General features: G+C 68.7%; 103 protein-coding genes and 1 pseudogene (2 of these 104 cut by a window edge). 42 read left to right on the forward strand and 62 right to left on the reverse strand.

The features are described from left to right. From NO998_RS08580 to NO998_RS08600, 5 genes are all read right to left on the reverse strand, one after another. Positions 1-890, reverse strand: partial view of an ABC transporter ATP-binding protein gene (locus NO998_RS08580; RefSeq protein WP_267646693.1) — the 5' portion only. The gene continues 616 nt to the left of window position 1, outside the view; the window shows 890 of its 1506 coding nt (coding positions 1-890); the start codon lies at positions 888-890; the stop codon falls past the left edge of the window. After that, positions 887-1909, reverse strand: a complete 1023-nt coding sequence (locus tag NO998_RS08585; protein ID WP_267646694.1) for an ABC transporter ATP-binding protein — start codon at positions 1907-1909, stop codon at positions 887-889. The genes NO998_RS08580 and NO998_RS08585 overlap by 4 nt, the downstream gene beginning before the upstream one ends. Continuing rightward, positions 1906-3327, reverse strand: coding sequence for an ABC transporter permease (locus NO998_RS08590; protein ID WP_267646695.1), 1422 nt, complete (start codon positions 3325-3327; stop codon positions 1906-1908). Before NO998_RS08590 ends, NO998_RS08585 begins: the two co-directional genes overlap by 4 nt. Before the next feature lies 1 nt (position 3328). Next, positions 3329-4387, reverse strand: a complete 1059-nt coding sequence (locus NO998_RS08595) for an ABC transporter permease (protein WP_267646696.1) — start codon at positions 4385-4387, stop codon at positions 3329-3331. A 125-nt stretch (positions 4388-4512) separates the two neighbouring features. Continuing rightward, a complete protein-coding gene (locus NO998_RS08600) occupies positions 4513-6423 on the reverse strand; it encodes an ABC transporter substrate-binding protein (protein ID WP_267646697.1) in 1911 nt (636 codons plus the stop codon). A gap of 169 nt (positions 6424-6592) precedes the next feature. Here NO998_RS08600 and NO998_RS08605 point away from each other — a divergent pair, with 169 nt between their 5' ends. Both NO998_RS08605 and NO998_RS08610 read left to right on the forward strand, forming a co-directional pair. Next, positions 6593-7561, forward strand: a complete 969-nt coding sequence (locus NO998_RS08605) for a metallophosphoesterase family protein (protein WP_267646698.1) — start codon at positions 6593-6595, stop codon at positions 7559-7561. Positions 7562-7596: 35 nt separating this feature from the next. Continuing rightward, a complete protein-coding gene (locus NO998_RS08610; RefSeq protein WP_267646699.1) occupies positions 7597-7887 on the forward strand; it encodes a hypothetical protein in 291 nt (96 codons plus the stop codon). Here NO998_RS08610 and NO998_RS08615 read toward each other — a convergent pair. Genes NO998_RS08615 through NO998_RS08625 form a run of 3 tightly spaced genes read right to left on the reverse strand, consistent with a single transcriptional unit; the run spans position 7884 to position 11696 of the window. After that, complete coding sequence (locus NO998_RS08615) at positions 7884-9170, reverse strand: DUF6498-containing protein (protein WP_267646700.1); 1287 nt, start codon at positions 9168-9170, stop codon at positions 7884-7886. The two genes, NO998_RS08610 and NO998_RS08615, sit on opposite strands and share 4 nt — an antisense overlap. After that, positions 9170-10918, reverse strand: coding sequence for a hypothetical protein (locus tag NO998_RS08620; RefSeq protein WP_267646701.1), 1749 nt, complete (start codon positions 10916-10918; stop codon positions 9170-9172). Before NO998_RS08620 ends, NO998_RS08615 begins: the two co-directional genes overlap by 1 nt. After that, the gene (locus NO998_RS08625; protein WP_267646702.1) at positions 10911-11696 is read right to left on the reverse strand and encodes an ABC transporter ATP-binding protein; all 786 of its coding nucleotides are present in this window, start codon (positions 11694-11696) and stop codon (positions 10911-10913) included. Before NO998_RS08625 ends, NO998_RS08620 begins: the two co-directional genes overlap by 8 nt. A 111-nt stretch (positions 11697-11807) precedes the next feature. Between NO998_RS08625 and NO998_RS08630 the strand changes: the two genes are divergently transcribed. Next, positions 11808-12032, forward strand: a complete 225-nt coding sequence (locus NO998_RS08630; protein WP_267646703.1) for a hypothetical protein — start codon at positions 11808-11810, stop codon at positions 12030-12032. Positions 12033-12040: 8 nt separating this feature from the next. On the opposite strand, the gene NO998_RS08635 is transcribed toward NO998_RS08630, so the two are convergent. Continuing rightward, complete coding sequence (locus tag NO998_RS08635; protein WP_267646704.1) at positions 12041-12397, reverse strand: hypothetical protein; 357 nt, start codon at positions 12395-12397, stop codon at positions 12041-12043. 121 nt (positions 12398-12518) lie between these two features. On the opposite strand from NO998_RS08635, the gene NO998_RS08640 reads away from it, so the two are divergent. After that, entirely contained in the window at positions 12519-12920 is a 402-nt protein-coding gene (locus NO998_RS08640) for a CBS domain-containing protein (protein ID WP_345781129.1), read from the forward strand. A 2-nt stretch (positions 12921-12922) separates the two neighbouring features. Here NO998_RS08640 and NO998_RS08645 read toward each other — a convergent pair whose 3' ends face one another. The 7 genes and pseudogenes from NO998_RS08645 to NO998_RS08675 form a co-directional block, all read right to left on the reverse strand. Further along, positions 12923-14968: a prolyl oligopeptidase family serine peptidase gene (locus NO998_RS08645; protein ID WP_267646706.1), complete on the reverse strand. Its 2046-nt coding sequence runs from the start codon at positions 14966-14968 to the stop codon at positions 12923-12925. A 54-nt stretch (positions 14969-15022) separates the two neighbouring features. Next, entirely contained in the window at positions 15023-15541 is a 519-nt protein-coding gene (locus NO998_RS08650; RefSeq protein WP_267646707.1) for a DUF7974 family protein, read from the reverse strand. A gap of 133 nt (positions 15542-15674) precedes the next feature. Then, a pseudogene (locus NO998_RS08655) lies at positions 15675-16694 on the reverse strand (ABC transporter ATP-binding protein); the annotation flags it as partial. Next, complete coding sequence (locus NO998_RS08660; RefSeq protein ID WP_267646709.1) at positions 16691-17968, reverse strand: ABC transporter ATP-binding protein; 1278 nt, start codon at positions 17966-17968, stop codon at positions 16691-16693. The pseudogene NO998_RS08655 and the gene NO998_RS08660, both read right to left, overlap by 4 nt. Then, positions 17968-18996: an ABC transporter permease gene (locus NO998_RS08665; protein ID WP_267646710.1), complete on the reverse strand. Its 1029-nt coding sequence runs from the start codon at positions 18994-18996 to the stop codon at positions 17968-17970. The genes NO998_RS08660 and NO998_RS08665 overlap by 1 nt, the downstream gene beginning before the upstream one ends. Positions 18997-18999: 3 nt before the next feature. Beyond that, positions 19000-19950 (reverse strand): ABC transporter permease, encoded by a 951-nt coding sequence (locus NO998_RS08670; RefSeq protein ID WP_267646711.1) that lies wholly within the window; start codon positions 19948-19950, stop codon positions 19000-19002. Positions 19951-19974: 24 nt separating this feature from the next. Beyond that, positions 19975-21702 carry an ABC transporter substrate-binding protein gene (locus NO998_RS08675; protein ID WP_267646712.1) on the reverse strand — a complete coding sequence of 576 codons (1728 nt, stop codon included), beginning with the start codon at positions 21700-21702 and terminating at the stop codon, positions 19975-19977. A gap of 163 nt (positions 21703-21865) precedes the next feature. Here NO998_RS08675 and NO998_RS08680 point away from each other — a divergent pair, with 163 nt between their 5' ends. Next, on the forward strand, positions 21866-23722 hold the full coding sequence (locus tag NO998_RS08680) for a DUF1508 domain-containing protein (RefSeq protein ID WP_267646713.1): 1857 nt from the start codon (positions 21866-21868) through the stop codon (positions 23720-23722). 25 nt (positions 23723-23747) lie between these two features. On the opposite strand, the gene NO998_RS08685 is transcribed toward NO998_RS08680, so the two are convergent. Genes NO998_RS08685 through NO998_RS08695 form a run of 3 tightly spaced genes read right to left on the reverse strand, consistent with a single transcriptional unit; the run spans position 23748 to position 27350 of the window. Beyond that, on the reverse strand, positions 23748-25352 hold the full coding sequence (locus NO998_RS08685) for a TrkH family potassium uptake protein (protein WP_267646714.1): 1605 nt from the start codon (positions 25350-25352) through the stop codon (positions 23748-23750). Between the two features lie 54 nt (positions 25353-25406). Next, positions 25407-26741, reverse strand: a complete 1335-nt coding sequence (trkA, locus tag NO998_RS08690; RefSeq protein WP_267646715.1) for a Trk system potassium transporter TrkA — start codon at positions 26739-26741, stop codon at positions 25407-25409. A gap of 39 nt (positions 26742-26780) precedes the next feature. After that, positions 26781-27350, reverse strand: a complete 570-nt coding sequence (locus tag NO998_RS08695) for an SRPBCC family protein (protein WP_267646716.1) — start codon at positions 27348-27350, stop codon at positions 26781-26783. 143 nt (positions 27351-27493) lie between these two features. On the opposite strand from NO998_RS08695, the gene NO998_RS08700 reads away from it, so the two are divergent. From NO998_RS08700 to NO998_RS08735, 8 genes are all read left to right on the forward strand, one after another. Further along, positions 27494-29449, forward strand: coding sequence for an ABC transporter ATP-binding protein (locus NO998_RS08700; RefSeq protein ID WP_267646717.1), 1956 nt, complete (start codon positions 27494-27496; stop codon positions 29447-29449). Positions 29450-29671: 222 nt separating this feature from the next. Next, positions 29672-31351, forward strand: a complete 1680-nt coding sequence (locus tag NO998_RS08705) for an ABC transporter substrate-binding protein (RefSeq protein ID WP_267646718.1) — start codon at positions 29672-29674, stop codon at positions 31349-31351. 21 nt (positions 31352-31372) lie between these two features. Beyond that, entirely contained in the window at positions 31373-32314 is a 942-nt protein-coding gene (locus tag NO998_RS08710) for an ABC transporter permease (RefSeq protein ID WP_267646719.1), read from the forward strand. A gap of 3 nt (positions 32315-32317) precedes the next feature. Then, positions 32318-33283 carry an ABC transporter permease gene (locus NO998_RS08715; protein WP_267646720.1) on the forward strand — a complete coding sequence of 322 codons (966 nt, stop codon included), beginning with the start codon at positions 32318-32320 and terminating at the stop codon, positions 33281-33283. A 3-nt stretch (positions 33284-33286) separates the two neighbouring features. Then, the gene (locus NO998_RS08720; RefSeq protein WP_267646721.1) at positions 33287-34390 is read left to right on the forward strand and encodes an ABC transporter ATP-binding protein; all 1104 of its coding nucleotides are present in this window, start codon (positions 33287-33289) and stop codon (positions 34388-34390) included. Next, a complete protein-coding gene (locus NO998_RS08725) occupies positions 34387-35400 on the forward strand; it encodes an ABC transporter ATP-binding protein (RefSeq protein ID WP_267646722.1) in 1014 nt (337 codons plus the stop codon). Before NO998_RS08720 ends, NO998_RS08725 begins: the two co-directional genes overlap by 4 nt. Before the next feature lie 55 nt (positions 35401-35455). Then, on the forward strand, positions 35456-36667 hold the full coding sequence (locus tag NO998_RS08730; RefSeq protein ID WP_267646723.1) for a M24 family metallopeptidase: 1212 nt from the start codon (positions 35456-35458) through the stop codon (positions 36665-36667). A 16-nt stretch (positions 36668-36683) separates the two neighbouring features. Further along, positions 36684-37157: a GNAT family N-acetyltransferase gene (locus NO998_RS08735; protein WP_267646724.1), complete on the forward strand. Its 474-nt coding sequence runs from the start codon at positions 36684-36686 to the stop codon at positions 37155-37157. A gap of 12 nt (positions 37158-37169) precedes the next feature. Here NO998_RS08735 and NO998_RS08740 read toward each other — a convergent pair whose 3' ends face one another. Beyond that, entirely contained in the window at positions 37170-37862 is a 693-nt protein-coding gene (locus NO998_RS08740; protein ID WP_267646725.1) for a DUF1028 domain-containing protein, read from the reverse strand. A gap of 375 nt (positions 37863-38237) precedes the next feature. On the opposite strand from NO998_RS08740, the gene NO998_RS08745 reads away from it, so the two are divergent. From NO998_RS08745 to NO998_RS08760, 4 genes are all read left to right on the forward strand, one after another. After that, on the forward strand, positions 38238-38528 hold the full coding sequence (locus NO998_RS08745; RefSeq protein ID WP_267646726.1) for a hypothetical protein: 291 nt from the start codon (positions 38238-38240) through the stop codon (positions 38526-38528). Between the two features lie 25 nt (positions 38529-38553). Beyond that, entirely contained in the window at positions 38554-39360 is an 807-nt protein-coding gene (locus NO998_RS08750) for an NAD(P)/FAD-dependent oxidoreductase (protein ID WP_267646727.1), read from the forward strand. Between the two features lie 73 nt (positions 39361-39433). Next, the gene (gene hpt / locus NO998_RS08755) at positions 39434-39997 is read left to right on the forward strand and encodes a hypoxanthine/guanine phosphoribosyltransferase (protein WP_267646728.1); all 564 of its coding nucleotides are present in this window, start codon (positions 39434-39436) and stop codon (positions 39995-39997) included. 42 nt (positions 39998-40039) lie between these two features. Then, positions 40040-40492, forward strand: a complete 453-nt coding sequence (locus NO998_RS08760; RefSeq protein ID WP_267646729.1) for a hypothetical protein — start codon at positions 40040-40042, stop codon at positions 40490-40492. Here NO998_RS08760 and NO998_RS08765 read toward each other — a convergent pair. The 3 genes from NO998_RS08765 to NO998_RS08775 form a co-directional block, all read right to left on the reverse strand. After that, positions 40489-40695, reverse strand: a complete 207-nt coding sequence (locus NO998_RS08765) for a DUF8145 family protein (protein ID WP_267646730.1) — start codon at positions 40693-40695, stop codon at positions 40489-40491. The two genes, NO998_RS08760 and NO998_RS08765, sit on opposite strands and share 4 nt — an antisense overlap. Positions 40696-40725: 30 nt before the next feature. After that, the gene (locus NO998_RS08770) at positions 40726-42861 is read right to left on the reverse strand and encodes an alpha/beta hydrolase family protein (RefSeq protein ID WP_267646731.1); all 2136 of its coding nucleotides are present in this window, start codon (positions 42859-42861) and stop codon (positions 40726-40728) included. 72 nt (positions 42862-42933) lie between these two features. After that, a complete protein-coding gene (locus NO998_RS08775) occupies positions 42934-43899 on the reverse strand; it encodes a DUF4349 domain-containing protein (protein ID WP_267646732.1) in 966 nt (321 codons plus the stop codon). A 209-nt stretch (positions 43900-44108) separates the two neighbouring features. On the opposite strand from NO998_RS08775, the gene NO998_RS08780 reads away from it, so the two are divergent. Together NO998_RS08780 and NO998_RS08785 are read left to right on the forward strand one after the other, a co-directional pair. Continuing rightward, on the forward strand, positions 44109-44873 hold the full coding sequence (locus NO998_RS08780; RefSeq protein WP_267646733.1) for a YqjF family protein: 765 nt from the start codon (positions 44109-44111) through the stop codon (positions 44871-44873). Between the two features lie 42 nt (positions 44874-44915). Continuing rightward, on the forward strand, positions 44916-46016 hold the full coding sequence (locus NO998_RS08785) for an aminotransferase class V-fold PLP-dependent enzyme (protein ID WP_267646734.1): 1101 nt from the start codon (positions 44916-44918) through the stop codon (positions 46014-46016). On the opposite strand, the gene NO998_RS08790 is transcribed toward NO998_RS08785, so the two are convergent. From NO998_RS08790 to NO998_RS08810, 5 genes are all read right to left on the reverse strand, one after another. Next, on the reverse strand, positions 46013-46372 hold the full coding sequence (locus tag NO998_RS08790) for a VOC family protein (protein WP_267646735.1): 360 nt from the start codon (positions 46370-46372) through the stop codon (positions 46013-46015). The genes NO998_RS08785 and NO998_RS08790 overlap by 4 nt on opposite strands. 63 nt (positions 46373-46435) lie before the next feature. Further along, positions 46436-47326: a beta propeller repeat protein gene (locus NO998_RS08795; RefSeq protein WP_267646736.1), complete on the reverse strand. Its 891-nt coding sequence runs from the start codon at positions 47324-47326 to the stop codon at positions 46436-46438. Between the two features lie 89 nt (positions 47327-47415). Continuing rightward, positions 47416-48195: an ABC transporter permease gene (locus tag NO998_RS08800; RefSeq protein ID WP_267646737.1), complete on the reverse strand. Its 780-nt coding sequence runs from the start codon at positions 48193-48195 to the stop codon at positions 47416-47418. After that, positions 48192-49145: an ABC transporter ATP-binding protein gene (locus NO998_RS08805; protein WP_267646738.1), complete on the reverse strand. Its 954-nt coding sequence runs from the start codon at positions 49143-49145 to the stop codon at positions 48192-48194. Before NO998_RS08805 ends, NO998_RS08800 begins: the two co-directional genes overlap by 4 nt. Before the next feature lie 45 nt (positions 49146-49190). Next, on the reverse strand, positions 49191-49532 hold the full coding sequence (locus NO998_RS08810; RefSeq protein WP_267646739.1) for a hypothetical protein: 342 nt from the start codon (positions 49530-49532) through the stop codon (positions 49191-49193). A 153-nt stretch (positions 49533-49685) separates the two neighbouring features. On the opposite strand from NO998_RS08810, the gene NO998_RS08815 reads away from it, so the two are divergent. Further along, complete coding sequence (locus tag NO998_RS08815) at positions 49686-50270, forward strand: NAD(P)/FAD-dependent oxidoreductase (RefSeq protein WP_267646740.1); 585 nt, start codon at positions 49686-49688, stop codon at positions 50268-50270. A 27-nt stretch (positions 50271-50297) separates the two neighbouring features. Here the strand turns inward: NO998_RS08815 and NO998_RS08820 are convergent, their stop codons facing one another. Both NO998_RS08820 and NO998_RS08825 read right to left on the reverse strand, forming a co-directional pair. Beyond that, the gene (locus NO998_RS08820) at positions 50298-50897 is read right to left on the reverse strand and encodes a hypothetical protein (protein WP_267646741.1); all 600 of its coding nucleotides are present in this window, start codon (positions 50895-50897) and stop codon (positions 50298-50300) included. Positions 50898-51549: 652 nt separating this feature from the next. After that, positions 51550-52341, reverse strand: coding sequence for an SDR family oxidoreductase (locus NO998_RS08825; RefSeq protein WP_267646742.1), 792 nt, complete (start codon positions 52339-52341; stop codon positions 51550-51552). A 119-nt stretch (positions 52342-52460) separates the two neighbouring features. Here NO998_RS08825 and NO998_RS08830 point away from each other — a divergent pair, with 119 nt between their 5' ends. Beyond that, positions 52461-53162: a dolichyl-phosphate hexose transferase gene (locus tag NO998_RS08830; RefSeq protein ID WP_267646743.1), complete on the forward strand. Its 702-nt coding sequence runs from the start codon at positions 52461-52463 to the stop codon at positions 53160-53162. 33 nt (positions 53163-53195) lie between these two features. Here the strand turns inward: NO998_RS08830 and NO998_RS08835 are convergent, their stop codons facing one another. The 7 genes from NO998_RS08835 to NO998_RS08865 form a co-directional block, all read right to left on the reverse strand. Beyond that, complete coding sequence (locus tag NO998_RS08835) at positions 53196-53399, reverse strand: HVO_0649 family zinc finger protein (protein WP_267646744.1); 204 nt, start codon at positions 53397-53399, stop codon at positions 53196-53198. 50 nt (positions 53400-53449) lie between these two features. Beyond that, positions 53450-55690 carry a DUF7846 domain-containing protein gene (locus NO998_RS08840; protein WP_267646745.1) on the reverse strand — a complete coding sequence of 747 codons (2241 nt, stop codon included), beginning with the start codon at positions 55688-55690 and terminating at the stop codon, positions 53450-53452. Continuing rightward, positions 55691-56905: an ABC transporter ATP-binding protein gene (locus tag NO998_RS08845; RefSeq protein ID WP_267646746.1), complete on the reverse strand. Its 1215-nt coding sequence runs from the start codon at positions 56903-56905 to the stop codon at positions 55691-55693. After that, positions 56902-58563 carry an ABC transporter permease gene (locus NO998_RS08850; protein WP_267646747.1) on the reverse strand — a complete coding sequence of 554 codons (1662 nt, stop codon included), beginning with the start codon at positions 58561-58563 and terminating at the stop codon, positions 56902-56904. Before NO998_RS08850 ends, NO998_RS08845 begins: the two co-directional genes overlap by 4 nt. Continuing rightward, the gene (locus NO998_RS08855; protein WP_267646748.1) at positions 58563-59768 is read right to left on the reverse strand and encodes an extracellular solute-binding protein; all 1206 of its coding nucleotides are present in this window, start codon (positions 59766-59768) and stop codon (positions 58563-58565) included. The genes NO998_RS08850 and NO998_RS08855 overlap by 1 nt, the downstream gene beginning before the upstream one ends. After that, on the reverse strand, positions 59761-60921 hold the full coding sequence (locus tag NO998_RS08860) for an alpha-1 4-glucan-protein synthase (protein WP_267646749.1): 1161 nt from the start codon (positions 60919-60921) through the stop codon (positions 59761-59763). Before NO998_RS08860 ends, NO998_RS08855 begins: the two co-directional genes overlap by 8 nt. A gap of 73 nt (positions 60922-60994) precedes the next feature. Beyond that, complete coding sequence (locus tag NO998_RS08865; RefSeq protein WP_267646750.1) at positions 60995-62152, reverse strand: cobalamin-independent methionine synthase II family protein; 1158 nt, start codon at positions 62150-62152, stop codon at positions 60995-60997. Positions 62153-62255: 103 nt separating this feature from the next. On the opposite strand from NO998_RS08865, the gene NO998_RS08870 reads away from it, so the two are divergent. After that, positions 62256-63509 (forward strand): MFS transporter, encoded by a 1254-nt coding sequence (locus tag NO998_RS08870; RefSeq protein ID WP_267646751.1) that lies wholly within the window; start codon positions 62256-62258, stop codon positions 63507-63509. Positions 63510-63542: 33 nt separating this feature from the next. Here NO998_RS08870 and NO998_RS08875 read toward each other — a convergent pair whose 3' ends face one another. The 3 genes from NO998_RS08875 to NO998_RS08885 form a co-directional block, all read right to left on the reverse strand. After that, the gene (locus NO998_RS08875; RefSeq protein WP_267646752.1) at positions 63543-64133 is read right to left on the reverse strand and encodes a hypothetical protein; all 591 of its coding nucleotides are present in this window, start codon (positions 64131-64133) and stop codon (positions 63543-63545) included. Continuing rightward, positions 64133-64783 (reverse strand): DsbA family protein, encoded by a 651-nt coding sequence (locus NO998_RS08880; RefSeq protein ID WP_267646753.1) that lies wholly within the window; start codon positions 64781-64783, stop codon positions 64133-64135. Before NO998_RS08880 ends, NO998_RS08875 begins: the two co-directional genes overlap by 1 nt. A 120-nt stretch (positions 64784-64903) precedes the next feature. Next, the gene (locus tag NO998_RS08885) at positions 64904-65872 is read right to left on the reverse strand and encodes a Gfo/Idh/MocA family protein (RefSeq protein ID WP_267646754.1); all 969 of its coding nucleotides are present in this window, start codon (positions 65870-65872) and stop codon (positions 64904-64906) included. Positions 65873-65997: 125 nt separating this feature from the next. Between NO998_RS08885 and NO998_RS08890 the strand changes: the two genes are divergently transcribed. Continuing rightward, complete coding sequence (locus tag NO998_RS08890; protein ID WP_267646755.1) at positions 65998-66210, forward strand: hypothetical protein; 213 nt, start codon at positions 65998-66000, stop codon at positions 66208-66210. On the opposite strand, the gene NO998_RS08895 is transcribed toward NO998_RS08890, so the two are convergent. Beyond that, on the reverse strand, positions 66207-66602 hold the full coding sequence (locus tag NO998_RS08895; protein ID WP_267646756.1) for a DUF5683 domain-containing protein: 396 nt from the start codon (positions 66600-66602) through the stop codon (positions 66207-66209). The two genes, NO998_RS08890 and NO998_RS08895, sit on opposite strands and share 4 nt — an antisense overlap. Before the next feature lie 85 nt (positions 66603-66687). Between NO998_RS08895 and NO998_RS08900 the strand changes: the two genes are divergently transcribed. Next, positions 66688-67896 (forward strand): MFS transporter, encoded by a 1209-nt coding sequence (locus tag NO998_RS08900; protein WP_267646757.1) that lies wholly within the window; start codon positions 66688-66690, stop codon positions 67894-67896. Positions 67897-67925: 29 nt separating this feature from the next. Here the strand turns inward: NO998_RS08900 and NO998_RS08905 are convergent, their stop codons facing one another. Further along, positions 67926-68108, reverse strand: coding sequence for a hypothetical protein (locus NO998_RS08905; RefSeq protein ID WP_267646758.1), 183 nt, complete (start codon positions 68106-68108; stop codon positions 67926-67928). Positions 68109-68211: 103 nt separating this feature from the next. Continuing rightward, positions 68212-68355, reverse strand: a complete 144-nt coding sequence (locus tag NO998_RS08910; RefSeq protein ID WP_267646759.1) for a hypothetical protein — start codon at positions 68353-68355, stop codon at positions 68212-68214. 93 nt (positions 68356-68448) lie between these two features. Between NO998_RS08910 and NO998_RS08915 the strand changes: the two genes are divergently transcribed. The 5 genes from NO998_RS08915 to NO998_RS08935 all read left to right on the forward strand — a co-directional run bounded on the left by NO998_RS08915 (position 68449) and on the right by NO998_RS08935 (position 75530). After that, complete coding sequence (locus NO998_RS08915) at positions 68449-70782, forward strand: hypothetical protein (protein WP_267646760.1); 2334 nt, start codon at positions 68449-68451, stop codon at positions 70780-70782. Positions 70783-70866: 84 nt separating this feature from the next. Then, complete coding sequence (locus NO998_RS08920; RefSeq protein WP_345781118.1) at positions 70867-72321, forward strand: MATE family efflux transporter; 1455 nt, start codon at positions 70867-70869, stop codon at positions 72319-72321. 72 nt (positions 72322-72393) lie between these two features. Then, positions 72394-73947, forward strand: coding sequence for an amidohydrolase (locus tag NO998_RS08925; RefSeq protein ID WP_267646762.1), 1554 nt, complete (start codon positions 72394-72396; stop codon positions 73945-73947). A 2-nt stretch (positions 73948-73949) separates the two neighbouring features. Beyond that, complete coding sequence (locus NO998_RS08930; RefSeq protein WP_267646763.1) at positions 73950-74615, forward strand: cyclase family protein; 666 nt, start codon at positions 73950-73952, stop codon at positions 74613-74615. A 54-nt stretch (positions 74616-74669) separates the two neighbouring features. Continuing rightward, complete coding sequence (locus NO998_RS08935; RefSeq protein ID WP_267646764.1) at positions 74670-75530, forward strand: rhodanese-like domain-containing protein; 861 nt, start codon at positions 74670-74672, stop codon at positions 75528-75530. A gap of 18 nt (positions 75531-75548) precedes the next feature. On the opposite strand, the gene NO998_RS08940 is transcribed toward NO998_RS08935, so the two are convergent. The 3 genes from NO998_RS08940 to NO998_RS08950 form a co-directional block, all read right to left on the reverse strand. Next, the gene (locus NO998_RS08940) at positions 75549-76778 is read right to left on the reverse strand and encodes an outer membrane protein assembly factor BamB family protein (RefSeq protein ID WP_267646765.1); all 1230 of its coding nucleotides are present in this window, start codon (positions 76776-76778) and stop codon (positions 75549-75551) included. A 65-nt stretch (positions 76779-76843) separates the two neighbouring features. Continuing rightward, entirely contained in the window at positions 76844-77356 is a 513-nt protein-coding gene (locus tag NO998_RS08945; protein WP_267646766.1) for a winged helix-turn-helix transcriptional regulator, read from the reverse strand. A gap of 53 nt (positions 77357-77409) precedes the next feature. Then, the gene (locus tag NO998_RS08950; protein WP_267646767.1) at positions 77410-78663 is read right to left on the reverse strand and encodes an outer membrane protein assembly factor BamB family protein; all 1254 of its coding nucleotides are present in this window, start codon (positions 78661-78663) and stop codon (positions 77410-77412) included. Between the two features lie 92 nt (positions 78664-78755). On the opposite strand from NO998_RS08950, the gene NO998_RS08955 reads away from it, so the two are divergent. Together NO998_RS08955 and NO998_RS08960 are read left to right on the forward strand one after the other, a co-directional pair. Then, positions 78756-80144 carry a hypothetical protein gene (locus NO998_RS08955; protein WP_267646768.1) on the forward strand — a complete coding sequence of 463 codons (1389 nt, stop codon included), beginning with the start codon at positions 78756-78758 and terminating at the stop codon, positions 80142-80144. Between the two features lie 168 nt (positions 80145-80312). After that, complete coding sequence (locus NO998_RS08960; RefSeq protein WP_267646769.1) at positions 80313-80603, forward strand: helix-turn-helix transcriptional regulator; 291 nt, start codon at positions 80313-80315, stop codon at positions 80601-80603. Between the two features lies 1 nt (position 80604). On the opposite strand, the gene NO998_RS08965 is transcribed toward NO998_RS08960, so the two are convergent. From NO998_RS08965 to NO998_RS08990, 6 genes are read right to left on the reverse strand one after another with little or no spacing between them, the layout of a single operon-like run. Beyond that, positions 80605-81105 (reverse strand): DUF7529 family protein, encoded by a 501-nt coding sequence (locus NO998_RS08965; protein WP_267646770.1) that lies wholly within the window; start codon positions 81103-81105, stop codon positions 80605-80607. Positions 81106-81140: 35 nt separating this feature from the next. Continuing rightward, positions 81141-81605, reverse strand: a complete 465-nt coding sequence (locus tag NO998_RS08970; RefSeq protein WP_267646771.1) for a DUF7555 family protein — start codon at positions 81603-81605, stop codon at positions 81141-81143. Continuing rightward, positions 81605-82957: an ABC transporter ATP-binding protein gene (locus NO998_RS08975; protein ID WP_267646772.1), complete on the reverse strand. Its 1353-nt coding sequence runs from the start codon at positions 82955-82957 to the stop codon at positions 81605-81607. Before NO998_RS08975 ends, NO998_RS08970 begins: the two co-directional genes overlap by 1 nt. Further along, on the reverse strand, positions 82954-84090 hold the full coding sequence (locus NO998_RS08980; protein ID WP_267646773.1) for an ABC transporter ATP-binding protein: 1137 nt from the start codon (positions 84088-84090) through the stop codon (positions 82954-82956). Before NO998_RS08980 ends, NO998_RS08975 begins: the two co-directional genes overlap by 4 nt. Beyond that, positions 84090-85583 (reverse strand): ABC transporter permease, encoded by a 1494-nt coding sequence (locus NO998_RS08985; protein ID WP_267646774.1) that lies wholly within the window; start codon positions 85581-85583, stop codon positions 84090-84092. The genes NO998_RS08980 and NO998_RS08985 overlap by 1 nt, the downstream gene beginning before the upstream one ends. Further along, a complete protein-coding gene (locus NO998_RS08990) occupies positions 85580-86596 on the reverse strand; it encodes an ABC transporter permease (RefSeq protein ID WP_267646775.1) in 1017 nt (338 codons plus the stop codon). Before NO998_RS08990 ends, NO998_RS08985 begins: the two co-directional genes overlap by 4 nt. A gap of 136 nt (positions 86597-86732) precedes the next feature. Between NO998_RS08990 and NO998_RS08995 the strand changes: the two genes are divergently transcribed. Next, positions 86733-88598: an ABC transporter substrate-binding protein gene (locus NO998_RS08995; protein ID WP_267646776.1), complete on the forward strand. Its 1866-nt coding sequence runs from the start codon at positions 86733-86735 to the stop codon at positions 88596-88598. 91 nt (positions 88599-88689) lie between these two features. Here the strand turns inward: NO998_RS08995 and NO998_RS09000 are convergent, their stop codons facing one another. After that, positions 88690-89046: a DUF7970 domain-containing protein gene (locus NO998_RS09000; RefSeq protein WP_267646777.1), complete on the reverse strand. Its 357-nt coding sequence runs from the start codon at positions 89044-89046 to the stop codon at positions 88690-88692. After that, positions 89039-89854 (reverse strand): ParA family protein, encoded by an 816-nt coding sequence (locus NO998_RS09005; protein ID WP_267646778.1) that lies wholly within the window; start codon positions 89852-89854, stop codon positions 89039-89041. The genes NO998_RS09000 and NO998_RS09005 overlap by 8 nt, the downstream gene beginning before the upstream one ends. A gap of 393 nt (positions 89855-90247) precedes the next feature. Here NO998_RS09005 and NO998_RS09010 point away from each other — a divergent pair, with 393 nt between their 5' ends. Next, positions 90248-91561, forward strand: a complete 1314-nt coding sequence (locus tag NO998_RS09010; RefSeq protein WP_267646779.1) for a sodium:calcium antiporter — start codon at positions 90248-90250, stop codon at positions 91559-91561. 60 nt (positions 91562-91621) lie between these two features. Continuing rightward, a complete protein-coding gene (locus tag NO998_RS09015; protein ID WP_267646780.1) occupies positions 91622-93682 on the forward strand; it encodes a S9 family peptidase in 2061 nt (686 codons plus the stop codon). A gap of 59 nt (positions 93683-93741) precedes the next feature. Here NO998_RS09015 and NO998_RS09020 read toward each other — a convergent pair whose 3' ends face one another. Then, positions 93742-94614, reverse strand: coding sequence for a mechanosensitive ion channel family protein (locus NO998_RS09020; RefSeq protein ID WP_267646781.1), 873 nt, complete (start codon positions 94612-94614; stop codon positions 93742-93744). Positions 94615-95348: 734 nt separating this feature from the next. On the opposite strand from NO998_RS09020, the gene NO998_RS09025 reads away from it, so the two are divergent. Further along, a complete protein-coding gene (locus NO998_RS09025; RefSeq protein WP_267646782.1) occupies positions 95349-95594 on the forward strand; it encodes a DUF7120 family protein in 246 nt (81 codons plus the stop codon). A 482-nt stretch (positions 95595-96076) separates the two neighbouring features. On the opposite strand, the gene NO998_RS09030 is transcribed toward NO998_RS09025, so the two are convergent. Together NO998_RS09030 and NO998_RS09035 are read right to left on the reverse strand one after the other, a co-directional pair. Continuing rightward, positions 96077-98242, reverse strand: a complete 2166-nt coding sequence (locus tag NO998_RS09030) for a bacterio-opsin activator domain-containing protein (protein ID WP_267646783.1) — start codon at positions 98240-98242, stop codon at positions 96077-96079. A 165-nt stretch (positions 98243-98407) separates the two neighbouring features. Continuing rightward, the gene (locus NO998_RS09035; RefSeq protein WP_267646784.1) at positions 98408-100813 is read right to left on the reverse strand and encodes a GAF domain-containing protein; all 2406 of its coding nucleotides are present in this window, start codon (positions 100811-100813) and stop codon (positions 98408-98410) included. A 320-nt stretch (positions 100814-101133) separates the two neighbouring features. Here NO998_RS09035 and katG point away from each other — a divergent pair, with 320 nt between their 5' ends. Continuing rightward, entirely contained in the window at positions 101134-103269 is a 2136-nt protein-coding gene (gene katG, locus NO998_RS09040; protein ID WP_267646785.1) for a catalase/peroxidase HPI, read from the forward strand. Between the two features lie 37 nt (positions 103270-103306). On the opposite strand, the gene NO998_RS09045 is transcribed toward katG, so the two are convergent. Continuing rightward, positions 103307-103990: an SOS response-associated peptidase gene (locus NO998_RS09045; protein WP_267646786.1), complete on the reverse strand. Its 684-nt coding sequence runs from the start codon at positions 103988-103990 to the stop codon at positions 103307-103309. Between the two features lie 82 nt (positions 103991-104072). On the opposite strand from NO998_RS09045, the gene NO998_RS09050 reads away from it, so the two are divergent. From NO998_RS09050 to NO998_RS09060, 3 genes are all read left to right on the forward strand, one after another. Further along, complete coding sequence (locus tag NO998_RS09050) at positions 104073-104315, forward strand: hypothetical protein (protein ID WP_267646787.1); 243 nt, start codon at positions 104073-104075, stop codon at positions 104313-104315. After that, positions 104312-104623: a hypothetical protein gene (locus tag NO998_RS09055; protein ID WP_267646788.1), complete on the forward strand. Its 312-nt coding sequence runs from the start codon at positions 104312-104314 to the stop codon at positions 104621-104623. Before NO998_RS09050 ends, NO998_RS09055 begins: the two co-directional genes overlap by 4 nt. Positions 104624-104797: 174 nt before the next feature. Further along, entirely contained in the window at positions 104798-105340 is a 543-nt protein-coding gene (locus NO998_RS09060; protein WP_267646789.1) for a hypothetical protein, read from the forward strand. A gap of 6 nt (positions 105341-105346) precedes the next feature. Here NO998_RS09060 and NO998_RS09065 read toward each other — a convergent pair whose 3' ends face one another. Together NO998_RS09065 and NO998_RS09070 are read right to left on the reverse strand one after the other, a co-directional pair. Further along, on the reverse strand, positions 105347-107200 hold the full coding sequence (locus NO998_RS09065) for a S9 family peptidase (protein WP_267646790.1): 1854 nt from the start codon (positions 107198-107200) through the stop codon (positions 105347-105349). Between the two features lie 70 nt (positions 107201-107270). Further along, complete coding sequence (locus NO998_RS09070) at positions 107271-109643, reverse strand: ATP-dependent DNA helicase (protein ID WP_267646791.1); 2373 nt, start codon at positions 109641-109643, stop codon at positions 107271-107273. 156 nt (positions 109644-109799) lie between these two features. Between NO998_RS09070 and NO998_RS09075 the strand changes: the two genes are divergently transcribed. The 3 genes from NO998_RS09075 to NO998_RS09085 all read left to right on the forward strand — a co-directional run bounded on the left by NO998_RS09075 (position 109800) and on the right by NO998_RS09085 (position 111349). Beyond that, positions 109800-110384, forward strand: a complete 585-nt coding sequence (locus NO998_RS09075; protein ID WP_267646792.1) for a DUF2391 domain-containing protein — start codon at positions 109800-109802, stop codon at positions 110382-110384. 113 nt (positions 110385-110497) lie between these two features. After that, on the forward strand, positions 110498-111112 hold the full coding sequence (locus NO998_RS09080) for a DUF6517 family protein (RefSeq protein WP_267646793.1): 615 nt from the start codon (positions 110498-110500) through the stop codon (positions 111110-111112). Between the two features lie 57 nt (positions 111113-111169). Next, on the forward strand, positions 111170-111349 hold the full coding sequence (locus NO998_RS09085) for a DUF7836 family putative zinc-binding protein (protein ID WP_267646794.1): 180 nt from the start codon (positions 111170-111172) through the stop codon (positions 111347-111349). Between the two features lie 27 nt (positions 111350-111376). On the opposite strand, the gene purD is transcribed toward NO998_RS09085, so the two are convergent. Next, the gene (purD, locus tag NO998_RS09090; protein WP_267646795.1) at positions 111377-112681 is read right to left on the reverse strand and encodes a phosphoribosylamine--glycine ligase; all 1305 of its coding nucleotides are present in this window, start codon (positions 112679-112681) and stop codon (positions 111377-111379) included. Positions 112682-112765: 84 nt separating this feature from the next. Continuing rightward, positions 112766-113363, reverse strand: the 3' portion of a protein-coding gene (gene rocF / locus NO998_RS09095; protein ID WP_267646796.1) for an arginase. 338 nt of this gene lie beyond the right edge of the window; the window shows 598 of its 936 coding nt (coding positions 339-936); its start codon lies off the right edge, out of view; the stop codon is at positions 112766-112768.

The raw sequence follows: 113363 nt of genomic DNA on the forward strand, positions 1-113363 counted from the left end.
ATCACGTTGCCGAGGTACATCACCGCCACGCGGTCGGCGATGTGCCGGACGACGCTGAGGTCGTGGGCGATGAACAGGTAGGTCAGACCCAACTCCTCTTGGAGGTCCTCGAGGAGGTTGATGATCCGGGCCTGGACGGACACGTCGAGCGCCGAGACCGGTTCGTCGAGGACGAGGAACCGCGGTTCGAGCGCGAGCGCGCGGGCGATTCCCACACGCTGGCTCTGTCCCCCGGAGAACTGGTGGGGGTAGCGGTAGTAGTGTTCCTCGCGCAGGCCGACCTGTTCGAGCAGTGCCCGAACGCGGTCCTCGCGCATCTCGCTTGCGTGTTTGGTGACCGTGACGGCGGCGCTCGACTCGTCGAGCTTCACGTCCACGTCGTCGGCCGAGAGCGGTGCACGCTCCCGAACGCTGAGGCTCCCGTCGACGCCGACGGTGAGGTCGGGGCGTTCGTCGGCCTCGGCGGCGTGGACCCGTGATCCCGAGACTTCCCGGCCGCCGTCGACGGCGACCGCGAGGTCGGGCCAGTCGTGGGCCTCCAGCGGTTCCCGGATGATCTCGCCGACGGTCATCCGCTCGTTGAGGCTGGCCTCGGGGTCCTGAAACACCATCTGGGCCTCGCTCTGCCACGCCCGAAGCTCCGACCCGGAGATGCTGGTCACGTCGGTCCCGTCCGAGAGCACCTCGCCCTCGGTGGCGCTCTCGAGGTTCAGGATCGTCCGACCCAGCGTGGTCTTCCCACAGCCGGACTCGCCGACGAGGCCGACCGTCTCGCCCTCGTCGATCTCGAAGCTCACGCCGTCGACGGCTTTCACGGGGTCGTCGCCGAAGACGCCGCCGTCGTCGTAGTACTTCTTGAGGTCCTCGACCTTGAGGAACGGCTCGCTCATGCCGTCTCACCCCCGTCGGCCTCGACACCGGCCTCGGGCGGCGACTCCTCGAAGCGCTCCTCGTAGAGCAGACAGGCGACCTCGTGGTCGGCGCCGGTTTCTCCCACCTCGACGCGGCCGGGGTGGACCTCGTCACAGGCGCCGAAGGCGTACTCACACCGCGGCGCGAACCGACAGCTCGTCGGCTCACCCGTCGACGTCGGTACCTCCCCCTCGATGGTTGGGAGGCGGTCACCCTCGGCGTTCCGGCCGGGGATCGACGCCAGCAGCCCGCGGGTGTAGGGATGCTTGGGGGCGTCGAACAGCCGATCGACCGCCGAGCTCTCGACGAACTCGCCGGCGTACATCACGTTGACGCGGTCGGCGGTCTCCTCGATCACGCCCATGTCGTGGGTGATGAACAGGACACCGAGGTCCTCCTCGCGCTGCAGGTCGGAAAGCAGGTCGAGGATCTGGGCCTGAATGGTCACGTCGAGGGCCGTCGTCGGCTCGTCACAGACCAACAGGTCGGGGTCACAGGCCAGCGCGATGGCGATGACCGCACGCTGGCGCATCCCGCCGGAGAACTGGTGGGGGTACTCGGAGACCCGACGGGCCGCGTCGGGGATGCCCACGTCCTCCAACAGTTCGATCGCCTTCTGGGTCGCGTCACTCCCGCGAAGTCCCTGGTGGATGCGGAGGGCTTCCTTGATCTGGTTGCCCACCGTGTAGACGGGGTTGAGCGAGTTCATCGGGTCCTGGAACACGATGGCGATGTCGCCGCGGTGTTGCTCCCAGTTTCCCCCGACGAGTTCGTCGCCGCGGAAGCGGATCGAGCCCTCCTCGATCACGCCCGGGTCGTCGACGAGGCCGAGCACCGATCGGGCGGTGACGGACTTGCCCGACCCCGACTCGCCGACGAGACCGACGGTCTCGCCGGCGTTGACTTCGAAACTCACGCCGTCGACGGCGTGGATCGTCTCCTTGTCGGTGTGGAACACCGTTTGGAGGTTCTCGACTTCCAGGAGGGCGTCGCTCATGCGCCACCCCCGGCCCCGGCGGTCTCGCCGCCGGCGCTGTCGGACTGCGGGTCGATGGCGTCACGGATGCCGTCACCCAGCGCGTTGAACCCCGTCACGACGAGCGTGATGAGGATGCCCGGGATCAGGGAGATGTGCCACGAGCCGGTACGGACGTAGTCCTGTCCGAGGTTGACCGCGCGCCCCCACTCGGGGGTCGGCGGCGCCACGCCCAGCCCGAGATAGGAGAGCCCCGCGATGGAGATGATCGCACCGCCGAGGGTCATCGAGCCGTAGATGAGCAGGTAGCCGGTGACGTAGGGAAGCATGTGTTTGCGCATGATCGTCGTCGGTCGCTGGCCGAAACTGCGGGCGGCGTCGATCCACTCGCGTTCGGCGATCTGAAGGGCGGGCCCACGCACGGACCGCCACATGTACGTCCAGCCGGTGAAGGCGAAGATGAGCGCGAGCAGGAACCCGCCGCTGTACACTTCGTTGATCCACGTGTCCGCGAGCACCGTGGTGAGCATGATCAGTAGCAGGAGTTGGGGCATCGCCATGACGCCGTCGGAGACCAGCACCATGCTGAGGTCGACGCGACCCTTGTAGTAGGCCGCCGTCAGCGCGAGCGACGCGGCGATGCTCGCGCTCAGGGCCACCGAGAGCACCCCGATGACCAACGAGATGCGCGAGCCCACCATCAAGAACGTAAAGAGGTCACTGCCGTCCTGCATCGTCCCGAACGGGTGGAAGCGTCCGTAGTCGTCGTAGCTCCACGGGCCGATGTTGCGGTCGTTGCCCTGCGAGACGGAGCCGAGGTTGGCGTCCCCGACGGTGACGGTCTCGACGGAGCCGCTCTCGGTGCTCCAGTAGTCGATCTCGTAGCCGTAGGAGTTCCGCATGTTCTGTTCGACGGTCGTCGGCCCGAGCGCGGGCGCGAACACCGCCATCGTCACGAACATGAAGACGATCACCAGCCCGAACAGCCCCCACTTGTGGCCCCGGAGTCGGTCGATCACGTCGTCGCGAGGAGTCCAGTCGGCCGGTCGGTACTGGCTGCGGTAGATCTGGAAGCCGTAGACGGCCCAGCCCGCGGCGGCGAAGGCGTAGACGTAGACGAGCGTCGCCCGCAGCGCCCACGCCATGGCGGGTGCCAGCCCGAGGAACGTCTCCTCGTAGCCGCTCCCGTTGTAGTAGCCCTGGTTGGGGATCGTCTCACGCGAGAGCAGCGTCGGGATGGCGTCGACGGCACCCTGCAGCCCCGAGAGGGCCGCGGCGGCGTCGACGCCCGGCACCACCGAGACGACGGTGATCAGCACCTCGACGGCGAAGCTCGCGAGCGAGCCGAACTGCAGGGCGAGCATGAATAGGCCGACGCCGAGCCAGGCCATCGTCCGGCCGTCGGACAGCACCTCGTCGGTGGAGACGTTGGCCAGCATCTCACTCGCCCTCCAGTGCGACGCGCGGGTCGATCAGCGTGTAGAGCACGTCCTGAATCAGGTTGATGCCAACGGTCATGAGGATGAAGATGTACATGAGCGTCCCGACGAGCGGGAGGTCGCCCTGAATGGCCGCCTGGAAGAACAGGTAGCCGATCCCGTTGATCCCGAACACGGACTCGACGAGCACGCTGCCGCCGATCAGCAGGAACGCCTCGCTGGTGATGATCGGTACAAGCGGGACGAGCGCGTTCCGAAGGATGTGTTTGTAGACGAGCGCGCGGTCGGAGACGCCCTTCACTTTCGCGAGTTCGACGTAGTCCTGGTTTTTCACTTCCAGGACGGCGGTCCGGCCGATACGCATCTCGTTACCCATCGACGCCGAGCCGAGGACGATGGCCGCGGGGGCGACCTTCTTGATCGCCTGCAGCGTCGCCCCGGGATTGGTGAAGAAGGCGAGCGGCCCGTTCTCCAAGGAGGTCAGGTCGCCCGCGAGGTAGCTCAGGTCCGGGTTGCCGGATATCCCGGTCGTCAGGTCCGGTCCGAGCGTCTGCCAGCCGAGGAGTTCCCAGCCGCCGAGCACCGCGAGCAGCATGATGCCGAGCCAGAAGTTCGGCATGGCGCGCCAGACGATGCCGCCCATCGAGGCGACGTAGTCGGCGACGGTGTTCGAACGCATCCCGGCGTAGAACCCCAACGGGACGCCGACGAAGACGGCGATGAGCACGGACCAGAACCCGAGCCACAGGGTACGCGGGAGGAAATCGAGGATGAGTGCGTTGACGTTCGAACCCTGGTAGAGGAGCCACGTCTGGCCGAGGTCGAAGGTGACGAGGTTCCCCATCCAGTCGAAGTAGTGCTGCAGCGGCGGTTGGTCCAGCCCGAGTTGGGTCTGGGCGGCCTGATACGCGTCGGGGTTGCGGACTTGCCCCTCGCTCAGTAGGCGTGCTGCGGGGTCGATCGGCCCCATGAAGATGATGAACCACGTCATCGTCGTACCCAACCACACGACGGGGAGCGCCATGAGGAAGCGCTTGCCGAGGTAGCGGGCTCTGCTCACGTCTGCCCCCCGTTGGACAGCCGGTCAGTACGTCCGTTTCGGAGGTCGACGCCGCGTGTTCGGTGCATTCGTGTGCGTTCGCCCAAGGGTACGAAGGGGGTATTGAAAAGCCGCCGGTTACCGTTCTACCGACTGAGCGTCAGGTCGGTGAACGTCTGGTTCTCCATCACGCCGTACATCTCCACGTCGACGCCGGTGTGCCAGAAGCGCTGGCTCGCCGTGTGAACCGTCGGGAGCTCCTGGACCGACGCCCAGTTGACCTCCTCGATGGTCTGGAAGGCCTCGGCTTCCGACGCGTCGTCGGAGCCCTCGGCGGCGTAGTTCTCGTTCCACGCGTCGAGGGCGGTCTGTCGGAGATCCTCGTCGTGGTAGCTCCCTTCCGCGCCCCAGCGGGTGAACTGCCCCTGCGGCTCGCTGCCCCAGAGGAAGCGCAGGAAGTTCTCCGGGCCGGGGTACTCCATCCCGTCACCGAGGGCGAACACTTCCATGCTGCCGCTGATGGCCTGACTGATGATGGTCCCGAACTGCGCCTCGGTGATGTCCATCTCGATGTGGGCCTGTCGGAGCTTGGACTGCAGGCGGGTGAACACCTGCTGGTAGCCGCTGTCGCCGGCGATGGTCGTCGCCGTGATCTCGAAGGTGTTGTCGGGGCCGTAGCCGGCCTCCTCCATCACCTGTGCGGCGGACTCGAGGTCCGTCTCGCCGTAACCGTACATGTAGCCGTCGGCGGCCACGTCGAGGTTGCTCTCGAAGCCGGATTCGGCGTGCTGGCTGTAGGTCGTGTTGGCGTCGGCGTCGCCGAAGGAGGGGTAGGCCGCAGGCGGCGTGATGTGGTAGGCCGGCTGGGCGGTCCCCTTGTAGACGTTCTCGGCGACGGAGTGCTGGTCGAGCGCGTAGGCGAACGCCTTGCGCACCGCGATCGGCACCTTCATCGTGTTGAACACGAGGTACTCCGTCGACAGCGAGGGGATCTCCCCGTAGTTGACGGTGGTGCCACCGAGGTCGTAGGTCCCGATCGACTTGTTGCCGTCCTCCGTCTCGATGGAGACGTTGCTCGGGGTGAACGACGCCGCGGGCATCCCCTCGAGGATGTCGGCGTTGCCGTTCTCGAAGCGGCTCAGGCGGGCGTTCCCGTCAGGAACGACGGTGTAGACGATCTCGTCGATCTGGGGCTGAGTGCCGTAGTAGTCGTCGTAGGCCGACAGCGTGATCGCGTCACCCTTGCTCCAGGAGTCGACCATGAAGGCGCCGGCGCCGGCGAAGGTGGGGCCGTCGCCCTGGGTGCTGAAGAACTCGTTGTAGTCGTACTCGCCGTCGTAGCCCTCGATGTCACCCACCGAGCCCTCGGGGATGATGGCGAACGTCCCGCCGGCGATCTGGAACGTCGTCCACGAGAACGGGCTCTCGAGGGTCATCTCGAAGGTGTAGTCGTCGACGGCCTCGACGGCCAGCGACTCGGGCACGTAGTCGCCGAGGGTGACCTCGTCCTCGGGGGCGGTGATACTCGCGTCCTTCTCGTGTGCGACGGTCATCGTGTCGCCGATGATGTCGTCGCGGTTGCGGGAGTTCTCCGATCCCGCGAGGCGTCGGTAGGAGTAGACTACGTCGTGGGCGGTGACGTCGTCGCCGTTGTGGAACGTCACGTCCTCACGGAGCGTGAACGTGTAGGTCAGCTGGTCGTCGGACAGCTCGTAGTCCTTCGCGATAGCGGGCTCCGGCGGGTACTCGCCGTCGGGGAACCGGAGGAGCTGTTGGTTGTACTGATTGTACCCGGCGCCGGACCCCTTCGCGTTGATCGGGTCGAGCGTCTGGATCGAACCCTGGGCCATCAGCTGGAGGGTGCCGCCGGCCATCGGCGTGCTGTCCTCGTTCTCCTCCGTGTCGGCCTCCGTATCGGAGCCGCCCGTTTCGGGCTCCTCCGTTGGGGGTTCGGTGTCTGTCTGATCCGGGGCGTTGCCACCGCAGCCGGCGAGTGCCGCTGCCACGCCGGTACCTGCCGCCGCCAAGAACGACCGCCGAGTTGTCTCCTCGGGCATCGTCTCAACACGAATAGCGACAACTGAAATACTTTACTCTCTTGGATGGTTCGTCGCTGCATATTCTGTACGAAACGGGGACCACACTATCGCTATATATGCATACATAACGGTCGTTCGGACGGACCAAGCTCCACAGGTTTATGTCTCGCCTTCGTCCAATCAGGGTATGGCTACCGGACCCATCGACCACCGCGAGGCCGCCCCCGGAAACGTCATGGCGCGGCTCGACCGCCCGCGAAGCGACGAACGTACTCGGATCGCCGTCATCGCGGACCCGCACGTCTCCACGCGCGAGGAGGGTACCTCCAAACTGTTCGAACACACCGAAGCCCACCTCGAGAGCGCCGTCGACGACATCAACGACCGCGACATCGACTACACGATCTGTGTCGGCGACATCACGAAGGACGGCGAGCGATGGAACTACGACGCCGCCGACGAGATCCTCGAAGCCCTCGAAACCCCGTTCCGTGCGGTCCCCGGCAACCACGACGTCGTCAAGGAGGGCTACGACCACGAGAACCTCCCCCTCGCGGAGTTTGAGGAGCGCTACACCCCCGACGGCGAGCTCCCCTTCCACGAGCGCGTCGGCGGCGTCGACGTGGTCGGGCTCAACAGCTCCGGCGGCGACGACTGGCTCACCGACTCCCACGACGGGCTGATCCCGGAGGACCAACTCGAGTGGCTGGCGGAGACCCTCCCCGAACTCGACACCCCCCTGATCGCGGTCCACCACAACCTCCCGACGATGTCGGATCAGCTGCTCCAGCACCGCGACAACAACGAGCCGGAGATGGCTATCCCGCCAACGATGCGCGAGCCAGACGCGTTCCTCGACGTGCTCGAGGAACACGACGCGCCGCTGATGGTCACGGGCCACCTCCACCTCCCCTCGGCGACGAAGGAACGCGGCGTCCGCGAGATCATGTCGCCGACGACCTGTTCGTTCCCGCAGTCCTACCTCGTCTTCGACGTGGGGCCCGACGGCACCGAGGTCCGACTGATCCCCGTCGCCGACCACGAGGGGATGATGCTCGGCCACTACGAGCGCCACACCGACTCCTACACCGGGAAGGGCCTGACCGACATGGCCGCCGTCCGACTGGCGCAGTTCCCGCTCGTCGACGAGTCCTAGGAAAGGGTTTCCCCACTACGGGCCGAGACGAAATCGTGGTCCACCCCCGACTGCTCGTGCTCGCCGCGGGCCTCGTCCTCCTCATCCCGCTCGCCGAACTCTGGTCGCGCTACTGGAACGCCGACCCCGGGAACTGGCCCCGGCGCGCGCTGGTCCGCGGGGCCGCCGCGTGCGCCATACTCGCGCTCCTCGGCTTCGACAACACCTTCGGGCTGGTCCCGGATCCCGGCGTCGGCACCGGAGTCGCCTTCGCGGCCGAGCTGACGCTGATCTCGCTCTCGCTCGCGGGCTACGCTGCGTTCTTCTGGCTTCTCCGTCGCGACTAACGGTCCCGCTCCGCGATCCACCGCACCCCGAGCGCGTCGACGATCGCGTCGGCGTCTCGGACGTGTGCAGCCGTCACGGGCCGGTCCTCGTTTGCGTCGTCAACGTCGGCCTCGTCAGGGTCGGGGAGGCCGAACTCCGGGGTCGTGTCCGGCCCCTCGGCGTCGAGGTCGAGCGTCTCGGTTCCGAACAGCCGGTCGACGGGGTCGCGGTCGGTCTCGACGCCGTCGACGGCGCCCCGGCGCAGCCGCCGTTGCCCCTCGCCGAGGAGCGTGCTGTGGACGACGACGAGCCCGTCGTAGCAGCGGTATTCGACGGCGCCGTAGGTGAGGTAGCGGGCGAGGCCACGAACAAACACGGACGGGACGAGCACGAGCACCGCGACGGCGACGCCACCCCAGAGCCCCGCCGCGAGGCCGACGACGAGCGCCACAGAGAGCACGAACACCGTCGCCCCACTAGCGAGCGCGTAGGCGAGGCCGCGAGCGATCGCGTCGGCGAGCGCCGCTGCCCGAGGGGGTCGCTGAACTACTGGTGGCTCGCAGTCGGGTTCCTCAACGGGCTCCGGGTCGACAGCGGTGTCTGTACTGCCGAACATCCGGGCGAGCAGCCCGTGTCGGTCCTCGTCGGCCTCGATCCGGAGTCCCTGCAGGTCGAGGAGGAGTTTGCCGCCGACGAGCAACATGAGGACGGCCTCGGACGGTCCGGTGCCGACCTCGGCGGCGTCGATGGCGAGTGCGGTCGCGAGCAGCCCCATCACCCCGATCATGCTCATGAACGGCGGCGCGAACGCCGACCGGGGTGAGTGGTCGCGGTAGCCGCCATGGATGAAGTACTCCAGAACCGTCTCGCCGCCGCGCAGGAGGAACACGATCAGCGCGCCGAGCACGATCGTGGCGCCCTCGTTATCGGCGACGCCATCGGCGGCGACGCCCCCGAACAGCGCGAGCGCGAGGACGATTCCGATGGGGGCGATGAACAGCCCGCCGAACAGCGGCGGGAGGTTCCGGGGGTAGATCGCCGGCACCGGCCCGGGAAGCGGGATCGAGCCGCGGAGCCGGTGGAGAAGGCCGTTGACCCGCGACTGCTCGACGCGGCCACGGGGGCGCTTCGCGGCGAAAGGGATCTTCACCAGCGACCAGCCGACGACGGCGACCAGTTCGGCGACGTAGACGCCAACCAGCACCGCGATGGACCAGTCGAGGAAGACGACGCCCGCCGGCGCGACGAGGTTCGTCGCGATCACGGCGGCGACGGCGTCGAGGTCGGGGCGGGTGTCGGCCATCAGTAGGGCTCGTGTTCGTCGACGCGCCGGACAGCCAGCCGGTAGGCGACCAGCGCGGTCAGCACGCCGCTGACCACGAGGAGCGCGCCCATCCCGACGCCGACGATGGCGACCGGTAGCGACCCCACGGCGGCCGCGGTTTCCACGAATCCGGCCTCGATGGCGGCGATCGCGCCCCCGTCAGCGTAGAGGCCAGCCAGTAGCCCGGGGACCGAGATCAGGCCCGCGAGCACGGCGCGGACCACCCCCGGCGCCGTGAGGGCGCCGACCAGCGCCGTGCCGGGCACGGCCACCAGCCCGAAGTGGAGCGCGCCGGCGAACAGCCGCGGCGGGCGAACGTCGTCGCTGCTGCCGATCCGGATCGCGCTGTAGCGCGGGAACCACATCCCCAGCAGCGGCGCCAGGGCCGCGCCGACGCCGGCGACGACGGCTCCGGCGACCCCGAGGGCAAGCGCCGTCACGGGAGCGGTTCCCGTCCCGAGGCTCACGGCGAGCGTGAGAAGGGTGACGGCGGGCGCCGACAGCAACACCGGCGCGATCAGTCCCCGGACGTACGCCCGACTGGGGACCGAGGTGAGCGTCATCGGGAGTACCGGCCCCTCGTCGCCGAGGGGGTTGAGTGCGAACGCCGCGCCGGCGACCCAGCCGCCGACCAGCGCCGTCGCCGGGCCGAGCACCGAGAGCGAGGCCGACCCCTGCAACAGGAGGTTCAGCACCGCCGAGCCGCCGCCGAACACCGGCACCATGAGGAAGTTCAGCCGCTGGGGCTCCCGACGTGCCCGGAGCAGCGTCCAGCGGGCGACCGTTCGGCTCGGCCCGTCCAGCAGCGGTACCGAGAGCGGCGAGAGCGACCGGGCGAGCGCTCCCGTGCCCGTGCGGTCCTCGACGGCGACGGGTTCGTCGTGCCCGTCGTCGGGTGCGACCTCGTCGCCGTACCAGAGCGACGAGGCGACCAGCGTGGCGGCCCAGCTACCGCCGAGGATGGTACCACCGGCGACGACGACGCCCCCGAGGAGACGGCTCCCCGAGTACCGGATCGGCGTCCCGACGACCGCGAGGTCGACGAGCCAGCCGACCGGGAGTAGCCCAAGCAGCGCCGGATCCAGCGAGTACGGGAGCATCGGCAGTTGGAACAGCATGTAGCCGCCGAAGAAGCCGATTGCGACGACTGCGCTCAGCGCGGTGCGGTGGCGGGCGACGAACGGCACGCGGGCGACGAGCCACGCGGCCGTGTAGCCGGTCACGCGGCCGGCCACCACGGCGCTGCCGACGAAGAGGGCGGCGACGACCGGAACGACAACGAGCGTCGCCGGCGACCCGAGCACGTACGCCGCGGTGGGGAGAAGTACGGCCATCGGCAGCGCGCCGTACGCAGCCACGCGGAGCGTCTCGGCGACGACGCCGCCGACAACGGCGGTTCGCGCCGAGACCGTCGTGAGGACGAACGGTTCGGCGACCAGTTCGTCGTAGGCCGTCGCCGCCCGCTGGGCCAGCAGGAAGACGCCGAACAGCCAGAACAGCGCGGTACCCCCGCGGACGGCGTCGGGGACGGCGAGGTCGGTTGGGACGTCCCCCCGTATCGCCGAGCCGAACAGGGCGGCCATCCCCGCGAGCAGCAGGGTGGGGAACACGACGCTGATCCCCAGCAGCACCAGTCGGGCGGTGTCCTCCCGAATCGCCCGGGCCGAGCGCCGGAACTCGAAGGCGCCGGCCCGAACCGCGTGCCGGAGCCAGTTCGACTCAGCCATCGGTCGGTGCCTCGGCGCTGTGACGCGTCGACGCCTCCGCATGGGCGTCGTCGGTCGTGAGTTCGAGGAACGCGTCCTCGAGCGACCGGGCCTCGCCGGTCTCGGCGCGCTGTTGGAGGTCGGCCGGCGAGCCCTCCGCGACGAGGTCACCGTCGTAGAGGATACCCACGTCGTCGGCGACGGCCTCGACGACCGGGAGGATGTGCGTCGAGAGGAAGACGGTGGTCCCGGAGTCGGCCCGCTCCGCAATGAGTTCCCGGAGCGTCCGGGCGGCTCGCGGGTCGAGTCCGGAGGTCGGTTCGTCGAGGAACAGCACGTCCGGGTCGTGGAGCGTCGCCTGCACGTAGGCGACCTTCTGGCGCATCCCCTTCGAGTAGTCGGCGATGCGGGAGCCGGCGTCCTCGGGCGGGAGGTCGAGCCGGGAGAGCAGGTCGTCGGCGCGCTCGCGGGCGGCCTCGGGGTCGAGGTCCCGGAGCCCGGCGGCGTAGTCGAGCTGTTCGTACGCCGTCGCGTGGTCGTACAGCGGCGGCTCCTCGGGGAGATAGCCGATCCGCGGCCTGAGTCGGTCGCGGTCGGTGGTCTCGACGCCGGCGACCTCGGCACGGCCGCGCGTAGGCCGAACGAGACCGGTGAGCATCCGCATTGTCGTCGTCTTCCCGGCGCCGTTGGGGCCGAGGAAGCCGAAGACCGTCCCGGCGTCGACGGCGAGGTCGAGGCCGGCGACGGCGACGGTCGAACCGTACTGCTTGGTCAGATCGGTCGTCTGGATGGCGGGCATGGTGACGAGCGGGGACTCGCTCGTGGGTTGCTGGCGGTGCCGGCCTCAAAGGCGTACCGACGCCGTGTGGAGCCCGGAAGGGCTTTGTCGCCGGGCCATAGCCAGTCGTACGTGTCCGCACCCTCAGACGGGAGCCCGCTGGTCAGCGGCGCCCGGCTCGTGACCGCCTTCGGGCTCGCCTTCCTCGCCAACCTGCTCGACTGGCAGCTACTCGGGCTGATCGGCGTCGGGGGCGTGGGAGAACTACTTCTGAACACCCTCGTCCACGGGGTCGGAATCTACGTCGGGGTCACCATCGCCGCGTGGGTCAACCGCCCCAACGAGCCGGCGGACTGATACCCGATTCAGGCGTACTTCGCGGCCGCCCGCAGCGCGGTGTCGGTCCACACAGCGACGATGATTCCCAGTTCGGCGGCAGTCGGCAGCCCGTTCGGGAAGAGGAAGTAGACGACCAGCGCCAGCGCGATGAACACCGCGAGCGGCGGCACGTCGTCGACGGGCGTCTCGTGGGTACCAGTGTAGTAGAACGTCGCCCCGGCGACGACGCCGACGACGACGGCCCCGGCGAGGACCGGTGCCGCAGGCAGCGCCGGCACCGCTCCACCCCAGAGTTCGAGGTAGATCAACGCCGTCGCGACGACGGCGATCAGTGCCGAGATCAGCACCGACTCCGAGATATCCGACTCCGCGTTCTCGTCCATGCCGGCACCTGACACGCGAGGGGAAAAAGCGTGCCCTTCGAGCGCCGGACGGCGCCGGGTCGGCGTATCCCGTGGGGGAAGGGTTATCCCCATAGTCGTGTTACAGATACGCATGGACGATATCGACGACCTGTTCGTTGCCCGCCTGATGACCAGCGACCTCAAGACCGTCACTGCCGACACCCTCGTCGAGGATGCTGCCGACCTGATGCTGGATGAGAGCATCGGCTCCGTCGTCGTGGTCGACGACGACGGCGGACTCGAAGGGATCCTCACCCGGACGGACTTCGTCGCCATCGTCGCCGGGCAGAAACCCAAGGACCAGACGCCCGTCTCCGAGTACATGACGAGGGACGTGCTCACCGCGAAGGCGGGTGACCTCGTACAGGACGTCGCCGACCAGATGGTCGAAGCCGGGATTCACCACATGCCCGTGGTCAACGGCGACGACAAACCGATCGGGATGCTCTCCAGTTCCGACCTCACGGCGTACCTCTCGACGATCGAAGCGGCGGCGGCGTAGGCTTACTCGCCCACGTCGGCGCCGAGCCGATCACAGAGCCACGTCCACTGATCGACCTGTTCTTCGACGACCATCTCCGTCGACTTCCCGACGCCGTGGCCCGTGTCCGTCTCGGTCCGCAGCGCGATTGGGTCGTCGCCGGTCTGATGGTGCTGAACCAGCGCAGTCATCTTCCTGGCGTGGCTCGGGTGGACTCGCGTATCGCCCGCGGCGGTCTTGAACAGCGTCGCCGGGTACTCCCGGTCCTCGACGTTGTGGTACGGCGAGTACTCGCGGATGTACTCGAAGGCCTCCCGGTCCGCCGGCGAGCCGTACTCGACGGTCCACGATTCGCCGAGGAGGAAGCGGTGGAATCGCAGCATGTCGAGCAGCGGCACCGTACAGAGGATTCCGGCCCAAAGGTCCGGTCGCTGCGTGAGGGCGGCGCCGGTGAGCAGACCGCCGTTCGAGCCACCGTAGGCGCCGAGGTGGTCGGTGTCGGTGTAGCCCGCCTCGATCAGCCCCTCGCCGACGGCGTAGAAGTCGTCGAAGACGTTCTGCTTGTGCTCGCGCATGCCGGCCTCGTGCCACGGCTCGCCGTACTCCGTGCCGCCCCGGAGGTTGGCGACGGCGAAGACGCCGCCGGCCTCGAGGAAGGGGCCGGCGAACCGCCAGAAGCTCGGCGTCTGGGGGATGCGGAAGCCGCCGTAGCCGTAGAGGACGGTCGGCGCCGAACCGTCGGGGGAGAGCCCCTCGCGGTGGACGACGAATGCGGGCACCTCCGTGCCGTCGGCGGACTCGAAGAACTCCTGTGAGACGGTCACGTCGACGCCGAGTTCGATGTCGGCCTGCCCGACCGTCTCGGCGTCGTCACCGGACCCGCCGAGCCGATAGCGGTTCACCCGGTCGGGCGCTTCGAAGTCGTGGACGACGTAGAACAGCTCCTCACCGTCGTCGTCGCTGTCGACGCCGTCGATGGTGCAGAACTCCGGGCTCGGGAGCGTCTCGACGCGCTCGCCGTGCTCCCACACGGAGAGCTCCGAGGAGGCGTCGCGCAGGTGGTTCGCGACGAGTTGCTCACCGGCGACGGTTACGTCCTGCAACACGGCGTCGGTCTCGGGAACCGTCTCGGTGAACTCGTCGGGGGCGAGGTCCTCGCCCGTCGCCAGCGTCTCGATGTCGGCGGTCAGCACCCGGGAGAAGTCGGCCTCGTAGTTGGTGAGGAAGTGGACCTCGCCGTCGTCGAGGTGTGGGCCGAACGTGGCGTCGTAGCCCGTGAGCAGCGGCGTCAGCGGCTCCTCGGCGTTGGGGTCGGTGTCGACGCGGTAGAGCTCTGTGTGGGTCGTCCCCTCGTGGACAGCCGCCAGCAGCGTATCGGTGTCGGCGTCGTACTCGATCTGGGGCCAGGCGTGTTCGCTGAACTCGTCGGTGATGACCTCGTCTTCCTCGGGCTTGTCGCCGTGGGTGTGGCTGTAGAGTGCCTTGTAGAGCTGTTCGCCGCCGCCGGGGCCGCCGGTCCGAACGGAGAAGAAGCCGTCGTCGGTCCAGGCGAAGCCGCCGGGCGTGACCCGGCCGGCGTCGGGAACCACGTCGAGCCAGCGGCCCGTGTCGGCGTCGACGATCCGCACGTCGTACTGCTCCTGTCCACCCTCGTCGTAGCCGTAGGCGACGCGGTCGCCGTCATCCGAGACGGTGAACCAGTTCATCGACGCCGCCTCCCCCTCGAACCCGTTGGGGTCGACCAGCGCCATCGGCTCCTCGTCGAACGAGCGCCGGACGTAGAGCACGCCGTGGTCGTCGGCGGGCTCTTCGATGGTCTGGAAGTAGCGGCCGCCGGCCGCGGTCACGGCACCGTAGTCGGTCACTCGGGCGACGTCCTCGAAGCGGGGTCGGAGGGCGTCGCGGGTGGGCGTGTCGAGCACGCCGTCCGCGTACTCGTTCTGGGCCTCGACCCACTGCTCGACTTCCTCGGTGTCGTCCTCCAGCCAGCGGTACGGATCGACGATCTCCTCGCCGTGAAGCTCCTCGGTGACAGGACGGCGCTCCGTCTCTGGGGGGCTGCCTCGCATACTCGACTCGCCGCCGGGAACCGGTTAAAAGGCCGCGAAATCGGCACAGTCGCCTCACTCGATCCGAAACGTCGTCTCCGCACGAAGGTTCTCGGCGCCGGTGACGGCGTCGATCTCGACGCTGAGCGTGTGTTTGCCGCGCTCGGCGGCGCGCCACTCGTTCTCGGCGACGCGGACGCGGCCGGACCAACTCCGGCGGAACCGCTTGCGCTCGCTGCGGGCGAACCGGAACGTGTTTCGGTCCTGCGGGTGGTTCGGCGGCAGTTTCGACCCCTCGGGGTTGCCGTCGACGTACCACTCCCAGGGTTTGGGCGTCCGCGTGACCAGCGTGACCGGGATCGGGAGCCGGTTCGCGAAGGTGACGCCGAAGTGGATCTCCTCGTCGGGTTCGTAGCTGTCCTTAGTGGTCTGGATGTCGACGGCGATGGCCCGCGAGCGCAGGAACTGCGGGACGATCGCGTGGCTGACGTTGGTCCAGTTGATGTGGTTGCGGCTCTTCTGTTCCTCCTCGACCGGCGAGAACGGGTCGTCGTCGTCCCGGTGGAGCGCCTCCGATTCGTACACCCGACGCATACCCGTTGCTAGCGGTCGACGGGGAAAAGCGTCGCGGGCGCGCTCGCTCGGCGCGTCGAAAAACGGGAACGGGTGAGAAACGGAAACGGCGAAACCGGTCGCGCCGTCAGTCCGCCGCCGCGTCGATCTCGTCCTCGATCTCCTCGTGGAACGGGCAGGCGATGCTGTGGTCGCCGCCCACGTCCTCCAACTCGGGGTGGTCGTCCCACTCGGCACACTCGTCGTGTGCGATCGGACAGCGCGTGTGGAACTTACAGCCCGACGGGGGATTGATCGGCGAGGGCACGGTGCCCTCGAGGATGATCCGGTTGCCCTCCCACAGCGGGTCGGGTTCGGGGATCGCCGACAGCAGCGCGCGGGTGTAGGGGTGGTACGGCGGCGAGAAGATCTCGTCGGTCGTCCCCACCTCCACGATCTCGCCGAGGTACATCACGGCGATTCGGTCGGCGATGTGCTCGACCACGCTCAGGTCGTGGGCGATGAACAGGTACGAGAGCCCGAACTCCTCCTGCAGGTCCTCGAGCAGGTTCAGGATCTGGGCCTGCACGGACACGTCGAGCGCCGAGACCGGTTCGTCACAGACGATGAACTCGGGGTCGACCGCGAGCGCGCGGGCGATCCCGATCCGCTGGCGCTGGCCGCCCGAGAACTCGTGGGGGTAGCGCGAGGCGTGGCTGGCCTGCAGCCCGACGGTTTCGAGGAGTTCCTCGACGCGCTCCTCACGCTCTTTCCCATCGGCGAGCCCGTGCACGTCGAGGGCCTCGCCGACGATGTCGCTGACCGTCAGCCGCGGGTTCAGCGACGCGAAGGGGTTCTGGAAGACGAACTGGAGGTCCTTGCGGTAGTCCCGGAACTCACCGGAAGACAGTTCCGTGAGGTCCTGTCCGTCGTAGTAGACCGAGCCGGCGGTCGGCTCCTCGAGACCGAGCATCGTCCGACCCAGCGAGGACTTCCCACAGCCGGACTCGCCGACGAGCCCGACCGTCTCGCCCTCTGCGATCTCGAGGTCGACGCCGTCGACGGCCTTCACCGACGAGGGGTCGCCGATGATGCGGTCGAGCAGGCCGTCGTCGGTGCTGTAGTGCTTCTTCAGCCCCTCGATCTTCACGAGCGGCTCCTCGTCGGCGTCGGCGCCGTCGTTCTCGATGCTCATACCGACTCACCTCCGTCGGCCGCCGCGTCCTCACGGATCTGCACGTCGAAGTCGACGCCCTCCGTGAGTTCGCCGGTGTACTCGAGACACGCTGCGGAGTGGATCTCGGGATCGGGGTCTTCGACCGGCTCCCCGCTCTCGACGTCCACCAGCGGCGGTTCGTGCTGGATGCACGCTTCCTCCGCGTACGGGCAGCGCGGGTGGAAGCTACAGCCCGACGGCAACTGCACCAGGTCGGGCATCGTCCCCGGCACGGTGTCGAGCCGATCACGCTTGTCGCCGATCCGCGGGATCGAGCTCATCAGCCCCACCGTGTAGGGGTGTTTGGGCTCGTAGTAGAGGTCCTCGACGGAACTCCGTTCCACGGGCTTGCCGGCGTACATGACCATCACGCTGTCACACAGCTCCGCGACGACGCCGAGGTCGTGGGTGATCAGCTGGACCGCCACGTCCTCCTCGTCGGAGAGCTCCTCGAGCAGTTCGAGGATCTGAGCCTCGATCGTCACGTCGAGGGCCGTCGTCGGCTCGTCGGCCACGATCAACGACGGGTCACAGGAGAGCGCGATGGCGATCACCGCACGCTGTTGCATCCCGCCGGAGAACTCGTGGGGGTAGTCCGAGTAGCGCTCCTCGGCGTCGGGGATGCCGACGCGTTCGAGCATCTCGATCGAGCGCTCGCGAGCCGCCTTGTCACCCAAGTCGAGGTGCTTGCGGATCGCCTCGGAGATCTGTTCCCCGACCGTGTAGACGGGGTTGAGCGCCGTGTGGGGGTCCTGGAAGATCATCGCGATCTCGTTGCCCCGCAGTTCGCGCATCGCGTCCTCGGAGGCGTCGAGCACGTCGACGTACCCCGCCTCGACGTGGAGGTCCCCGTCGTGGAGGTCCGTCGCGACCTGCTTGGGTCGGTCCCGGACCGTCGCGCCGGGGTCGTCGCCGACCGAGCCGGAGTCGGACCGGAGTTCGGTGACGTGGACGAACCCGTCGTTGTTCTCGGTCGCGACCGCCTTCGGGAACTTCCGGGCGAGCGTCGCGACCGCACTAGCCGAGCGGAACGTCACCTCGCCGCCCTTGATCCGGCCGGGGTCGTCGATCAGCCGCATGATCGAGAGGCTGGTGACGGACTTCCCGGCACCGGACTCGCCGACGACCGCAAAGCGCTCCCCGCGGTCGATCTGGTAGGAGACGCCGTTGACCGCCTTGACCTCCCCTTCTTCCGTGTAAAAGCTGGTCTGGAGGTTGTCCACCGAGACCAGCGGTTCGTCGTTCGTGCTCATTATCGCACCCCCGCGTTGCCGCCGGAGTCACCCTGCGGGTCCACGGCGTCACGGACGCCGTCGCCCACGAGGTTGATCGAGAGCACGAACAGGAAGATGGCGAGCCCCGGGAACACCGTGACCCACCAGTAGCCCTGAATCAGCGTGTCGCGGCCGCGGGCGAGCATGCTGCCCCACTCGGGGGAGCCCGGTTCGAGCCCCAGTCCGAGGAAGCCGAGCGCCGCGGCGTTGAGCACGACCGTCCCGATACCGAGCGTCGCCTGCACGATGACCGGTGCCATCGCGTTGGGGACGACGTGCCGGAAGATGATCGAGCGGTCGCGTGCGCCGAGTGCCTTCGCGGCGGTGACGTACTCGTTCTCCTTGACCGAGAGCACCTCACCGCGCAGCAGGCGGGCGTAGCCGATCCAGACCACGAGCACGAGTGCCGTGATCATGTTCCAGAACCCCTGGCCGAGCACCGCGATCAGCGCGATGGCGAGCACGAGGAACGGGAACGCATAGAGGATGTCGACCAGGCGCATGATGGCCTCGTCGATCCAGCCGCCGTAGTAGCCCGCGATGGCGCCGAGCGGGACGCCGACGGAGAGCGCGAGGCCGACGGTGATCACGCCGATCGTGAGGCTGTAGCGGCCGCCGAACAGCACCCGCGAGAGGATGTCCTTCCCGGACCAGTCAGTCCCGAAGGGGTGGGTGACCGACGGCGCCTCGTTCAGCGCGGCGAAGTTCGAGTTCGTCGGGTCGAAGGGCGCCAGCGAGAACGGCTGGACGGTGATCCCCTCGATGGCGATCGGGCGGGCGAAGACCGTCGCGAACACCATGACGGCGATGATCGCCAGCCCGAACAGGGCGGTTCGGTTCCGCTTGAACCGCTCCCACGAGCGGGTCCACCGCGAGCGGGAGACCGTGCTCTCCTCCTGTTGCCAGTTGAAGCGGTCGTCGCGGTCCTCGAACGCGGAGGTGTCGAACCCGGTGATCCGGATCCGCCCGCGTTGATTCGTCGTCGTTCGTGATGATTCGTGAGACATGTGTTAGTATCGGATACGTGGGTCGAGCCACGAGTAGAGGAGGTCGGCGATCAGGTTGACGAACACGATGGTCACGGCGATCATCAGTACGATCGCTTGCAGCACCGGGAAGTCACGCTGCGTGATGGCGTCGATGAGCAGTCGCCCCACGCCGGGCCAGGAGAACACCTGCTCGATGACGACCGAGCCGTTGACGATGAACGCGACTTGGATCGCGGCCACCGTCACGACCGACACCATCGAGTTCCGGAGCACGTGCTTGACGATCACCGTGCGCTCGGAGAGGCCCTTGGCTCGCGCAGTGCGAACGTAGTCCTTGTTCAGTTCCTCGACCATGGAGGACCGCGTCAGGCGCATGATCAGCGCCGACGACGCGGTCCCCAGCGTGATCGCCGGGAGGATGATGAACTTCAGCATCGCCGGGCTCAACACGCCAACGTCAGCTGGCGGGATCACCCGGAAGAAGCCGAGCTGGACGCTGAACACCAGCAACAGCATCAGGCCGAGCCAGAAGTTCGGCGTCGCGATACCGAGCAGCGCGCCGACGCGACTGACCTCGTCGATGGTGTTGCCGTTGTTGACCGCTGCCAGCACGCCCAGCGGGATGCCGATACAGATGGCGATGGCGAACCCGGCCCCACCGAGCAGGAGCGTCTTGGGGAGGCGCCCGACGATCGCGTCGGAGACGCTGCGGTCCGAGATGATCGACTGACCGAAGTCGAGCATCATCGCGTCGCGCAGCCAGAGCCAGTACTGCACGTAGATCGGCTCGTTGAGGTTGTACTGTGCTTCGAGTTGCTCACGGAGTCCGGGGGTCGTCTCCTGGAACTGGAGGATGTAGTCGACCGGCGATCCGGGAAGCATCTTCGTGAGCGAGAACGTCAGCACTGTCACGCCGAACAGCACCGGGATCATCACCAGCAGCCGCTTGATTAAGTATCGTTGAAGAGACATGAAGGCGGAGGAGGGGGCTGTCGTCTATTCGTCCTGCGTGAGGTAGGTGAACGCGCCGTCGTAGGGCGAGTAGACCCCCTTGAACTCGCCGCCGTTGATCGGGTACGTGCGGAAGCCGTTCACGACGGTGTTGTTGTACACGTCGGTCTCCTCACCGAACCGGATGTACGCCATCGGGGCGTCCTCGGCGAGGATCTCGACGAGGTCGGTGTAGATGTCCGCACGCTCGTCGAGGTCGTAGGTCTGCTGGCCCTCAGCGAGGAGCTCGTCGACCTCCGAGTTCTCGTAGTGGCCCATGTTGAACCCGTTCGGGGTCATGCGCTCGCTGTCGACGAGGTCGTTGACGTACGCGTTGGGGTCCCAGCCACCGGACCAACCGACGGCGATGATCTCGTTGGTGCTGGCGGAGGATTCGCCCGAGATCTTGCCGACGTACGTGTTCCACTCGTACTGGTCGACGGACACGTCGAAGTAGTCAGTGCTGTTGAGGCTCTCGGCGATCAGCTGCACCCACTGGACACGCTGGGGGTTCTCGTTCGTGATGATCGTCGTCTCGAACGGCGCTTCCACGCCGGCCTCGTTGAACCCTTCCTCGAGGAGGGTGTTGGCCTGCTCCTCGTCGTAGCCCATGTACTCCTCACCGAGGCGGTCGTTGAGGTCGTTCCACTCGTCCGTACCGAACACCGAGGAGATCTGGGAGATGGCCATGTAGGCCGGGACCCCGAGACCCTCGTAGACGGACTTGACGATGTTCTCACGCGGGACCAGCCGCGAGATTCCGCGGCGGACCTTCGCGCTGCCGAACGGGTCGACTTCCGTGGGGAAGTACATCAGGTCGAACCCGCCGGCGAGTCGGCGGTTGACCGTGAAGTCCTCCTTCTCCGCGAAGTCGCTCAGGCTCGTCGCGGGCGGGGCGTTGGCGATGTGGATGTCGCCGCCCTCGAGTGCGCCCTGCTGAGCGGACTGCTCGATGATGATGCGGTAGGTGACCGTGTCGATGGGCGCCGTCGCGGGGACACTGTCGTCGCCCTCGAACCAGTAGTCGTCGTAGCGCTCGATGCGGAACAGCTCGTCGGGCTGGTGCTCGACGAACTGGTAGGGGCCGGTCCCGACCGGGTTCTCCGTGAGGTCGAGGTCGCCCGTCTCGGCCTCGGCCGGGACGATGCCCACCGCGGACATGTCGAACTGGAGCGGCGCGTAGGCGTTCTTGAGCGTGAACTCGATGGTGTAGTCGTCGATTATCTCCGAGGACTCGTACCAGTTGTACACGTCCGCCGCGTTGGGGGTCCCCTCGTAGCGCTCGTAGGAGACCTGAACGTCCTCCGCGGTCAGCTCCTTGCCGTTGTGGAAGGTGACACCCTCGCGGAGCTCTGCCCGCCAAACGTTCTCCTCGCCGTCGACCTGCTCGAACGTATGAGCGAGTGCGTTGTTGATCTGGCCGTCGAAGCCGACCGTCACGAGCGTCTCGTAGGTCAGGCCGAACGCCTTCACCGAGGTGGTGTCAGTCGCGCTGGCCGGGTCGAACTGCGCCACGTCGGCGCCGAACGACGCGATCAGCTCACCGCCCTGCTGGGCGTTGCCGGGGTCGGCGGGCGTCGTCGTGCCGCCGGGGCGAGCCGGGGTCCCTTCGGTCTCAGTTCCGTCGCCGCCGCCGAGGCAGCCTGCGAGCCCGGCGACGCCCGTGATACCGAGTGATTTGACAAGATTGCGGCGGGTAAGTCCAAAGTGTCCGCCCGTGTTATCTGATCCCATGTGTAGTCATTACGCGGAGTGCGCGATGTATGAAGGTTTCGTTGCGGGATTGCGTGTTTCGAACCAGAATACCCCCAGAAACGGCACCTGCTGCGTTCCGCTCTGAATCCCAGAATCGTCGGGGAAGTATAAGTCGTCGTGGGAGAAAGTACCGAGTGGGATAATGTCTACCAAGGAATCAACTGAAGGTACACTCGAGGAACTATACCGGTCCCGAATCGGCGAACCACGGACCGACGACGAGGTGCGTGGCTACTGGGTGTTCGTCGTCGGCCTGTTCCTCGGCGTCGCCGGCGTCCTGCTGTTCCTCGCCAGTCAACCACAGGGGAGCATCAGGCAGGCGTCGATGATCGCGGTCGGGGTGGGGCTGATACTCGTGTTCGTGGGAACCGTGATCCGTCTCCCCTTGCAACCACGGGCGCTGCTCTTAGTGTATATCGGTGGCGTGGTTGCGTTCGCCGGCGTCGCCTACTTCGTCGCCGTGTTCCCCGACGGGTGGTCGCTCCGGAACGGGAACGCCGTCGTGATCACCCTCTACGGGCTCGGGCTGTTGATCATCGGCATCGGGGGCATCGCCGTCCCGCTGCTCGGGAGCGCCGACCGGAACCCGGAGGCGGCGACACTCCGGCGTGAACTGGCGGAACTCGACGACGTGCTCGAGGACGCCGCGGCCGACGAGGAGGACCTCGCCGCCGAGGTCGGAGAACTCCGACGGGAACTCGACGACTCCGAGAACGCCGCGGCCACACTGCAGGCCGCCGTCGCGTCGCTCACCGAGGAACTCGCGGAGGCGGAGGGCGAGGAGACCGAACTCCGGCGAGAGTTGGCGGCGCTCGACGACGTGCTCGAGGACGCCGCGGCCGACGAGGAAGACCTTGCCGCCGAGATCGGCGAACTCCGGCGGGCGCTGGCCGACTCGGAGAACACGGCCGCCACGCTCGGGCAGGCCGTCACAGCACTCTCGGCGGACCTCGCCGACGTCGAGACCAGCGAGGACGACCTCATCGAGCAACTCTGGTCGCTCCGACAGAGCCAGGCCCGCTTCGAACTGTACGAGGACAAGCGCGGCGAGTACCGGTTCCGCCTCCGACACCGCAACGGCAACGTCATCGCGACGGGCGGCGAGGGGTACACACAGCGGCACAACGCCCAGAACGGGATCGAGAGCGTCCGTCGGAACGCGCTGGGGGCGCCGGTGCTCCGGATCGAACCCGAGCCGGACGAAGCTGCCGAGACCGGCGACGCGGCGGAGTCGGCTGCGCCGGCCGAGCCCTTCGAGGAACCCGAGAGTCAGACGACCTTCGAACTGTTCGAGGACAAGCGCGGGGAGTTCCGCTGGCGGCTCCGCCACGACAACGGGAACATCGTCGCCGACAGCGGCGAGGGGTACCGCCGGAAGTCGGCTGCCACGAACGCCATCGAGCGGGTTCAGGGCTACGCCGGGCCGGCCGAATACCTCCGACTCGACCCGACCGGGTTCGAGGTCTACCGTGATGCGGCGGGCCAGTGGCGCTGGCGACTCGTCCACCGGAACGGCAACGTCCTCGCCGACGGCGGCGAGGGGTACACTCGGCGCCGCGACGCTCGCCGCGCCCTCGACCGGGTCCGTGAGGGGATGGACGACCTCGAGTTCGAGACCTACGAGGACGACGCCGGGGAGTACCGCTGGCGGTTGAAGTCCGGCAACGGACGGATCGTCGCCGACAGCGGCGAGGGCTACAGCAGGGCCTCGGCCCGCGACGACGCCGTCGAACGGGTGCGGAACTACGCCCCCGACGCTCACGCACTCGACATCGGGCCGGCCGCCTTCGAGGTGTTCGAGGACAAGGGCGGGAAGTTCCGCTGGCGGCTCCGCCACCGGAACGGCCAGATCATCGCCGACTGCGGCGAGGGCTACGCCGAGAAGTCCAAAGCCGAGGACGCGGTCGATCGGTTCAAACTGAACGCCCCCGACGCCGAGGTGGTCGAGGAGGGCGACGGCGCGGACGACGACGAACCGGCCGCCGAGGACGCAGCGTAGCGCCGAACGCCCCTTTTTCAGTCGGTCAGCGACGCCAGTACTCCGGCGTGAGACAGACCAGCAGCGGCAGTATCTCCAGCCTACCCGCCCACATCAGTCCGACCATGAACAGCTTCGAGGTGTTCGGGAACGGGATGTAGCCGCCCATCGGGCCCAGTCGGTAGAACGCCGGGCCGACGTTGCCAAGCGTCGACGCCGCCGCCGAGATGAGTTCGAGGACGGTGAACTCCATCCCCACCCGCGTACTGTCGATGGCGAGCACGAACGCCCCGAGGAAGAACACGACGAGGTACAGCAGCGTGAACGTCATGATCCCCCGGACGGCACGGTCATCGAGGGCGTTCCCGCCGAGCCTGACCGGCCGGACCGCCTCGGGGTGGGCGCTCGTGAACAGCTCCCGCCGGACGGTTTTCGCGATGACGATCCACCGAATGATCTTGACGGCCCCACCCGTCGACCCCGCTGAGCCGCCGACGAACATCCCGAACAGCAGCGCGTACTTCGCCGCGGAGCCCCACATGTCGAAGTCGATGCTCGCGTAGCCCGTCGTCGTCACGATGGAGACCGCTTGGAACAGCGCGTGGCGGAGCGACGGTTCGAGGCTGCCCGTGAGGGCGGCGGCCTGCTCGGTCAGGTAGGCGGCGTCGAACGTCGCCCCCTCGGGGACGCCCGTCGCGAAGCCGCCGGTGAACAGCAGTCCGGTGATGATGGCCGTCAGGACGCCCATCGCGCCGAGGTAGCCACGGAACTCGGTGTCGTTCCAGAGCTTCTCGGGCGACCCCGAGAGCGCCCGCCAGATGAGCGCGAAGTTCGTTCCGGCGATCACCATGAACGGGATGATGACCCACTGGACCGCCGCGGAGAACGCCTCGATGCTGCGAGCCTGCGGGGAGAACCCGCCCGTCGGCATCGTCGTCAGTCCGTGTGCGACGGCGTTGTAGGCGTCCATGTTCGGGCCGGCCATCCCGGCGAGGTCGAGGCCGTAGAGCAACATGATCTCGACCACGGTGATGGCGAAGTAGGCACCCCAGAGCACGCGAGCGGTCTCGGCGATCTTGGGGCTGAGCTTCTCTATCCCCGGGCCCGGGGCTTCGGCGTCCATCAGCTGTGCGCCCCCGACGGAGAGTTCGGGGAGGATCGCCACCGCGAGCACGACGATCCCCATGCCGCCGAGCCACTGAGTGAGCTGGCGCCAGATCATCACGCCGTAGGTGTGGTCGGTGACGTTGATGCTGCCGAGAACGGTGGCGCCGGTGGTGGTGAACCCAGACATCGACTCGAACAGCGCGTTGGCGGGGTTGCCGAGCGTCGAATCGGGGTGGATCGGTGAGAGCAGCCCCGGGATCCCGTGGGCCTCGACGAGGTACGGGATGGTGCCGACGACGGCGACGGCGAGCCACGTCGTCGCGACCATCAGGAACGCCTCCCGCGGCCCGATGTCGGGATCGGGAGCCAACCGCTCGAGCCCACCGCCGGCGAGCAGCGTGACCGCGATGGTGAGCACGAACGGGGCGACCGTCTCACCGTAGAGCAGCGCCACGACGACGGGGAGCAGCAGGGGGACGGTGAGGTACTTCAGTACCGTCCCGACGAGGCTGAGGCTTGCACGGTAATCGACGCGTATCGACACGGTTGTTCCCGAGGAGACGCGTTCAGCGTTTCAAGCTACTGTTTCGGGGACCGACTACAGCAGCCCCGACACTTCGTCGGCGTGCTCGGAGTCGACGAACAGCACGACGTGATCGCCGGCTTCGAGCGTCGTCGCCCCGCGGGGGACGGTGTACTCGCCGCCGCGGATGATGGCGCCGATCACCACGTCGTCGGGGAGTTCGTGGATCGACTCCTGGATCTGTTTGCCGGCCAGCGGGCTGTCGGCGGCGACCTCGATCTCGAGCACCTCCCCGCGCCCGCTCTCGACCATCGCGACGTTCTCGGCGCCGCCGGCACGGGTAAACCGGGTGATCTCCTCGGCGACGACCTGCCGGGGGTTGATCCCCACGTCGATCCCGACCCGCTCGAACAGGTCGACGTACTCCTCCTGATCGATGACGGCCACGCTCCGGTCGGCGCCGACCCCCTCGGCCAACAACGACGCGAGCAGGTTCTTCTCGTCGGAGTCGAGCGCGGCGACGACGACTTCCGCGTCGCCGATGTGTTCGCGCTCGAGGAACTCCACGTCGGTCGCGTCGGTCTCCATCACCATCGTGTCGGGGAGCTTCTCGGCGAGTTCGCGGGCCCGCTCCGGATCGCGTTCCAGCAGCCGGGCCGAGACGCCACGCTCGCTCAGCAGGCGGGCGATGTGGTAGCCGATCTCGCTGCCGCCGACGATCACCACCTCGCCGGAGAGGGCGGTCTCGTCTGGGGCCACGTCGCCCGCGAACGAGCGGACGCTGCGGGGCGTGCCGATGACCACCAGTCGGTCACCCGAACAGAGCTTCGTCTCCCCCGTGGGGATCTGCATCTCCTCCTCGCGGACGATGGCCGCGAACGTCAGGGCGTCGTAGGTGTCGGCCTCGGCGACGGTCTGCCCCGAGAGGGGCGACTCCTCGCCGACCTCGAACTCCGCCATCTCGACGCAGCCGTTGCCGAACGTGTCCGCGTCCCGAGCGGCCGGGAGGCCGACGACGCGGACGATCGACTCGGCGGCCAGCAGGTACGTACAGACCATGAAGTCGATCCCGAAGGCGGACTCGGAGTGTTGCCACGTCCGGAGGTACTCGGTGTTCTTGATCCGGGCGATGGTGAACGCGTCCGAGATCGCCTTCACCGTCGAACAGACCACGATGTTGGTCTCGTCGTCGTCGGTGGAGGCGATCACCATGTCGGCGTCGGTCACGCCGGCTTCCTCGAGCGCCGAGACGCTCGTCCCGTCGCCCTGTACCGCGAGCACGTCGAGGGAGTAGTTGATCTCCTCGACCCGGTCGGGGTCCTGTTCGACGATGACGACGTCGTGAGCGTCGCTCAGGTCGGCAGCGATGCTCTCCCCGACCTGCCCGGCGCCGACGATGATCACACGCACGAATGGGTCACTCGTGGGAGACGACTCGTCCGGGCCCCATCACGCTTTCTCTTCGGGCGGGAACGGCGAATCGGCGGCATCGGCGCCGGTCCGGACCGTCAGGTCGACAGCGCGCTTCCGGCCTTCGAGGTCCGCAGCGGCCCGCTCGACGATGGTCCGGGCCTCGCGCTCCACGAGGGGTTTTGCCTTCTCGATCACCCAGTCGAACGAGACCAGCCGCGGCAGGTCGACGAGTCCGGCGTGGGCCGTCTCTGGGGCGTACTCGACCTCGAACCGGACCGACACCGCGTCTTCGGCCCACTCGGGGGCGTCGGCCGGCAACTCCCGTTCGGCCACCAGCCAGCGGCCGCCGGCGTCGAAGTCGCCCAGGACCTCCCACTCGATCCGTCGGGGGGCGTCGACCTCCACCACCGCCGACCGCGCGGTGTAGTCGAGTTTCCACCACTCGAACCGCAGCGCGTAGCGGGCCGTTTCGCCCGGGCCGGGGTCGAGGACGTCGACGCGGTCGAGGTACTTCGAGTAGTTCGCGTACCCCGGGAAGTCCTCGAGGAACGCGAACACCTCCGACGCGGGACGGTAGACCACGGTGTCGACGGCGAGGTACTCCATGCGCCCCCCAACGCGACTCCGCCCCTTTAGCCCCGCGGGTCGCCGATACCGGCGTCGTCGGGGCCGCGATCCCCGCGCCGCAGGGCGAAACGTGTGACTCAGCTTCGATGCCTTCTTCCGAACCGCAGAGGTTTCGGTTCGTAATGAGTGCCGAAGAGGGGAGCGTCTTCGACGTGTACCGGGAACGCGTCGAACGGCCGCTCTACCGGCTTTTCACGGCGTACAGCGAGGGGCGCATCAGATGGCTGCTCCTCGGCATGGTGGGCAACGTCATCGCCCGAGCGGCCAGCCTGCTCCCGCCGGTGTTGCTGGGGGCGGCCATCGACGGCGTGTTCCGCGACGGCGAGTACTCGATCCCGCTGGTGCCGGCCGCGTGGATCCCCGAGGGCGACGCCGCACAGTTCTGGTTCTCCGCGGAGTTGATGGTGGCCTCGTTCGTCGTGACCGCGGTGTTCACCACGGTGTACGGCATCGCCGCCAACAACTACGCCCACCGGGTGATGCACGCCGTCCGGACGGACAGCTTCGAGACGATGCAGCGCCTCGACATGACCTTCTTCGACGACAAACAGACCGGGGAGGTCATGTCGGTGCTGAACAACGACGCCAACAACTTAGAGAACTTCCTCGACAACGGCCTGCAGAACTCCGTCCGGCTGACGGTGATGATCATCGGCATCGCGCTGATCCTGTTCTCGCTGAACTGGCAGTTGGCGCTGGTGACGCTGGTCATCGTTCCCGCACTCGTCGGGCTGACGCTGTGGTTCATGCGAGTCGTCGAACCCCGGTACGTCGACCGACGGGCCAGCGTCGGGAACCTCAACACCCGACTGGAGAACGCCCTCTCGGGCGTCGAACTGGTCAAGACCAGCGGCACCGAGTCCTACGAGACCGACCGCGTCGAGAGCGCCTCGTGGCGCTACTTCCGGGACACGATGGCCGTCCTCCGGGTGAACTACCTCTACCGCCCGGGGATGGAACTGCTCGCCGGCGTCGCCTTCGCGGTGACGTTCATCGTCGGCGGCCTCTGGGTGTTCCAGGGGGCGCCGTGGTTCTTCACCGGCGAACTGCAGACCGGGGAACTGGTGACGTTCGTCCTGATGACCCAGCGCATCGTCACGCCGCTCTCGCAGGTGTCGAACATCATCGACCAGTACGAGAACGCCAAGGCCTCCTCTGAGCGCATCTTCGGCCTCATGGACATCCCCTCGATGATCACCGAGACCGACGACCCGGTGGAACTGGAGAGCGTCGACGGCCACGTCGAGTACGACGACGTGAGCTTCGGCTACGCCGACGTCCAGCAGGCAGAACCCGAGGAGATGGTGCTCGAGGACGTGAGCTTCGAGGCCGAACCCGGCGACAGCATCGCCTTCGTGGGGCCAACGGGGGCCGGGAAGTCGACGCTGCTCAAACTGCTCCTGCGGCTCTACGACCCGACCGACGGCGAGGTCCGCCTCGACGGCCACGACCTGCGGGAGCTCTCCCTCGAGACCCTCCGGAGCCACATCGGCTACGTCTCCCAGTCGACGTTCCTCTTCGACGGTACCGTCGCCGAGAACATCCGCTACGGCCGCTTCGACGCCGACCGCGAGGCCGTCGTCGAGGCCGCGAAAGCCGCCGAGGCCCACGCGTTCATCGAGGCACTGCCGAACGGCTACGACACCCGGATCGGCGAGCGCGGCGTCAAACTCTCCGGCGGGCAGCAACAGCGGCTCTCCATCGCCCGAACGATGCTGCAGGACCCCGACGTGCTCGTCCTCGACGAGGCGACCAGCGCCGTCGACACCGAGACGGAGATGCTGATCCAGCGCAGCCTCGACCGGCTGAGCGAGGACCGGACGACGTTCGAGATCGCCCACCGACTCTCGACAGTCCGGGACGCCGACACGATCCTCGTGCTGGAGGACGGACGGATCGTGGAGCGCGGCGACCACGACGACCTGCTCGAGGCCGACGGCCTCTACGCCAAACTCTGGGGGGTGCAGGCCGGCGAGATCGACGACCTGCCCGAGGAGTTCGTGCAGCGCGCCCGAGAACGCGCCGCCGAACGAACGGACATGCTGGAGGCAGACATCGACGCGGGCGACGACGACTGATCACGCAGGCGGCATTTTGGCCGGACGGCCGGACCATCCGGCAGCCGAGGCAGCCAGCCGCGCGGCCCATGCCGGAAGTACCCCTCCCGTCCCGTTCTTTATCCTCGTTCCGGCACGGGTTCAATCGGGAAAACTGCCGTAACGTTTCGCTTCTGTAACTTTTCTCGGGTCCCCGGTAACCAAAGAACTATTACCCCCGAGACAACCGATTCGAACGAACCCATGCCAGATAACGACATGCACGAACGTATCAGCCGCCGTCGATACCTCCAGACCATCGGGGTCACCGGAGGCGGCGTCGCACTCGCCGGCTGTACGTCCGACAGCCCGGGGACTTCGACGGATACGGACGGACAAGACACGGGCGGCGAGCCGTCCTCCGGCGGGACGTTCGTCGTCGGCAGTTCGAGCAAGGCGTCGACGCTCGACCTCCAGAAGGCCACACGGCGCCCCGAGCAGACGATCCTGTCGGCGATCCACGAGCCGATGTTCCGGATCAACCCCGATCTGGAGCCACAGGCCCATCTCGCCGCGGACTGGACCTCGAACGAGGACGCCACGGAGTACACCTTCACCCTCAAGGAGGGAATCATGTTCCACAACGGCGAGGAACTCACCGCCTCCGACGTGGTCTGGAGTTGGGAGCGATTCACCGAGAACTCCCCGCAGGCGTTCCTCCTCAAGCCGGCCGATTCCTTCGAGGCCAACGGCGACTACGAGGTAACGGTCAGCTTCAGCGACCCCTACCCGCTGCTCCCGCGCTACCTCACCAACCCCCTCACCGGCTTCACCTCCCAGACCGCCTTCGAGGAGGCCGACAACTACGGCCAGGACATCGCGGTGGGTACCGGGCCGTACAAGTGGGAGAGTTGGGAGCGCGGCACCGCGGTCACCGTCTCCCGGTTCGAGGACTACGACTGGGGGCCGGAGTTCGTCAGCAACCAGGGCCCGGGCATGCCCGAGGAGTTCCGCTTCGAGCACCACCCGGAGGCGACGACGCTGCTGAACGAGCTCACCGACGGCGGCGTCCACGGCTCCTCGTACATCACGCTGACCGACACGGGCGAGGTCGAGAACTCGAGCGACGCGACCCTCGTCCGGAAGGAGTACACCCGGCCGGGGTTCCTCGCCATCAACACCCAGAAGGAGCCCACGGACAACGTGAACGTCCGCCGGGCGATCAACCACGCGGTCAACAAGGGGCCGGTGATCGAGGCGGCCCTCGGCGGCGAGGGGTACCCGATATGGAGCATCGTGCCCCCGATCGCGGTCAACGGCCTCTCGGAGGGGACGGCCCAGGAGATGGGCGAGCAGTACAACCAACAGCGAGCCCGTGAGCTGCTGGAACAGGAGGGGTGGACCAACTCCTCGGAGGGCGAGACCCGTACCAAGGACGGGCAGGAGCTCAACCTCACCTTCTATGCCTTCACCATCCCGCGGTACGCCCAGATGGGCGAGGTGATCGCGCCGATGCTGAACCAGGTCGGGTTCAACGCCGAACTGGAGGTGTTGGAAGCCGGGACGCTGTACAACAACCTCGAGTCGAGCAACCACCACATCACCACGATGGCCTACGGTGGCAACTGGGCGGTCAACGCCATGGAGCCGATCCTGAAGGGCGAGAACACCGCGACAGAGGGCGGCTCGAACTACTCGCTCTGGGAGAACGACGAGTTCGACGACCTGATCAACCAGGCGAAGACCAGCCCGGACGAGGCGACCCGCGAGGAGGCGATCGCCCAAGCACAAGAACTGGTCCTCGAGGAGGCGCCGGTGACGCCGATCTGTGCGTTCAACAAGATCTACGGTCACAAGAACTCGATCAACGGGATGGACAACTGGACCGAGCACGACTGGTGGCCGGACCAGGAGTGGATGAACCGACTGGAGTTCAGCCTCTAGGCGGTCCCTCCCTCCACATCAATGCTCAAGTACGTCACTAGACGGTTGCTCGTAACGATCCCGGTCCTGATCGGCGTCACTATCGCGATATCGCTGATCATCTACCTCGCACCCGGGAACCCCGCACGCATCGCGCTGGGGATGAACGCTCAGCCGGAAGCGGTTGCTGAGTTGGAACGACAGATGGGGCTGGACCAGCCCCCGTGGATCCGCTACCTCGAGTGGCTCTGGGGGGTTCTCCACCTCGACCTGGGCGAGTCGGTCCGGACCGGCCGCTCGGTAACGTCGATGATCGCCGAGCGACTGCCACCCACGCTCGAACTCGCCGTGGGGTCGATGATGCTGACGCTGATCATCGCGCTCCCGCTGGGCGTCATCAGCGCGGTGAAACAGTACACGTGGGTCGACACCAGTTCGATGCTGTTCGCCATCTTCTGGCTGTCGATGCCGTCGTTCTGGCTCGCGCTCATCCTGCTCCTGCTGTTCTCGGTGGAGTTGAACGTGTTCCCGATATCCGGGCGGGGGACGCCGGTGTTGGGGATGACCTGGCTGATGTCACTGATCCTCCCGGCGGTGGCGACCGGGACCAGACGGGCCGGCTTGCTCACACGGATGACCCGGTCGTCGATGCTCGAGATCCTCAACGAGGACTACATCCGCACCGCACGCGGGAAGGGCATCGGCGAGCGCGCGGTCATCTACACCCACGCGATGAAGAACGCGATGATCCCCATCGTGACGCTGATCGGCCTCCAGATCCCGTTCATCTTCTCGGGCTCGGTCATCATCGAGACCGTGTTCTCGTGGCCGGGGATGGGGCGGCTGCTGGTCAACTCGGTGTTGCAGCGCGACTACCCGATCGTACAGGGACTCGTGCTGGTGTACGCCGTGATCGTGATCGCGTCGAACCTGCTCGTGGACCTCGCGTACGGCTACTTCGACCCGCGGATCGAGTACGAGTAATCAATGACTACGGACACACCTGACGACACGACCGACGACGCGAGAACCGACGGCGGGGCGGCAGCCACGGCTGGCGACTCCGCCCCCGGCGAGGAACGGTCCCGCGACACGCGGGCGGCGACCGGCCGGATCGCCCGGACCAAGACCGTCCTCGCCCGGGTGATGCAGAACCGGTTTGCGGTGTTCGGCCTGTTCGTGGTGGCGCTGTTGCTGTTCACCGCGATCTTCGCCGACTTCATCGCCCCCTACGGCGCCGCCGAACAGAACTACGAGGCGCTCAAACAGCCACCCAGCCTCGATCACCCCTTCGGGACCGACCAGTACGGCCGGGACGTGTTCTCCCGGGTGGTCTACGGCACTCGCTACGCGGTGTTCCTCGGGGTCGTCATCGTCGGCATCGAGATGCTGCTCGGCGTGACCCTCGGCCTGATCGCCGGCTACTACGGCGGCTACACCGAGTCGTTCATCATGCGACTGGTCGACATCGCGCTCTCGATGCCCGCGCTGGTGTTGGCGCTGGCCATTGCCGGCATGCTCGGGGGCGGCCTCTTCCCCTTGATCGTAGCGGTGAGCCTCGTCGGCTGGCGCGGGTTCGCCCGCCTCGTCCGCGGGGACGTAAAGAGCGTCATGGAGGAGGAGTACATCGAGTCGGCCGACGCCGCCGGGTTGAGCGACTTCCGGACGATAACCCGGTACGTGCTGCCGAACGCCGCCTCGAGCATCATCGTCTACGCCACGCTGACCATCCCGACGGTGATTCTCTGGAGTGCCGGTCTCTCCTTCCTCGGGATGGGCGTCCAGCCCCCGCGACCGGAGTGGGGTGCGATCCTCGCCGCCGGCCGCGGCGAGATCGATTCGGCGTGGTGGATCGCGACCTTCCCCGGCCTCGCCATCATGGTGACCGTGATCGGCTTCAACGGGCTGGGCGACGGTCTCAGAGACGCACTCGACCCACGACAGGTCCGCTAACTTATGTCTAATCAACGAACTTCGACCCGACAGAACGGGGCCCGCGAGAGCGGCCCCGAACCGCTCCTCGAGATCGACGACCTCCACGTCCACTTCCACACCGAGGAAGGGACCGTCGAGGCCATCGACGGCGTCTCGCTGACTATCGGGCGCGACGAGGTGCTCGGCGTCATCGGCGAGAGCGGCTGTGGGAAGTCAGTCACCGCCCTCTCGACGATGGGGCTGCTGAAGTCCCCGCCTGCCGACATCGTCAGCGGCTCGATCCGGTACGACGGCACCGAACTCCTCGACCTGAGCGATCAGGAGCTGAACGACGTGCGCGGTGACGACATCACGATGATCTACCAGGACCCGATGTCGTCGCTGAACCCGGTTCTGACCATCGGCCAGCAGGTGATGGAGCCGCTGCTCGCCCACCGCGACGTCTCGAAGGAGACCGCACGGGAGCGCGCACTCGAGATGCTCAAGTCGGTCGGCCTCGCCGACGCCGAGCGGCTGATGACGGAGTACCCCGACGCGCTCTCGGGCGGGATGCGCCAGCGGGTCGTGATCGCCATGGCGCTGATCACCGAACCCAAACTGCTCATCGCCGACGAGCCGACGACGGCCCTCGACGTGACCATCCAGGCCCAGATCATGGACCTGCTGACCGACCTCCGCGAGGAGTTCGAGATGAGCATGCTGTTCATCAGCCACGACCTCGCGGTCATCTCGGAGATCGCCGACCGAATCGGCGTGATGTACGCCGGGAACGTCGTCGAACAGTGTGAGATGCGGGAGCTCTTCGAGTCGCCGCTGCACCCCTACACCCGAAAGCTCGCCGAGAGCATCCCCTCCGTCGAGGGCCGGGCCGACCGGCTACCGACGATCGAGGGGACCGTCCCCGAACTGATCGACCCGCCCTCGGGCTGTCGGTTCGCCGGGCGGTGCCCCCAGTACATCGGGGAGGTCTGTGACTCGGTCGACCCGAGCCTCGAGACGCCGCCGGCGCTGGAGGGGGGCGACCAGAAAGTCGCCTGCCACCTCTACGACGAAGAGCGCGAGGGCGGGCCGCCGTGGCCGGTCGGTGAGGAGGCCGTGGGGCACGAGGGGGTGGACGGCGCATGAGCATCGAAACCTCCCGTGCCGACAGCGAGGTCAGCCCGGACGACGGCCTCCTGGTGGCCGACGACGTGCGCAAGTACTTCCCGGTCAAGGGCGGCGTGTTGAACCGTCACGTCGGCGACGTGAAAGCCGTCGACGGCGTGAGCTTCAGCATGGAGGGCGGCGAGACCCTTGGGCTGGTGGGCGAGTCCGGCTGTGGGAAGTCCACCCTCGGGAAGACCCTCGTCCGACTCCACGACGCGACCGACGGGAGCGTCTACTTCGACGGCGAGGATATCACCGCGGCGTCGAAGGGGCGCCTGCGAGAACTCAGACGGGACGTCCAGATCATCTTCCAGGACCCCGGCTCCTCGCTGAACCCCCGGATGACCGTCGCCGACCTGATCACCGAGCCGATGCGGGCACTCACCGACTGGGACAAGGAGAAGCGACAGGACCGGCTCCACGAACTGATCGAGGAGGTCGACCTGCAGGAGAACCACCTCAAGCGCGCGCCCCACGAGTTCTCCGGCGGGCAGCAACAGCGCATCGCCATCGCGCGGGCGCTGTCGGTGAACCCGAAGCTCATCGTCGCCGACGAACCGACGAGCGCCCTGGACGTGAGCGTGCAGGCGAAGATCCTGAACCTCATGGAGGACCTGCAGGACACCTACGACCTCACCTACCTGTTCATCAGCCACGACCTCAGCGTCATCCGGCACATCTGTGACCGCGTGGCCGTGATGTACCTCGGCGAACTGGCCGAGGTCGCCCCCGCGGATCAGCTGTTCGACGAGCCGAAACACCCCTACACGCAGGCGCTGCTGTCCAGCCTGCCCCGGGCGACGCCGGAGCCGATGAGCGACCGGATCATCCTGCAGGGCGACGTGCCGAGCCCCGAGGAGCCGCCGTCTGGCTGTCGGTTCCACACCCGGTGTCAGGAGTACATCGGCGACGTGTGTGAGACCGACGATCCGAAGCTGCGCGAGGTCGGTGAGGGCCGCGTCTGTGCCTGCCACCACTACACCGACTGAGCGGCAGCTTGCCGTTTGCCGTAACACTATATGGGGGAATTCGCAACCCCCATGTATGGTGTTAACAACCGTACCCCAGACCGAGTTCGAGGCCCGAATCGAGACCGTCCGCGACGAACTCGCGGCGGGTGACTACGACGCCCTCTGTCTGTTCTCCGCGACGAGTATCCAGTGGCTCTCCGGGTTCCACCACCTCCAGACCGAGCGGCCGGTCTGTCTCGCGGTCACGCAGGACGCCGTCGAGGTGACGGTGCCGCGGCTGGAGGCCGACCGGGCCGAGAGCGACGAGTTCCCGCAGATCGGCGCCGTCCACACCTACTTCGACTACCCCGGGAACAACGGCGGCGAGTACTACGTCAACCCCGGCCGGACGCCGGAGGACACCATCGCCCTGATGCTCGACGAACTCGGCGTCGAATCGGTCGCCGCCGACAGCAACGGCGCGCCGGGGTTCTGGGGCTACTCGGGGCCGAGCCTCGAGGAACTCGCCGGCGTCGACGTCGACACCGTCGAGTGGATCACCGAGATGCGCAAGGAGAAGTCAGAGGTCGAGTTCGACCTGATGCGCCACTCCGCCCACTGGGGCAACCTCGCACACCGAAAGCTCGCGGAGTACGCCGAGCCGGGGAAACACGAACTCTGGGTGGCAAAGCGGGCCAGCCTCGACGCCTCGATGGCGATGTTCGACGCGCTCGGGGACCGCTACGACTCCCAGCAACGCGGGGGGTTCCCCGCCCGCTGTGGGTTCCTCTCCGGGCCGAACACGGCACTCCCCCACGGCCTCACCGTCAATCGGCGGCTGGAGGAGGGTGACGTACTCGTCACCGGCGCCTCCTCGAACGTCGGCGGCTACAAGAGCGAGCTCGAACGCACGATGTTCGTCGGCGAACCCACCGACGAACAGCGCAACCGCTTCGAGATCATGCTCGAAGCCCAGACCATCGGGATCGAGGAGAGCGGCCCGGGCGTGCCCTGTTCGGCCGTCGATCAGGCCGTCCACGACTACATGCGCGAACAGGGGGTACTGGAGTACGCCCAGCACCACACCGGCCACAACCTCGGGATGGAGGCCCACGAGCGGGAGTTCATCGACCGCGGCAGCGACGAGGTCATGCAGCCCGGACACGCCTACTCGATCGAACCGGGTATCTACTACCCCGACGAGGCGGGCTACCGCCACTCCGACACCATCCTGATCACCGAGGACGGCGTCGAACAGATCACCCACTACCCGCGGGACCTCGAATCGAACATCATCCGCTGGTAGGGCGCGACCCACCGCTATGGTCACCATCGAGTACGACACCACGGGCGCCTACGTCGACGACTGCCTCGCCGTCGCCCGCGGGCTGGATCGGGGCTTCAACGACGCCGGGCTGGCGTCGATGGCCGAGGACCTTCCGGAACAGCGCCAGTTCCTCGCGTTCGCGGACGGCGAACTGCTCGGGTTCGTCTCCATCGACGACAGCGGGCCGGCGGTGGCGGAGGTGGCGTGGTTCGCGGTCCGGTCGGACAGTCAAGGGGCCGGGATCGGTAGCCGGCTGCTCGAGGCGGTAACCGACCGACTGGCGGCTGGGGGCGTCCGCCTCCTGAGCGTCAAGACGCTCGCAGCGACCGTCGACGACGACCACTACGCGCGTGTGCGTTCGTTCTACGAAGGGGCCGGGTTCCATCACGTCGAGACTATCGACCCCTATCCCGAATGGGAGCCGGGGAACCCCTGTGCCATCTACGTCAAGCCGCTCGCTGCCGAGTGAGCATCGACGAGGTCAGTACCGCATCTGAAACTCGGCGATGGACTCCTCGAACCCCTCGCCCCACTCCGCCGCGAGGTCGTCGGTGTTCTCGACGGCCTCGGCGTGGTCGCGACCGGCCTCGTAGGCGTCCCAGAGCCCGTCGATGGGGTTCCCGGGCTGGTCGACCCGCATGTTGTGGTACAGTTTCGACTCGGGAGCATGGACCAGCACCGCCGCGCTGAGGTTGTCGCCGCGCTTGTCGCCGCCGGCCGCCTCGCCCGCGGTCAGCGCGGTCAGGAGCCGCTCGGTCAGCGGGCCGTCGGCGTCCTCGAACGCCTCGTGCATCTTGGTCACGACCGCCTCGCCGGCGAGCGTGTTGCCCGCCGCGGTGTGGTTCTCGCCGACGACGTGGCCCGCCCACTCCGTCGCCTTCTCGCCGGTGTAGGCGTACGTCTCGCCGTCGACTTCGGTGCCATGGAGTTGCGTGCCGGCGCTGCCGGGACGGTTCGCCAGCACGGCCTCCGCGGCGCTTTCTAGGCGGATGTTCCGGGCCAGCATCTCCAACAACGGTTCGCCGTAGTCGGCGCCGGAGTCCCACGCCTGCGTCGATAGCCCAACGTCCTCGCTGACCCACGGGCAGACCGCCCCGACCGACGGGAACACCGACGCGATGGCGACGCCCGTTTTCCCCGTCTCGGGATCGGCTGCGGTGATGGAGAACGTCACGATGCTCCCCCTCCGGAATGTAGGGTTGGTACCATACCACGCGCTTGGGGAGGGCGAGTATCACTCTTTGGATCGTTCGGCGGCGACTCCGCCGACCTGTTCGAAGCCGACGGGCTCTACGCCGAACTTTGAACTCCAAGCCGCGGCGAGCGACTGATCGCCGTGACACGCCGGCAGCCGCGGTGGGTGACTGATCCACGTGGTGTCGCTGGCCGCTCTTCAAGTACGATCGGGCACGCACCAGCGCCGTGGCCTGAGAGGGACCCGGAGTGGGGAGCGCGAGAGCGGTGTGTCGCTCCGGGAGGGGAAGCACCGCCTGTCCGCTATCGTGGGGGAGTAGCAACGCTTTCCTCCGCGAACCGGGAACGTCGGGTCGTGGAAACCACGACGAAGTGGCTGGTCGCGGCCGCCGCGTTCGGCCTGTTCCTCCCGATCGCGTTCGTCCTCGGGAACGCGCTGTTGGGCGGCGTCGCGGCGGGGACGGTGGTCTGGGCCGCCATCACCCACGACCGCGACGGGAGCCTCTCGGCGTTCCCGGTGCTCGTCGCCGGGGGCGTCGTCTGTCTCGGGGTGCTGAGCGACGGCTACCTGCTCTACGCGCTGGTCGGAGCGAACGTCGTGCTCTGGATCGGCCGGAACGGGATCCCGGGACTCCGAAGTGCCTAACTCGGTGTAACGGCTCTGCGAGGCCATGCCCGAACCCATCGAGACCGACAGCGACGATGAGTCACAGCACCGGGACGTGCTGATCGTCGGCGGCGGCGTCGCCGGCCTCACGGCGGCGCTCTACACCGCCCGCGCGGGGCTCGACACGCTCGTCTACGACGGCGGCGAGTCGATCCTGCGCCGGAACGCGCACCTGGAGAACTTCCCCGGCTTCCCCGCCGGCGTCAACCCCCGGCTGTTCGCGGACATGCTCCACGCGCAGGCGACGCGGAACGGCGTGGACCTCGTCGCCGGTCGGATCACCGATATCGATCACGCTGGGAGCGACGGCGACGACGAACCCGGCTTCCTCGCGACCGACGAGGACGGCGACACGGTCCGTGCCGACCGGGTCGTTGCCGCGTCGTGGTCCGACGTCGAGTACCTGAACACGCTCGACCCCGAGATCCGCTCGGCCGGGAGCAAGGCGTACCTCGACGAGGACGGCAACGGCCGGACGAGCGTCGACGGCCTCTACGCGGCGGGCCGACTCGCCGAACGCTACCACCAAGCCGTCGTCGCCGCCGGCGACGGGGCGGCGACCGGGATCACGCTGATCCACGACTCCGAGACGCCGTTCTACCACGACTGGGTCACGCCCGAGGGCTACTTTACCGACCGCGGCCGGGAGGTACCGCCGGGCTGTGAGGAGATCGACGAGACCGAGCGCGCCGCCCGCCGGGCCGAGTCCCGAGCGGCGATGCGGGAGTACTTCGCCGAGGAGCACGAGCAGGACCAGCGGACCCACCCGAGCCTCGTCGACGACGAGAAGGGTCGACTGAGTGAACAGTGAAACAACCGTGTAAGGCCGACACACCCCCGATACAGACCGCCACGTTTTAGCGCTGGCCTCCGGAACGGGCGACATGGATCAACTGCGCCGGTCGCTCCTCGACGCGCCGATCATCGAGAAAGGCGAGTACCAGTACTTCGTCCACCCGATCAGCGACGGGATCCCGACGCTCCAGCCGAGCCTCCTGCGGGAGATCGTCATCAAGATCTGCCGGAAGGTCGAACTCGAGGACGTCGACAAGATCGTCACCCCCGCCGCGATGGGGATCCACATCTCGACGGCCGTCTCGCTGATGAGCGACGTGCCGATCGTCGTGATCCGCAAGCGCCAGTACGGTCTCGACGGCGAGGTCGCGCTCCATCAGGAGACCGGCTACTCCGAGTCCGAGATGTACATCAACGACGTGGAGGAGGGCGACACAGTGCTCGTGCTCGACGACGTGCTCTCGACGGGCGGCACGCTCACGGCCATCACCGAGGCCATCGAGGGTATCGGCGCCGAAGTGTCGGACGTGCTCGCGGTGATCAAGAAGGCCGGCGAGAACGAACTCGACGGCGTCGTCGACTACAAGACGCTGATCAACGTCAGCGTCGAGGACGGCGAAGTCGTCATCGTCGACGAGGAAGGTGACGGGTAACTGGACAGTCACGCTTTAGAGGGTCCTCTCCTACGGGCCGGTATGGCCGGCGAATCGACGCTGCCGGGCTGGCTCGACCGGTGGCTGACCCTCAAGCAGCCGGTGACCTACTGGTCGTTCTGGGCGGCGCTGCTCCGACTCCTCCCGTTGTTCGTGCTCCCGTTTCTCGTCACCGTCGCCGTCGTCACCCCGGCGTTCGCGGTCCGGGCGTTCGCGCCGCTCCCGTTCGTGTTGGTCGCGGCGACGCTCGGCTACGCGGTCAGGGCGTTCGACGGCGTGGGCGCGCTTGTTTCGGTGCTGATCGCCGCCCTCTATAGCTTCCTCCTGGGGGTCACCGGCGTCGGCGAGTCGGTGGTCTCTCAGCCGACGCCGTTGCTGTCCGTGCTCGCCGTTCTCGCCTTCGTCGCGCTGCTCGCCGGTTTCGGCTCGCCGACGCTCCACGGCCAGCGCGGCGACGACGAGTTCGCGGCGGCACGGCGCCGCTGGGAGGACTAAGCCTGTTCGTGGGTGTGGTGGTAGAAATCGATCCGGCCCTGCGGGCCGTCGTCGGTGACGACGGTCACGGGGTCGAAACAGACCCGCGCGTAGCGTTCGGTCTCCCGCAGCGAGACCATCAGCCCGTCGGCGTGCCGCGAGACCGAGTCGTAGGGCGCGCCACAGACCGGGCAGTCGTCGGGGGCGTCGTCCGGGACTTCCACGCCCCGAATCGGTCTCCCGGCTACTTCGCTCTACTCCTCGTCGGCGTCGCGGCCGTGCGGGTCGTCGGCCTCGGCGTCGGTGACCGCGGGGTCGTGGCGGCGGTACCACGAGGTGATCTCCTCGAGTCGGTGGATGGCGCGGTCGGGGTCGCCGACGTTGTGGTGTTCGTCCTCGTAGATCACCAGCCGACACTCCGCGCCGGCCTGCTGGGCCGCGACGTAGAACTGTTCGGACTGGGAGGGCGGACAGCGCCAGTCGGCGCCGCCGGCGGCGACCAGGAGCGGCGTCTCGACGTTCCCGATGTCGTTGATGGCCGAGGAGGCGTCGATCTCGTCTTGATTCTCCCACGGGTAGCCGTACTCGTTCTCCATCCAGATGTGGGAGTCGTCGGTGCCGTAGGCCGAGCGCAGGTCGTAGATCCCGTGTTCGGGCGCGGCGGCGGTGAACAGGTCGGGGTACTGCGTGACCAGGTAGCCCTGTGCGATCCCGCCGTAGGAGAAGCCGTAGCCGAACACGCGGTCGGGGTCGGTCCAGCCGCGGTCGACCAGGTCCTCGATCCCGGCGGCGATGTCGCTGGCCTCGACGGTTCCCCAGCGGCCGTGGAGCGTCTCGCAGAACTTCCGGCCGAACGAGGAGCCCCCGCGGTAGTTCGGGCGGAAGACGAGGTAGCCACGCGAGGTGAACGCCGCGTGGGTGAAGTCGAACACCGGCTCGTCGTAGGAGACGGGGCCGCCGTGGATCGCACACACCGTCGGCGCCGGGTCGGACTCGCCGGGCTCGTACTCCGGCGGGTGGTAGAGCACGCCCGAGATGTCCCAGCCGTCGTTCTCGAAGGTAACGCGGGTGACCTCCGGCATCTCGTACTCGTCGGTAAGGTCGGCGTTGACCGAAGCGAGTCGCGTGAGCGAGTCAGGTTGCTCGTCGGCGTCGAGGTCGTCGACGGGCAGCGCGTAGGGGTCGTGGCCCTCGCTCGGATGCGAGAGCCCCATCGCCGCCGTGTCGCCGCCGATGGAGAGGCCCGCCACTGCGCGGTCGTCGCCCTGTGCCTCGAACGTCCGCTCCCACTCGGCGTCGGAAGCGTCGCACTCCAGAATTCGGGTTCGGGCCTCGTCGCCGACGAGCGTGTAGAAGACAGCGTCGTCGACCCACTCGAAGCTGGAGCCGCGTGCGAGCGTTCGGTCGAGGTCGCCCGTCACCGAGACGTGTTCCTCGCCGTCCCAGACGCGGGCTTCGGTCGGGATACACCAGTTCGTCTCGTCGCCCGCGGAGAACGCCAGCCGCTCGCCGTCGGGCGACCACGTCGGCGCGTTACAGCTCAGGCCGCCGTCGGTGATCGCGGTCGCGTCACCGCCTTCGGGCGAGACCGTGAACACGTCGGTCGCGAGCGTGCTGTCGGGGTCCTCGCCGCGGTAGGAGACGAACGCGATCTCGTCGCCGGCGCCCCAATCCGGCTGGAGGCCGCTCAGTCCCTCGAACGCGCCGCGACCGTAGGCGTCCTCCAGCTTCCGGGCGGAGTCGGCGTCGGCGGCTGCGGACCCGAGGACGGCGTCCTCGCCGACGACGAACAGGTAGCTCCTGACGGTGTCGAGGTAGCCGACGCCGTCCAGTTTGTGCTGGACGCGCTCGGTCTCGATCGGTCCGCCGTCCCGGCGCTCGTCGAGGTAGGCCGACTCGGCGTCGGTGGGGTCGCGGGCGGTGACGACGATGCGTTCGCCGTCGGGCGCCCAGTCGAACTCGCGGACGCCCTCCTCGAAGTCGGTGATCTGGCGGGCGTCGCCCCCGAGCGCGAGGTCGAACGCCCAGACCTGGGACTTCGGCTCTGCCTCGCCGTTGCCGCCGCCGTTCTCGGCCGCCGCCTCCTCGTCTTCGTCCTCGTCCTCGCTCTCCCGACCGACACGGAGGTCGCTGTCCTCGTCGCGGGCGGCGAGGAACGCGAGTCGATCGCCGTCTGGCGACCACGTCGGGGAGCCGGCGCCGGAGACGCGGGTGAGTCGGTGGGGGTCGCGGCTGCCGTCGGTGGGGACGACGAACAGCGACGACACCGACTCGTCGGCGTCGGGGTCGTTCTCGGAGGTAGTGAACGCCGCGCGCTCCCCGTCGGGGGAGACGGCGACGGCGCCGACCTGCGTGAGGTCGTAGTACGCGTCGAGTGGTAGCTCGCTCATCAGCCGCGAGGTCCCCCGGCACGGCGAAAAGCGTTCGGCAAGCGGAAGCGCCGGGGGTAACTCGGTCGCCGACTACTCGTCGCGGTCCCCTGCCGAGGGCTCGCTCTCCTCGTCGACTTCCGCCTCGTCCCCGGCACCGTTACCGCCGCGGATCGACGGCAGCCCGCCCCCGAAGAGTCGGCGAGCCACCAGCGCCAGCCCGACCAGCGGGACGCCGAACGCGATCAGGTACGGGAGCGCGTACGCCAGCCCGACGACCGCCGCCCGCAGGGCGACGAGCGCACCATCGACGGACTCGAGGAACGCGTCGATCACGCCGGTGTCGTACCACCGGTCGGGATCGTACTCCACGTCGGGGCGCTCCTCGTGGAACTCGACGGTGACGGTGGCGTAGGCGATCTGGTTGTCCAGGCTCTCCAGTCGGGCCTCTGTCGCCTCGATCTCGCCCTGCACGTCCGAGAGTTCGCGCTGGACCGCCAGCACGTCCTGCGTGTCGTTGGCCTGCTCGTAGAGCTCCCGCAGGCGGTCACGCTCGGCCCGGAGGTTCTCCAGCCGGGCTTCGAGGTCGGCGTGCTGGCCGGTCACGTCCCGTGCGTCCTCCTCGAAGTTGACGACGGTCCCCTCCTCGCGGACGGCCGCGGTGAACGCCGAGTAGTTCTCGCTCGGCACACGGTAGACGATCCGAGCGTCGTGGTACGTCTCGTTGTTCCGCTCGGTCGTTGAGACCCGCGAACTCCCGACGTAGCCGCCGTGGTCGGCGAGCGTCGTCGAGAGGTTCGCCCGTGTCGTCTCGAAGTCGTCGACGCGCAGCCGGGCGTTGGCGGTGTAGATCCACAGCCGGTCGCCCGCCGCTTGCGCGCCGCCCGTGGCGTCGTCGGCGTCGGCGTTGGTCGCCTCCGGCGCCGCCGTCCCCATCTCGTTCCCGTCGCCGCCGTCGAGGGCCGCCTGCGTGGCCCCGTCGTTCCCCCCGCCGGCACAGCCCGCGAGGACGAGCAGGCAGGCGAGCGCGAGGGCGGCGAGTGCTCGGTTCCGTGGCATGAGTTACACTGTGTCGGGATTCCGGTAAAAGGTTGGCTAGCCACAAAGAGCGGTTTGACTCATCGAGCGCGGCAGGTCGTTCGCCGCAACTCACCACGGCCGACTCGCGGCGTTGTCTCCGCGGCCCCGTGACGGAGCGCGGGGCAGGTCGTTCGCCGCAACTCACCACGGCCGACACCGGGAAGGGATGGCCGGTCGAAGTGGCGTGCATGCAGCGCCATTACCTCTCGATGGACTGGCGCGACGCGCTGTTCGCACACTGGCCCGTCGACGCCGCCGCCGTCGAGGAACGACTGCCGACGGGGATCACCCCCCGAACGAAAGCGGGCAGCGCGTGGCTCGGCGTCGTCGCGTTCGTCATGGAGGACATCCGGCCGCGCGGGGTACCCCGACCGCTCGGACTCACGTTCGGCGAGGCGAACCTCCGGACGTACGTCGAGGGACCCGACGGCGGCGAGGGCATCTACTTCTACAACCTCGACGCCGCCGACCGCATCGGGGTTCCGGTCGCCCGGCGGCTCTACCAGTTACCGTACTACCGTGCCCACATGGATATCGACCGCAGCGGCGCACTCCCTGGCGATACCGGCCCCCACGAGCGCAGCGTCGCGTTCGTGAGCCACCGCACCCACCCGGGCGTACCCGACGCCCACCTCGACGTCACGTACGGCCCGACCGGTGGCCGGTTCCGGCCCGAGCAGGGTTCGCTCGAACAGTTCCTCGTCGAGAACTACCGCTTTTACCTCGCGGAGGGCGACGTGAGCGCCGAGGACGAGGCGGGCCAGGAAGGGTCCGGCGGCCTGTTCTACGGCGACGTGGCCCACCCGCCGTGGGACGTGTACGAGGCCGACCTCGACCTGCGCTCGACTGATTTCTTCGAAGCCAACGGCTTCGAACGGCCCGACGCCGAGCCGTTGGCACACTACTCCCCCGGCGTCCCCGTGAAAGCCGACCGAGTCCGGCGGGTCGACTGAGTTCGGCGGCAGATTCACGGTGGTCCGGTCCGGAGCGCCGCCATGACTCCCGAAGAGCTGCGAGCGGATATCCCCGTCTGTGAGTCCGGGACGTACCTCAATACCGGCGCGTCGGGGCCCGCGAGCCAGTCCGTCGTCGACGCCGTCGGCGAGTTCGTCGCCTACCACGAGACCGAGGCCCCCGTGAACGAGGGTGCCTACCCCGCGGCGTTCGACGCGCTGGACGGCGCGCGCGAGACGGTCGCCGGGTTCCTGAACGCCGACACCGAGGAGATCGCGCTCACCGAGAGCACCGCGGACGGCATCGCCCGGGTCGCCGCCGCCATCGACTGGGAGGACGGTGACACGGTCGTCCGAACGGACCTCGAACACAGCGCCGGCGTCCTCCCCTGGTGGAACCTCCGGGAACGTGGGGTGGACGTGGACGTCCTCCCGACCGAGCACGGTCGCGTGGACACGGCAGCGTTGAGAGCGGCCGTCGCCGACGCGCGGTTGCTCTGTCTGAGTTCGATCACGTGGAACTACGGCACCCGATTCCCGATCGCCGAGATCGTGGATATCGCCCACGAGAACGACTGTCTGGTGCTCGTCGACGCCGTGCAGACGTTCGGTCAGCAGCCCCTCGACGTGCGTGCCTGGGGCGCGGATTTCGTCGTCGGCGCCGCCCACAAGTGGCTGCTTGGCCCATGGGGGGCCGGCATGCTCTACGTCGATCGCGCGGTCGCCGAGGGCTTGCGCCCGGCCCAGGTCGGCTACCGGTCCGTCGAGTCGCCCACCGACGACGAGCCGGCGTTCAAAGCCGGCGCGATGCGCTTCGAGGTGGGCACGACCAGCCCCGCGCCCTACGTCGGCGCCGAGACGGCGATCGGGATCGTCGAGTCGGTCGGGTTCGACACGATCCAAGCCCGGATCGAACGCCTGACGAACCGACTGAAAGATGGTCTCGGGGACCGCCTGCTCTCGCCCGAGGCGTACGAATCCGGGCTCGTCACCTTCGCCGCCGACGAACCCGAGGCCACGGTCGAACGGCTCGCCGACGAGGACGTGTTCGTCCGGACCCTGCCCGATCCCGACGCGGTCCGGGCGTCGGTCCACGCCTTCAACACCGAAGCGGACGTGGACACACTGCTCTCGGCACTCTAACGGAACGTCTGGAACTCCGCGGTCCGGCCGTCGGGGTCGGTCGCGAAGAACTGGTAGATGTCGTAGGTCTCGTTCTCGTGGGGAGCCTCGTCGGCCGCGTCGCCGACCCGGTCGTGCATGGCGTCGACGTCCGCTTCGGAATCGTAGACGAACGTCAGGATCCCGTCGTCTTCGGTCTCCTCGGCGTCACAGAAGCCGAACCGGAACCCCCGGAACTCGAGGATGGTGCAGCCGGGCTGTTCGAGCCACGTCTCGGCGCCGACGACCTCACGGTACCACGCGACGACGGTCTCTCGGTCGGCGGTTCGGAAGAAGACGATCCCCCCGGCTCCTGCCGGCGATGCTGAGTCGCTCATACCCCCGCTCGGGCCGGCCGAGGCTTAAAACGAGGCGACCGCGAGCGGCTCCCGACCGGGAACCTACCGCGGGCGCCCCTCGACCACGAGGCCGTCGGCGCCGACGGCGAACACCGTGCCGTCGGGGGCGAGCGTCACCGCGTAGAGGCCAGCCGGCCCGTCGATTCCGACGCGCTGGAACCCCGGGTCCCGGCCGCGAGCGAGGATGTCTCCGCGGCTCCCGACCACCACGGCCGTGTGGCCCACCCCGGCCGCATCGGTCGGACGGACGCCGTCCGGCAGCGGCGCCAGTCGGTCCGGCGGCGCGTCGAACGACCGGACGCCGGTGTAGACGGTGCCGCCGCGGTTCGTCGCCAGGAGCCCGTCGGCGTCGATGGCCAGCGCCGTGACCATCGCCGCGGAGAGAGTGTCGGTGCGCCACTCGCGACCGTCGTCGGACTGGTGGACTCGGCCGGAGGTGTCGCCGGCGAACCACATGTTGTCGGCGCCGCGCAGCGCGGTGATGGGTGCGCCCGGACCCGGGAGCGCGACCCCACGGACGTTCGTCTCGCGGCCGTCGACGGCGAGCCGAGCGATCCGACCCTGATCGTCGCCGACGTGGACCCGTTCGTCGCCGGCCGACCCGGCGACGGCGAGTGTTCGGAAGGTCGTCGCCAGGCCGTAGGGTGTCGAGCGGTCCCGGAGGTTCCCGGTCTCCCGGTCGTAGTAGCCGAGTGCGCCACGGGTGCCACAGAGCCAGAGTCGGCGGCCGTCGTCGGTGGCGGCGATGTCGAGCAGTCCCCGCGAGCCGCCGGCGACCCCGTCGTCGAACAGCGGCTCCCAGCCGACCCGGGTCCGAGAGAGGAGGACCCCGCGGTTGCCGACGGCGTAGGCCCGGCCGTCGGCGACGGCGACGCCGTTGAGTTGGGCGCGGGTACGGCTTTCGGGGACGGTCCACCGACGACTGCGCAGCATTCCCCGGCCAAACGAATCGGATCGGCAAAAAGGCGCGTACCGGGGGGAGCGTGTGCGGGGCGGCGTCCCGTGGCGGGTTCGCGCTGGCCCTACTCGCTGTAGGGGACCGCGTAGGCCCCGACGACGAAGAACGCCAGCGAGAGCGCGGCGAGGATTCCCAGTTGGGTCAGCGCGAGCGCCGTCGCGTCGCCGCCGGCCGAGGCCCCGTCGTAGGTCAGGTAGCGCACGCCGCGTGCGAAGTACGTCAGCGGCGAGAGGTTCGTGATCGGCTGGAACCACGCCGGCAGCAGGTCGGGCGTGACGAACGTCTCCGAGAGGAACAGCAGCGGGAGCGCCACGGAGTTACTGGCGGCGATGACGCCGTCCTGTGAGTCGGCGAGGCGGCCGAGGATGGCGCCGAGGCCACAGAACAGCGCGACCCCGAGGGTCACGAACGGCACCAGCAACAGCAGGCTCGCGCCGACGACGATCTGTGCGTCGACGAGCAGCACCACCAGCCCGAAGATCAGCAGCGAGGCGGCGCCGATGACGAGCACGTTCACCAGCGTGTGTGCCAGCAGCCACTCCCACCGGCGCAGCGGCGTCGTCGCCAGCTTCTCGAACCGACCGCCCTCGCGATGGCGCGCGAACTCGCTGCCGACCCGCGAGAGCGGCGTGAACAGTACGACGACGGCGAGGTAGCCCGGGAGGTAGTAGCCCGGCGGCTCGGCGAACAGGCCGCCGCCGGTGGGCTGGGTCCCGACGAGCACGCCGAAGATCAGGACGATGATCACCGGGAAGAAGAAGGTGAAAAACACCGCCGTCCGGCGGCGCAGGAACGCCTTCGCGCCGGCGCGAATCTCGCTGGCGACCCGTCCGGTCCGGCTCATCGCTCCGCCTCCGTCTCGGTCTGCACGGCCCCGGCCGTCGCGCCGTCACCCGGGGCGCCGAGCCCGCGGAACGCCTCGCCGGTCAGTTCGAGGTAGACGTCCTCGAGGGTCGGTTCGGTCCAGGTGAACGATTCGTACTGGATGCCGGCGGCCGCGAGCGCGTCGACGGCGTCGTCGATGTCCGCGGCGTCGATATCGTGGAGCGTGAGTCGGCCGGCCGAGGACTCGACGCGGAACCGGCTGTCCGCGAGCACGTCGGCGCTGGCTTCGGTGCGGACCACGAGTCGCGAGTCACCGCCGTGCTTGGCGATCAGGCTGCTCGGGGTGCCGGCGGCGACGATCTCCCCGGCGGCGAGCATGGCTACCTCGTCCGCGAGGCGCTCGACCTCGTCCATCGAGTGGCTGGTGAGGAACACCGTCGTCCCCGCCGCCGCGAGGTCCTCGATCAACGTCCAGAGGTCCCGACGGCCGACGGGGTCGATCCCGGTCGTCGGCTCGTCCAGAAAGAGCACGTCGGGGTCGTTGACCAGCGTGATGCCGACGCAGGCCCGGCGCTGCTGGCCGCCGGAGAGCTCCTCGTACCACGTGTCGGCCGCTCCCTCCAGTCCGACCTCCGCGAGCACCGACGCCGGGTCGCGAGCCTCGTCGTAGAGGTCGGCGTAGTAGCCGAGAAGCTCACTGACGGTCAAGCGTTCGGGTGGGGAGAACGACTGCGGGAGCAGCCCGATACGGTCGCGTTCGACGGTTTCGGGCGGGGAGCCGAGTAGCGAAGCCTCGCCGTCGTACGCCGTGGTGCCGGTGAGACAGCGCACGAGCGAAGTCTTCCCGGCGCCGTTTGGGCCGATGAGCCCGAAGACGGTCCCTTCTGGTACCGAGAGCGAGACGCCGTCGACGGCGACCGTGTCGCCGTAGCGTTTAGTCACGTCCTGGGCGAGGACTGCCGCGTCCATACCCGAAGTCGTCGGCGGGCGAGGGTAAAGCGTTCGTTCCGCGTGTTAGGCCGGCGCCGCGCCGACGCCCGCCGACAGCGAGGGACGGTACGGCGCGGGGTAGTCCGCCAGCGCGCTCCGCCCGGCGATGGCCCGGAGCGACGACGACAGCCGCGAGCGAGTCAGCGACAGCGTGCCGCGGCGCCAGCGGCGGGCCAGCACGGCAGCCGAGAGGCCACCCCGGCCCCACGCGTACGCGCCGCCGACGACGGCCGCCGGCACGTTACCCATCCCGAGCGCCGAGAGGAGTTCGACGCCCCCGATCCACGACGGAACGAGCGTGAGCACCGACGCGACCAACAGCAGGTCGCCGGTCACGCTCGCCGCGAAGCGATCGCTCGTCACCATTCACTCGGGCCGACGGCATTCTCGGGTATAAATGTTTTGTGGAACGTGTCCCTATCTGGCACGCTTCCGGCCGGCGACCGGCCCACACCCCCCGCGTCGACTCGACCTGCCACCGTGCAAAGAGTTAGGGGACGAGCGACAGAAGGGCAGGGCATGGCAGACGTACTCGTCGTCGGCGGTGGTCCCGCCGGCCTGAGCGCCGCACTGTTCGCCGAGAAGAACGACCTCGAAACGACGGTGTTCGACACCGACAAGACGTGGATGCACAAGGCCCACCTGTTCAACTACCCCGGAATCGGCTCGCAGGACGGCAGCGTGTTCCTCGACACCCTCCGGAACCAAGTCGACAACTTCGGCGTCGAGCGCAAGCAGGGCGAGGAAGTCACCGCGGTCACCGAGAACGGCGACGGCTTCACCGTCACGACGGCGGAGGGCGAGTACGAGGCGCCCTACGTCGTGCTGGCGACAGGTGCGAGCCGTGACCTCGCCGAGGAACTCGGCTGTGAACTCACCGACGAGGGCGTCGTCGACGCCGACGTGACGATGGAGACCAGCGTCACGGACGCCTACGCGACGGGCGCGATGGTCCGCGCCGAGGAGTGGCAGGCGGTCATCTCCGCGGGCGACGGCGCCGCCGCCGCCCTCAACATACTCAGCAAGGAGAAGGGCGAACACTACCACGACTTCGACGTGCCCGCCGACGCGAAAGCGACGTTCGGCGGCGCCGACGAGGAGTAAGCCGACTGGCGGCCGCGACAGCCGCCTTCAGCGGTCCCAGTTCCACGTACCCGCCCGTTCGAGTTCTCGCAGAACCTCCCCGAAGTGGTACTTCTTCTCGAACAGCCGTGAGAGCAGCGAGAGATCGTCGAGGGGCTGATAGTGGTCGTACTGGTGGCCCACGGCGTCGGCGGCTTTCAGAAACGGGTCCAGCGCCGCCTCGAACTCGTCGGTCCCCTGCCAGCGGTCCGATTCGTCCTCGTACTCGGCGTAGATCGCGCGGGCCCGTCGGTGGTGCTTGCGGTGACCCTTCCGGCCGGCGATCAGCCGGAAGTCCCCGCGGAGTTCGTGGGCCAGCGCTTCGAAGGGCTCGCGCTCGTACAGCAGGGCATCGAGTTCGTCGACGACGCTCTCGCCCTGCCGACACCGGATCGAACACCGGCGGTCGTGGCCGCCGATCCGGTAACAGATGGCCGCCTCCGTGAGCGTCGTCACCGCCGTCAGGAGTTCGTTTCGGTCGCCGAGTTCCGAGCCCCCGAGCAGTTCGTAGGCGGCGAGGCTGAACGTCGTGCCGGCAGCCTCGTTCCGGCCGTCCATCCGGTAGGTCTCGGCCGCCTGATAGCGGAGGCGGTATTTCTCGTGGGACATCGCTCCCCTCGAAGTTCACAGGAGAGCGGCATTATTCGTTCGGTGGCGCAGTTCGATCCGTCCTCGGACCGGTCGATCGCCGCGAGGCAGCCGATCCGGGCCTCGGTCGTCGCCGACACCCCGGAAACGAATATGCCCCTCCAGTCCCGAACATCGGACGATGGGCGACGACGCGTGCTACCGGGACTACTGCCCGGACTGTGACCTGCAAGTGACGGTCGTCGACGAGGCCTGCCCCGAGTGTGGCGCCGACCTCCCCGAGGCGTAGGCCGCCCCGACGCGCCGACCGCCCCGCTCGACGCATCGGAGGGGTTTTGTAGCGATAGCCGGGAGGATGAGGTGGACGGCACGGTCGGCGGCTCCTTTCGCCCCGCGTGCTCTGCACGTCGGGTAAGTCGACCGGCCTACCCCGTCTGCTCAACAAACTGAGCGACGGCTATCCCGATGTCCTGACTGGCGCCCACTCCGAGCGTAAGCCAGCGGTGAGACGCGACCGACGTTCGTCAGGGATCGCTCCCGAGCGTGGCGTCCCCCGGAAAAGTGTGGGACCGTTCGAGTTGTCGCCGGTCGCACGCAGATCGACAACGTACAGTCACGGCATCGGCTCCGACAAGCGACACGGCGGTCGCTTGTGGTCGTTCGCCGCGACTGACTAGAGGTTCGACGCGCCGGCGCCGCCCTCGATGGGCAGTGCGACGCCGTTGATGTAGGAGGACTTCGGCGAGGAGAGGAACGCCACCGTGTCGCCGAGCTCCATCGGGTCGCCGATGCGGCCGACGGGGATGCCGTCGCCCCAGTCGGCGAGGCCCTCCTCGTAGTCCTCGTAGTCGCCGCGGTCGACGGCCTGCTCGACGAGGTCCTCGATCCGGGAGGTCTCGTGGGGGCCGGGAAGCACCGCGTTCGATCGGACCTCCGGGGCCAGTTCCTTCGAGAGCGTCTTCTCCAGCCCGATGACGGCCATCCGGACGGAGTTCGAGAGCACGAGTGAGTCGATCGCCTCCTTCACCGATCGGGAGGTGACGAACGTCATCGTCCCCTGATCGGACTCCTTCAGGTGGGGGGCGGCCGCGCGGACGGTCCGGACGGCGCTCATCACGAGCAGGTCGAACGCCTGGTACCAGTCCTCGTCGTCGGTGTCCATGAACGCCCCGCTGGGCGGGCCGCCGGCGCTGGTGACGAGCGTGTCGATGCCGCCGAACTCCTCCACGGTACGCTCGACGAGGTGTTCGATGTCCTCTTTCTCGGTGAGGTCGCCCTGCACGCCGACGACCTCGCCGTCGCCGGCGGCGTCGATCTCCTCGACGGCCTCGGCGAGTCGCTCCTCGTCCCGGCCGTTGACGACGACGTGTGCCCCCTCGCGAGCCAGCGCCTCCGCCGACGCTTTCCCGAGACCGCTGCTCGATGCCGTGACCAGTGCGCTCGTCCCTTCGAGTTCGAGATCCATACCCGCCCCTGTGGCCGCAGGCACCTTAAACCCGGTTCGCTCCGGAAACGCCGGCCGGGTTCTCGGCTCGGTCACAGTTTTTCGGCAGGCCTAAACCAGTCCAGCACGACCCCAGAATCATGAGTGAGTACACGCTGGACGACGTGAGCGTGGTGATGGGCAGCTACAACGAGGCGGAAGCGATCGGGCCGGTGCTCGACGACATCGACGCCGCCACCGACGGCCGCGCGGAGGTGGTCGTCGTCGACGGCTCCAGCGACGGGACCGCCGATATCGCCCGGGAGAAGGGCGCGACGGTGATCGAGCAGGAGCCGCGGGGCTACGGTTTCGCGGTCTGTAAGGCGCTCCTGTCGGCTTCGAACCCCGTTCGGATCACCACCGACTGCGACGGCACCTACCCGATGGAGCGGATCCCGGACTTCCTCGACCTGATCAACGAGGGTTACGACGTGGTCAGCGGCGACCGACTCTACCACGGCGCCGAGACGATGCCGACGATGAACCGCTACGGGAACCTCGCGTTCGCGGCGCTGTCGAGCGTGCTCGCCGGCGACCACCTCCACGACGTGACGACGGGGATGCGCGCCTACCACGAGGACGTGATCGAGGAGATCACGTGGACCGAGAACACCGGCCTCTCCGCGGAGCTACTGATCCGCCCAGTGATGCGGGGCTACGACGTGCGCGAGGAACCGATCGCCTACGACGAACGCCTCGGCGAGACCAAACTCGACCCGTTCTCGGGCGGCGCCGAGATCGCGGGGTCGATCCTCCGGGTCTGTGCACAGGAGCGAAAACGCCAACTCACGTCGCTGTTCTGACCGGCACGGCCGCTACCCGGCGTGCCCACGTCCTCAGGCCGCAGAGAGGGTGACGGTGTGTTCCATCACGGCGTGACAGCTGGGACACTCGTAGTGGTACATCACCACGCTCCCGTTGGTCTCGCTCACCCACGAGCCCTCATCGACTTCGAACCCACAGGCCGTGCAGACGCGTTCTCTGGTGTCGTAGTAGGCCCGCAGCCCTTCCAGTGCGGATCGAATGCTGCGTGTTACCATGACTCAGTATTCTCGCGGGAGGCCAAAAGCGTTCCCCCGATAGCGGACTCCTACCGACTGTTAGTCCCGTTTTGAGCCGACGCGGTGCCGACGATCGTCGCGTCGACGAACGTTCCCGGCGGCGATGGACCGAGTCCGGCGGGGACACACCGGGCCGGCACGGGGCACCGTTCCCGCGTCGGCGAGAGCGCCCGAACCGTCTCGCCGCCCGTGTCGACCGGGAACGTCAGGTCGTAGCTGAACCCCGAACTCGGGCCCGTCCCGACGAACACCGTCAGCGTGAGTTCGTCGCGGTCGTCGACCGGGAACGCGGGGTCCACGCTCCCGTTCGTCGACGACCGCCCGCCGCTGGCCGCGATCCCCTCGCCGCTGAGCCGCGCCTCGCCGTCAGCGACGACGAGTGAGAGGTTCAGCGTTCCGGGGCTCGCGTCCGCGATCGCGTAGGTCTGGCCGTCGTCGCCGCCGACGCGGATGGAGACCGACTGGGCCCCCTCGGGGACCCCGACGGCAGTGTCGAGACGAACCGACTCGCCCGAGACACGCTCGACCGGGCGCAGTTCCGCGGTCACGGCGTCGCCGCCGGCCGGCGACCACGCCCCCCGGACCACGTACCGACGGAGCCGGTACTCGGGGTGAGCCGCCGCCACGTCCAGTTCGTCGTCGTCGCCGAGCGCGTACAACGAGCGGCCGTCGAAGTCTGGGTCGTTCCGGACTGCCTGAAACGGATGGTTCAGCCACGGGCCGTACACGGGGGGGAGGAACGTCAGCGTACGTTCCTCGGTCGCGTTCCCGTGGAGGGCGGCGTTGCCGGCTGAGAGCCCCCCCTGCTCCTGGAACGGCTCGTAGGCGACTTCGAGTTGATCGCTGACCGCGGCGTTGCGCTCGATCGGGTCTTGGGCGGCCCCGACTGCGACGGCGCCGCCGACGCCCGCCGCGACGACGAGGAGGCCGACGGCGAGGCGATCGGCGGCAGCACGGTCGACGGGGAGGGAGTCCGGCAGTCGATCCGCGGCGACCGCCCGGAGCCGCTCCCCGCCGCGGACCGCCGCGACGGCGCCGAAGACAGCTGTCGGGACGAGCAGGTCGTAGTGGTAGTACGGCCCGAGGTGGTAGATCAGGCCGTCAGTGGCCACGTCGAGGCGGCCGAGGACGTTGTAGTTCCCCCAGAAGCCGACGTTCCCGGCCGTGATCGAGAGGAACAGCCCCGCGAGAACCCCGCGTCGCCACGCGAGCGCCGTCGGCCGTCGACGCCCCGTGCGGGCGGTCCAGCCAACCCCGACCGCGGCCAGCACGGCCCCGAGGCTCCCCATCGCCACCCAGTCGGTGAACAGCGTCTCCAGTACGAGCGCGTTCGCTTCCAGCCCCAGCCCGAGCGTGTAGTCGACCTCGTGACCGAGGAGCGACCGCTCGCCGAAGCCGATCCCGTCCTCGGGGGCGAACGCCGCGAACGGGAACTCCAGCGGGTCGCCGGTCATGACGGCGTTGTAGCCGAGCGCGACGACGACGCCCGCGGTGCCGAGCCCCGCGGTCGCCAGCCGACGCGCGAACAGGTCGCGTCGGGCGTCGTCGACGGCCCGGAACGGCCTACGCCACGCGCCCGAGCGGACGAGCGTGACCACCGCGTGGGCGACGAACGGCGCCGCGAACAGCACGGCGGTGTAGGGTCGGCCGAAGAAGGCGACGCCGATCGCCGCGCCCGCGACGGCCGCGAGTCGGCGGCTCCCGGTGCGTTCGCCCCGGAGGTAGGCGTAGGCGAAGACGAGTTCGAACGCGGCGGTGACCGCGTAGGGGAGGTAGGTCCCCGACTGGACCAGGAACAGCGGTGAGGCGAGGACGAGTAGGCCCGCGACGACGCCGACGCGGGCGTCGAACAGCTCCCGGGCGACCGCGGCGGTGCCGCCAACGACCGTCGCCGCGATCCCCGCGAGCGCGATCGGGTACGCGCCGAGCGCACGACCGAGCGCGAACACCGCCGCCGGGACCGGCGCGTACTTCGAGTAGAGCCCCTCGGGGCCGTCGACGAAGAACCACGGCCGGAACGGGCCGTCGACCGGCGGCCGGAGGAACAGCCGACCGGAGAGCAGCAGTTCCGCCTGCTGGATGTAGACGCCCTCGTCGTGGTTGAGCGAGTGGTACGGAAAGACGCGGGTGGCGACGAGGAAGGAGACGGCAGCGGCGACGAGCGCGAGCAGGAGGATCGCGAGCCAGCCCCGGTCGAGGCGGTCGCTGGCGGCGTCAAGAGAGGAGAGGGCGCGGGGAACGCGGCCGGAGGAGGGGGACCGATCGGGCATCTACGCCGCGGGGTACCAAGCGAGCGTGTGGTCGGCGACCAGCCGAACGCTCACGCGCTCGCCGATGCCGACCTCCTCGGCGTGATTGTGCAGACACCTGACGACCGGACCGTCGTCGAGTTGGACGTGGTAGACGAACGACGGGCCGGTGTACTGGCGTTGGATCACTTCGCCGTCGGCGGTCCCGACCGTGCCGCCGTCGGCGGTCGTCAGCGGGTCGGCCTGTGCGGAGATGGGGCCGGCCTCCCCGTCGACGGGGGCGAGCCGGAGGTCGTCGGGGCGGACCAGTACGTCCACCTCGGCGCCGACGTACTCGTCGGTGACCCCCTCGAGCAGGTCGCGGCCGTAGGAGCCGATGGTCGTCTCGACGGTGTCCTGGGTGATCTTGCCGGGGACGAAGCTCGCCTGCCCGAGGAAGGAGGCGACGAACCGGGACTCGGGGTGTTCGAACAGCGATTCGGGGCTGCCGACCTGTTCGATCTGTCCCTCGGCCATCACGGCGACGCGGTCCGAGATGGAGAGCGCCTCCTCCTGGTCGTGGGTGACCGAGACGGCGGTGACGCCGGCCTCGTTGAGAATGCGGCTGACCTCCTCGCGCATCTCCACGCGGAGGGCCACGTCGAGGTTCGAGAACGGTTCGTCGAGCAGCAACACGTCGGGTTCCGGGGCGAGCGAGCGCGCGAGGGCGACCCGCTGGCGCTGCCCGCCGGAGAGCTCCGTCGGCGAGCGGTCGCCGTAGCCGTCGAGGCCGACGAGGTCGAGGAGCTGTTCGACCCGTTCGGTCGCTTCCTCGCTGTCGGGGTCGTCGAGGCCGAAGGCGACGTTCTCGGCGACCGAGAGGTGCGGGAACAGGGCGAACTCCTGGAACACCATCCCCACGTCGCGCTCCTCGGGCGGGACGACCGCCCCGTCGCCGGCGACGACTTCGTCGGCGACGCGGACGGTTCCCGAGGTGGGCGTTTCGAGGCCCGCGATCGTGCGCAGCGTCGTCGTCTTTCCACAGCCCGAGGGGCCCAACAGCGTGAGCAGTTCGCCCTCCCTGACCGAGAGGTCCACGCCGTCCACGGCGGTCTCGCCGGCGAAGCGTTTGACGACGTTCGACAGTTCGAGCACGGTCGGGGGTCCGTCGTCGCCCTCACCGTCGGTGTCGGCCGTCGACGCCGCGGGGTGCTCGCTGGTCGTTTGCTCCGTCGTGGGTGTGGCGTGGTCGCTCATGTGTCGCGGCGTTGAACGAGGAGGGGGATCATCGAGAGTCCGGAGATCAGCACCAGCACCAGCGCCGGTAGCGCCGCCCGGCCGTAGTAACCCCCTTCCTGAACTCGCCAGATGTACGTCACCAGCGTTGTAAACCCTGTCGGGTGCAGGATCAACGTGGTGTCGAGTTCCTTCATCGTCGTGAGGAAGACGAGCGCGGCACCCGCCAGCACGCCCGGCGCGATCAGCGGCAGCGTCACCCGGCGGAACACCTGCCGCGGCGGCGTCCCGAGCACGCGAGCGGCACCGATCAGCGAGGGATCGACGCCCAGCACCGACGACCGGGTGGCGCCGACGGCCTGCGGTAGGAACCGGACCACGTAGGCGAACACCAGCAGCGGCAGCGACTGATAGACCGCCCGCGAGACGCCCGGCCCGAACAGTTCGGTGAGTTGCGTGCTGCTGAAGAACACCAGCGCGAGCGCGAGCACGACGCCGGGCATCGCGTATCCGAGGTAGGTCGCCCGCTCGGTCAGCCAGGCGAACCGCGAGCGCGACCGGCCCGAGTAGTACGCCACCGGGAGCGCGACCGCGATGGTCGCCACCGCCGCCAGTGCGGCGACGTAGACGGAGTTCAGCGCGAACCCCGTCTCGAAGGCCCGGCCGCCCACGTCGTAGGTGAGCGCCTCCGCGCGCAGGAACCACATCGTCAGGATCCCCACCGGGAGTGCGAGCGTGAACACCGACACGAGCGCCGGGAGCAGCATCGCGACCCAGCGCAGCCGACCCAGCGAGACCATCGCCGTCGACGAGGCGGGGGTGCCGTAGCCCGAGTCGGCGTCGCCGCCGATCCGGGACTCCAGCGCGACGACGACGGCGGTGACGGTGAGCAGCTGCAGCGAGAGCAGCGTCGCGTTCGCCCGGCCGTCACCGAAGCTGTTGAGTTCGACGTAGATCGTCCGTGTGAACACGTCGTACTGCATGATCGACGGTGTCCCGAAGTCCGAGAGCGCGTAGAGCGCGACCAGCAGCGCGCCCGCCGTGACGGCGGGCAGCACCTGCGGGAGGATCACGCGCCGGAACGCCTCGGGGTAGCCGACGTTGAGCGTGCGGGCAGCCTCCAACTGCGTCTCGTCGAAGGAGAGCAGCGCCGCCCGGGTCGTCAGGAACACGTAGGGGTAGACGAAGAGCGTCAGCACCAGCGCGGTGCCGCCGAGCCCGTACACCTCCGGAATACCGATACCCAGCGGCGCGAGCGCGTCGGCGAGCGCGCCGTCGGGGCCGAACGCCGAGACGTACGCGAAGGCGCCGACGTAGCTCGGCACCACCAGCGGAAGTGCGACCACGACGGTCCAGAAACGCCGGAACGGCAGGTCCGTCTGTACGGTCAGCACCGCCAGCGGCACGCCCAGCACGATCGACGCCGTCGTGACGACGGCGACGAGCGCGATACTGTTGGCGAACACGTCCGTCGAGCCACGGAGCAGCGAGAGCGCCTCGCCGGCCGGCACCTCGCTAGCCCGGAGCAGCAGCCAGAGCAGCGGCGACAGCACCGCTGCGGCGATGGCTCCGGAGAGCAGCACGAGCGGGACCGACACCTCGTCGTCGTCGACGCCGACGAACCGGCGGAGCAGCGCCCGGACGCCCCTGTCCGGTACGGTGTCGCCAACGGTGCCCATCAGAGGACGCCGACCTCACGCATGAGGTCGACCGTCGGCCCGATCTCGGAGAGTCGGGCGAGGTCGAACTCTGGTGGGTTGAGTTCGTCGATGCGCGGGAGCCCGCCGACCGGCGGGACGCCCGGGATCATCGGGTAGGCGTACGCTCTGGTGGCGAAGAACTCCTGTGCCTCCGCCGAGAGCAGATGGCGCACGAAGTTCATCGCGAGCTCCTGCTGGGGGCTCGCCTCGAGCACTGCCGCGCCGGCGACGTTGATCAGCGCGCCCGCGTCGCCGCTGGTGAAGGCGAGGTCGATCGGCGCGTCGGGGCGGGCCTCCTGCACCCGGAGGGCGTAGTAGTGGTTCGCGAAGCCGGCCTGCAGTTCGCCGTCGGCGACGGCGTTGGAGACGAAGAACTCGTTGCCGTACTCGGTGGTCCCGGCGTCGACCATCGACTGGAGCCAGTTCCGGGTGGCCTCCTCGCCCTCGGTGATCCGCATGGCGGTGATGAACGCTTGGAACGCGCCGTAGGTCGGCGCCCAGCCCATCTGGCCGGCGATGCCGGAGTCGGGCAGGTCCATCACGGAGTCGGGTACATCGCTCTCGTCGAGTGCCTCGGTGTTGTACGGGATCGCGCGGGCGCGGCCGGCGGTGCCGACCCACGCCGAGTCGGGGTGGAACTCCTCGGGCACCGGATCGACGACTTCGTCGGCGAGCGTCGCCGTCAGGTCCTCGGCGGCGACGGCGGCAAGCGACCCGGCGTCGACCGACCAGAACACGTCGGCGGGCGTCGAGGCGCCCTCGGTGATCAGCGTGTTCGCGGCCTCGCTGGTGCCGTAGGCCCGGGGCGTGGCGGAGAAGTCGGGGTAGATGTTCTCGAGTTTGCCGATCAGGTCGCGGTAGAGCCCGCCCTCGCCGCCGCCGAGGTAGACCGTCAGTTCGCCCGACAGCGCCGGTAGCTCCTCGATCCGGGTGCCGCCGATCTCGGTCCGACCCTCCGCGAGCGCGCCGGAGCCACGGAACTCCGAGAACTCCGCGGAGCCGCTGGTGTCGACACCGCTGCCGCCCTCGCCGGGCGTGTCGGTGCCGGCGTCGGTGCCGTCGGCCGTCGATTCGGTCCCGTTGTCGTCGCTCCCACCGGAACAGCCGGCGACGCCGACGAGGCCGACGCCGGCGATGGTGCCGAGGAGACGGCGCCGTCGCTTCGAGGTCGGTTCGTCAGTCATCGGCGGGCACCTCCACGGGGTCGGCGGCCGTCGCTCCCACGGCGTCGAGACAGTCGAGCCAATCGTTCATGTATTCACCACAGTAGTTCAGGAAGTCACCGTTGTTCCATCCTTCGAAATCGCCTGTCGCCAGCGCGTCGGCCATCTCGGCGAAGACCTCCCGGTAGGAGGTGGCGTCGGCGCCGGCGTCGTCCAGCACCTCCCAGACGTGTTCGTTGAGTTCGAGGCCGGCGACCTCGTTCTGGAGGTCGTCGAACGTCGAGCGGGGCGCCTTGTTGTGCTCACAGAGCGGGCCGCCGTTGTACACCTGCGCGCCGAGCACGTCGGCGGCGCGCTTGAGGAACAGCCCCGACCAGATGTCGTCGAAGCGACCCACGTCCCAGCGGTTGTCGTCCATCGGCAGTTGGTAGAACGCCGGGATGACCTCCCGGCGGAACGCGAGGTTCATCGAGCAGACCGTCAGGTACTGGCCCTCGGCGGCGACGAAGTCCTCGCCGAAGTCGTCAGCGGTCGTCCGGGTCTGGGCCTGCCCCTGCAGGTCACCGTCCATCAGGATGCGGACGGCGTCGAGGTCGGGCACGTTCGTCCAGAGGCCCTGCGAGGCGACCACGTTGTCCACCTCCGCGGTCTCGGTCGTCTGCTCCTCGTCCATCGCTGCGTAGGGGTAGCCGCGCGGGTAGAGGTCGCCGTCGGCGCCGTCGAGGACGTTCACCCACGACTCGTCGGAGGCGCGGGACTCGATCTCGCCCTCGTAGGCGAGGTTGCGCAGGTGGGTACCGAAGAAATCCTCGTCGTGGGGGAGCGTATCGTCGTCGATGAACACGCCGTACTCGAAGCGCTCGTTGGCCCACATGTACAGCAGCCCGAAGGAGGTCTGGGCGTGGCTGGCCTCGGGGATGAGGTGGCTGTACTCGCTGGCGTCCCGCTCGGCGAACCAGTCCTCGCGGGCGGTGCCGTCGAACACCGCGCCGTCGACGCCCAAGTCGTCGAGCATCGCCTCCATCGCCTCGGTGTCACAGAAGTCCTCGGTGACGAGGACGAGGAACAGTCGGTCGGTGTCGAAGCCGTGATCGCGGGCGTTGGCGACGTACTCCCGCATACAGTCCCACTCCCGGATCGTCGGAACGATGACGCAGATGTCCTGCTGACTCATTACCAACCCGTTGTTTAGGACGTCCTAAAACAGTACCGATTTTTTGGGCGGCCAAAAACGGACAGCGCGTTGACTATCGGAGTCGCTCGGAGGTGATCTCGGCGCCCTCGACGAGCGCTTCAAGTTTCGGCCACGCGATGTCGGGGTGGACCATGCCGAGGCCGGCCTGCGTGCCGAACCCACAGTCGGGCGCGGCGACGATATCGGTGTCGTCGTCGACGACGTTCGCGACGCGCTCGATGCGGTCGGCGATCGTCTCGGGGTGGTCGATGATGTTCGTCTTCACGTCGACGACGCCGGGGATGAGCGTCCAGCCGTCGGGCAGCGGGTGCTCGGCGAACGCGCGGTACTCGTGCTGGTGGCGCGGGTTCGCTTGCTCGACGCTCAGGCCGGAGATGTCGGCCTCGTACAGCGTCGGCAGCATGTCGACGAGGTCGGTGTCGTAGTGGTGGGGCCCCTCGTAGCTCCCCCAGCAGGTGTGCAGGCGGACCTGCTCCTCGGGGATGCCCGAAAGCGCCTCGTTGAGCGCCTCGACGTGGAGTTCGACCACGTCGCGGAACTCGTCGACGGAGTGGTCCGCGAACAGGTGCGTGTGCCCCGTCGCGAGCAGGTCCGGGGCGTCGATCTGGATGGTCGCGCCAGTGTCCGCGAAGATCTGGTACTCCTCGGCCATCGCCTCGGCCACGTCGAAGACGTACTCGGCGTGGTCGTCGTAGTGCTCGTCGACGTGGGTCGCGGCGACGACGCTCGGCGACGCGGTGGTGAAGAACGTGTCCTCGATGTCGACGCCGGTACCGTCGAGCGCCTCGCGGAACTGGTCGACCTCACGCTCGGCCTCCGCGTGGCCGTCGTATCGGACCTCGCCGGTGACGGTCGGCTGCTTCGCGAGGTCGATCACGTCGGTCTCGAACGTGTCCTCGGCGACCGCGGGGTACTCCGCGAGGTCGGCCCAGAGCGGCTGTTCGACCTTCCCGCCGATGTTGGTGAGCCGGTCGCCGACGTAGTAGTTGAACGAGACGCGGGGCTGCTCGCCGTTGTTGATCTCGTCGATCCCGGTCTCGAGTTGCTTGTCGACGATGTCGTCGGTCGCCGCGCGGCTGACGCGGTCCCACTCCTCGGGGTCGACCTCGCCGCCCTGCTCGCGGGTGCGCAGGAGGTCGAGCAGTTCCGGGGGCCGCGGGAGGCTTCCGATGTGTGTGGTACCGATCCGGTTGGACTCGTCTGTCGCCATACTTGGTAATATCCAGTCGAACAAATATAACTGGTGGTTTTCCCACCGCGCCCTCCCGGACCGAATCCGTCCTTTCAAGCCACTCCCCATCGGCAGGTGACTCATGGACGGAAACGACCGACGTATCGTGGGGCTCACGGGGACGGCCCACGCCCTGCTCCACACGTACGAACTATCGGTGCCGATCCTCGTGGTCATCTGGCTGACGGAGTTCTCGACGACCCCGGCGGAGCTCGGCATCGTCGTCTCGGTGGGGATGGCGCTGCTCGGCCTCGGCGCGCTGCCGGGCGGGGTGCTCGCGGACCGCTACGGCTCCCGGAAGCTGATCGCACTCTGTCTGGTCGGGATGGGCGGCTCGTTCCTCGTGCTCTCGGCGGCACCGACGACCGCCGCGGACCTGCTCGGCTCGCTCCCGCTGCTCTCGGTGAGTCCGGCGGTCGTGGCCATCGCGATCGCGCTCGTGCTCTGGGGTGCTGCGGCGAGCGTCTACCACCCGGCGGGGCTGACCCTCATCAGCACCGGCGTCGACGAACGGGGCCGCGGCTTCGCGCTCCACGGGATGGCCGGCAACATCGGCATCGCCGCTGGCCCGCTGGCGACGACGGTGCTGCTCGCGTTCATGCCCTGGGAGACGGTGACCGCCGTGCTCGCGGTGCCGGCGTTCGTCGCCGCCGCCGCGGCGCTGGTCATCGACGTGGAGGAGCGCGAACTCGACGAGGACGAGGAGGACGAGACCCCCGACTCGATCGGGGAGTTCCTCGACATCTCCGGGACCGTCGTCCGGAGCGCCTTCGCGTTCGTCTTCGTCGTCGTCGCGATGAACGGCCTCTACTACCGCGGCGTGCTGACGTTCCTGCCGGACCTCCTCGCCGGCCTGGAGACGTTCCAGCCCATCGACATCGCCGGCGAACCGCAGGAGCCCGCGAACTACGTCTACTCGGGCCTGCTCGCCGTCGGGATCGCCGGCCAGTACGTCGGCGGCCGACTGACCGACCGGATGCCGCCCGAACGCGGGATCGCCTTCGCCTTCGGCGGCCTGTCGCTGCTCGCGCTGATCTTCCTCCCGCTGGCGTCGATGGGCGCGGTCCCGCTGCTGCTCGTGAGCGCCGTGCTCGGCTTCGCGCTGTTCATCGTTCAGCCGATGTACCAAGCCGCCGTCGCCGAGTACACCCCCGAGGCCGCCCGTGGGCTCTCCTACGGCTACACCTACCTCGGGAACTTCGGCATCGGCGCGCTCGGCGCCGGGATGGCCGGCGCGATCCTGACGTACTCGAACCAGACAGTGCTGTTCCTCGTCTTCGCGGCCATCGCCGCGATCGCGAGCGGGATCGGCGTGCTGCTGATGCGGCGGGACTGAACGGCAGTCCTCCGTTCGCTGTTCTCTCCCGACTCAGTCGATATCCACCGGACAGCCGGCGACCTCGCCGCCGCGCATCCCCTGTGTGATCCAGTGAACCGACAGCAGCGTCGCCGCCACCGCGAGCAGGGAGATCTCCAGCCCGTGCAGCGGGAGCGCCGTCAGCCCGACGCCGACACCGAACACCGCGAGCAGCCCCGCGAGCATCGCCGAACCACAGGCCGCACAGCCCGCGCCGAGCATCCCCAGCACGACACCGGCGAGGCTGCCCCCACCCTCGCGTGCACCCAGCCCGTGTTCGCGGAAGTGGTAGGTCACGAGCGCGATGTTCAGCCCGACCAGCGCCGAGGTGACGACGATCAGCGTCGCCGACGCCGGCGAGTAGCTGCCGGCGAATCCCGGGTAGAGTCCGAGCAGCGCCTGCAGTCGGCCGACGAGGGGACCGTCGTTGAAGACGACCACCGCGCGCACGAAGCCGAGGTTCTGTGAGAGCGTGAACGTCGAGAGCGCGGCGACGGCGGCGACGACCGCCAGCGCGGCGTAGCCCGGAAGCGAGAGCACCAGTCGGCTCGTCCGGGCCATCAGCCGCCAGTCCCGGCCGCGAGTCGGGACGGAGGGAGCCATCAGAGCCCCAACGCCCCCGTGATCGAGTCGTAGCCGACCGGTCCCGACACGTCCGTCACGAAGCCGTCGGCGTCGAAGAGGAACAGCGTCGGCGTGGCGGAGACGCCCGCCGACTCCGACGCCCGGAGGTCGAGGTCCACGGCGTCCTGAAACGCGCCGGCCTCGGTGTCCGCCCGCACCGCGGCGGCATCGATTCCGGTTTCGTCGGCGAGGAACGACTCGGTCAGGTCGAGGACGTTGTCGCTGTCGAAGGCGTCCTGCTGGGCGTAGTAGTGGCTCTTGAGTGCCCAGAACGCCGACTCGTCGCGGTCGTACGTCGCCTCCAGCGCCATCGTCGCCGGCTCGCCCCAGTCGTAGATGATCGGGATGGAGCGGAAGACGAACGAGACCCGCCCCTCGTCGATGAGGTTCGACCGGAGCTGTGGGAACGTCGAGCGCTCGAAGCGTGCACACGTCGGACAGGAGGGGTCCTCGAAGGCGACGATGGTCCCCTCGGCCTCGCCGGGAGCCGGGCCGAGGGCGGGTTGGCTGTCGATCCCTTCGCCGGAAGGGTGTTCCCGGACCGACTGTGCGCCGTCGCTACCGGTGCTGCAGCCCGCGAGTGCCGTCAGCGCGGCGAGACCACCGAGGTAGCGGCGTCGACTCGTCATTCCGTGAACGGAGGGGCGCCCGGGGCATAACGGTGTCCCAGCCGTGCGTCCGGCGGACACGACGGGAGAAAGGGAGGGTGGTCCGTGGCGGGGTTCGGGGTTCGTCGGGGGGCGTCGGCCTCAGTTCGTCGAGACGGCCAGCGACTCCCCGTCGGACTCGAAGAGCGCGTCCACCACGTGTTGGACGCGGTTCGCCTCCGCGAAGCTGACCAGGTCCCCACCCTCGCCGTCGAGGGCGGCGACGAACTCCTCGACCAGCCGGCCGGTCGAGTCGCCGGCGTCGTCGACGACGACGGTCTGGTCCTCACCCTCGGCGTTCTCGGCGAGTCGGAACCAATCGAGCAGTTTCAGCGTCCCCTCGGTGCCGACGACGGTCATCGAGTTCTCCTCGTCGGTGCCACAGTCGGTGAGGAGGTCGATCGTGCCGCCGATCCCCTCGACGCCGAAGTAGCCCGTGATGGACTCCTCGTACCGCCCCGGCGCGGTATAGTCGATCTCCGCGTTGACCCACTCGATCCCCGCGAAAGCCTCCTGCACGCCGAAGAGGTAGTGGGTGCCGACCTCCCGGAGGGGGCCGCCCTGCTCGTGGCCGGCGAGCCACTCCACGTCCTGCCACTCGCGGGGCCACTGCGGGAAGCGGAACGTGAGTTCGATGCGCTGTGGCTCGCCGATGTCGCCAGCCTCGACACGGTCGATCAGTTCACGCACCCCGGGGGTGTAGCGGAAGGGGAGGTTCACCGCGGTCGGCTGGTCGGTGGACTCCTCCAGCGCCACGATATCGGCGCCGACGGCGGCGTCCTCGGCGATGGGTTTCTCACAGATCACCGCCTTGTCGGCCCCGATTGCCGCCTCGACGACCTCGTGGTGGACCGTCGGCGGCACGCCGGCGTAGACGATGTCGACGGCGTCGTCGTCGATCATCGCTTCGTAGTCGGTGAAGGCCGCACAGTCGTACTCTGCGGCGAACGATTCGACCCGCGACTCGACGAGGTCACAGGCGGCGTAGACGCTCGTGTCCTCGTTGGCCGCGAACGCCTCGGCGAGTCGGTTCCCGATCACGCCACAGCCGACGATAGCGACGTTGTACACACCGGGACGTGGGTACGGGTCGGCTTGTAGCTTCAGTTTCCGACACGCGAGCGGCGTGTGGGGATCGACGCCGAAGGCTGGGGAAGGTGGGTGGGTTTATCAGTCGGCGCGGCGACCCCGGAGGTGTGCAGACGACCGACCGCGGCGTCTTCGGCAGGCTCCCCGAGCGCTACGCCCACGCCTATCTCGTCGTGGCCTTCTTCGTTCTCCCGGCGCTCGCGGTCGTACTCAGCGGCGGCGGCGTCCGGCGCCCGCCGGGACCGGTCCCGACAGCGCTACTGGCGCTGGTGGTGGTCCACCACGGCCTGTTCGTCGTCGTCTCGGTACTGCTGGATTAGCTCCCCAGTGGCGGTTCGCGCCCGTCGGCGACGACGTAGGCGTCGTAGACCGCGTACAGCCAGACCGCGGGGTAGAGGACGAACCCCACGAGCGCAAGCATCGAGAGGACGGCAACGAAGCTGGCGACGACGATGGCCGCCCCTTTCGCCGGCTCCCGGTTGTAGAACTGCCCCAGCCCCGGCAGGATCGCCGAGTACACCGCCGCGACGAAGGGGTTCTCTCCGTTGGTCAGGACCTCGATGATGTCGTCGGCGGACGTCGACGCCGACTGCTGGCGAACGCCACACTCCGGGCAGATCTCGGCCTTCTCGCTGATGATTTCCCCGCAGTCACGGCAGTACACCTCGCCCTCGCCGGGCGTCCGGTCGTCGGTGGTCTCGCTGTCGCTCATAGTGTCGAAGGTGGTGCCCGCGCAGGCGTATCTCTTGTGGCTGGGTTCCGAACGCTTTCGTGGGTGGAACCAGCCAGTTCTGCTAATGCCTCCGGCTGCCGTCGCTCGGTACTACGCCTACAAGGCCGTGAACGCCGTCGAGCTCTACCGGCCGATCATGTATCTCTACTTCGCGAGCGCGGGGCTCTCCTTCTTCCAGATCACCGTCCTCGAAGCCGCCTACAACGTCACGACGGTGCTCGGGGAGGTCCCCACGGGCTACCTCGGTGACCGACTGGGGCGCCGGAACGGCCTCGTGCTCGGGACCACCATCATCGCGCTCACGCTCGCCGGGATCGGGTTCGTTGGACGGCTCGACGAGTCGCTCGCCTTCCCCGCCTTTCTCGCTCTCTACGTCTGCTGGTCGCTCGGGTACACGTTCCGCTCGGGCACCGAGGACGCCTGGCTCTACGACTCGCTCGTCGAGGACGGCGACTCCTTCTCGGAGCTGCGTGGCCGCGGCGAGTCGCTCGCGCTCGGTGCGGGCGTCGTCGCCGCCGTCGCCGGTGGCTACCTCGCCTCGGTCGATCTGGCCGTCCCGTTCTACGTCGCCGCGGCCGTGACGTTCGTCGGCGCGCTGATCCTGCTCACCGTCGACGACGACCGCGCCGACGCCGACAACCCGAGCGACGGGACCACCCTCTCGGTCAGCCTCGACGCCGTCAGGGTGGCGTTCTCTGACCGGCGGCTCCGGGCGTTCATCCTCCTCTACTACGTGCTGTTCTCGGCGGCGACGTACCTCGCGTTCATCTTCCTCCAGCCCCGCTTCGAGGCGGTCGTCGGCGGCTACGGGCTGGGCGACGTGGAGACGCTGCTTGGCTGGTACTACGCGATCATCAGCCTCACCGCGGCCGGCTTCACCTACCGGGCGGGGTGGATCCGCGAGCGGGTCGGCCTCCGCCTGTGGTTCCTCGGGGTCCCGGTCGGCGTCGGCCTCCTCCTCGTCGGTCAGTGGCTGCTCCCGGTGTCGGCGTTCCTCGCGTTCGTCCTCGTACGGGGGCTCTCGGAGGCGACACGAGTGTTCGCGGGCCAGTACGTCAACGACCGCATCGACGCCGTCGGGCGGGCGACGACCCTCAGCGCGATGTCGATGGTGAGCGGGCTGACGGTGATCCCGTTCCAACTCGGGAGCGGGCTGCTCTCCGACGCCGTCTCACCGGGGGGCGCGCTGGCGGCGGCCGGCGGGCTGTTAGCCGTCGGTGCTATCGCAGTCCACCTCGTCGTCGCGCCGGTGGCGACCGAAGCCACCGGCTAAGCGCTCGGGTCGGCGAAAACGGGAGGGGGTTACTCCAGCGGCGCGGAGACCGTCGACTCCTCGGCCGCGTCGAGCGCCTCGGAGACCGGCTGGTCCAGACACTCCGGACAGTGACGCAGGTCGATGTCTTCCAAGGCTTCTTCGGAGAAGTCCTCGAGGGGGATCCAATCCCGCGTGTTCTGGAGGTCGTCACATCCGGTTTCGTGCACCATTCCGAAGCGAAGGACAAGCACGATTCGCCGAACGAACTATCTCTATATAAGAATACTGCCGGGATTTCGCGGGACGATCACGACACCGCTCGGGTCGGTGACCTCACGGTCCACAAACGGCACACCGCTGTACGTCGAGGTCCGTCAACGACCCGTCCGGCAGGTCGTCGATGGCGACCCAATCACGCGTCGTCGACAGTTCCGGGCAGTCGTCCTCGTGGACGACGCCGAAGTGTAACACGAGCAATACCGGAGGGCAGGGCCGCATGCGGAAAAATCTGCCGGGGACCCCGACCCACGTGGTACTTTTTTGGCCGTATGTTACATTCTCTACTGGCAAATGGAGTCAGCGGACGGGAGCCAAGGTGGGGAGCCGGGTATCGAGCGGGCGTACGTTTCTGCGGATTCGGGCATCGCGGCCGGCGTCGACGGGGGGAGCACCGCCCCCGACCAGATCTACGTCGAGTTCAGCGACGCGGTCGTCGTCGAGGACGCCGACGGCCGGGCCGTCCCGGCGGACGGCTTCGCCCTCGACGGAACGATCGCGGGGATCGAAACGGTACAGCAGGCCGCCGTCGCCGGGAGTCCGGAGGGGATGGGCTCGCGCGTTCTCGTGCTCACGTTGTCGACGGGGATCGCCGCGAACGAACACCCGACGTTGAGCTACCGGCCGGAGTCCGGGAACGTCCGGACGCCGTCGGGGTCGGTGCCGGCGGCGTTCTCGGACCTCGACGTGGAACCGGGCTCCCCCCGGGTGCTCGACGTGTCGGTCCCGGGCGACCGCGGCGACGCCGTCCGGGTCCAGTTCGACCGGCCGGTCGTCACCCGAACCGAGGATGCGACCATGTTCTCGCTCACCGACGACAACGGGAACGACCTGCTGGACGGCGATATCGCCGTCCAGGGCCCGCGGGTGACGCTCCCGCTGACCCGGGATATCGTCGACATGCTGAGCAGCAGCGACGAGGCTGTGTCCCTCCAGTATCGGGAGGGTGGCAGCGACACCGAGCGAATGCACAACCTCGCGGGCGAGTCCGACACGCTCGTCCAGCGGTTCAGCCAGGAGATCACCTTCGAGGTCGCGCCGGGCGGCTTCGAAATCCTCGAAGCGAGCGTCCCGCGGAGCCGGAACGGTAGCGGGAACATCGACCGCACCCGGATCGAACTGTGGTTCGCGCCGTCGGTGACCGCCGACAGCGCTGCCGGCTACGAACTCCGGAACACGCTCGCGACGGTGACCGGAGCGGTGGACACCGACTCCGACAACCCCAACAGCCCGGACGTAACGCTCGACCTCGACAGCCCGATCGACCCGGAAGACGAGGGCGACGCGACGGTCCACTACGATCCGGAACGGGGCGACACTATCGCCGCCAGCAACGAGGCGCCGACGGAGCCGCTCTCGGCGTCGGTCGAAGCGCTCGCAGCGCCGCCCTCGGCGCTGAACGCCCGGCTCGGCCCCGACGGCGAGTCGATCTCGCTGTCGTTCGATCGCTCGGTGCGGAGCCAGTTCGGCGACGCGACCGGCTTCACCCTCTCGGGCGCCGGCGGCGTCTCGCTCTCCGGGGTCATCAGGGACTCGGACGACCTGAAGCTCAGCCTCACCGACCCTCTCGACCTCGACGACACCAGCAACACGGTGATGCTCTCCTACACCACGCAGGGCAACAACGGGCCGAAGTACAACATCGTCGGGGCTTCCGACGGCATGCCGGTGGACGCGTTCAAGCTGGCCGTCGACCGGTCGAACGACGCCCCCGAAGTCGAGCAGGTCCGGCTGCCACAGGACCAGCGCGACCGCGTGGTGGTCCGCTTCGACCGGCCCGTCGAAGCCGAGAACACGGTCGGCTTCTCCCTCGACGGGGCGGTCTCGCGGGTCGAGCGGCTGGCGAAAGTCGACGGGATGGACGACGAACTGGTACCACGAACGGTCGTGCTCGGCCTCCACGTCGACGTGTCGTCGGCGGCCGCGACGCTGAGCTACGACGCCGAGGAAGGTACCGTCGAGAGCCGGGACGGCGGCGCCCCGGCGAGCTTCGAGGCCGACGTCGAGATGCTCCCGCCGGCGCCGACGCTCGAACGCGCGGTCGCGCGAAGCGGCGAGGCAGCGATCCGCGTCGAGTACGACCGTGAGGTGATGCTGAACCGCGGCACCGCCGCCGGGTTCGACGTCAGCTACGAGCAGGACCGGGACGACCTTCCGCGACTAACCGGCGACGCGAGCGTCGAGGGCAGTACGGTCGTCCTCGGGATGGACGACCCGGTCGCCCTGATCGCGGAGCCGACCCTGCACTACGAGCCGGACGACGAGGGGGCCAACGTACTCGGGACCGAGGAGGGCGTGCGGGCGGAGGCGACCAGCGAGATGGTCGTCGAAGCCGAATCCGGCGGCGACGGCGGATATGACGACGGAACCGACGAGGCTGGGAACGGCGGATCCGCCGGCCCCGCCCCGACGCTCGTGGGCGCCGAGATTCCCGACGACGCACCCGACCGGGTCGTCTGTACGTTCGACACGGCCGTCGACGCCGACACCGGGACCCTAACCGTCGAGGGGGCCGACCTGACCATCGAGAGCGTCGTCGACACGGGTGGGGAGGCCGAACTCACGCTCGAACTCACCCGACCGGTCCCTGCCGGCGCCACCCTGAACGTCATCTACGAGTCGCCGTAGCGGAACCGCCCGGGGTGGGGAGAAGCCGGCGAACGCGGCAGGATGGACAAGCCTCTTCGCGGTCCGGGGAGAACGACCCGACGAGTGTCCCGTACTGCAGACGTTCTCCGGTTGCCGATCCTCTACATCGGGCTCGCCCTCGCCCGGTTCGGCGTCATCGACCGCGAGCGGGCGGTCGAGACGGCCGACCTCGCGTGGCCCCGGATCGTCACCGGTGTCGCCCGGATGTCGAAAAACGCCGCCGACGTGGCTATGGTCGGCGCCGTCCTCGGCGCCGACGCCATCTCCGGTGTCGGCGTCGCCGGCCCGTTCTGGGGGCTCGCGTTCGCCATCGGCGGCGGCGTCGCCGGCGGGACCATCGCGCTCGTCTCCCAACGCTACGGCGCCGAAGCCTACGGTGAACTGGGACTCGCCGTCCGCTCCAGCACGCTGCTGGTGGTCGTCGTCTCGCTGCCCGTGGTGGTCGTGTTCTGGTTCTTCCCGGTACAGTTGGTGAGCCTGATCAACAGCGACCCCCAACAGATCGAGTACGCCGCCCAGTACCTCAGAGTGGTTGGGCTGGGTATCCCCTTCGCTGGCCTGAACCTCGTCGGCAGCCGTGTCCTCGTCGGCGCCGACGACGCCTACACCGCCATGCAGGTCCGTGCCGGCGGTGCGTTCGTCAACATCGCGCTGAACGCCGTCTTCATCATCGGGCTCGGCTGGGGCGTCGCCGGCGCCGCGCTGGGGACCGTGCTCTCGAACATGTTCGCCGTCGCGGCGTTCGCGGTCGGCATCACCCGGGGGAGCGCGCCCGGCTTCGGCGACTTCCCGGTGGAGATCAACCCCGTCGGCACGTACGTCGACGGCGAGACGCTGGCGGACCTCGTCCGGATCGGCACTCCCGTGGGCGCGCGGAACCTGGTCTGGACCGTCGCGGAGTTCCCGATGCTCTACTTCCTCGGGTTCTACCGCGAGGGGACGCTGGCGGCGTTCGTCGTCGCCCGGCGTATCTGGGGGATCATGAACACGCCCGGCTGGGGCTTCGGCCTCGCGGCCTCCAGCCTCTCCGGACAGGCGCTCGGGCAGGGCAAGGAGGCGCTCGCGGAGGCCTACGGCCGGGACATCATCCGGTTCTCGACGGTCACCTACGCGGTGTCGGCGGTGATCACCGCGATCTTCGCGGTGCCACTGGTGGGGGTCTTCATCAACCCCGATTCGCCGCCGGCGACCGAACCCATCGCGATCAGCCTGATCTACGCGGCCTGTATCGCGATGCTGTTCCGCGGGATATCCGGCTCCTCGATCGGCCCGCTCGACGCCAGCGGCGACACCCGGGTCCCCTTCCTGAGCCAGCTACTGGGGATGTTCGGCGGCTCGATTCCGCTGGTCTACATCGGCTCGGTGACCCCGCTGGGCATCTGGGCGATCTACCTGGCGTTCATGGCCGAGACCATCGTCCCCGCGGCGATCAACTACTGGCGCTTCAACAGCGGGAAGTGGAAGGCGATCAGCCGCGAGATACGGCCCGAACAGGACGACGCGGGCGCCGTCGACTGACGGGTGCGCGACGCCAGAAGCCGACAGTCGGTGCGTGCGAACCCTTAACTCCCAGCCAGCCCCCGCGCCGGTATGTCCGAACTCCTGTTGCGCGGCGGCACCGTCCACACCCTCGACGACGAGCGGACGGTGACCGACGCCGTGCTGTTCCGCGACGGCCGGGTCGCCGCGCTCGGCGACGACGCGGGAGACGCCGCGGGCGACGCCGAGACCATCGACCTCGACGGCCGAACCGTCCTCCCGGGGTTCAACGACGCCCACACGCACGTCTTCTCGGTCGGTATCGGCCTGCTGGAGACCGACCTCTCGGCGGCCGACGACCGCGAGGAAGCGATCAGCCTGCTCGGCGAGAACGCCGCATCGACGCCCGCGGGAAAGTGGGTGCTCGGGTTCAGCTACGACGAGAGCACGTGGCCCGCCGGCGAGCGCGGCTACCTCACGAAATCGGAACTCGACGCCGTCTCGGAGGAGCACCCCGTCGTCGCCGTCCGCGTCGACGGCCACTCGGCGACGCTGAACAGCGCGGGGCTCGACGCGGTCGATTTCTCCGGCGTCGAACACGACGTACGGACCGAGAACGGCGAGCCGACGGGCCGGGTCGTCGAGGACGCCACCGGCCGCGTGCGGGCGGCCTCCTACCCCGACGTACCGAAAGCCCGCGACGCGCTCGACGCCGCCATCGACCACTACCACGAACTCGGCGTCACGTCGATCCAGACCGTCGCCGGCCTCACGCGGGTTCGGGACCACGGCTACGTCCAGCAGGAGGCGCTGTTCGCCCACTGGCGCGAGGACGCCCTCGACCTCCGGACGACGTTCTACGTCCCGCAGTGGCAGGCGAAGTCGCTCTCTGACCTCGAGATCGCCTCGGGGTTCGGCGACGAGATGCTCCGACTGGGCGGGCTCAAGACGTTCTCCGACGGCTCCATCGGCTCGGAGACGGCCAAGACCCACCGCGAGTTCGTCGGCGGCGGCCACGGGGAGATGGTCAACGACCGCGAACAGCTACGGGAGTGGTTCGCCCACGCGGCGCGCACGAACCAACAGATCGTCACCCACGCCATCGGCGGCGAGGCCATCGACGTCGTGATCGACGAGTACGAGCGCGCCCTCGAGGCGTACGAGGACGGCTTCGATCCGCGGCTCCGGATCGAACACGCCGAACTGGCCACCGACGAGGCCATCGAGCGCATGGCCGAGTCCGGTATCGTCGCCTCAATGCAGCCGAACTTCCTCCAGTGGAACGGGGAGGACGGCCTCTACGAGAACCGCCTCGGCAGCGAGGTCCGGTCCGAAAACAACCGCTACCGCGACGTGCTGGACGCCGGCGTCCCGCTGGCGTTCGGCAGCGACAAGATGCCGCCCGGACCGCTCTACGGGATGGGCTTCGCCGTCGGGTCGCCGTACGAGAGCCAGCGTCTCTCCGTCGACGAGGCGCTCGCGGCCTACACCCGCGACGCCGCCTACGCGGAGTTCCAGGAGGACGAGAAAGGCACCCTCGAACCGGGTCGCGTCGCCGACGCCGTCGTGCTCGACACCGACCCCTACGAGAACCCCGAGTCGTTCGACGACATCGGCGTCGACCTCACGATACTCGGCGGCGACGTGGTCTACGACGGGCGCTGACCGTGCAGGACCTCACTCACCCCGTCGAGAGCGGGATGCCCGTCTACCCCGGCGACCCCGAGGTGACCGTCGAGGCGGCCGACACGTTCGAGGCCGACGGCTGCCGGGTCAGCCACCTCTCCATCGGGAGCCACGCCGGCACCCACGTCGACGCGCCCGCCCACACCGAGGCCGAGGGGAACACGCTCGCGGACTACCCCGTCTCGGCGTTCGTCCGCGACGCGGCCGTCGTCGACTGTACGGACCTGGACGCGCGGGAGCCGATTCCTGCCGACCGAGTGCCGAGCGGGGAGCGCGCGGGCGACGCCGACTGCATCCTCTTCCGAACCGGCTGGGACCGCTACTGGGGGAGCGATCGGTACCGGGATCACCCCTACCTCTCGGTCGAGGCCGCCGAGCGCTGTGGGCAACGGAACCTGGCCGTCGGGATCGACGCGTTCAGCCCCGATCCGACGCCGCCGGCGGAGGGCTCGCTATCGATCGGCGACCGTGATCCGTTCGGCGCTCACCACGCGCTGCTGGGTGCCGGGGTCCTCGTCTTCGAGAACCTCGCGAACCTCGACAGTGTGCCCGAGCGCGTCGAACTCCGGGCGCAGCCGATCGCGTTCGGGGGTGACGGCGCCCCGGTCCGAGCAGTGGGTGTCGAAGCCGCGGCGGACCGGGAGTAGTACGAACGCCGAACGGGCGAAGCCTGTATCGGCGCGGCCGGCGTGAGAGGTGGCATGGACCGACGTGCGTTCCTCGCCGCGCTCGGAGTGGCGTCGACGACGGCCGTCGCGGGCTGTGCCTCCAGCGGCGTCGATACGGCCGCCCCCGGTTCCGGCGAAGGGACCCCGACGGGCGCTCCCTTCGAACACCCCGGTACCCTCGACGAGACGTTCGTCACGAACGGCGACTACCCCGACGACAGCGACCCCGCAGACGGTCTGCCGCCGGCGTTCCCCGATCCCCCGGACGCGCCGGGGATCGACACGGCCGCGCTGGCGACCCTCTCGGTGAACGACGAGACGGTACGGCTGCTCCCCATCGACGCCGCGCGAGCGTGGTACCTGCGAGGCTCGGCTCGGTTCGTCGACGCCCGCGGACTGACCCAGTACACGCGCTCACACCTCTACGGGAGCGTGCTGTCGAGCGCCCAGCAGGGGTCGACCGGTGGCGGAATCGACGGCTGGGGGACCGACGAACGGGTCGTCGCCTACTGTGGCTGCCCCCACCACCTCTCCTCCGTCCGCGCCGCCGGGCTGCAGAAAGCCGGCTTCACGGACGTGTACGTCATCGACGAGGGGTTCCGCGAGTGGGTCGACCGCGGCTACCCGATGGCGGGAACCGCGTTCGGCGACGGCGGTTCGGCGGCGGTCTCGGAGTGGCGCTTGGACGGCGAGGTCGACGCCGACTACGCTGGCGAGTACGCGTGGGCGTCCGTCGGCCGGCAGTACGAAGCCGCACCGATCGGCGACGACGGCGCGTTCTCGATCCACCTTCGGTTCTCCGGTGTCGACGCCGAAACGCCGGTCCGGGTCTCCACACCGGCGTTCACACGGACCGGCCCGTTGGGCGAGTTCGCGGATGGAACGATCCGCTGATCGCGCCCGCTGTGTCTCTTACTCCGTGCCCTCGAACGCGACGACGCGGCCGTCGCTGTAGATGACGTAGACCTCCGCCGCCCCGTCGTCGTCGGTATCGACGACCGACGGATAGGTGTAGATCGGAACGTTCCGCTCGTGGGTGCTCAGAACCGAGCCGTCCGTCGGATCGACGAGCGAGACCAGCCCGTCGTTGGTGACGGCAACCAGTTCCTCGCTGCCGTCGCCGTCCACGTCGCCCAGCGTCGGCGGCGGCGTCATCTGCACGTCGGCGCCGGTGAGCGTCGTGGTCCACTCGACGTCCCCGCTCGCCCCGTCGATGGCCCGGAGTTCCCCATCACGGGCGACGGCGTACACCTCCGCGGTCCCGTCCCCGTCACCGTCGCCGATGGCGTTGACCGCCGCGTAGCGGCCGAAATCGTGCTGCCAGCGGCGCTCGCCCGTTGCGGCGTCGAACAGGCCGACCTGCCCGCCGGCCGTCGCCGTGGCGAACACCGTCTCGTTTGCCACCGTGCCGGCGCTGCTCCACAGCACCCGGCCGACGTCCGTACGCTGCCACGCCACCGAGCCGTTCCCCTCGAAGGCCGTCAGCCTGCCGCCGTCGGTGGCGACGAGTAGTTCGGTCGCACCGTCGGCGTCGGCGTCGACCGCCGCGGGTTGCCCCCACGCGCGGTCGCCCAGCCGTTGGCGCCAGCGAAGCGACCCGTTCCGGTCGAAGACGGAGAGCGCGCCCCGAACGTCCACGACCGCTACCTCCGCGGCCGGCCCGCCGACGAGGTCGGCGACGACGGGCTTCGAGTAGCCGTAGCTCGTGAGAGCCCCGCGGAGTTCCTCCCGACCGGTGGCGGCGTCGAGTGCGACCACGTCGCCCTCGGTCGTCGCGCCGAGCACCTCCGTCTCGCCGTCGCCGTCGAAGTCGGCGAGCGCCGGCGTCGCGATGGAGTGGACGGTACAGTTCGGCGCCGGCACGCGGTAGCGCCAGTCGGCGCCGCCGGTCCCGGCGTCGAGCGCGACCAGCGCGCAGGCCGTCGTGTCGGCCCGGCCGCTGATCGGCGCGTACACCATGCCGCGGCCGTCGACGACGCCGGCGGCGGGGGCGTGGTGGTTGGCCTTCACATCGCGGCCCGTGTCGCTCACCCACGTGCGTTCGAGCGTCGGGCCGCCGCCCCCGGCCCCGAGCGCGAACGCGCCGGTGGCGCCGACGAGGACGAGCACGAGCGCCAACGTCGCCGCCGTCGCAGTACGCATTCAGTCTCGGTAGGTGCCTCGCGGGCAAAAAGGCGCCACTCCGCGCGCGGCGTTCGAGAGCCGCGCTACTCCGAGAGGAGGCTGTCGACGAGCCGCGTGAACCGGTCGAGGAAGCGGTCCGGGATCGACGGCGACACCGTCCGGAGCAGTTCGCGGGTCCGCTCCGGGTCGGTCAGTTCGACGGTGACGCGGTTGCGCAGGTCCCGCTCCTTGCGCGCGACGTCCTCGGCGACGAGTCGGTCGAGGTGCCACTCGAGCGTGCTCCGGGCGACCCCGAGTTCCTCGACCAACTCAGTCGGCGTCGCACCGTCGTTCTCGAGCAGGGAGCCGATGATGCCGCGGGCAGTCTCACGCCGGAACAGCGCGAGCAGTCGGCGCTCCCAGGGCTCGAACTCCCGCGTGAAGAAGTGCGTCTTGCCGTACACGTCCTCGCGGACGAGATCGCCGTCGTCGACGAGCTTCCGGGTGTGGTACTGCACCTGCCCGGACGCGAAGTCGAGGTCCCGGACGAGGGCGCTGAAGTGGACTCCGGGGTTGCGCTCGACGTGCAGGGCAATGCGCGTTCTCGTCTCGGACATCTGTTCGCTGAAGATTCGGTGGTCGACGGTACTAAACCCGACGGTTCCGGCGCCTACGCGTCGAGCGCGGCGACGCGCCCGTCGTTGTAGATGACCAGCGCCTCCGGGTCGCCGTCGCCGTCGAAGTCCACGAGGGGGACGAACGTGTTGATCTTCTCCTCCCGGCTGTAGCTGTCGATCAGCTCCCCGGTGGTCGGATCGAGGACGCTGACCGAGCCGGTGTTGCTCGGCGCGACCAACTCGAGCGAGCCGTCGCCGTTCAGGTCGCCCAGCGAGGGCGGCGGCATCGGCGCGACCGGTTCGAGCGTGAGCGTCGTCGTCCACTCGACGCTCCCGTTGCGGGCGTTCAGGCTCCGAACCTTCCCGTCCCGGGCGGCGACGTAGGCCTCCGGAACACCGTCGTCGTCGCCGTCGCCGACCGCGTAGACGCTCGTCCCGCGGGCGTCGAAGCCACGGCGCCACTGGGTCTCCCCGGTCCGACCGTCTATCGCGTAGACGTTCCCCGAGAAGCCGGCGGCGACGAGTTCGACAGCCGGGTCGTCGTCGATCTGTGCCGGGACGATCCAGCGGAGCGTGAGGGCGTCACTGAGGTTTCGCTGCCAGCGGGTCGACCCATCCCCGTTCAGCATGACGACCGACCCCCCGGTCTTCCCGACGGCCAACTCCGGGTCGCCGTCGGCGTCGAAGTCCTCGACTCGGGGCTGTCGGACCCGCGCGTCCCCGACATCGCGGTTCCAAACCCGGCTACCGTCGGGGCGGAACACCGAGACGCCGCCGAGCAGGTCGACGACGACCGTCTCGGGGGTCTCGTCGCCCGTGAGGTCGGCGACGACGGGCGTCGAGTAGCCGAAGGAGGTGAGGTTCCGGCGCAGTTCGACGCGGCCGTCGAGCGAGTAGGCGACGAACTCGCGGGCGCTCGTCGCCGCGAGGATTTCGGGCTCGCCGTCCCGGTCGTAGTCGGCGATCGTCGGGTCCGAGATCGAGTGGACGTTGCAGTCAGCCTCGGAGAGGGTGTCGGCCCACCGCTCCTCGCCGTCGCCGTCCAGGACGCTCATCCGACAGACCGTCCCCTGTCGGCTGTTGATGGGGACCGCGATGTAGGACTCGCCGTCGATGGCCACCGCCGCGGGCGAGTGGTGGTTCGACTCCAAGGCCTCGGGCAGGCTACTGATCCACCGTTCGGCGAGTTCCACCGGCTCCGCCGCGCCGGGACCGCTCGCCGCCGGGCCGTCGGTGAGGCCGTACGCACCGACGCCGGCGAAGACGAGCAACACAGCCACCAACAGGCCGATCGTTCGTGGACGCACGGCGGGAACTCGCCGGGCACGCGAAAAAAGCGGTCTGGTGCGTTCCTCGAACCACGAGCGGGTTTTTCACTGGGCGGGGGGTAGCTGATGACGTGTTCCGTCTCCGCCGTACGCGTGGCGCGACTGCAGTCGCCAGTGTCCTGCTGTTCGGCCTCCTCCCCGGAACCGCGAGCGCACACGCCCTCGGCGGCTCGCGGTTCGACTCGCCGCTCCCCCTGCCGCTGTTGTTGCTCGGCGCGGGCGCGACCGTCGGCCTGACGGCGCTCTGGCTGGGCCGGACCGACCGCGACACGCCGCCGGAACTCGATCGGGAACTGACGACGCTGCCCGCGCCGGCCGTCGACGCCGCGAAGCGGGTGGCCGCGGTCGGCTTCCTCGGCTGCGTGCTGGCGGCGCTCGCGGCCGGCGCCTTCGGCCCCCAGATCGCCGCGGAGAACCCCGCGACCGTGTTCACTTGGGCCGTCTGGTTCCGCGGGCTGGCGTTCGTCGCCATCGTCGCCGGAACCCCGTGGCCGGTGCTCTCGCCGTGGCGGACCATCGCCGGCGTGCTCGCCTGGATCGAGGGGGAGGAGCTCTCGGTGCTGTCGCCGCCGCGAGTCGGCGCGTGGCCGGCGACGGTCGGGTTCCTGCTCGTCTTCGGCGTCGTCGAGAACCTCACGAACGTCTCGCTCGTCCCGCGGCTTACAGCGACGCTGCTGGCCGCGTACGCCCTCTTGATGCTCTCGGGGGGCGTCCTCTTCGGCACGTCGTGGCTCGCCCGGAGCGACCCACTCGCGGCCTTCTACCGCCTCTTCGGCGCCGTCGCACCGCTCACGGTGGAGCGCCGGGGGGGCGCGTACGCGGTCTCGCTGCGCTACCCCTGGGAAGGGACGCTGCGGCCGGTCGCCGGCCCGGCGCTCGTCGCGCTCGCGGTGGCGATGGTGTACGTCGTGAGCTTCGACGGCTTCACCGACACGGCGGCGTTCCAGGGGCTCCTCTTCCGGGCGCGCAACGTCGTCGGTCTCGGCGACGCGACGGCGACCCTGCTGTTCCTCGTGGGCTTCGCCGGCTTCATCGGCCTGTTCGTCGTCGGCTGTGGACTCGCCGAGCGCCTCGGTGGCGCCCGCGCGGGGCTGCCGAGCGCCACGCGGGCGTTCGCGCCGACGTTACTTCCGATCGCGGCGGCCTACGAGATCGCACACAACTACCCCTACGTGCTTCGCAGTCTCGGCCAGTTGGTCGCGATCGCCCTCGAACCGGTCGCGCCGGGGATCGGGACCGTGCGGCCGCTCTCGTGGCTCCCGCTCCCGGTCTTCTGGGCGTCACAGGTCCTGCTGATCGTCGCCGGCCACGTCGTCGCCGTCGTCGCCGCGCACTTCGTCGCCGTCCGGCGCTACGGCTCGCTGTGGGCCGCACGCCGGGGGCACCTCCCGCTCGTGGTGCTGATGATCGGCTACACGGTGCTCTCGCTCTGGATCGTCTCGCGGCCGGTGATCGCGTGAGCGACCCAGTAACACTCGTGTCACCCGGTTACCTGAGGGTCAAGAACGGCTTAAGGGTCGCGCACGCGTACGGACGTTCGTGCGCGAGACCAACATAGCGCGGAACCGTACGACGCCGACGGCGAGCCGGCGCCAGTCCACGACCACCGACCTCGCGGGGGCAGGGTCGTGAGCGAAGTCGCCTCCGAGGCGGAGATGGCCGACCTCCCCCCGAGCGCGAAGCTGGTCCACCTGGTGTTACAGGAGAACGACCGGATGACCCAGAGTCAGGTCACCGACGAGACCCAACTGGCCGGTCGTACCGTCCGTGACGCGCTCGGCCGACTCGAGTCGGCCGGGCTGGTGACCGAAGAGATCTGCCTGAAGGACGCCCGCAAGCGCGTCTACACCGCGAACGGGCCCGAGCCCACCGAGGCCGACACGGCCGAGGCCGCCGAGGGCGCGGCCACCGGCGACTGACTCACTTCCGTCCAGCGATCGTCTCCATGCCGTCGGGGAACAGCTTCTCGATAGCGTCGTGTTCGATCGAGCCGAGCGACTCGCCGTTCAGCCGCGTGAGATGCGTCTCCACGACGCCCTCGCGACTCGCCTGCCGGTAGAGCGGGACGGCGTCGGCGGCGCGGTACGTTCCCGCAACGAGTAGGGCCGTCTCCGTCTCGGGGTCGAGCAGTTCGACGACGAAAAAGAGGTCCCCGCCGACCGATCGGCGGTAGGCGTCATAGCGCGGGAACGCCGCGCGCTCACAGGCCGCCGCCACCTCGTCGGCGAGGCTCTCGGGAACCACGTGGACGAACCCGGAGTAGCCCTGCTCTGCGTCCGCCGGGACCGGCGACGTGTCGACGGCGGGGACGACGGTGGCTTCCCAGCCGGCCTCGCGGCGCTGATCGGCGATCGATCGGGCGTCGTCGACGGCGGCCGCGGTTCCCTCCTTGCGCGTGCCGTGGTCGGCGTCTTCGTCCATGTCCGGACAGGAGGGGAGCGGGCGGAAAAGCCTGACTACCAGAACAGCAGCGCCTCGAGCAGCACCGAGGCCGCCAGCATCGTCGCCCCGGCGACGAACAGTTTCGCCGCCGGCGAGAGCCGCGCCTCGACGGGCAGACCCACCCACGGGAGCGGCGGCACCCGCTGGACGGACGCTTGGAACCGCGACTCCTCGCGGGAGCCGAGCACCCGCCCCCCATCGCCGGGACGAGTGATCCGGTAGCCGTCCTCCTCGAAGGAGACGTCCCAGCGTTTGGCCGGGCGGAGTTGGAACGACGCGTAGGCAAGCAGCGCGGCGCCGCCGACGAACAGCGCGAACTCGACGCCGAACCAGCCCCCGCCGAGGGCGAACGAGAGGCCGGCCGCGACGACGCCGGTGACGAGCGTGAACGCAACCCCGTACACCAGCGCGTCGAGGGCCTGTCGGAGGCGGAACCGGGCGCCGCCGCCATCACCGGGCGGCTGCCAGCCGTCGGCCATCAGTCCTCGCCGACGGAGGGCCCGACCGCCGACGGGTCCGCGTACTCGGCCTCGTGGCGGTGACAGCGGCTCTCACGCCCCGCGGCGTCGACGCCGTGGGCGCCGGGCGACTCGTGGTCACAGACGCTGCCGAGCTCCGCCTTCAGGTGTTCGAGCGCGTCCGCCTCGTCGCCGTTGCGGGCGAGTTCTGTGGCGTGATCGACCGGCTCGCGGATGGAACCGGGCAGCTCCCGGTCGGCGAACAGCTCCTCGACCACCTCGTCGACGGTTGCAAAGCGCGTCTCGAAGCCGAGGAGTTCCCGCGCCCGCTCCGAGAGCGAGCGTTCGGTGCGGTCACGGGCCCGGAGCGTCTCGCGGAACACCTCGACGGCCTCCCACGTCGCGTCGTCGACGTCGTCGACGTCGTCGAAGCCGTCGGGCCGGATCTTGACCGGACAGCGCGTCGAGAACGCACAGCCCTCGGGCGGGTCCCGGGGACTGGGCGGCGTCCCGCGGAGCGTCATCCGCTCGCTCTCGACAGTCGGGTCCGGCTCCGGCACGGCCGAGAGCAGCGCCCGCGTGTAGGGGTTCGCCGGGTCCTCGAACAGCTGTTCGGTCGGGCCGAGTTCCATCACGTTGCCCAGATACATGACCGCCACCCGGTCACAGATGTGCCGGACGACGCTGAGGTCGTGGGCGATGAACAGGTAGGTCAGCCCGAGGTCGTCCTGGAGATCCATCAGGAGGTTCAGGATCTGGGCCTGCACGGACACGTCGAGCGCCGACACCGGTTCGTCGAGGACGACGAACTCGGGTTCGAGCGCGAGCGCGCGGGCGATCCCGATCCGCTGGCGCTGGCCCCCCGAGAACTGGTGGGGGTAGCGGTAGTAGTGCTCCTCCTGGAGGCCGACCTTCTGGAGCAGGTCCCGCACCCGTGCGCGGCGCTGGGCGGGCGTCCCCCAGTCGTGCACGTCCAGCGGTTCCCGGACGATCTCGCCGATCGTCATGCGGTCGTTCAGGCTCGATTCGGGGTCTTGGAAGACGACCTGTGCGTTCCGGCGCCACGCCTGCAGGTCCTCCCCCGAGAGCGTCGTCACGTCGTCGTCGCCGACGCGGACTTCGCCGTCGGTGGCGGCTTCGAGTCGGACCAGCGTCCGCCCGAGCGTCGTCTTTCCACAGCCGGATTCGCCGACGACGCCCAGCGTCTCGCCTTTCTTCACGTCGAAGCTGACGCCGTCGACGGCTTTCACGGGCTGGCCCCCGACGAGGTCGCCGGACTCGTAGTACGTCCGGAGGTCACGGACCGACAACAGCGTCTCACCGGGCGCACCGTCGAGACCCGCGAGGCCGGTCGCCCCGGTGCCCTCGCTCATCGGCGATCACCCCCGCCGTCGCCGGCGGTACCGGGGGTCTTCCCGCCTTCGCCGCCGGCCGCGTGGCGGTCGATGGCCCGCTTCTCGGGTTCGTCCTCGGGGTAGAGCAGGCAGGCCGCGGTGTGGCCCGCGTCGACGCCGGCGCCGCCGCCGACCTCGACCGGCACCGGAACCGGGTGGACCGCCTCGCAGGCGTCGAACGCCTTCGGACAGCGCGGCGCGAACCGACAGTCAGTCGCCGGTTCGTTGGGTGTCGGCACCTCCCCCTCGATGGTCTCCAACCGATCGGCACCCAGCTGGGTACTCGGGATAGAGCGCAACAGTCCCTCCGTGTAGGGATGACGGGGGTTCTCGTACAGCGTCTCGACGGGGGCCTGTTCGACGACCTCGCCGGCGTACATCACGGCGACGCGGTCGGCGACCTCGGCGATCACGCCCATGTCGTGGGTGATAAAGAGGATGCTCAGGCCGTGTTCGTCCTGCAGGTCGTCCAGCAGTTCGAGGATCTGGGCCTGAATGGTCACGTCGAGCGCCGTCGTCGGCTCGTCACAGACCAACACCTCGGGGTCGCAGGCGAGCGCCATCGCGATCACGGCGCGCTGGCGCATCCCGCCGGAGAACTCGTGTGGGTACTCAGAGACCCGACGGGCCGCGTCGGGGATACCCACGTCCTCCAACAGTTCGATCGCCTTCTGGGTCGCGTCGATGCCCGAGAGCCCGCGGTGGAGTTCGAGCGCCTCCTCGATCTGGTTGCCCACCGTGTAGACGGGGTTGAGCGTCGAGAGCGGGTCCTGAAACACCATGGCGATGCCGCTGCCGCGGACCTCCTCGTAGCCCTTCTCGGAGAGCCCGGTCAGTTCCCGGCCGTCGAAACGGACTGAACTCCCCGGCAGGAGCTCGCCGGGGTCGTCGACCAGCCCCATGATCGAGCGGGCGGTTACGGACTTCCCCGAGCCGGACTCGCCGACGAGGCCGAGCGTTTCGCCCTCGCCGATGCCGAAGGAGACGCCGTCGACGGCGCGGATCGTCTCGCGTTCGGTGTGGAACACGGTCTGGAGGTTCTCGACCTCCAGCAGGCGGTCGGCGGCGGCGCGGCCCGCGTCGGCGGGCGTCGACGGCGTATCGGCGGCCATCAGGCACCACCCCCTGCGGCGGCGGTCTCGCTCTGTTGGGCGGCATCAGCCTCGCCGCTGGCCGACACGTCGCTCTGTGGGTCGATGGCGTCGCGGATCCCGTCACCCAGCGCGTTGAAGCCGGTGACGACGATGACGACGACGATGCCCGGCAGCAGCGAGATGTGCCACGAGGGCGTCGCCACGTAGGGCTGTCCCGCGCTGACCGCGCGACCCCACTCGGGCGTCGGGGCGTTGATCCCCAGTCCGAGGAAGGAGAGCCCGGCGACGCCGATGATCACGCCGCCCAGCGTGAGCGAGGCGTAGATCAGCAGGTAGCCGACCACGTAGGGCAGCATGTGTTTCCGCATCGTGACCGACGGTCGCTGACCGAAGCTCTTGGCGGCGTCGATCCACTCGCGTTCGGACACCTGCAGCGCGGGGCCACGAACCGCCCGCCAGAGGCCGGGCCAGCCCGTGAGGCCGAACAGCAGCGCCAACACCACCCCCCCGTTGTAGAACTCCGCTAACCACGTCCCCGAAAGGACGAAGGAGGCGAGCATGATGAACAGCAGTTGGGGGAGCGACTGGATCGAGTCGCTGGCGATCACGACGCCCAGGTCGACCAGCCCCTTGTAGTAGGCCGTCGCGAGCGCGAACGCCACCGCGATGCCGCCCGCGATCAGCAGGCTGAGGACCCCGATGAACAGCGACACCCTCGCGCCCGCCGCCATGAACGTAAAGAGGTCCTTGCCGCTCGGTAGGGTGCCGAAGGGGTGGAAACGGTCGAACTTGTCGTAGGAGAGCGGCCCCACGTTGTCCCCGCCCTGCCCGCGGGACTGGGAGCCGCTGTTCGCTTCACCGACGTATATCTCCTGGACGGAGCCGGTCTCCTCGTCGAAGTACTCGACGGAGTGGAGGTACGGGTCTGCGATGTTCGCGTCGACGGTCGTCGGCCCCAGCGCCGGGGCGAACAGCGCGAGCACGACGAACCCGAAGATCACCGCCAGCCCGAACAGCCCCCACGAGTGGTTGCGGAAGCGGTTGACCACGTCGTCGATCGGCGCCCAGTCGGCGTGGCGGTAGTTGTCGCGGTAGACGAGGTAGACCCACCAGCCGACCGCCATCCACGCGAAGCCGTAGGCGTAGACCAGCAGCACCCGGAGTATCCACGCGACCGCCGGGGAGAGCCCCATCGTCGTCCCGACCCACTCCCCCGACGGGAGTTGGTAGCCGGAGTTGTCGATCACCGACCGCGAGAGCAGCGTCGGCAGCCCCGCGAGCGCGTCGCCGACGCCGGCGAGCGCGCCAGCGAAGCCCTGGAGCGCGCCGGGGAGCGCCGCGCCGACGGCCTCCCACGGGAGGCTCATGATCAGGCTGGCGACGGCGCCGAACTCCACGGCGATCAGCGGAACCACGACCGCGAGCACGCGCAGCGCGGGCCCGGGGTCGTCGCCGATCCGCTCGCGGAGGGTCGGCTCGTCCTCCTCGACGGGGTAGTCGACGGCGCTCATGCGCCCTCACCCCCGTAGCCGACGCGCGGGTCGATCACGGTGTAGAGCAGGTCCTGCAGGATGTTGATCCCCACCGAGAGCAGGATGAAGAAGAACATCAGCGAGCCGACCAGCGGCAGGTCGGCGTTGATCGTCGCCGAGTAGAAGAGGTAGCCCAGCCCGTTGATGCTGAACACCGTTTCGACGAGCACGCTGCCGCCGAGCAGCAGGAACGCCTCCCCGGTGATGATCGGCACCAGCGGGATCAGGGCGTTCCGGAAGACGTGTTTCGAGACGATCGTACGGCGCGGGACGCCCTTCGCGCGGGCGGTCTCGACGTAGTTCTCGTTTTTCGTCTCCAGCACTGCGGTCCGGCCGATACGCATCTCGTTCCCCATCGACGCCGAGCCGAGGACGAGCGCGGCCGGGAGGATCGCCTTGAACGCCGCGAGGAAGTTCTCGGGCACCCAGAGCCGTTGTAGCTCCGGCGGCGTGACGATCTGTGTCTCGACGAGCCACGACTCCCAGTTGAAGCCGAACAGCTGATCGGACTGGGTCAGCACGGCGACGAGGATCACTGCGAGCCAGAAGTTCGGCATCGCCCGCCAGACGATGCCGCCGAAGGAAGCGACGTAGTCGCTGAGAGTGTTGGGGTTCAGCCCGGCGTAGAAGCCCAGCGGCAGGCCGATGAACAGCGGCAGCATCACCGACCAGAACCCCAGCCAGATGGTTCGGGGGGCATAGACCCCGATCAGTTCCCAGACGGGGCGCCCCCGGTTCACCACCCACGAGTAGCCCAGTTGTAAGGTAAAGAGGTCCCGAAGGTAGTCCACGTACTGCAACCAGAGTGGCTGATCGAGCCCGAGACTCCGTCGAACGGACGTGTAGGCCTCCGTGTTCCCCGACGGGCCGATCACGGCCGCGGCGGGGTCGATCGGACCCATCCGGAGGACGACGAACGTGATCGTCGTCCCGAAGAAGACGATGGGGATCATCAGGAGGACCCTGCGTGCGAAGTAGCTCCAGCGACTCATCCGTGGCCATCAATTCGAGTCCCCGTTAATACGTCTTCCCACGTGGCTCCGTCTCAACGGCTGCTACGTGTTTTCTTCCGTAAAGGAGGCGCCCGACCACCGCAAAACCTAACCGTCCCCTACGGAAGCAAAGGGTATGTCTGACACAGACGGCGTCCGACGACGACGCTTCCTGAAAGCTACTGGAGGCGTGGCAACTGCCGGCGTCCTCGCGGGCTGTGCAGGGGGCGACGGAGAGTCGACGCCGCCCGAAGCGCTCGGCAGCGACACGGATAGCGAGGGGGAGACCGACGACGAGAGCGAGGAGACCGACTCCGCGCCCGACGACGACCTGACGACGCTCCGGCTGATCAACGCCTCGGCCAACACGCTCGACCCAGTGGCGACGGTGCTCTCGACGGAGTCCGAGAAGGTCGTCCAGATGTACGACGGCCTCGTGGGCAAGCCCCACGGTGGCGCCGGCATCACGAACCTGATCGCCGAGAGCGTCGACGTCTCCGACGACGGCACCGTCTACACGTTCACGCTCCGTGAGGACGTGGTCGCGCACAACGGCGCCGAGATCGACGCGAACGCCGTGGTCTACTCCTGGGAGCGCCTCGCGGGCTCCAGTAACTCCACGTCCGACTACGTGCTACTCGACGACCTCGGCGTCGCCCACGAGACCGACGACGAGGGGAACTACGTACCCGGCAGCCTCGGCGTCGAGGCCACGGGCGACTACACCGTCAAGGTGACCCTGTCCTCGCCGTACTACGCGGGGCTGGACATCATGGCGGACGCCTCCTTCGTGATCGTGCCCGAGGGGATCGTCGGCGACATCGACGGCTACGAGGGGGAGATATCCTACGATCAGTTCACGACCGAACCGGTCGGAACCGGCCCCTTCGAGTTCGAGAACTGGAGCCCCGACAACGAGGCGTCGGTGACGGCCTTCGACGGCTACTACGGCGAGGCGCCGACGATCGACCGGGTCCACTGGCAGGTCATGGCCGACCCGAACGCCCAGTTCAACCACGCGATGAACCGGAACGTGGACGTGTTCCCGGTTCCCAACGCGCAGTACGACGCCGAGAAGGTCAGCGTCGAGGAGACCGACGATATCGGCCGCGAGATCGGGACCTACGGCCCGCTCCAGAACGACGAGACCGCCGACTACCTCCGGATCGCCGGTCTCTCGACGGCGTTCATGCTGTTCAACACGAACAACGTGATCGAGCCGGCCCGCAAGGCCGTCGCCTACGTGATGAACCACGAGCAACTGTCGAGCAACGCCTACAAGGGCCGTCTCACGGCCGGCTACCACATGACGCCGGTGTCGCTGTGGCCCGGCGGCCCCGAGGCCGCCGAGGAGCACGCCCGCGAGAACTACCCCTACGGCTACGACACCTCCGACATCGAGGCCGCACGGTCGCTGATGGAGGAGGCCGGCTACAGCCAGGACGACCCCTACGAGTTCGAGATCATCAACACGCCCGGGTCGACCAACGACCTGATCTCACAGGAGCTACGCGACCAGCTCTCGGCGGCCCACATCGACCTCCAGATCAACACCGCGGAGTTCTCGACGCTGCTCGACCGCGAGTTCGCCGGCAACCGTGACTCGGGGCTGGGCTCCTGGGGGATGTCCTGGGCGGACCCGATGAACGTGCTCGCGCTGCTCTACCCGCCGAACACCCAGACGACCAACAACGAGGGCGTCGAATCGGCGCCGCTCGTGGGGCTGAACTGGACCGGCACCGACGCCTCCGAGCGCGCCCGCGAGGCCTGGCAGACGATGCAGAACAACAAGCGTGACACCGAGGAGGACCGCCAGATCCGCGCCGACGCCATCCGGAAGCTGGAGGAGGCCAACTGGGAGGACTGTGCGCTGATCAACTACGGCTACCCCTCGAACGAGCGCTTCAGCTACGACTGGGTCGACATGCCCCTGTTCGGCGAACTCGGCGCGCTCTCGAAGTACGCCGACGTCGAGATCGACACCGACGCACAGCCGACCTGATCGGCGAGACTCGACACCGGAATTTTTCGCGACATGACGGGAACCGTGAGCGACCGCTCACGGAGCGGCGACTGCGAGAAGGGGGACCGAACTACTCCGACTCGCGCTCCGTGACGATCTGGTCGACGACCTCGTCGGCGTGTTCGGCGACGACCCGGACGACGGCGTCGTGGAACTCGCGACCGGTCACGTCGCGGACGCCGTGGTCGCGTCGAAGCAGCATCTCGGCTTCGAACTCGGCGTCCTCGAGCGTCTCCAGGGTCTCCGGCCGGACGTAGATGCTCTTTGCTGTCGTCTCGTCGAACTCGAAGGCCGGACCGGCGCCGTTCTCCCCGTCATCGGGGGTCGGTTCCGTGCCGTCCTCGCCCTCGGCGTCGCCGCCTGCATCCTCGGCCGCGGCGTCCGCCTCCGCGTCCGAGAGCCCCGCAAAGCGGTTGTCGTCAGGCATCGGCCTCCTCCACGATCGCCGCCAGTCTGTCGAGTCTGTCGAGCATGTCGTTGTCAGGGTCGTACTCACGCAGTGTTTGGCCGTCCCGCCACGCCCGGCTGAACGCGATCCGGTGGCGCAACCCCGGACCGGGTGAGTCGGGGTCCTCGAACTCCGCCGAGCGACAGAACTCGGGCAGGGCGTCCTCGAACGGCGACCCCTCCAAGTCCTCGATGATGCGGCGCTCCTCGTTGTTCCCCGAGAGGTCGTTGGGCACGATGGCCAGCAGGTCGAGGTCGACCTCCTTCCGGATCGGCCGGATCTGCTGGTCCCACATGCGCTCGAAGCCGCTGACGCTCGGTTCGCTCATCAGCAGCGGCACGATCACCTGTCCGCTGCCGATCAGGGCGGCGTCCGAGAGCGGGCCGAGGCTCGGCGGCGAGTCGACGACGACGTAGTCGTACGCGTCGTCGAGCAGCGGTTCGACGATGCGCCGGCGGACCCACAGCATCCCGAACGTGGAGTTCCGGATGCGGTCCTCGATCTCGTCTAAGTCGACGTGGGCGGGGAGCACGTCGAACCCCTCGCGGTCGACGACGACCTCGGCGACATCGACGGGGTCGTCGTCGGTTAGCACGTCGCCGAGGTGGGGGGAATCCTTCTCGTACTCGTCTTTCAGCCCCACGCCCTCGGTGGCGTTGCCCTGCTGGTCGAGGTCGACCAACAACACGTCGTGGCCCCGCGCCGCGAGGGCGTCCGCGAGGTTGATCGCGAGGGTGGTCTTTCCGACACCGCCTTTCTGGAGGGAAACACTGACGGCAGCGCCCATCAGCGTGCCACCCCGCGTCCCCGGACCGTCGCGGGCCGCGATCCGACGCGCTTCGTCCCACCGACCGCTCCGTCCGGTAGCATACCTGAGCACTCCGACGGGGAGCACTTAAGAGTTCTCACGAACTGTGAACCGCCGATACACCGAAGGAATCGCAGAACGTCTGCAAAGTTGGCGAACTTTGGAAATTGCTACTCGCGGCGCCGCGACCGTTCGTTTCCCCGCTATCGGGCGATTCCGGCGTCGTCCGTGTCGCTGCCCCGTGGATTGGTCCCAACACGGGGTGGCTCGTGGATGGACGGGAGAGCGCTTGAGACGCCCGATAACGACCGCGGCGGCGGTATCCTGTGGTTTTTACGGTACCCGGTGCTCGCTCCGTGCAGACCGACCGATATGGACACGAGAAAGCTGGGAGTACTCGTCGCCGCAGCGCTACTGACCGCCCCGTGGTTGGGGAGTTGGCTCATGGGGAGTGCCGAGGGGTTCTCCGCGGGGCTGACCGTCGCCGTCGCCGGGACCGGTATCCTCGGCGCCTCCTTCCTCCTGACGTGGGGCGCCGAGACAGCCGAGAAGGACGTCCCCCGGGCGTTCGCCATCGCTGTACTCGCGGTGCTCGCCGTCGCCCCGGAGTACGCCGTCGACGCCCTCTACGCGTGGCAGGCCGGAGTGAACGCCGGTACCCCCGCCGGCGTCGAAGCCGGGAACCTCGCCGTCGCGAACATGACCGGCGCCAACCGCATCCTGATCGGGATCGGATGGGCCGGCATCGCCCTCTTCACCGTCTACCGTGCGGGCGCCGCCCGTGACCCCGCCGTGAAGGATCGGTCCGGCTTCCTCACCGACGCCGTCTCGCTGGACCGGGACATCAGCCTCGAAGTCGCCTTCCTGTTCGTCGCCACCCTGTGGGCGTTCCTCGTCCCGCTCGGGGGCGGCATCGACATCCTGGACATGCTCTTTCTCGTCGGCCTCTACGTCCTCTACATCGCCGTCGTGCTCCGGGGCGAACCGGAGGAGGACGTCGAACACGTCGGCGTCCCGGCGATGCTGGGGCGCATCCCCAACCCCTACCGGGCGCTGACGGTCATCACCCTGTTCGCGTTCTCGGGCATGATCATCTTCACCGCCGTCGAGCCGTTCGCCCACAGCCTCGAACTGCTGGGGGAGGACATCGGTGTCCCCTCCTTCTTCATGATCCAGTGGATCGCGCCGCTGGCCTCCGAATCGCCGGAGCTGATCGTCGTCGTCGTGCTGGTCCGGAAGGCCCGCTCGACGGCCGGCTTCAACGCGCTGGTTTCCTCGAAGCTGAACCAGTGGACGCTGCTGATCGGGACGCTCGTGCTCGTCCACTCCATCGCACTGGGCGAGTACGGCGCGCTGAGCTTCGACGCCAAACAGGCCGCGGAGATCTGGATCACCGCCGCCCAGTCGCTGTTCGCCCTCGCGCTCATCATCAACTTCGAGATCGACGTCCGCGAGGCGGTCGGGCTGTTGTTCCTGTTCCTCTCACAGGTGATCCTCGAGTTCCTCGCGCTCCGTGACATCCTCCACCTGCCGATCTCCGAGACCGAACTGCTCTACGTGTTCACGGCCGTCTACATCGCCCTCGCGCTAGTGCTGTTCGCCCTCCGCCGGGGCGCGCTGGTGCGACTCGTCAGCGACACACGGTCGATCGTCTCCGACGCCATGGACGGCAGCCCCGACAGCTAAGGTAGCCGTCAGATAGGCCGGCAAGCGTACCCTTTTGGGGAGTCCACCCACACCGCTTGCGTGGACGAACTCTCACCCGAACGGTTCTACGACTTCTCGATCGCGACCGGCGCCGCCGTCTCACCGGACGGCGACCGCGTGGCCTTCCTCGTCAGCGAGTTCGACAGCGAGGAGGACGACCGCCACACGTCGCTGTTCGTCGCCCCGACCGACGGCTCCGCCGCCCCGTACCGACTCACCCGCGCCTCCAACGCCTCCAGCCCGAAGTGGTCACCCGACGGCGACCGATTAGCCTTCCTCGCCGCCCGTGACACCGACGCGAGTATCGCCGTCGAGAACGGCGCCCCCGAGGACGACGACGAGGACGATGGCGACGACGGCGGCCCCGTCGGCGACGGCCCGAAGCCGCAGGTCTGGTCTTTCGACATGGCCCGGGGCGGCGACGCTCGCCAACTTACCGACCGCGATTACGGCGTCAGCGAGTTCGACTGGGCGCCCGACGGGGAGCGCCTCGTGATCTCGGCCCGTGACCCGACCGAGGAGGACGAGGCGTACCTCGAGCAGCGCAACGACGACGGGCCTATCGAGATCGATCGGCTCCAGCACAAGGGCGACGGCGCCGGCTGGATGGACGAGGTCACCACCTACCTGTTCGTCGTCGACGCCGAGAGCCGCGAGACGGTCCGACTCGACAACGCCTACGACAACGAGGAGAAGGGCGACCGCCGGGGGCTCCAGCCCGCGTGGTCCCCCGACGGCAGCCGGATCGCCTTCGTCGCGCAGCACGAGGAAGACCCCGACGACACCCACGCCCGGAACGTCTACACGATCCGGCCCGACGGCACCGGCTACCAACAGCACACCGACGCCGACCTGACCATCTCCGCGCCGGAATGGTCGCCCGACGGCACCCGGATCGCCCTCGGCGGGGGCGACCCCGACAACTGGTACAAGCCGACCGAGGCGTACGTCCTCGACGTACAGAGCGGCGACCTCGACTCGGTCTCGGCCTCGCTCGACCGCACCATCGCGTTCGGCGGGAACCCCCAGTGGCTCGACGACGACACTCTCGTCTCGCTGTTCGGCGACGAGGGGAACACCCGGATGGTCCGCCTCAACGCCGACACCGACGACCCCGAACGCGTCTTCGTCGCACAGGGCCGCAGCCGGTCTGTCTCGGGCCTCTCGGTCTCCGACGACGGTGACACCCTCGCGTTCCGAATGGACGACCCCGAAGAGGGGGCCGACATCTTCGCGATGGGCCGCGAGGGTCTCGACGCCGAGAAGGGCGCCGAAGCCGACGAGGCCGGCCTCGCACAGGTCAGCGAGGTCAACGCCGATCTAGTCGAGGAGAGCCACGACTGCGTGCGCGTCTCGTGGGAGAACGGAGACGGCGTCACGATCCACGGCCTCGCGTACCTGCCGCCGGATTTCGACCCCGAGGACCCCGAGCCGCGGCCGGTCGTGTCGTCGGTCCACGGTGGGCCGATGTCCTACGACTCGCCGGCCTTCGGCTTCGACCAGCTGTTCTGGACGAGCAAGGACTACATCGTCCTCCGAACGAACTACCGCGGCTCGACCTCCTACGGCCAGGAGTTCGCCGAGCGCCTCCGTGGCACCCGCGGCGACAAGGAGGTCGACGACGTGGTCACCGGCGCCGAACACCTCGTGGAGCAGGGCTGGGCCGACGAGGACCGCCTCTACCTCACCGGCTTCTCCTACGGCGGGATCACCACGGCAGCGACGGTAACGAAGTCCGACCTCTTCGCCGGCGCCGCCGCCGAACACGGCATCTACGACTTCTACGCCACGTTCGGCACCGACGACAACCACCTTTGGCACGAGGACGAGTTCGGCCTCCCCTGGGAGAACGTCGAGACCTACCGCGAGATCTCCTCGATCACCGACGTTGGGGACGTCGACACGCCGCTGCTGATCACCGCCGGCGAGAACGACTGGCGCTGTCCGCCCACGCAGGCCGAACAGCTGTTCGTCTCGGTCCGCAAGCAGGGCGTCGACTCCCGACTCGTGGTCTACCCGAACGAGCACCACAACATCGGCGACCCCGACCGCGCGATCCATCGGCTCGAGGAGCTCTCGACCTGGTTCGCCGATCACTGAGCCGGTCCTCCGTTCGACGCCCGCGCTGACCGGCCAGAAAACGGACCCGTGGGTGTGGTTCAGTCGTCCGCCAGGGCGGATCGATCGGGCTGTTCGACGCTGAGCGAACCGACGAGTTCGGTGTGGGGGTACGGGAACCCGATACCGGCCTCGTCGAAGCGTCCCTTGACCTTCTCGGTGAGTTCGTGGATCACGCCGCCCGCGCCCGTCTCCTTGGGGTTGATCCACGCCCGAGCGTTGAACACGATCGCGGAGTCACCGAGCGTGGTGAGCGGCGCCGTCGGTTCGGGGTCCGCGAGCACGCCGTCGATCGCGGCGGCCTCCTCGAGGATGATCTCGCGGGCGCGGTCGACGTCGGCGCCGTAGTCGACGCCGAAGTCGACGGTGACGCGCCGGGTGTCGTTGGCCTGGACGTTCTTCACGACCGCGTTCGCCAGATCGCCGTTGGGCACGGTGAGCTGTTCGTTGTCCCAGGTATCGAGCTTCGAGACGCGGAGGTCGATCTCACGGACGATCCCGCCGTTGCCGCTCCACTCGATGTAGTCGCCGACCTCGAAGGGTTTGTCCTTGAGGATGAACACGCCGGCGACGAAGTTCTGGACGATGTCGCTGGCCGCGAAGGCGAAGCCCAGCGCGAGCGCGCCGAAGATGGTGGCGAACGCGCCGAGGATCATCGGGAACCCCGCGACGGTGGCGGCGATCGCGACGGCGCCGAACAAGGCTATCGCCCCGGCGATACTGGACGCCAAGCTGACGATCGCGGGGGAGTAGTCACGTTGGTTCAAGGCTTCCTTCGTCGTCCTGACGAGGATCGACTTCCCGACGAGGTAGAGCACGACGAACGAGACGCCGAACGTCACGACGGTGATCAGGAACGAGACGATCGAGGCGATGGGGTTGGCGAAAACGCCGCTCTGGAGTACTGTGAACATCACGGTGGACGTTACAGGTGACAAAAGATATAGATTTCTGCATAAATACTTTTCAATTTGCGGTTGCTTTTGCTCAGAGTAGTACAAATCGAATCACAGCCGGTCGCTTCCCGCATCGAGACACGATAGCACCGACACTCAGTCCCTTATTAACCTCCTCCGGGCACACTGCGTAAAGAGGGGTAGCGTTCCATCCCACCGCACGAAACCGGCCGTATTGAGCGTGACTGGGGGAGGTTTCTCCTTTCGTTGCTGCCTCCACGCGACGTCGACTCGGTAGCCAGAATCAATATCGCAGTATGTGATTTACGTGTCCGAGATGGGCCGGGAGAAATTGACAACTGCTCCGAATTACTGTTCAGAAATCACGGAGAAAGCGCCGTTTCGAGCTCTCGACCCACTCGTGTGGCCACCGTCTCCACGGCGTCGATGGCCATCGTCGCGAAGCCGTGGACCTGCGCCGGGTAGTTCTCGTAGCGCACGTCGACGCCGTCGCCGACGGCGGGCCTATCACGGGTGCCGTACTTGCTGGCGAGTCAGAGGACCGGCCGGAGGAGCTTGAGCACGTAGCCGTTGTGTGGGATCGATCCACGGCGACTGTCGAGGACCGCCTTCGCCTGCGGGTCGATCCGGTCTGCCTGCATACCCGGGGAACGGTCGCCCGGCCAAAAGCATCGGCTGTTGGGGACCGATCGGAGCGCAAAATTCACACTCCTCCAGCGTCGACGGGGGGTATGGCCCAGATCGAAGTCGATCTCCCCGACCGTATCACCGGTGAGCTCAACCGTCTCGTCGAGTCCGGCGAGTTCCTCAACCGCGAGCGCGCCGTCGAGGACCTGCTCCAGCGCGGCGTCTCCGCCTACGACATCGAAGAGGAGCCCGCCGAAGAACTCGAGAGCGACCTGTTCACCCAGACCGTCGAGGACCAGCAGGACCCCGCGATGCAGGAGGGCGGCGGCGACGACGAGCCGACGTTCTAAGCGCTAGGCGGTGTTGCGAGCTTTTCTCGAAAGGTGTCGAGGCCGACGCCCACAGTGACGGCCCCAGAACTGCATCCCGAACCACAACTCCACTGACCGACGGGTCGTCCCACACGGCCTCGCCGATCGCTGCCACGTTCGCGGCACCGGATCACGTCATCCGAAGCACGCACTAACAGTCTGGAGCGGGAGCTACCTCACTCTGCGGCCTAACTGGTTTGGCTGCCGCCGCTGCACCGAGCAGCCGCTCGTGGAAGTAAGGGAGGTAAAACGGAGAACCGTACCCGATGTGGCTCGGGCACGGGGCGAGGATCGCCACGTCGACCGGTGGGATGTGGGGTGGGGGGGATGCCGGAATGCGTCGGCGTCAACGGTCGAATCGCTCTCCGAATTACCGCATAGGTTCAATGTATTCCGGGAGTATTGTGTTAGTGGCTATACTGACAGAACAGCCGAACCGTCCAACCCAATACTGATAGCCCCTACGCGTCGACGGGCTCGGCCTCCCGGTCGGCTTCCTCGAACAGCACCGCACAGAGCTTCCGTTGGGCTTCGCGGAGGTGGTGGCTGAAGGTGGGCTGGGAGATCCCCATCGCCTCGGCGATCTCCGTCCCCGTGTGTTTCCGCGGCCGGTCGAAGTAGCCGCTGAAGTACGCCGTACGAATCGCCTCGAGCTGTCGGTCGGTCAGCGTCTCGCTCGCCGACGCCCGCTGTTCGGCGACCGAGGGGTCGGTCCGCTGGAAGCTGCGCTGGGCGACCAGTTCCGCGCCCGGGAACCGGTCGCGGAACAGTTCGACGAACTCCCGGACCGGCGCGTCGACGCCGAGTTCGGCGACGACCGTCGCCTCGCCGCCGCCAGCACGGAGTGCGACGGGCCGGGCACCGTGTTCGAGCATCGTTGACTCCGGGCTGTCACCCGCGAGGCTGGCGCGGAACAGACAGACCGGCTCGTCGTCGACCTCGTACTCGGAGATCAGCGTGAACTCCCGCAGCGGAAGGCTCTCGGCGGCCGCGATCACCGACGCCGCCGGGACCCCGCGCGTGGTGAGGAACCGCCTGACGCCGCCGTCGGACTCGTGGACGAAGTTCTCCGCGACCAACGAGCAGCCGAGGTCGCGGGTCAGCCGCACGAACGCCATCTCCGTCCCCGACACGTCGAACTCGAGGCGGGTCACCTCCCCGCCCATCAGCGCCTTCTTGCTCTCGGCGGCGTTGATGGCGTAGGCGATGGTGTCTGCGAGTTCGTCGAGCACCGCCTGCTCCAGATCACCGAACACGCCGGTCTCCTCGGCGTAGACGCTCAGGGTGCCGTACATCGCGTCCTCGTACACCAAGGGGAACGATGCGGTCGCGTGGAAGCCGCGGTCGAGCGCCGCGCGCTGCCAGTTGTGGAACTCCCCGTCGTCGAGCACGTCGTTGACGACCTGTTCGGTCCGGGTCCGGGCCGCCTGCTCGACCGGTGATCCCTCGCCACCGAGGGTTTCGAGGGACATGTCGAACCCCCCGGCGCGGTCGTCTCCGCCCGCACGCTCGCGAACGACGATGTCGCCGGCGTGGTCGCGGTCGCCGATCCACGCCAGCCCGTAGGGGCCGGCACGGGCCAACTGTTCACAGACGACGGACTCGATCTCCTCGCGGGTCGACGCCCGCACGAGCGCTCGGGAGATGCTCCGGATGATGTCGTTGATCCGGTTCAGTCGTTCGAGGGTCCGGTTCTGTTCCTCCAGAAGCTGTTCGCGGTCCTCGCGCTCGCGTTCGCGCTTGACGCGGTCGAGGGCCGCCTCGACGTTGCTCGCGACGGTCCCGACGAAGTCGAAATCCGCCGTGCGGACGCCCTCGCCGGTGGTCGTCCCGACGATGAGCACGCCGTGTCTCGCCATCGGGAACAGCGCCAACTCGGAGAGGGAGGCGGAGGTCTCGTCGCCGGAGACCGCGCGTGGACCGCCGCTCTCGGCGAACGCCCGCCAGACGGCGCCACCCCGAGTCGACAACAGTTCATCGAGGTCGAGCGTACTCGCGGCGTCGCTCGTCGCCGCCGCCGGCCGGAGTTCCCCCGCGTCCCCGTCGTACAGCGCGACGGCCATCACCGGGATGTCGAACCGCGCCTCGGCGACTTCGACGACGCGCTCGCTGACCGACGCCGGCGTCTCGGCGTCCATCAACTCCCGCGTGAGACCGTTGAGTGCCTCCAACTGCGCGTGGCGCCGGGAGCGGTCGCGCTCCTGTCGGTTCCGCTCGACGGCGTGGTGGATCGACCGGACCAACAGGTCACTCGTCACTTCGTCCTTCACGAGGTAGTCCTGTGCCCCGCGTTTGATCGCCTCGATCCCGATGCGCTCGTCCTGGATACCGGTCAGGACGATGACCGGGACCAACTCCGTGGCGTCGATGACGCCGGTCAAACTCTCCAAGCCGTCGCTGTCGGGGAGTCCGAGGTCCAACAGGACCACGTCCACGTCGGCGTCGGCCAGGCGCTCGACACCCCCGGCCAGCGAGGATTCGCTGTGGATCCGGAGGTTCTCCGGCGCGGAGGCGTCCACGTCGACGCGCTCGAGAAGCGTCTCGGCGTCGTGGAGCATCTCCTCGATCAGCCGAGCGTCGCCGGGGTTGTCCTCGATCAGCAGCAGTTCGAGTTCGTCCGCCGCCATACCTACCGGTCCTCGCCGACCGGTCGTTCGGTCGTACGGCCTCGCATTCGGGGTGGTGTCTGTCGACGCACGGGGCCCCGGATGCCGTCGAGACCGACCAGTTGCGCCATTCTGGCGGCTCTTGGATGGCCTCCCGTAAACCTCTGTCCCCGTGGGACGGCGGACCTACTCGCCGTCGAACACCGTCCCGAACACCGAGCGCTCGGCCGCCCGGAGATGCTGGGAGAACGTCGGGGCCGAGATGCCGAGCAGGTCCGCCACCTCCTCGCCGGCGGTCTCCCGGGGCCACTCGAAGTAGCCGGCGTGGTAGGCCGCTCTGAGTGCCTCCAAGCGCCGATCGGTGAGATCGTCGGTCTCGATCCGGGCGCTCGCTCGCGGGCCGCTGTCCGTGGCGGTGACCTCCTGTTTGGACACCAGCGTCGTGTCGTCGTAGTGGTCGCGGACGGTGCCGAGGACGCTCCGCGCGTCGGCGTCGTGGGGCAGTTGGATGCGGACCGTGAGGTCGCCGCCGGCGCCGACGGTCGCCGACACGAACCGCCCGCCGGCGGCGCTGACCGCCGAGAGGATCCGTGGCTCGACCACCAGCACCTCGAAGGCGGTGCCCTCGTCGGTCTCCCGGACGGCGAGGACCTCCTCCCAGTCCTCGTCGTGTTCGACGAGCCACTCGATCAGGTCGAACCCGTCCCCGCTGGTCGTGCCGAACACGACGTACTCCCCGCCGTCGCGTGGAACCACGGCGTCGAACTGGACCTCGCCGGTGGTGTCGGGAGCGCCCTCGTACGTGCCGAGGACCTGCGAGACGCGAAACTCGAGGTCGATGACCGAGTCCGCGAGCAACACCTGCTTGCGGTCGATCGCGGCGATGGCGTGGCCGACGATCTTGCCGAGCAGGCCGATCACGTCGTACACCTCGTCGGTGAACGCCTCCGGTCGATCGGTGTAGACGTTCAACACGCCGTAGATGGTCCCCTCGTGGGCTACCGGGATCGCCGCCGACGACCGGAAGCCGTACTCCTCGGCGTCCTCGTCCCACGGTTCGTAGCTGGGGTTGGTGCTGATGTCGTGGGCGGTCTGGACCCCGCCGGTGTGGAGCGCCCGGCCGGTCGGGCCCGCGCTTTCGGGCTCCGTCGGGTCCGTCGATATCGAGACCGACTCGGTGTACCCCTCGACGCCCGCCTCCGCACGCGGTTCGACCGACTGGTTCGTGGGGTCGGCCTCGCCGATCCACGCGAACAGGTAGGAGTCGGTCGCCGCGATGGCCTCACAGACCCGACGCTCGATCTCTGACCGGGTAGGCTGGGCGATGGCCTCGTCGGTGACGGCCCGTACCACCTCGTTGAGTTCGTCGAGCGCGCGCAGCCGATCGACGTACCGGCGGCGTTCGAGTTCGTCGCCGATCCAGGACGCGAGGTGTTCGACGAACGCGATCTGCCAGTCAGAGAAGGGCTCGCTCCGTGGCTGCGTACCGTAGAAACAGAACGTGCCCGTGGTCTCGCCGTCGACGACGACCGGGACGCCGAGGTAACACTCGATCCCGAGGTCGCGGTTCCCCTGACGCTCGGCCAGCGACGGCGCCTGCTCGGGGATGTCGTCGAGGACGAGCGTTTCGCCGCGCTCGACGACCCGTTCGCAGTTGGTGGTCTCGAGGGGGACGCTGTCGCCCGCCTCGACCCCCGCTCCCGCGGGGCTGATGACGGTGTCGAACAGGTACTCGTCGTCGGTGACCCGGGAGAGCGTCGCGAACTCCGTCCCGACGGCGTCCCGGCAGACCGAGAGCAGCGCCTCGATCCGTTCCTCGAACGCCTCGTCGCCGGCGACGATCACGTCGTGGGCCGCCCGCAGCGCACGCTCCCGGCGATTGCGCTCGCTCACGTCCCGGATGACGCCGGTGAACCGTCGCTCGCCGCCGTCGACGGTGTGGGTGCCGAAGGAGACGCTGAGGTCGATCCGCGTGCCGTCCTTCCGGACCCCGGTGACCTCGACGCTCTGCCACTCCCCCGGTTGGCCGCCGTCGAGATACCGGTCGAGCGCCCCGCGGTGGTCGCCCGTCGCCCCGGGTATCAGCACCCCGAGTGACTCCCCGATAAGCTCCGAGGGCGCGTAGCCGAACACCCCCTCGGTCGCGCTGTTGGCTCGCCGGATCGTGCCGTCCTCGTCTATCGTCACGACCACGTCGGTGACCGTCTCCACGAGCGTCTGTCGCTGGTGCTCGGGAGTCCGCTCGGCGGGTGGCACCTCGCGGGCACAGACCGTCACGCCGGTCTCCGAGGGGTAGATCCGCATCGAGAAGCGCCGGCCGGCGGCCGGGATGGGCTGCTCGATCCGCGCCGGTCGGCCGCGGTCGATCGCCTCCAGGCAACGGTTCTGCAGCCCCGATCCCGCCAGTTCGGGCAGGATGAGCCAGATCGAACGGCCGACCACGCTCCGCCCGTCGAGGTCGAACGCCTCCTCGGCGCGGTCGTTCAGGTAGGTGAACGTCCAGTCGGTGTCGAGCGCGAAAACCGCGTCGGTGATCCGGTCGTGGGCGGCCGCCTCCGGGCCACCCTCGCTTGTATCCGCGCGATCCTCCATACGGCCGGACCACCGCGGTTCCCACTCAAGTATCTTCCGTGGCGACAGTGACCAAGACACGACAGTTCAGGGCTCCGAACGGGGACGGAACCCGCCGGTTCCAGATAGCGCCGACATCCGAGTCGGGGTTGGCCGTCCCAGCCGTACGGGGCGCCGAGCACCGGCACGTCGACGCCACGCCGTCGCCGGAAGTGTTCCCGCAGCCACTGGTTTCGATATTCGCCAGTTTCGTTTTCGCTCCGCGCAGTATTCCTTTCCGATACGGAATCCCATTACTGAGTTGGACAACCTTAATACTTGGAAGCCGCATCTACGTGACGATGGCAGGGACTGACCACGACTGGTGGCCCAATCACTTGAACTTGGAGATCCTCGACCAGAACGCACGGGACGTGAGCCCGATGGACGAGGAGTTCGACTACGGTGAGGCCTTCGAGTCGCTCGACCTCGACGAAGTGAAGTCCGACATCGAGTCCGTGCTGACGGACTCGAAGGAGTGGTGGCCGGCCGACTACGGCCACTACGGCCCCCTCATGATCCGGATGGCGTGGCACAGCGCCGGTACCTACCGTACCGTCGACGGCCGCGGCGGCGCCGCCGGCGGCCGGCAGCGCTTCGCCCCGCTCAACAGTTGGCCCGACAACGTCAACCTCGACAAGGCGCGACGCCTGCTCTGGCCGGTCAAGCAGAAGTACGGCCGGAACCTCTCGTGGGCCGACCTCCTCGTTCTGACGGGGAACGTCGCCCTCGAGTCGATGGGCTTCGAGACGTTCGGCTTCGCCGGCGGCCGCGAGGACGCCTACGAGCCCGACAAGTCCGTCGACTGGGGCGAGGAGGCCGAGATGGAGACGTGGGACCGCTTCGACGAGGAGGACGAACTCGACGAGCCGCTGGGCGCGTCGGTCATGGGGCTCATCTACGTCAACCCCGAGGGCCCCGAAGGCAATCCCGAGCCCGAGTGGTCCGCCGACCGCATCCGGCAGACGTTCGACCGGATGGCGATGAACGACGAGGAGACGGCCGCGCTGATCGCCGGCGGCCACACGTTCGGGAAGGTCCACGGCGCCGCCGACGGCGAGGGCCACCTCGGCCCGGAGCCGGAGGCTGCCCCCATAGAGGAGCAGGGTCTCGGCTGGGAGAACGACTTCGGCGAGGGGAAGGGCCCCGACACGATCACGAGCGGCATCGAGGGGCCGTGGACGCAGTCCCCGACCTCGTGGGACATGGGCTACCTCGACAACCTCCTCGACCACGAGTGGGAGCCCCACAAGGGCCCCGGCGGCGCGTGGCAGTGGGAGCCGGTCGGTGACGAGCTGACGAACACCGTCCCCGACGTCGAGGGCGCCCCCGACTCGGTCACGCCGATGATGCTGACGACCGACGTGGCGCTCAAGCGCGACGACGACTACCGCGAGATCGTCGAGCGCTTCCGCGACAACCCCGACGAGTTCCAGGAGGCGTTCGCGAAGGCCTGGTACAAGCTGATCCACCGCGACATGGGCCCGCCCGAGCGGTTCCGTGGCCCCGAGGTGCCCGACGAGGAGATGCTCTGGCAGGACCCGACGCCGGACGCCGACTACGACCTCGTCGACGACGAGGCCGTCGCCGAGCTGAAGGAGACGCTCCTCGACTCGGAGCTCTCCCGCACGCAGCTCGCCAAGACCGCGTGGGCGTCGGCGTCCACCTACCGCGACAGCGACAAGCGCGGCGGCGCAAACGGCGCCCGCCTGCGCCTCCGGCCCCAGCGCGACTGGGAGGTCAACGAGCCCGAGGAGCTCGATAGCGTGCTCGACACGCTGGAGGGCATCCGCGAGGAGTTCAACGCCTCGCGCGACGACGGCGTCCGCGTCTCGCTCGCGGACCTGATCGTGCTGGGCGGCAACGCGGCCGTCGAGGCCGCGGCGGCCGACGCCGGCTACGACGTGACCGTCCCCTTCGACCCGGGCCGCACCGACGCCACGCAGGAGCAGACCGATGTGGAGTCCTTCGAGGCGCTCAAGCCCGACGCTGACGGCTTCCGGAACTACTACGGCGACGACGCTCGGCAGGAGGCCGAGGAGCTGCTGGTCGACCGTTCGGAGCTGCTGAACCTCACGGCCGACGAGATGACCGTGCTGGTCGGCGGGATGCGCGCGCTGGGCGCGACCCACGGCGACAGCGACCTCGGCGTCTTCACCGACGAGCCGGGAACGCTCACCAACGACTTCTTCGTCACCCTGCTGGACAACGACACGGAAGTCGAGAAGGTCGGCGAGAACCACTTCGAGCTTCGCGACCGCGAGACCGGCGAGGTCGTGGGCGAGGGTACCCGCGCGGACTTCGTCTTCGGCTCGAACTCCCGGCTCCGCGCGCTCGCGGAGACCTACGCGGCCGACGACGCCGAGGAGATGTTCGTCGAGGACTTCGCCGAGGCGTGGTCGAAGGTCATGCGGAACGACCGCTTCGACCTCGAGTAAGCGACTCGCAGGACACCGCGGCTCTTCTTTATCAGGTTCAGTCCGCCCCGAACTCCCCCAGCCCCGACTGTGAGCCGACTTCCTCGGCGACGCACGGGTCGTCGTTCGTCGGGTCGTTCACCCGCGTCGAGACCGGGAACGCCCGGAGTTCGTCGTCGGGGTACGGGTCGAACACCGACCGCCAGTCGCCCGGGCCGGCGCCGTTCAGCCACGTCGACTCCTCGCTCGCTTCGAGCATCACCGGCATCCGGTCGTGGACCTCGCCGACGGTCGCGTTGGCCTCGGTCGTGAGGATCGTACAGGTCCAACGCTCCGCGTCGTCGCCGGCCCAGGGGGACCACAGGCCGGCGTACGCGTACGGCTCGCCGTCGATACGTTCGATCCGGTAAGGCTGCTTGCGTCCCTCGGGGCCGGCCCACTCGTAGAACCCATCCGCGAGGATCAGACAGCGGCGGGACCCGAAGGCGTCCTCGAACAGCCGGTTCTCGGCCACGCTCTCCGAGCGGGCGTTGATCGGTCTGGGCCCCTCGTCGGGGTCGTCGGCCCACGGCGGGACGAAGCCCCAGGTGAGCTCCGCCGCCCGGTCGGGCCGGTCGTCCCGGATCGCCAGCAGTTCCGAGCCGGGGGCGATGTTGTACCGCGGCTCGAACGCCTCCACGGAGACACCGAACCGGTCGGCCAGCGTCGCCGCGTCGACGGCGAGGGAGGTACGGCCGCACATGATCGGTGGGAGGCCCGCCGGCCTCTTACCGGTATCGTCAACGGAGCGAAGCTTCATGTTCTGAGAAACCGTACCAATATCGATGGCTAATCCACTCGAACAACTCCGTGAGTTCGGCACTCGATCGTTGGTACTGCATACGCTGATGGCGCTCACGCTCCTCGCGGCGGTGGGGTCTGCGTTCCTCCTCACCGGGGAGTTACGACTCGTATCGTTCGTCGCGTTCCTGAACTTCACCGCCGGTCTCTGGATCTCTCACTCGGTCCACTCGCTGGGGAACACGTTCCGCGGCGACGAGTACGAAGGGATCACGGGTGAGCTATGAGCCGGCACGGTGACCCTCCGGGACTGTTCGACGAGATCGCGTGGGAGCGGTTCCTCCGGATCGTCGTCGTCATCGCGTTCGCGACCACCACGTTCGCGTTCACCGCCGCGGAGGTGCTGCCGCCGAGTCTCTCGACGATCGCTATCGGGGCGATCGGCTCGGTGGCGCTGGTCACCGCCATCATCGGCTTCCTCATCGGCGCCGCGTCGACGCTCGACCACGCCGAGGCCCGGGCGAGTGCGGCCTCGACGCCGACGACGGAACCGCCCGAGGAACAGGACGGCGACAGCGCCTCCGAGAGCACCTGATTCCGTTCGGCCCCACGCAGGTCGGCTGACCGAATAGGCGGCGCCGCCGTCGAACGGCCGCCGAGGGTTCGGGGCCACACTGTGGCCGATACGCGGGCCGCGATGGTTCGCTTCTGTGACCAGATACTGTTCCCGCTCGAACAGTTCATGCCGCCGGCCACGCTATGTGGTAGCATGTATCGCCCACTTGCGCGGCTCCGGGAGTACGGAACGCGGTCGCGTGCGGTGTACGTGCTGATGCTCGCATCGTTCCTCGCAGCGCTGGTCTCGGCGTTCCTGCTCCCCGGACAGTTGGGGGTGGTGTCGTTCGTCGCGTTCGTCAACTTCACCGCCGGTCTCTGGATCGCCCAGTCGGTCCACACGCTCGGACACACCTTCGAGAGCGAGTCCGCGGAGACGGTCGCGGAGCTACCCATCGAGCAGATACCGAGCCTCTTCGAGGAGATATCGTGGGAGCGCTTCGTCCGGATCGTCGCCGTGACGGGGTTCGCGGCGGCGGTGTTCATCTTCACCGCGAGCGAGGTCCTCCCGCCGGAGATTTCGGTGGTCGCGACGGGCGCAATCGGCTCCATCGCGCTGCTCGCGGCGATGCTCGGCTTCCTCATCGCCGCGGCGTCGACGCTCAACCACGAGGGGCGGCCGGCGGCGGGAACGACCACCGTCGACCGCGAACCGCCCCCCGACGAGGAGGGGCGGCCGGCCGGGGAGAACCGCTGAGGCGGGCTACTCCGCGGGCGCCGTCGTCGCCTCGGGCAGGCGACGCTGCAGGAAGTCATCGAGCGTGCGGAGCATCCGGATCTTCTGGTCGATGTCCGAGGAGGCGTGGCCCTCCTCGCCGAGTTCGACGTACTCGTAGTCGCCGTCCTCGCCCTGCTCGTAGCCCGCGTCGTCGAGCGCGTCCCGGAAGATACGGGCTTGCGAGACGGGCACGCGGCGGTCGTTGACACCGTGGACCATCAGCAGCGGCGCCGCGAGGTTCTCGACGTGGGTGACCGGCGAGCGCTCGCGGTAGAGTTCGGGGTTCTCCTCGGGCGTGCCGAGGTACTTCTCCATCAGTTCGGTCCGGAAGTGGGGCATCGTGTTCGCGTGCATGTCCTCGAGGTCGGTGACGCCGATCCACGCGATCCCCGCGGCGTAGAGTTCGGGGTGGTCGACCATCTGCCAGTACGCCGAGTAGCCGCCGTAGGAGCCGCCGAAGACGACGACACGGTCCTCGTCGACCCAGTCCTCGGCGGTCACCTGCCGGACCGCCTCGGCGATGTCCTCCTGCTCGCCGCCGCCCCAGTCGTCGTAGAGGCGCTCGACGAACTCACGGCCCCGGCCGGTGGAGCCGCGGTAGTTCACCTGCAGCACCGAGTAGCCCCGGGAGAGTAGGAACTGGGTGTACATGCCGAAGCTCCGGTAGTCGGCGGCGCGCGGGCCGCCGTGGGGGTTGACCACCAGCGGCGACGGGCGCTCGCCGGAGTCGTACAGCAGCGCGCCGATCTCGAGGCCGTCGTGGCTCTCGAAAGTGAAGTAGTCGGCGTCGACGAACCCCTCGGGGTCGAGGTCGCCGTACTCCGCCGCCAGCAGCGTCTCGGTCTCGCCGCTCGCCATGTCGTGTGCCAGCAGGTCGGGTCGGCTGTCGGGGGTGGTGTGGCTGACGAGGACGCGGTCGCCGTCGAGCATCGGCGAGCCGGCGCCGGAGAAGGCGGCGACGCCCTCGGGCACGTCGAGTTCGCGACCTTCGCCCGTCTCGATGTCGTACACCAGCGGGACGACGGCGGCGTCGCGGGTCCGCAGCGCGAGGAAGCGCTCGCCGTCGGGGGTGAAGGCGACGGGGCTCTCCTCGACGGTCAGGTCGCCGAACCACTCGACCTCGTCCGTCCCGAGGTCGTAGACGCCGGCCCGCGAGAAGTTCTCGGTGTTGTCCGAGACCAGCAGTCGGTCGCCGTCGGGGCTCCAGTCGGCGAAGCTCGCTTCGGCGCCGTCCTCGCCGATGTTGAGGTTCCGGGGGTTCGAGCCGTCGACGTCGGCGACGTACACGTCCTGGTTGTTGTAGTCGTCGGACTCGTTGGTCGTGAAGGCCACGCGGTCGACGCCGGGGGAGAAGCCGCCGCCGCCCGCGGCGCGCTCGTAGTCGGTCAGCTTCGTCGCCTCGCCGCTCGGGATATCGAAGCTGAAGAGGTTCATCTGGCCGTCCCGGTTCGAGCCGAGCAGCAGCGTCTCGCCGTCGTCGGCCACGTCGGCGAGGACAGTCTGACCGTCGAGGGCGGTCAACTGTTCGACCTCGCCCTCCTCGGTGCCGCGGACGCCGATGCGGTAGATGTCGTTCTGCTCGTTGCCGCCCTCGTCGTCGTGGAAGTAGACAGCGTCGCCGTCGTCGCTCCACTTCAGGTGCCAGCGGGCGTTGCGGGGCACCTCGCCGTCGCTGATCTGCCGGCGGTCGCCGGTCTCAACGTCGAGAACGTGGAGTTCGTTGCGCCCCGTCACGTCGTAGTAGAGGGCGACGCGGTCGCCCTCGGGTGAGGCGACGGCGTGCTGGAAGCTGGGAAGGCTCGCGAGCCGTTCGAGGAAGTCAGGGTCCGTGTCTGCCATCGGTTCCCCCTCACACGCCCCGGCCTAAAACGTTCCCAGAACGACGCTTCTGTTACCCGGGGGACCGCCGTCAGCGGTGGGTCTCCCAGAAGCGCTCGACGCCGAAGCCGAGCATGTCCGGCGAGACGGGCTGGAACTCCTCGCGCTCGTAGTCGGGAAGGTACTCCCGGACCGAGTTCCAGGACTCCCGGGCGTACCGGGCGTCGACGAACGCACGGATCCCGACCTCCTCGGGGCCGCGGATGACCCGGCCGATGGCCTGTCGGGCTTTGCGCACGGCCGGAACGGTCAGGGCAGTCTCGAACCCATCGCCGAACTCGCGGTCGTAGGCCACCCGAACCGCCCGAGTTCGGGGGGAGGCGGTGTTGATGATCGGGACGCCACAGACCACCGCCGCCGAGAGCCGGTCGCCCTCGTAGTCGACCCCCTCCGTGAGCGTGCCGCGGATGCTCGTCACCAGCACCTTCTCCGCCCCGCGGAAGAACTCCGCTTTGAGTTCCTCCGTCACCTCGTCGGAGGAGGAACTGTCGAGCAACACCGGCTTCTCCAGTCTGTCTTCCAGTTCGCCAGCCAGCCACTCCGCCTCGCCGTAACTCGGCATGCCGACGAGGACGTTCCCCGGCGAGCGCGCGATGGTCGCGGCGGCGTTGACGTGCATCCGGCGGCAGTCGTTCTCCTCGCCCGGCGCGCCGCGGTTGCCGTAGGTGAACTTCGGCACGTCGACGGCGAAGGAGGCGCGGTTCTCCGCGGGAAAGCCCAGCCCGTAGCTTCGGGTCGTCACCGGCCGCCCCTGCTCTTGGAGGTGGTTCAGTCCCGTCACCTCCCGGAACACGTCGAGCGGTTCGAGCGTCGCCGACATCAGGACGCCGCCGCCGAACTCCGCGAGTCGGTCGCCGATGGCCTCGCTCGGCACGCAGTTGTGCAGCGAGAGCCGCGCGTTGTACGCCCGGCGCCACGAGTCGGGGCGCTCGGTCTCGTCCCACGTCCGATCCAACTCGATCTCCCGGAAGAACGACTCGTGGTCCTCGCGGTACCACGCGTTCAACACCCGGCCCACGGGCGTCACCGCGCGCGAGGCGTCCTCGTCTTCGACCTCGTTCAGGATCCGGGCGACGACGGCACCGACGACCTCCGCACGCGACCAGACCCCCTCGCCGAAGCCCTCGCGCTCGGCCCACTCGGTGATCTCGTCGGGTTGGGGCGTCTCTGGGTCCCGCAGCGGGAGTTCGTAGTCGTCCAGTTCGGTCAGTTCCGCCCGCCAGCCCGGCCGCTCGCCGTCGAGGTGGCTCTTCACCCGACGGTCCAGTTCCTCCCGCAGCGCTTCGCAGAAATTCCGCAAATTCCGGAGTTCGTCCAGTTTCACGTCGGCCTCCTGCAGTTCCCCGCGGACCAGTTCGGCGTCATCGTTCCCGGTGGACGGCGTCGAATCATCGTCGAACTCCACGGCCTGCAGAATCCGGGTCAGTTCCGACACCGCGTCCCGCAGCGTCCGGTCGCCAACGCCGTCGCTGACGAGGTCCCGCACGCGCGGTTCGAGCATGTGGGCCTCGTCACAGACCACGAACGTCGAGTCGTCGACGAGCGCGCCGGTGAACTGCCCCGAGGTCGTCGGATCGAACGCGTGGTAGTAGTTGCCGATGACGACTTCGACGTGGCCCAGTACGGCGCCCATGATCGAGTGCGGGCAGGTGCCGTGGCCCGCCGCGAGCCCGACCAGTTCCTCCGTATCGATCAGTCCCTTGTCGGTGAAGTCGAAGGGGACCGCCTCCGCCGGATCACCGTCCTCGGGGAGGTCCGCGAGGTACTGCGCGTAGAACGGACAGTACTCGGTGCTCCCGCTGCCGGTGCCGTACGCCTCGGTGTCGGGGCGGTACGGCGTCGGTTCCCCCGCCGTTTCGAGGTAGTCCGCGCCGTCGCGTCCGGAGTCGGCGATGCCGACCTGCTGACTCCGGGCTTGACTCGCCAGCGCCTCGGCCGTCGTCGGCCCGCCGTCGCCGGCGAGGTTCCGAGTGCGCTCGCGCAGCCCCTCACAGCGGTCGTAGACGTTCCGGTCGTCGACGCCGCCGCGGTTCTCCCGGGCGTAGGGACACACGTCGGCCTTCCCGACCAGCGTGAGCCCCGAGACGGGGTCGTACTCCTCCGGGAGGTTCTCGTTGATCGTCCGGAGGTCGCCCTCGAACTGGCGTAGCTGCTGTTTGACGCTGGTCAGGACGAGCACGCGCTCGAAGTCGGAATCGGGGTCGCGCACGCGGTCCAACCCGGCCGAGAGCGCGAGCATCGTCTTCCCGGTCCCGCAGGCCCCTTCGAGCGCGAGGAAGCCGTCGTCTTCTGCGGCGTCGACGGCCGCCTCGATCCCGTCGCGTTGCTCGGGGTAGGGCTCGGGGTGGCCGAACAGGTCGCGCCAACTCACTACCGGAGGCTGGGGAGCGGCCAGTTTAGGCATGTCGGACGTGGCCGCGCTCTCCGGGATGAACGTTCGCCCGCGGGCCAAACGCTTACCCCGTCCCCCGCCCCCCACTGGTCCATGTACCGTCGCATCGCCGCCGGAGCCGAGGGGCACCCCGGGCCGAACCACCGTCGGCGTCGAGGGAGGTAAGCAGTGTCCGTAGACGAGTCGGAGGACTCGAACGGCGAGGATTCGGAGGTCGACGAACTGCTGGACGAGCTCGAAGCGCTCGAACTCGCGGTCGCCGACGAGGACTACGAGACCCAGTCCCGCGTGCGCGAGAGCATCCGCATGGCCAGACGCATCGAGGAGACGCCGCCGGTCTTCGGGCGGGTGATCAAGGGGTTCGACCGTCACGACGCCGCCGAGGCGTTGGTCGGCAGCGTCGTGTTCGGCATCCCGATGGTGATCGAAGGCGGCACGCTGGAGGTCGGCGCGTACCTCGCCACCCACCCCGCCTACTTCCTCGGGACGCTCCTCTTCGGCGTCGCCATCGTCGTCGGCCTCCTCTACGTGGCCGAGATTCAGGACGTTCGGATCGTCGACCCGCTGTTCGGCGTGATCCCCCGCCGGCCGACCGGTCTTCTCGCCATCGCGGCGGCCACCGCGGTGGCGATGATGACTGCCTGGGGGCGCGTCGACTGGGGCGAGCCGTGGGTCGCAGCCTGCCAGACGGGGGTCTGTTTCGTCGGGATGGCGATCGGCGGCGCGCTCGGGGACATCCTCCCCGGAAGCTGAGGTGCGACGACACGGGAGTCCCGGTTCGGCGCTATCGACGCCCCCGGCGGACCTGTCGTTCGAGGCACGCGAACGGCCACGAAGTTTATGCCCGTCTCCGGAGAACTCAGCCCATGAAGCTAACACGCCGAGCGGTAGGCGCGTTGACGGTCGCGGGGGTCGCGGGGCTGGCCGGCTGTAGCGGTACCACCAGTTTCAGCGCCGAGTTCGCCGAGACCGACCCGGGTGACACGGGCTACGAACAGACTGGCCAGCGGGAGCCGACGATGACCCGAACCGTCGCGGGCCAGGAGGTCAACATCACCAACACGGTGACGGAGTACCGCAAGGAGATGGAGCTCTCCTTCTTCGGGGGGAGCTCCGACATCGGCGTGTTCGCCGCGTTCACCTCCCCGCAGGTGGAGGTAGCCGGACAGTCGCTCAACCCCATCTCGAACATCAGCAACCGGGAGCTGATCGAACGGTTCCAGCAGCGCTTCGACAGCATGAGCAACGTCGAACGGGAGTCCGAGGAGGAAGTGGAGAGCCTCGGGTCCGCCCGGACGGTGACGAAGTTCTCGGCCATCGTGAGCGTCGAGGGCAACGAGGTCCCGGTGTTCGTCCTGCTGGCGAACTTCAACCACGAGGGTGACGCGGTGGTCCCGATGGGCATCTTCCCGCAGGAACGCGAGGACGAGGAGGGGCCCAACGTCCGTCAGTTGATGGCGAACCTGACCCACCCGGCCTGAGGCGTCGCCGCCGAACCCGCGATAAAGTTTATCCGCTATCGGGTCCCACACAGTGGCATGGTCGAAGCGTTCGTCCGTCTACTGTGCCCGGAGTGTGCCAAGGAGTGGGAATCGAACCCGACCGACCTTCCCGCGACCGACGAGAACCTCAGTTGTCCGGACTGTCACGCGACCCGCCGCCTCGCACAGTTCATGCGGACCGACCGCGACCTCGAAGTCGTTCAGCAGTTCCAGTAGCGTCCACTCGTCCGTTTTTCGGCCGACTCAGTCCCGGAGCGACGCCATATGCGCGACCCGTGACTGCACCAGTTCCTCGGTCCCCACGTCCTCGCGCACCCGGAGACCGTCCCCGGCAGCGTCGAGCGCGTCGGCCGCGATTGCCTCCGCGGTCGGAATGTCCGCGGCGACGCCCACGACGGCGAACGAGCGCGATGTCGTCGTGAACAGGCCGTCCTCGCGGGCGTCGACGGAGGCGTAGAACAGCAGGGCGTCGCCCCCGCCCGCCTCGGCGGCGGCCGCCACCGTCGACTCGTCGACCTCGATCTCGGCGCCGGACTCGGGGTCGGTCGGGTAGCCAGCGGGCACCGCGTACTTACACACCGTCGCGCGGTTCTCGAACGTCGGTTCGGGGAGCGTGTCGCCGTCCCGGGCCGCCGTCACCACGTCGAGCAGCGGCGTCTCCATCACCGGGAGGACGTTCATCGCCTCGGGGTCGCCGAAACGGGCGTTGAACTCCACGACCTTCGGCCCCTCTGCGGTCAGCATGAACTGGCCGTAGAGCACGCCCGTGTAGGCAGGGAGCGCCTCGACGGTCGCGTCGAGCACGTCGACGGCGGCGAGGTAGTCGGCCTCGGTCATGAACGGCAGCGTCGGTCCGGCGTCGCTATAGCTCCCCATCCCGCCGGTGTTGGGCCCCTCGTCGCCCTCGTAGGCGCGCTTGTGGTCCTGCACGGCCGGGGTCGGGCGGACGACGCCGTCGGCGACGAACGCCTGTACCGTGAACTCCTCGCCGACCAGTCGCTCCTCGATCACCCACTCGTCGTGGCCGCTCTCCCGGACGTACGCCGCGGCTTCCGCGTGACTCACCTGATCGCCGGTGACCCGGACACCCTTCCCGCCGGTCAGGCCCGCGGGTTTGACCGCCACGTCGTCGTCGATCGACTCGACGTAGTCAGCGGCCGCGTCGGCGGCGTCGAACGTCTCGAAGCCGGGCGTTCCGGGGATGTCGTTCTCGGCCATGAACTCCCGCTGGTAGGCCTTGTCCGTCTCGATCCGGGCAGCCTCGGCGGTCGGGCCGAACGTGAACACGCCGGCGTCGTCGAGGGCGTCGGCGACGCCAGCCGCGAGCGCCGATTCGGGGCCGACGACGGCCGCGTCGGCGCCGATCTCCTCGGCGTAGTCGACGACCGCGTCGGTGTCGGTGCCGTCGGCGATCTCCATCCCGGCCGCGAGCGCGTCGATCCCGGGGTTACGGTTGCTCGAAAGGGCGTACACCTCGGCGTCGTCCGCCAGCGCGCGGACGATCGCGTGTTCCCGGCCGCCGCCGCCGATCACCAGAACGGTCTCCATGCTCGGTGGGTATGAGCACGGGAGTGTAAACGTTGTCTTCCGAAAGAGCCGAACGATACACGAACGCGGATACTCCGGTCGCCCTCAGAGGATGCGCTTGCCGAACGCGCTGGCGGCGAGTTCGACCGCCAGCTCCGCGGTTTCGTTGTGCTGGTCGAGCGTCGGGTTCACTTCGACCAGTTCCATCGAGCGCATCCCGCCGTCCTCGGCGACCTGCTCCATCGAGTGGTGGGCCTCACGGTAGGTGACGCCGCCGCGGACGGGCGTCCCGACGCCGGGCGCGATGGTCGGGTCCAGCCAGTCGAGGTCGAGGCTGACGTGGTAGCCGTCGGTGCCGTCGGTGGCGACGTCGAGGGCATCGGAGACCACGTCGGCCAGCCCGCGACGGTCGATGTCGGACATCGTGTAGGCGCTGATCTCGCTCTCGGCGATCAGGTCGCGCTCGTCGTCGTCGACCGAGCGCAGGCCGACGATGGCAACGTTCTCCCGGGAGAGGCTCGGCGCGTTCGCCCAGTCAACGCCCGCCCACTCGTCGACGCCCAGCAGCGCCGCCAGCGGCATCCCGTGGACGTTGCCGGAGGGCGTCGTCGTCGGCGTGTTCAGGTCGGCGTGGGCGTCGAACCAGATGGCGCCGATATCGGCGTCGGCGGCGGCGCCCGCGACCGTCCCGATGGCGATGGAG

Source organism: Halolamina litorea (genome assembly GCF_026616205.1).
Taxonomy (GTDB): Archaea; Halobacteriota; Halobacteria; order Halobacteriales; family Haloferacaceae; genus Halolamina; species Halolamina litorea.

Bases quoted from the DNA above. Each gene is read 5' to 3' on its own strand.
- NO998_RS08585 (WP_267646694.1), bottom strand. From the start codon at position 1,909: ATGAGCGACGCCCTCCTGGAAGTCGAGAACCTCCAAACGGTGTTCCAC.
- NO998_RS08590 (WP_267646695.1), bottom strand. From the start codon at position 3,327: ATGCTGGCCAACGTCTCCACCGACGAGGTGCTGTCCGACGGCCGGACG.
- NO998_RS08600 (WP_267646697.1), bottom strand. From the start codon at position 6,423: ATGCCCGAGGAGACAACTCGGCGGTCGTTCTTGGCGGCGGCAGGTACC.
- NO998_RS08605 (WP_267646698.1), top strand. From the start codon at position 6,593: ATGGCTACCGGACCCATCGACCACCGCGAGGCCGCCCCCGGAAACGTC.
- NO998_RS08615 (WP_267646700.1), bottom strand. From the start codon at position 9,170: ATGGCCGACACCCGCCCCGACCTCGACGCCGTCGCCGCCGTGATCGCG.
- NO998_RS08620 (WP_267646701.1), bottom strand. From the start codon at position 10,918: ATGGCTGAGTCGAACTGGCTCCGGCACGCGGTTCGGGCCGGCGCCTTC.
- NO998_RS08625 (WP_267646702.1), bottom strand. From the start codon at position 11,696: ATGCCCGCCATCCAGACGACCGATCTGACCAAGCAGTACGGTTCGACC.
- NO998_RS08635 (WP_267646704.1), bottom strand. From the start codon at position 12,397: ATGGACGAGAACGCGGAGTCGGATATCTCGGAGTCGGTGCTGATCTCG.
- NO998_RS08645 (WP_267646706.1), bottom strand. From the start codon at position 14,968: ATGCGAGGCAGCCCCCCAGAGACGGAGCGCCGTCCTGTCACCGAGGAG.
- NO998_RS08650 (WP_267646707.1), bottom strand. From the start codon at position 15,541: ATGCGTCGGGTGTACGAATCGGAGGCGCTCCACCGGGACGACGACGAC.
- NO998_RS08660 (WP_267646709.1), bottom strand. From the start codon at position 17,968: ATGAGCACGAACGACGAACCGCTGGTCTCGGTGGACAACCTCCAGACC.
- NO998_RS08665 (WP_267646710.1), bottom strand. From the start codon at position 18,996: ATGTCTCACGAATCATCACGAACGACGACGAATCAACGCGGGCGGATC.
- NO998_RS08670 (WP_267646711.1), bottom strand. From the start codon at position 19,950: ATGTCTCTTCAACGATACTTAATCAAGCGGCTGCTGGTGATGATCCCG.
- NO998_RS08675 (WP_267646712.1), bottom strand. From the start codon at position 21,702: ATGGGATCAGATAACACGGGCGGACACTTTGGACTTACCCGCCGCAAT.
- NO998_RS08680 (WP_267646713.1), top strand. From the start codon at position 21,866: ATGTCTACCAAGGAATCAACTGAAGGTACACTCGAGGAACTATACCGG.
- NO998_RS08695 (WP_267646716.1), bottom strand. From the start codon at position 27,350: ATGGAGTACCTCGCCGTCGACACCGTGGTCTACCGTCCCGCGTCGGAG.
- NO998_RS08700 (WP_267646717.1), top strand. From the start codon at position 27,494: ATGAGTGCCGAAGAGGGGAGCGTCTTCGACGTGTACCGGGAACGCGTC.
- NO998_RS08705 (WP_267646718.1), top strand. From the start codon at position 29,672: ATGCCAGATAACGACATGCACGAACGTATCAGCCGCCGTCGATACCTC.
- NO998_RS08710 (WP_267646719.1), top strand. From the start codon at position 31,373: ATGCTCAAGTACGTCACTAGACGGTTGCTCGTAACGATCCCGGTCCTG.
- NO998_RS08715 (WP_267646720.1), top strand. From the start codon at position 32,318: ATGACTACGGACACACCTGACGACACGACCGACGACGCGAGAACCGAC.
- NO998_RS08720 (WP_267646721.1), top strand. From the start codon at position 33,287: ATGTCTAATCAACGAACTTCGACCCGACAGAACGGGGCCCGCGAGAGC.
- NO998_RS08725 (WP_267646722.1), top strand. From the start codon at position 34,387: ATGAGCATCGAAACCTCCCGTGCCGACAGCGAGGTCAGCCCGGACGAC.
- NO998_RS08730 (WP_267646723.1), top strand. From the start codon at position 35,456: ATGGTGTTAACAACCGTACCCCAGACCGAGTTCGAGGCCCGAATCGAG.
- NO998_RS08735 (WP_267646724.1), top strand. From the start codon at position 36,684: ATGGTCACCATCGAGTACGACACCACGGGCGCCTACGTCGACGACTGC.
- NO998_RS08750 (WP_267646727.1), top strand. From the start codon at position 38,554: ATGCCCGAACCCATCGAGACCGACAGCGACGATGAGTCACAGCACCGG.
- hpt (WP_267646728.1), top strand. From the start codon at position 39,434: ATGGATCAACTGCGCCGGTCGCTCCTCGACGCGCCGATCATCGAGAAA.
- NO998_RS08760 (WP_267646729.1), top strand. From the start codon at position 40,040: ATGGCCGGCGAATCGACGCTGCCGGGCTGGCTCGACCGGTGGCTGACC.
- NO998_RS08770 (WP_267646731.1), bottom strand. From the start codon at position 42,861: ATGAGCGAGCTACCACTCGACGCGTACTACGACCTCACGCAGGTCGGC.
- NO998_RS08775 (WP_267646732.1), bottom strand. From the start codon at position 43,899: ATGCCACGGAACCGAGCACTCGCCGCCCTCGCGCTCGCCTGCCTGCTC.
- NO998_RS08780 (WP_267646733.1), top strand. From the start codon at position 44,109: ATGCAGCGCCATTACCTCTCGATGGACTGGCGCGACGCGCTGTTCGCA.
- NO998_RS08785 (WP_267646734.1), top strand. From the start codon at position 44,916: ATGACTCCCGAAGAGCTGCGAGCGGATATCCCCGTCTGTGAGTCCGGG.
- NO998_RS08790 (WP_267646735.1), bottom strand. From the start codon at position 46,372: ATGAGCGACTCAGCATCGCCGGCAGGAGCCGGGGGGATCGTCTTCTTC.
- NO998_RS08795 (WP_267646736.1), bottom strand. From the start codon at position 47,326: ATGCTGCGCAGTCGTCGGTGGACCGTCCCCGAAAGCCGTACCCGCGCC.
- NO998_RS08800 (WP_267646737.1), bottom strand. From the start codon at position 48,195: ATGAGCCGGACCGGACGGGTCGCCAGCGAGATTCGCGCCGGCGCGAAG.
- NO998_RS08805 (WP_267646738.1), bottom strand. From the start codon at position 49,145: ATGGACGCGGCAGTCCTCGCCCAGGACGTGACTAAACGCTACGGCGAC.
- NO998_RS08810 (WP_267646739.1), bottom strand. From the start codon at position 49,532: ATGGTGACGAGCGATCGCTTCGCGGCGAGCGTGACCGGCGACCTGCTG.
- NO998_RS08815 (WP_267646740.1), top strand. From the start codon at position 49,686: ATGGCAGACGTACTCGTCGTCGGCGGTGGTCCCGCCGGCCTGAGCGCC.
- NO998_RS08820 (WP_267646741.1), bottom strand. From the start codon at position 50,897: ATGTCCCACGAGAAATACCGCCTCCGCTATCAGGCGGCCGAGACCTAC.
- NO998_RS08825 (WP_267646742.1), bottom strand. From the start codon at position 52,341: ATGGATCTCGAACTCGAAGGGACGAGCGCACTGGTCACGGCATCGAGC.
- NO998_RS08830 (WP_267646743.1), top strand. From the start codon at position 52,461: ATGAGTGAGTACACGCTGGACGACGTGAGCGTGGTGATGGGCAGCTAC.
- NO998_RS08835 (WP_267646744.1), bottom strand. From the start codon at position 53,399: ATGGTAACACGCAGCATTCGATCCGCACTGGAAGGGCTGCGGGCCTAC.
- NO998_RS08840 (WP_267646745.1), bottom strand. From the start codon at position 55,690: ATGCCCGATCGGTCCCCCTCCTCCGGCCGCGTTCCCCGCGCCCTCTCC.
- NO998_RS08845 (WP_267646746.1), bottom strand. From the start codon at position 56,905: ATGAGCGACCACGCCACACCCACGACGGAGCAAACGACCAGCGAGCAC.
- NO998_RS08850 (WP_267646747.1), bottom strand. From the start codon at position 58,563: ATGGGCACCGTTGGCGACACCGTACCGGACAGGGGCGTCCGGGCGCTG.
- NO998_RS08855 (WP_267646748.1), bottom strand. From the start codon at position 59,768: ATGACTGACGAACCGACCTCGAAGCGACGGCGCCGTCTCCTCGGCACC.
- NO998_RS08860 (WP_267646749.1), bottom strand. From the start codon at position 60,921: ATGAGTCAGCAGGACATCTGCGTCATCGTTCCGACGATCCGGGAGTGG.
- NO998_RS08865 (WP_267646750.1), bottom strand. From the start codon at position 62,152: ATGGCGACAGACGAGTCCAACCGGATCGGTACCACACACATCGGAAGC.
- NO998_RS08870 (WP_267646751.1), top strand. From the start codon at position 62,256: ATGGACGGAAACGACCGACGTATCGTGGGGCTCACGGGGACGGCCCAC.
- NO998_RS08875 (WP_267646752.1), bottom strand. From the start codon at position 64,133: ATGGCTCCCTCCGTCCCGACTCGCGGCCGGGACTGGCGGCTGATGGCC.
- NO998_RS08880 (WP_267646753.1), bottom strand. From the start codon at position 64,783: ATGACGAGTCGACGCCGCTACCTCGGTGGTCTCGCCGCGCTGACGGCA.
- NO998_RS08895 (WP_267646756.1), bottom strand. From the start codon at position 66,602: ATGAGCGACAGCGAGACCACCGACGACCGGACGCCCGGCGAGGGCGAG.
- NO998_RS08900 (WP_267646757.1), top strand. From the start codon at position 66,688: ATGCCTCCGGCTGCCGTCGCTCGGTACTACGCCTACAAGGCCGTGAAC.
- NO998_RS08905 (WP_267646758.1), bottom strand. From the start codon at position 68,108: ATGGTGCACGAAACCGGATGTGACGACCTCCAGAACACGCGGGATTGG.
- NO998_RS08915 (WP_267646760.1), top strand. From the start codon at position 68,449: ATGGAGTCAGCGGACGGGAGCCAAGGTGGGGAGCCGGGTATCGAGCGG.
- NO998_RS08925 (WP_267646762.1), top strand. From the start codon at position 72,394: ATGTCCGAACTCCTGTTGCGCGGCGGCACCGTCCACACCCTCGACGAC.
- NO998_RS08935 (WP_267646764.1), top strand. From the start codon at position 74,670: ATGGACCGACGTGCGTTCCTCGCCGCGCTCGGAGTGGCGTCGACGACG.
- NO998_RS08940 (WP_267646765.1), bottom strand. From the start codon at position 76,778: ATGCGTACTGCGACGGCGGCGACGTTGGCGCTCGTGCTCGTCCTCGTC.
- NO998_RS08945 (WP_267646766.1), bottom strand. From the start codon at position 77,356: ATGTCCGAGACGAGAACGCGCATTGCCCTGCACGTCGAGCGCAACCCC.
- NO998_RS08965 (WP_267646770.1), bottom strand. From the start codon at position 81,105: ATGGACGAAGACGCCGACCACGGCACGCGCAAGGAGGGAACCGCGGCC.
- NO998_RS08970 (WP_267646771.1), bottom strand. From the start codon at position 81,605: ATGGCCGACGGCTGGCAGCCGCCCGGTGATGGCGGCGGCGCCCGGTTC.
- NO998_RS08975 (WP_267646772.1), bottom strand. From the start codon at position 82,957: ATGAGCGAGGGCACCGGGGCGACCGGCCTCGCGGGTCTCGACGGTGCG.
- NO998_RS08980 (WP_267646773.1), bottom strand. From the start codon at position 84,090: ATGGCCGCCGATACGCCGTCGACGCCCGCCGACGCGGGCCGCGCCGCC.
- NO998_RS08985 (WP_267646774.1), bottom strand. From the start codon at position 85,583: ATGAGCGCCGTCGACTACCCCGTCGAGGAGGACGAGCCGACCCTCCGC.
- NO998_RS08990 (WP_267646775.1), bottom strand. From the start codon at position 86,596: ATGAGTCGCTGGAGCTACTTCGCACGCAGGGTCCTCCTGATGATCCCC.
- NO998_RS08995 (WP_267646776.1), top strand. From the start codon at position 86,733: ATGTCTGACACAGACGGCGTCCGACGACGACGCTTCCTGAAAGCTACT.
- NO998_RS09000 (WP_267646777.1), bottom strand. From the start codon at position 89,046: ATGCCTGACGACAACCGCTTTGCGGGGCTCTCGGACGCGGAGGCGGAC.
- NO998_RS09005 (WP_267646778.1), bottom strand. From the start codon at position 89,854: ATGGGCGCTGCCGTCAGTGTTTCCCTCCAGAAAGGCGGTGTCGGAAAG.
- NO998_RS09010 (WP_267646779.1), top strand. From the start codon at position 90,248: ATGGACACGAGAAAGCTGGGAGTACTCGTCGCCGCAGCGCTACTGACC.
- NO998_RS09020 (WP_267646781.1), bottom strand. From the start codon at position 94,614: ATGTTCACAGTACTCCAGAGCGGCGTTTTCGCCAACCCCATCGCCTCG.
- NO998_RS09025 (WP_267646782.1), top strand. From the start codon at position 95,349: ATGGCCCAGATCGAAGTCGATCTCCCCGACCGTATCACCGGTGAGCTC.
- NO998_RS09030 (WP_267646783.1), bottom strand. From the start codon at position 98,242: ATGGCGGCGGACGAACTCGAACTGCTGCTGATCGAGGACAACCCCGGC.
- NO998_RS09035 (WP_267646784.1), bottom strand. From the start codon at position 100,813: ATGGAGGATCGCGCGGATACAAGCGAGGGTGGCCCGGAGGCGGCCGCC.
- katG (WP_267646785.1), top strand. From the start codon at position 101,134: ATGGCAGGGACTGACCACGACTGGTGGCCCAATCACTTGAACTTGGAG.
- NO998_RS09045 (WP_267646786.1), bottom strand. From the start codon at position 103,990: ATGTGCGGCCGTACCTCCCTCGCCGTCGACGCGGCGACGCTGGCCGAC.
- NO998_RS09050 (WP_267646787.1), top strand. From the start codon at position 104,073: ATGGCTAATCCACTCGAACAACTCCGTGAGTTCGGCACTCGATCGTTG.
- NO998_RS09055 (WP_267646788.1), top strand. From the start codon at position 104,312: ATGAGCCGGCACGGTGACCCTCCGGGACTGTTCGACGAGATCGCGTGG.
- NO998_RS09060 (WP_267646789.1), top strand. From the start codon at position 104,798: ATGTATCGCCCACTTGCGCGGCTCCGGGAGTACGGAACGCGGTCGCGT.
- NO998_RS09065 (WP_267646790.1), bottom strand. From the start codon at position 107,200: ATGGCAGACACGGACCCTGACTTCCTCGAACGGCTCGCGAGCCTTCCC.
- NO998_RS09070 (WP_267646791.1), bottom strand. From the start codon at position 109,643: ATGCCTAAACTGGCCGCTCCCCAGCCTCCGGTAGTGAGTTGGCGCGAC.
- NO998_RS09080 (WP_267646793.1), top strand. From the start codon at position 110,498: ATGAAGCTAACACGCCGAGCGGTAGGCGCGTTGACGGTCGCGGGGGTC.
- NO998_RS09085 (WP_267646794.1), top strand. From the start codon at position 111,170: ATGGTCGAAGCGTTCGTCCGTCTACTGTGCCCGGAGTGTGCCAAGGAG.
- purD (WP_267646795.1), bottom strand. From the start codon at position 112,681: ATGGAGACCGTTCTGGTGATCGGCGGCGGCGGCCGGGAACACGCGATC.